The organism is Psychrobacillus mangrovi (assembly GCF_037104765.1).
Taxonomy (GTDB): Bacteria; Bacillota; Bacilli; order Bacillales_A; family Planococcaceae; genus Psychrobacillus; species Psychrobacillus mangrovi.
In genome coordinates this window covers 115,344-230,686 of sequence record NZ_JBAWSY010000005.1, presented here as the reverse complement: position 1 = coordinate 230,686, position 115,343 = coordinate 115,344, and the positions used below count along the sequence as shown (strand labels likewise).

At 36.4% G+C, this 115,343-nt stretch carries 117 protein-coding genes, 3 pseudogenes and 3 riboswitches (2 of these 123 cut by a window edge); of the genes and pseudogenes, 83 read left to right on the top strand and 37 right to left on the bottom strand.

The genetic code is table 11. The annotated features are described in order from the left end of the window. From WAX74_RS09935 to WAX74_RS09925, 3 genes are all read right to left on the bottom strand, one after another. On the bottom strand, positions 1-437 hold the 5' portion of the coding sequence (locus tag WAX74_RS09935; RefSeq protein ID WP_336497503.1) for a lysoplasmalogenase. Its footprint begins 217 nt before the window's first position; 437 of the gene's 654 nt are visible here — the first part of the coding sequence; the start codon lies at positions 435-437; its stop codon lies off the left edge, out of view. A gap of 118 nt (positions 438-555) precedes the next feature. Beyond that, on the bottom strand, positions 556-963 hold the full coding sequence (locus WAX74_RS09930) for an RDD family protein (protein ID WP_336497502.1): 408 nt from the start codon (positions 961-963) through the stop codon (positions 556-558). Between the two features lie 34 nt (positions 964-997). After that, complete coding sequence (locus WAX74_RS09925) at positions 998-2,695, bottom strand: M3 family oligoendopeptidase (RefSeq protein WP_336497501.1); 1,698 nt, start codon at positions 2,693-2,695, stop codon at positions 998-1,000. Positions 2,696-2,857: 162 nt separating this feature from the next. Between WAX74_RS09925 and WAX74_RS09920 the strand changes: the two genes are divergently transcribed. The 13 genes from WAX74_RS09920 (at position 2,858) to WAX74_RS09860 (ending at position 15,784) form a co-directional block, all read left to right on the top strand. Next, positions 2,858-3,613 (top strand): DUF2087 domain-containing protein, encoded by a 756-nt coding sequence (locus tag WAX74_RS09920; protein WP_336497515.1) that lies wholly within the window; start codon positions 2,858-2,860, stop codon positions 3,611-3,613. A gap of 18 nt (positions 3,614-3,631) precedes the next feature. Further along, positions 3,632-3,985, top strand: coding sequence for a GIY-YIG nuclease family protein (locus WAX74_RS09915; RefSeq protein ID WP_336497499.1), 354 nt, complete (start codon positions 3,632-3,634; stop codon positions 3,983-3,985). Positions 3,986-4,563: 578 nt separating this feature from the next. Next, on the top strand, positions 4,564-5,625 hold the full coding sequence (locus WAX74_RS09910) for a phosphotriesterase family protein (protein ID WP_336497498.1): 1,062 nt from the start codon (positions 4,564-4,566) through the stop codon (positions 5,623-5,625). Between the two features lie 83 nt (positions 5,626-5,708). Next, entirely contained in the window at positions 5,709-6,704 is a 996-nt protein-coding gene (locus tag WAX74_RS09905; RefSeq protein ID WP_336497496.1) for a phosphotriesterase family protein, read from the top strand. 100 nt (positions 6,705-6,804) lie between these two features. Next, a complete protein-coding gene (locus WAX74_RS09900; protein WP_336497495.1) occupies positions 6,805-7,968 on the top strand; it encodes a thiolase domain-containing protein in 1,164 nt (387 codons plus the stop codon). Between the two features lie 3 nt (positions 7,969-7,971). Further along, a complete protein-coding gene (locus WAX74_RS09895) occupies positions 7,972-8,385 on the top strand; it encodes a Zn-ribbon domain-containing OB-fold protein (RefSeq protein ID WP_336497494.1) in 414 nt (137 codons plus the stop codon). Between the two features lie 229 nt (positions 8,386-8,614). Next, complete coding sequence (locus WAX74_RS09890; protein WP_336497493.1) at positions 8,615-10,324, top strand: CocE/NonD family hydrolase; 1,710 nt, start codon at positions 8,615-8,617, stop codon at positions 10,322-10,324. Positions 10,325-10,417: 93 nt separating this feature from the next. Next, on the top strand, positions 10,418-11,371 hold the full coding sequence (locus WAX74_RS09885; RefSeq protein ID WP_336497492.1) for an MBL fold metallo-hydrolase: 954 nt from the start codon (positions 10,418-10,420) through the stop codon (positions 11,369-11,371). A gap of 18 nt (positions 11,372-11,389) precedes the next feature. Beyond that, positions 11,390-12,076: a 3-oxoacid CoA-transferase subunit A gene (locus WAX74_RS09880; protein WP_413788947.1), complete on the top strand. Its 687-nt coding sequence runs from the start codon at positions 11,390-11,392 to the stop codon at positions 12,074-12,076. Continuing rightward, on the top strand, positions 12,069-12,755 hold the full coding sequence (locus WAX74_RS09875) for a 3-oxoacid CoA-transferase subunit B (RefSeq protein WP_336497489.1): 687 nt from the start codon (positions 12,069-12,071) through the stop codon (positions 12,753-12,755). The genes WAX74_RS09880 and WAX74_RS09875 overlap by 8 nt, the downstream gene beginning before the upstream one ends. Beyond that, a complete protein-coding gene (locus WAX74_RS09870) occupies positions 12,752-13,507 on the top strand; it encodes a GntR family transcriptional regulator (protein ID WP_336497488.1) in 756 nt (251 codons plus the stop codon). The genes WAX74_RS09875 and WAX74_RS09870 overlap by 4 nt, the downstream gene beginning before the upstream one ends. 70 nt (positions 13,508-13,577) lie before the next feature. Further along, positions 13,578-14,675 carry an FAD-dependent oxidoreductase gene (locus tag WAX74_RS09865; protein ID WP_336497487.1) on the top strand — a complete coding sequence of 366 codons (1,098 nt, stop codon included), beginning with the start codon at positions 13,578-13,580 and terminating at the stop codon, positions 14,673-14,675. Between the two features lie 182 nt (positions 14,676-14,857). Continuing rightward, positions 14,858-15,784, top strand: a complete 927-nt coding sequence (locus WAX74_RS09860; RefSeq protein WP_336497486.1) for an alpha/beta hydrolase — start codon at positions 14,858-14,860, stop codon at positions 15,782-15,784. Positions 15,785-15,907: 123 nt separating this feature from the next. Here WAX74_RS09860 and WAX74_RS09855 read toward each other — a convergent pair. From WAX74_RS09855 to WAX74_RS09825, 7 genes and pseudogenes are all read right to left on the bottom strand, one after another. Next, a pseudogene (locus tag WAX74_RS09855) lies at positions 15,908-17,039 on the bottom strand (NADH-dependent flavin oxidoreductase). A 55-nt stretch (positions 17,040-17,094) separates the two neighbouring features. Then, on the bottom strand, positions 17,095-17,637 hold the full coding sequence (locus tag WAX74_RS09850) for an NADPH-dependent FMN reductase (RefSeq protein WP_336497485.1): 543 nt from the start codon (positions 17,635-17,637) through the stop codon (positions 17,095-17,097). 17 nt (positions 17,638-17,654) lie between these two features. After that, a complete protein-coding gene (locus WAX74_RS09845; RefSeq protein WP_336497484.1) occupies positions 17,655-18,419 on the bottom strand; it encodes an IclR family transcriptional regulator in 765 nt (254 codons plus the stop codon). 248 nt (positions 18,420-18,667) lie between these two features. Then, positions 18,668-19,927 carry an MFS transporter gene (locus WAX74_RS09840; protein ID WP_336497483.1) on the bottom strand — a complete coding sequence of 420 codons (1,260 nt, stop codon included), beginning with the start codon at positions 19,925-19,927 and terminating at the stop codon, positions 18,668-18,670. Between the two features lie 573 nt (positions 19,928-20,500). Then, positions 20,501-21,625: a cupin domain-containing protein gene (locus tag WAX74_RS09835; RefSeq protein WP_336497482.1), complete on the bottom strand. Its 1,125-nt coding sequence runs from the start codon at positions 21,623-21,625 to the stop codon at positions 20,501-20,503. Positions 21,626-21,715: 90 nt separating this feature from the next. Continuing rightward, positions 21,716-22,669 (bottom strand): fumarylacetoacetate hydrolase family protein, encoded by a 954-nt coding sequence (locus WAX74_RS09830; protein ID WP_336497481.1) that lies wholly within the window; start codon positions 22,667-22,669, stop codon positions 21,716-21,718. Between the two features lie 103 nt (positions 22,670-22,772). Beyond that, on the bottom strand, positions 22,773-23,519 hold the full coding sequence (locus WAX74_RS09825; RefSeq protein ID WP_336497480.1) for an IclR family transcriptional regulator: 747 nt from the start codon (positions 23,517-23,519) through the stop codon (positions 22,773-22,775). Between the two features lie 233 nt (positions 23,520-23,752). On the opposite strand from WAX74_RS09825, the gene WAX74_RS09820 reads away from it, so the two are divergent. Then, on the top strand, positions 23,753-24,952 hold the full coding sequence (locus tag WAX74_RS09820) for an FAD-dependent monooxygenase (protein WP_336497479.1): 1,200 nt from the start codon (positions 23,753-23,755) through the stop codon (positions 24,950-24,952). Positions 24,953-25,650: 698 nt separating this feature from the next. Here WAX74_RS09820 and WAX74_RS09815 read toward each other — a convergent pair. Beyond that, positions 25,651-26,412: an IclR family transcriptional regulator gene (locus WAX74_RS09815; protein WP_336497478.1), complete on the bottom strand. Its 762-nt coding sequence runs from the start codon at positions 26,410-26,412 to the stop codon at positions 25,651-25,653. Between the two features lie 82 nt (positions 26,413-26,494). Here WAX74_RS09815 and WAX74_RS09810 point away from each other — a divergent pair, with 82 nt between their 5' ends. From WAX74_RS09810 to WAX74_RS09795, 4 genes are all read left to right on the top strand, one after another. Beyond that, on the top strand, positions 26,495-27,001 hold the full coding sequence (locus WAX74_RS09810) for a DinB family protein (protein ID WP_336497477.1): 507 nt from the start codon (positions 26,495-26,497) through the stop codon (positions 26,999-27,001). A gap of 275 nt (positions 27,002-27,276) precedes the next feature. Then, positions 27,277-27,672, top strand: coding sequence for a PaaI family thioesterase (locus WAX74_RS09805; protein WP_336497476.1), 396 nt, complete (start codon positions 27,277-27,279; stop codon positions 27,670-27,672). A 298-nt stretch (positions 27,673-27,970) separates the two neighbouring features. Beyond that, entirely contained in the window at positions 27,971-28,570 is a 600-nt protein-coding gene (locus WAX74_RS09800) for a TetR/AcrR family transcriptional regulator (RefSeq protein WP_336497475.1), read from the top strand. 1 nt (position 28,571) lies between these two features. Continuing rightward, complete coding sequence (locus WAX74_RS09795) at positions 28,572-29,255, top strand: GDSL-type esterase/lipase family protein (RefSeq protein WP_336497474.1); 684 nt, start codon at positions 28,572-28,574, stop codon at positions 29,253-29,255. 183 nt (positions 29,256-29,438) lie between these two features. On the opposite strand, the gene WAX74_RS09790 is transcribed toward WAX74_RS09795, so the two are convergent. Both WAX74_RS09790 and WAX74_RS09785 read right to left on the bottom strand, forming a co-directional pair. After that, entirely contained in the window at positions 29,439-30,023 is a 585-nt protein-coding gene (locus tag WAX74_RS09790) for a YdcF family protein (RefSeq protein WP_336497473.1), read from the bottom strand. A 19-nt stretch (positions 30,024-30,042) separates the two neighbouring features. Then, on the bottom strand, positions 30,043-30,684 hold the full coding sequence (locus tag WAX74_RS09785; RefSeq protein WP_336497472.1) for a glycerol-3-phosphate acyltransferase: 642 nt from the start codon (positions 30,682-30,684) through the stop codon (positions 30,043-30,045). Positions 30,685-30,822: 138 nt separating this feature from the next. Then, positions 30,823-30,937, top strand: a riboswitch (SAM riboswitch). Positions 30,938-31,103: 166 nt separating this feature from the next. On the opposite strand from WAX74_RS09785, the gene WAX74_RS09780 reads away from it, so the two are divergent. Then, a complete protein-coding gene (locus WAX74_RS09780; RefSeq protein ID WP_336497471.1) occupies positions 31,104-32,396 on the top strand; it encodes an O-acetylhomoserine aminocarboxypropyltransferase/cysteine synthase family protein in 1,293 nt (430 codons plus the stop codon). Positions 32,397-32,527: 131 nt separating this feature from the next. Further along, on the top strand, positions 32,528-33,514 hold the full coding sequence (locus tag WAX74_RS09775; protein ID WP_336497470.1) for a homoserine dehydrogenase: 987 nt from the start codon (positions 32,528-32,530) through the stop codon (positions 33,512-33,514). 273 nt (positions 33,515-33,787) lie between these two features. On the opposite strand, the gene WAX74_RS09770 is transcribed toward WAX74_RS09775, so the two are convergent. Continuing rightward, positions 33,788-34,018: an excisionase family DNA-binding protein gene (locus WAX74_RS09770; protein WP_336497469.1), complete on the bottom strand. Its 231-nt coding sequence runs from the start codon at positions 34,016-34,018 to the stop codon at positions 33,788-33,790. A gap of 101 nt (positions 34,019-34,119) precedes the next feature. Between WAX74_RS09770 and WAX74_RS09765 the strand changes: the two genes are divergently transcribed. From WAX74_RS09765 to WAX74_RS09755, 3 genes are all read left to right on the top strand, one after another. Beyond that, entirely contained in the window at positions 34,120-34,989 is an 870-nt protein-coding gene (locus WAX74_RS09765; protein ID WP_336497468.1) for a DMT family transporter, read from the top strand. Positions 34,990-35,372: 383 nt separating this feature from the next. Then, positions 35,373-36,263: a sulfurtransferase gene (locus WAX74_RS09760; RefSeq protein WP_336497467.1), complete on the top strand. Its 891-nt coding sequence runs from the start codon at positions 35,373-35,375 to the stop codon at positions 36,261-36,263. A 148-nt stretch (positions 36,264-36,411) separates the two neighbouring features. Next, positions 36,412-36,855, top strand: a complete 444-nt coding sequence (locus WAX74_RS09755) for an OsmC family protein (RefSeq protein ID WP_336497466.1) — start codon at positions 36,412-36,414, stop codon at positions 36,853-36,855. A gap of 346 nt (positions 36,856-37,201) precedes the next feature. Here the strand turns inward: WAX74_RS09755 and WAX74_RS09750 are convergent, their stop codons facing one another. Then, complete coding sequence (locus tag WAX74_RS09750; protein ID WP_336497465.1) at positions 37,202-37,858, bottom strand: LytR/AlgR family response regulator transcription factor; 657 nt, start codon at positions 37,856-37,858, stop codon at positions 37,202-37,204. 205 nt (positions 37,859-38,063) lie between these two features. Here WAX74_RS09750 and aceA point away from each other — a divergent pair, with 205 nt between their 5' ends. The 3 genes from aceA to WAX74_RS09735 are packed head-to-tail and all read left to right on the top strand — an operon-like array spanning position 38,064 to position 41,126. Further along, positions 38,064-39,347: an isocitrate lyase gene (gene aceA, locus WAX74_RS09745; RefSeq protein WP_336497464.1), complete on the top strand. Its 1,284-nt coding sequence runs from the start codon at positions 38,064-38,066 to the stop codon at positions 39,345-39,347. Between the two features lie 30 nt (positions 39,348-39,377). Continuing rightward, positions 39,378-40,973 carry a malate synthase A gene (gene aceB, locus WAX74_RS09740; RefSeq protein WP_336497463.1) on the top strand — a complete coding sequence of 532 codons (1,596 nt, stop codon included), beginning with the start codon at positions 39,378-39,380 and terminating at the stop codon, positions 40,971-40,973. A 30-nt stretch (positions 40,974-41,003) separates the two neighbouring features. Then, positions 41,004-41,126 (top strand): YhfH family protein, encoded by a 123-nt coding sequence (locus tag WAX74_RS09735; RefSeq protein WP_336497462.1) that lies wholly within the window; start codon positions 41,004-41,006, stop codon positions 41,124-41,126. A 79-nt stretch (positions 41,127-41,205) separates the two neighbouring features. Here WAX74_RS09735 and WAX74_RS09730 read toward each other — a convergent pair whose 3' ends face one another. Further along, complete coding sequence (locus tag WAX74_RS09730) at positions 41,206-41,895, bottom strand: BsuPI-related putative proteinase inhibitor (RefSeq protein WP_336497461.1); 690 nt, start codon at positions 41,893-41,895, stop codon at positions 41,206-41,208. Between the two features lie 353 nt (positions 41,896-42,248). On the opposite strand from WAX74_RS09730, the gene WAX74_RS09725 reads away from it, so the two are divergent. The 6 genes from WAX74_RS09725 (at position 42,249) to WAX74_RS09700 (ending at position 47,827) form a co-directional block, all read left to right on the top strand. Continuing rightward, positions 42,249-42,614 (top strand): VOC family protein, encoded by a 366-nt coding sequence (locus WAX74_RS09725; protein WP_336497460.1) that lies wholly within the window; start codon positions 42,249-42,251, stop codon positions 42,612-42,614. 365 nt (positions 42,615-42,979) lie between these two features. Continuing rightward, entirely contained in the window at positions 42,980-43,492 is a 513-nt protein-coding gene (locus tag WAX74_RS09720; RefSeq protein ID WP_336497459.1) for a DUF3189 family protein, read from the top strand. A gap of 568 nt (positions 43,493-44,060) precedes the next feature. Then, positions 44,061-44,753, top strand: a complete 693-nt coding sequence (locus WAX74_RS09715) for a response regulator transcription factor (RefSeq protein WP_336497458.1) — start codon at positions 44,061-44,063, stop codon at positions 44,751-44,753. A 141-nt stretch (positions 44,754-44,894) separates the two neighbouring features. Continuing rightward, positions 44,895-47,006 (top strand): sensor histidine kinase, encoded by a 2,112-nt coding sequence (locus tag WAX74_RS09710; RefSeq protein WP_336497457.1) that lies wholly within the window; start codon positions 44,895-44,897, stop codon positions 47,004-47,006. Positions 47,007-47,221: 215 nt separating this feature from the next. Then, positions 47,222-47,365, top strand: a complete 144-nt coding sequence (locus tag WAX74_RS09705) for a hypothetical protein (RefSeq protein ID WP_336497456.1) — start codon at positions 47,222-47,224, stop codon at positions 47,363-47,365. A gap of 318 nt (positions 47,366-47,683) precedes the next feature. Next, the gene (locus WAX74_RS09700) at positions 47,684-47,827 is read left to right on the top strand and encodes a hypothetical protein (protein ID WP_336497455.1); all 144 of its coding nucleotides are present in this window, start codon (positions 47,684-47,686) and stop codon (positions 47,825-47,827) included. Positions 47,828-47,872: 45 nt separating this feature from the next. On the opposite strand, the gene WAX74_RS09695 is transcribed toward WAX74_RS09700, so the two are convergent. Then, the gene (locus WAX74_RS09695) at positions 47,873-48,724 is read right to left on the bottom strand and encodes a nuclease-related domain-containing protein (RefSeq protein ID WP_336497514.1); all 852 of its coding nucleotides are present in this window, start codon (positions 48,722-48,724) and stop codon (positions 47,873-47,875) included. Between the two features lie 289 nt (positions 48,725-49,013). Between WAX74_RS09695 and WAX74_RS09690 the strand changes: the two genes are divergently transcribed. Together WAX74_RS09690 and WAX74_RS09685 are read left to right on the top strand one after the other, a co-directional pair. Beyond that, positions 49,014-49,478 (top strand): DinB family protein, encoded by a 465-nt coding sequence (locus WAX74_RS09690; RefSeq protein ID WP_336497454.1) that lies wholly within the window; start codon positions 49,014-49,016, stop codon positions 49,476-49,478. Positions 49,479-49,481: 3 nt separating this feature from the next. Next, complete coding sequence (locus tag WAX74_RS09685; RefSeq protein WP_336497453.1) at positions 49,482-49,991, top strand: P-loop NTPase family protein; 510 nt, start codon at positions 49,482-49,484, stop codon at positions 49,989-49,991. Positions 49,992-50,040: 49 nt separating this feature from the next. Here WAX74_RS09685 and WAX74_RS09680 read toward each other — a convergent pair whose 3' ends face one another. From WAX74_RS09680 to WAX74_RS09655, 6 genes are all read right to left on the bottom strand, one after another. Further along, positions 50,041-50,307 (bottom strand): hypothetical protein, encoded by a 267-nt coding sequence (locus WAX74_RS09680; protein WP_336497452.1) that lies wholly within the window; start codon positions 50,305-50,307, stop codon positions 50,041-50,043. A 60-nt stretch (positions 50,308-50,367) separates the two neighbouring features. Further along, positions 50,368-51,009, bottom strand: a complete 642-nt coding sequence (locus tag WAX74_RS09675; protein ID WP_336497451.1) for a response regulator transcription factor — start codon at positions 51,007-51,009, stop codon at positions 50,368-50,370. Further along, positions 50,984-52,072, bottom strand: a complete 1,089-nt coding sequence (locus WAX74_RS09670) for a sensor histidine kinase (protein WP_336497450.1) — start codon at positions 52,070-52,072, stop codon at positions 50,984-50,986. Before WAX74_RS09670 ends, WAX74_RS09675 begins: the two co-directional genes overlap by 26 nt. Continuing rightward, the gene (gene liaF, locus WAX74_RS09665; protein ID WP_336497449.1) at positions 52,069-52,770 is read right to left on the bottom strand and encodes a cell wall-active antibiotics response protein LiaF; all 702 of its coding nucleotides are present in this window, start codon (positions 52,768-52,770) and stop codon (positions 52,069-52,071) included. The genes WAX74_RS09670 and liaF overlap by 4 nt, the downstream gene beginning before the upstream one ends. Before the next feature lie 218 nt (positions 52,771-52,988). Further along, positions 52,989-53,627 (bottom strand): PspA/IM30 family protein, encoded by a 639-nt coding sequence (locus WAX74_RS09660; RefSeq protein WP_336497448.1) that lies wholly within the window; start codon positions 53,625-53,627, stop codon positions 52,989-52,991. Between the two features lie 13 nt (positions 53,628-53,640). After that, positions 53,641-53,994: a lmo0954 family membrane protein gene (locus WAX74_RS09655; protein WP_053590958.1), complete on the bottom strand. Its 354-nt coding sequence runs from the start codon at positions 53,992-53,994 to the stop codon at positions 53,641-53,643. Positions 53,995-54,151: 157 nt separating this feature from the next. Between WAX74_RS09655 and WAX74_RS09650 the strand changes: the two genes are divergently transcribed. The 5 genes from WAX74_RS09650 to WAX74_RS09630 all read left to right on the top strand — a co-directional run bounded on the left by WAX74_RS09650 (position 54,152) and on the right by WAX74_RS09630 (position 60,460). Further along, positions 54,152-55,240: a metallophosphoesterase gene (locus WAX74_RS09650; RefSeq protein WP_336497447.1), complete on the top strand. Its 1,089-nt coding sequence runs from the start codon at positions 54,152-54,154 to the stop codon at positions 55,238-55,240. Next, positions 55,240-55,842 (top strand): DedA family protein, encoded by a 603-nt coding sequence (locus WAX74_RS09645; RefSeq protein WP_336497446.1) that lies wholly within the window; start codon positions 55,240-55,242, stop codon positions 55,840-55,842. Before WAX74_RS09650 ends, WAX74_RS09645 begins: the two co-directional genes overlap by 1 nt. A 9-nt stretch (positions 55,843-55,851) precedes the next feature. Next, the gene (locus WAX74_RS09640; RefSeq protein WP_336497445.1) at positions 55,852-56,679 is read left to right on the top strand and encodes an undecaprenyl-diphosphate phosphatase; all 828 of its coding nucleotides are present in this window, start codon (positions 55,852-55,854) and stop codon (positions 56,677-56,679) included. Positions 56,680-56,805: 126 nt separating this feature from the next. Continuing rightward, positions 56,806-56,984: riboswitch (cobalamin riboswitch) on the top strand. Between the two features lie 197 nt (positions 56,985-57,181). Then, a complete protein-coding gene (locus tag WAX74_RS09635) occupies positions 57,182-59,407 on the top strand; it encodes a ribonucleoside-diphosphate reductase subunit alpha (protein WP_336497444.1) in 2,226 nt (741 codons plus the stop codon). A 15-nt stretch (positions 59,408-59,422) separates the two neighbouring features. Then, positions 59,423-60,460, top strand: a complete 1,038-nt coding sequence (locus WAX74_RS09630) for a ribonucleotide-diphosphate reductase subunit beta (RefSeq protein ID WP_336497443.1) — start codon at positions 59,423-59,425, stop codon at positions 60,458-60,460. Positions 60,461-60,620: 160 nt separating this feature from the next. Here WAX74_RS09630 and WAX74_RS09625 read toward each other — a convergent pair whose 3' ends face one another. The 7 genes from WAX74_RS09625 to WAX74_RS09595 all read right to left on the bottom strand — a co-directional run bounded on the left by WAX74_RS09625 (position 60,621) and on the right by WAX74_RS09595 (position 69,575). Then, positions 60,621-60,989 (bottom strand): VOC family protein, encoded by a 369-nt coding sequence (locus tag WAX74_RS09625; protein ID WP_336497442.1) that lies wholly within the window; start codon positions 60,987-60,989, stop codon positions 60,621-60,623. 211 nt (positions 60,990-61,200) lie between these two features. Then, positions 61,201-61,701, bottom strand: a complete 501-nt coding sequence (locus WAX74_RS09620) for a DUF1697 domain-containing protein (protein ID WP_336497441.1) — start codon at positions 61,699-61,701, stop codon at positions 61,201-61,203. Between the two features lie 77 nt (positions 61,702-61,778). After that, on the bottom strand, positions 61,779-62,534 hold the full coding sequence (locus WAX74_RS09615; RefSeq protein ID WP_336497440.1) for an energy-coupling factor transporter transmembrane component T family protein: 756 nt from the start codon (positions 62,532-62,534) through the stop codon (positions 61,779-61,781). Next, positions 62,515-63,891, bottom strand: coding sequence for an ABC transporter ATP-binding protein (locus tag WAX74_RS09610; RefSeq protein ID WP_413788946.1), 1,377 nt, complete (start codon positions 63,889-63,891; stop codon positions 62,515-62,517). The genes WAX74_RS09615 and WAX74_RS09610 overlap by 20 nt, the downstream gene beginning before the upstream one ends. Next, positions 63,878-64,459, bottom strand: a complete 582-nt coding sequence (locus tag WAX74_RS09605; protein ID WP_336497438.1) for an ECF transporter S component — start codon at positions 64,457-64,459, stop codon at positions 63,878-63,880. Before WAX74_RS09605 ends, WAX74_RS09610 begins: the two co-directional genes overlap by 14 nt. Before the next feature lies 1 nt (position 64,460). Then, positions 64,461-65,042, bottom strand: coding sequence for a YkoF family thiamine/hydroxymethylpyrimidine-binding protein (locus WAX74_RS09600; RefSeq protein ID WP_336497437.1), 582 nt, complete (start codon positions 65,040-65,042; stop codon positions 64,461-64,463). 79 nt (positions 65,043-65,121) lie between these two features. Continuing rightward, positions 65,122-65,227: riboswitch (TPP riboswitch) on the bottom strand. A gap of 832 nt (positions 65,228-66,059) precedes the next feature. Further along, positions 66,060-69,575, bottom strand: a complete 3,516-nt coding sequence (locus tag WAX74_RS09595) for an SIR2 family protein (protein WP_336497436.1) — start codon at positions 69,573-69,575, stop codon at positions 66,060-66,062. Positions 69,576-70,005: 430 nt separating this feature from the next. Between WAX74_RS09595 and WAX74_RS09590 the strand changes: the two genes are divergently transcribed. From WAX74_RS09590 to WAX74_RS09540, 11 genes are all read left to right on the top strand, one after another. After that, positions 70,006-70,965, top strand: a complete 960-nt coding sequence (locus WAX74_RS09590) for a 2-hydroxyacid dehydrogenase (RefSeq protein ID WP_413788944.1) — start codon at positions 70,006-70,008, stop codon at positions 70,963-70,965. 114 nt (positions 70,966-71,079) lie between these two features. Continuing rightward, the gene (locus tag WAX74_RS09585) at positions 71,080-71,298 is read left to right on the top strand and encodes a hypothetical protein (RefSeq protein WP_336497435.1); all 219 of its coding nucleotides are present in this window, start codon (positions 71,080-71,082) and stop codon (positions 71,296-71,298) included. A 233-nt stretch (positions 71,299-71,531) separates the two neighbouring features. Then, positions 71,532-72,530 carry an ABC transporter substrate-binding protein gene (locus WAX74_RS09580; RefSeq protein WP_336497434.1) on the top strand — a complete coding sequence of 333 codons (999 nt, stop codon included), beginning with the start codon at positions 71,532-71,534 and terminating at the stop codon, positions 72,528-72,530. Positions 72,531-72,595: 65 nt separating this feature from the next. Beyond that, entirely contained in the window at positions 72,596-73,456 is an 861-nt protein-coding gene (locus WAX74_RS09575; RefSeq protein WP_336497433.1) for an ABC transporter permease, read from the top strand. Continuing rightward, positions 73,453-74,646, top strand: coding sequence for a quaternary amine ABC transporter ATP-binding protein (locus WAX74_RS09570; RefSeq protein ID WP_336497432.1), 1,194 nt, complete (start codon positions 73,453-73,455; stop codon positions 74,644-74,646). The genes WAX74_RS09575 and WAX74_RS09570 overlap by 4 nt, the downstream gene beginning before the upstream one ends. 114 nt (positions 74,647-74,760) lie before the next feature. After that, a complete protein-coding gene (locus WAX74_RS09565) occupies positions 74,761-75,669 on the top strand; it encodes a DUF2971 domain-containing protein (RefSeq protein ID WP_336497431.1) in 909 nt (302 codons plus the stop codon). 206 nt (positions 75,670-75,875) lie between these two features. Beyond that, positions 75,876-77,306 (top strand): putative bifunctional diguanylate cyclase/phosphodiesterase, encoded by a 1,431-nt coding sequence (locus WAX74_RS09560; RefSeq protein WP_336497430.1) that lies wholly within the window; start codon positions 75,876-75,878, stop codon positions 77,304-77,306. Positions 77,307-77,638: 332 nt separating this feature from the next. Further along, positions 77,639-78,130: a pantetheine-phosphate adenylyltransferase gene (gene coaD / locus WAX74_RS09555; protein WP_336497429.1), complete on the top strand. Its 492-nt coding sequence runs from the start codon at positions 77,639-77,641 to the stop codon at positions 78,128-78,130. 208 nt (positions 78,131-78,338) lie between these two features. Further along, a complete protein-coding gene (locus tag WAX74_RS09550) occupies positions 78,339-79,199 on the top strand; it encodes an alpha/beta fold hydrolase (protein WP_336497428.1) in 861 nt (286 codons plus the stop codon). 108 nt (positions 79,200-79,307) lie between these two features. Continuing rightward, a complete protein-coding gene (locus tag WAX74_RS09545) occupies positions 79,308-79,817 on the top strand; it encodes a GNAT family N-acetyltransferase (RefSeq protein ID WP_336497427.1) in 510 nt (169 codons plus the stop codon). A 209-nt stretch (positions 79,818-80,026) separates the two neighbouring features. After that, a complete protein-coding gene (locus WAX74_RS09540) occupies positions 80,027-80,758 on the top strand; it encodes a hypothetical protein (protein ID WP_336497426.1) in 732 nt (243 codons plus the stop codon). Between the two features lie 167 nt (positions 80,759-80,925). On the opposite strand, the gene WAX74_RS09535 is transcribed toward WAX74_RS09540, so the two are convergent. After that, positions 80,926-82,710, bottom strand: coding sequence for an ATP-dependent nuclease (locus tag WAX74_RS09535; RefSeq protein ID WP_336497425.1), 1,785 nt, complete (start codon positions 82,708-82,710; stop codon positions 80,926-80,928). A 250-nt stretch (positions 82,711-82,960) separates the two neighbouring features. Then, positions 82,961-83,314 carry a helix-turn-helix domain-containing protein gene (locus tag WAX74_RS09530; RefSeq protein WP_336497424.1) on the bottom strand — a complete coding sequence of 118 codons (354 nt, stop codon included), beginning with the start codon at positions 83,312-83,314 and terminating at the stop codon, positions 82,961-82,963. 136 nt (positions 83,315-83,450) lie between these two features. On the opposite strand from WAX74_RS09530, the gene WAX74_RS09525 reads away from it, so the two are divergent. The 5 genes from WAX74_RS09525 to WAX74_RS09505 all read left to right on the top strand — a co-directional run bounded on the left by WAX74_RS09525 (position 83,451) and on the right by WAX74_RS09505 (position 87,772). Then, positions 83,451-84,443, top strand: a complete 993-nt coding sequence (locus WAX74_RS09525) for a DGQHR domain-containing protein (RefSeq protein ID WP_336497423.1) — start codon at positions 83,451-83,453, stop codon at positions 84,441-84,443. A gap of 318 nt (positions 84,444-84,761) precedes the next feature. Next, positions 84,762-85,595, top strand: coding sequence for a DUF4037 domain-containing protein (locus tag WAX74_RS09520; RefSeq protein ID WP_336497422.1), 834 nt, complete (start codon positions 84,762-84,764; stop codon positions 85,593-85,595). 208 nt (positions 85,596-85,803) lie between these two features. After that, positions 85,804-86,634 (top strand): DUF2268 domain-containing putative Zn-dependent protease, encoded by an 831-nt coding sequence (locus tag WAX74_RS09515; RefSeq protein WP_336497421.1) that lies wholly within the window; start codon positions 85,804-85,806, stop codon positions 86,632-86,634. Positions 86,635-86,757: 123 nt separating this feature from the next. After that, positions 86,758-87,129, top strand: a complete 372-nt coding sequence (locus WAX74_RS09510; RefSeq protein ID WP_336497420.1) for a hypothetical protein — start codon at positions 86,758-86,760, stop codon at positions 87,127-87,129. Between the two features lie 151 nt (positions 87,130-87,280). Then, the gene (locus tag WAX74_RS09505; protein ID WP_336497419.1) at positions 87,281-87,772 is read left to right on the top strand and encodes an NUDIX domain-containing protein; all 492 of its coding nucleotides are present in this window, start codon (positions 87,281-87,283) and stop codon (positions 87,770-87,772) included. 190 nt (positions 87,773-87,962) lie between these two features. Here the strand turns inward: WAX74_RS09505 and gmtX are convergent, their stop codons facing one another. The 4 genes from gmtX to WAX74_RS09485 all read right to left on the bottom strand — a co-directional run bounded on the left by gmtX (position 87,963) and on the right by WAX74_RS09485 (position 94,983). Continuing rightward, on the bottom strand, positions 87,963-88,616 hold the full coding sequence (gene gmtX, locus WAX74_RS09500; protein WP_336497418.1) for a gamma-mobile-trio protein GmtX: 654 nt from the start codon (positions 88,614-88,616) through the stop codon (positions 87,963-87,965). A gap of 45 nt (positions 88,617-88,661) precedes the next feature. Beyond that, entirely contained in the window at positions 88,662-91,388 is a 2,727-nt protein-coding gene (gmtZ, locus tag WAX74_RS09495) for a gamma-mobile-trio integrase GmtZ (protein WP_336497417.1), read from the bottom strand. After that, on the bottom strand, positions 91,389-92,876 hold the full coding sequence (gmtY, locus tag WAX74_RS09490; RefSeq protein ID WP_336497416.1) for a gamma-mobile-trio recombinase GmtY: 1,488 nt from the start codon (positions 92,874-92,876) through the stop codon (positions 91,389-91,391). Between the two features lie 184 nt (positions 92,877-93,060). Further along, complete coding sequence (locus WAX74_RS09485) at positions 93,061-94,983, bottom strand: FUSC family protein (protein ID WP_336497415.1); 1,923 nt, start codon at positions 94,981-94,983, stop codon at positions 93,061-93,063. A gap of 191 nt (positions 94,984-95,174) precedes the next feature. On the opposite strand from WAX74_RS09485, the gene WAX74_RS09480 reads away from it, so the two are divergent. From WAX74_RS09480 to WAX74_RS09430, 11 genes and pseudogenes are all read left to right on the top strand, one after another. Next, positions 95,175-95,945 carry a sporulation protein gene (locus WAX74_RS09480; protein WP_336497414.1) on the top strand — a complete coding sequence of 257 codons (771 nt, stop codon included), beginning with the start codon at positions 95,175-95,177 and terminating at the stop codon, positions 95,943-95,945. 106 nt (positions 95,946-96,051) lie between these two features. Next, positions 96,052-96,669: a TetR/AcrR family transcriptional regulator gene (locus WAX74_RS09475; protein WP_336497413.1), complete on the top strand. Its 618-nt coding sequence runs from the start codon at positions 96,052-96,054 to the stop codon at positions 96,667-96,669. A gap of 8 nt (positions 96,670-96,677) precedes the next feature. Then, on the top strand, positions 96,678-97,370 hold the full coding sequence (locus tag WAX74_RS09470) for an MBL fold metallo-hydrolase (protein ID WP_336497512.1): 693 nt from the start codon (positions 96,678-96,680) through the stop codon (positions 97,368-97,370). Then, entirely contained in the window at positions 97,367-97,705 is a 339-nt protein-coding gene (locus tag WAX74_RS09465; protein ID WP_336497412.1) for a YrdB family protein, read from the top strand. The genes WAX74_RS09470 and WAX74_RS09465 overlap by 4 nt, the downstream gene beginning before the upstream one ends. Before the next feature lie 2 nt (positions 97,706-97,707). Continuing rightward, positions 97,708-98,274: a metal-dependent hydrolase gene (locus tag WAX74_RS09460; RefSeq protein WP_336497411.1), complete on the top strand. Its 567-nt coding sequence runs from the start codon at positions 97,708-97,710 to the stop codon at positions 98,272-98,274. 206 nt (positions 98,275-98,480) lie between these two features. Next, entirely contained in the window at positions 98,481-99,185 is a 705-nt protein-coding gene (locus tag WAX74_RS09455; protein ID WP_336497410.1) for a GntR family transcriptional regulator, read from the top strand. A gap of 91 nt (positions 99,186-99,276) precedes the next feature. Next, positions 99,277-99,728 (top strand): annotated as a pseudogene (locus tag WAX74_RS09450) (GNAT family N-acetyltransferase). 128 nt (positions 99,729-99,856) lie between these two features. Further along, on the top strand, positions 99,857-100,201 hold the full coding sequence (locus tag WAX74_RS09445; protein WP_336497409.1) for a PadR family transcriptional regulator: 345 nt from the start codon (positions 99,857-99,859) through the stop codon (positions 100,199-100,201). Next, a complete protein-coding gene (locus WAX74_RS09440; RefSeq protein ID WP_336497408.1) occupies positions 100,198-100,536 on the top strand; it encodes a DUF1048 domain-containing protein in 339 nt (112 codons plus the stop codon). Before WAX74_RS09445 ends, WAX74_RS09440 begins: the two co-directional genes overlap by 4 nt. A gap of 342 nt (positions 100,537-100,878) precedes the next feature. Continuing rightward, the gene (locus WAX74_RS09435; RefSeq protein ID WP_336497407.1) at positions 100,879-101,652 is read left to right on the top strand and encodes an ABC transporter ATP-binding protein; all 774 of its coding nucleotides are present in this window, start codon (positions 100,879-100,881) and stop codon (positions 101,650-101,652) included. Further along, complete coding sequence (locus tag WAX74_RS09430) at positions 101,642-102,391, top strand: ABC transporter permease (RefSeq protein WP_336497406.1); 750 nt, start codon at positions 101,642-101,644, stop codon at positions 102,389-102,391. The genes WAX74_RS09435 and WAX74_RS09430 overlap by 11 nt, the downstream gene beginning before the upstream one ends. A 76-nt stretch (positions 102,392-102,467) precedes the next feature. Here the strand turns inward: WAX74_RS09430 and WAX74_RS09425 are convergent. Continuing rightward, positions 102,468-102,614, bottom strand: a pseudogene (locus WAX74_RS09425) (IS1595-like element ISSpps1 family transposase); the annotation flags it as partial. 308 nt (positions 102,615-102,922) lie between these two features. On the opposite strand from WAX74_RS09425, the gene phnG reads away from it, so the two are divergent. The 17 genes from phnG to gvpO all read left to right on the top strand — a co-directional run. Further along, positions 102,923-103,345, top strand: coding sequence for a phosphonate C-P lyase system protein PhnG (phnG, locus tag WAX74_RS09420; RefSeq protein ID WP_336497405.1), 423 nt, complete (start codon positions 102,923-102,925; stop codon positions 103,343-103,345). A 21-nt stretch (positions 103,346-103,366) separates the two neighbouring features. After that, the gene (phnH, locus tag WAX74_RS09415) at positions 103,367-103,963 is read left to right on the top strand and encodes a phosphonate C-P lyase system protein PhnH (RefSeq protein WP_336497404.1); all 597 of its coding nucleotides are present in this window, start codon (positions 103,367-103,369) and stop codon (positions 103,961-103,963) included. After that, positions 103,963-105,078, top strand: coding sequence for a carbon-phosphorus lyase complex subunit PhnI (locus WAX74_RS09410; RefSeq protein ID WP_336497403.1), 1,116 nt, complete (start codon positions 103,963-103,965; stop codon positions 105,076-105,078). Before phnH ends, WAX74_RS09410 begins: the two co-directional genes overlap by 1 nt. After that, entirely contained in the window at positions 105,068-105,934 is an 867-nt protein-coding gene (locus tag WAX74_RS09405) for an alpha-D-ribose 1-methylphosphonate 5-phosphate C-P-lyase PhnJ (protein ID WP_336497402.1), read from the top strand. The genes WAX74_RS09410 and WAX74_RS09405 overlap by 11 nt, the downstream gene beginning before the upstream one ends. Continuing rightward, positions 105,927-106,766: an ATP-binding cassette domain-containing protein gene (locus WAX74_RS09400; RefSeq protein ID WP_336497401.1), complete on the top strand. Its 840-nt coding sequence runs from the start codon at positions 105,927-105,929 to the stop codon at positions 106,764-106,766. The genes WAX74_RS09405 and WAX74_RS09400 overlap by 8 nt, the downstream gene beginning before the upstream one ends. 14 nt (positions 106,767-106,780) lie before the next feature. Continuing rightward, on the top strand, positions 106,781-107,962 hold the full coding sequence (phnM, locus tag WAX74_RS09395; protein WP_336497400.1) for a phosphonate metabolism protein PhnM: 1,182 nt from the start codon (positions 106,781-106,783) through the stop codon (positions 107,960-107,962). 20 nt (positions 107,963-107,982) lie between these two features. Next, complete coding sequence (gene phnL / locus WAX74_RS09390) at positions 107,983-108,705, top strand: phosphonate C-P lyase system protein PhnL (protein ID WP_336497399.1); 723 nt, start codon at positions 107,983-107,985, stop codon at positions 108,703-108,705. Then, the gene (locus WAX74_RS09385) at positions 108,695-109,498 is read left to right on the top strand and encodes a PHP domain-containing protein (RefSeq protein WP_336497398.1); all 804 of its coding nucleotides are present in this window, start codon (positions 108,695-108,697) and stop codon (positions 109,496-109,498) included. Before phnL ends, WAX74_RS09385 begins: the two co-directional genes overlap by 11 nt. Positions 109,499-109,626: 128 nt before the next feature. After that, the gene (locus WAX74_RS09380) at positions 109,627-110,667 is read left to right on the top strand and encodes a PhnD/SsuA/transferrin family substrate-binding protein (RefSeq protein WP_336497397.1); all 1,041 of its coding nucleotides are present in this window, start codon (positions 109,627-109,629) and stop codon (positions 110,665-110,667) included. Between the two features lie 86 nt (positions 110,668-110,753). Further along, complete coding sequence (phnC, locus tag WAX74_RS09375; RefSeq protein ID WP_336497396.1) at positions 110,754-111,533, top strand: phosphonate ABC transporter ATP-binding protein; 780 nt, start codon at positions 110,754-110,756, stop codon at positions 111,531-111,533. Between the two features lie 12 nt (positions 111,534-111,545). Further along, the gene (phnE, locus tag WAX74_RS09370) at positions 111,546-112,334 is read left to right on the top strand and encodes a phosphonate ABC transporter, permease protein PhnE (protein WP_336497395.1); all 789 of its coding nucleotides are present in this window, start codon (positions 111,546-111,548) and stop codon (positions 112,332-112,334) included. Next, positions 112,334-113,188 carry an ABC transporter permease subunit gene (locus tag WAX74_RS09365; protein WP_336497394.1) on the top strand — a complete coding sequence of 285 codons (855 nt, stop codon included), beginning with the start codon at positions 112,334-112,336 and terminating at the stop codon, positions 113,186-113,188. Before phnE ends, WAX74_RS09365 begins: the two co-directional genes overlap by 1 nt. A gap of 434 nt (positions 113,189-113,622) precedes the next feature. Next, entirely contained in the window at positions 113,623-113,877 is a 255-nt protein-coding gene (gene gvpA / locus WAX74_RS09360) for a gas vesicle structural protein GvpA (RefSeq protein WP_336497511.1), read from the top strand. A gap of 17 nt (positions 113,878-113,894) precedes the next feature. Next, on the top strand, positions 113,895-114,371 hold the full coding sequence (locus WAX74_RS09355) for a gas vesicle protein GvpP (RefSeq protein ID WP_336497393.1): 477 nt from the start codon (positions 113,895-113,897) through the stop codon (positions 114,369-114,371). Positions 114,372-114,404: 33 nt separating this feature from the next. Then, on the top strand, positions 114,405-114,854 hold the full coding sequence (gvpQ, locus tag WAX74_RS09350) for a gas vesicle protein GvpQ (RefSeq protein WP_336497392.1): 450 nt from the start codon (positions 114,405-114,407) through the stop codon (positions 114,852-114,854). 27 nt (positions 114,855-114,881) lie between these two features. Continuing rightward, entirely contained in the window at positions 114,882-115,142 is a 261-nt protein-coding gene (gene gvpJ / locus WAX74_RS09345) for a gas vesicle protein GvpJ (RefSeq protein ID WP_336497391.1), read from the top strand. Between the two features lie 64 nt (positions 115,143-115,206). Next, a protein-coding gene (gene gvpO / locus WAX74_RS09340) for a gas vesicle protein GvpO (protein ID WP_336497390.1) crosses the window boundary here: on the top strand, positions 115,207-115,343 show its 5' portion. 130 nt of this gene lie beyond the right edge of the window; 137 of the gene's 267 nt are visible here — the first part of the coding sequence; its start codon is at positions 115,207-115,209; its stop codon lies off the right edge, out of view.

Sequence of the window (115,343 nt, the reverse complement as noted above, 5' to 3'; positions counted from 1 at the left end):
AATAAAATAACAACAATATAAACTACAACAGCAATAGCTAAAATTGATTCTCCTTCTGACCAAAGTGTCCCTGCTATCCATACTACCATTGCAATTCCATAAGCAATTAGAAGAACTGCTACCCACTTTGGAATAGTCGATGATTTAATATGGCGGAATGCAAAAATATACCAAATGTGACCAATCAAAAAAGTAATAAGTCCAGCAATAAACCAATAGATTAAACCGTCCGCCCACATGCAGATGAATAGCCCTATCATGATTAGCAATTTATATCTTTTTGAATCACCAGAAGGTTGAATAAATGCAAAAACTATTATCAACAGCATCGGAATTATTTTAAATACCATTTTAATTCCTATAGGTTCTTCAGGAATAAAGAAAATATACGTAATTCCCATTATTGCTATTAATACTTCTAAAATTTTTCTCCACATAAAAATACATACACCCCTATACTATAGATTCGTTTATTTCAATAAATATCCTGCCCTATTGTACTTGTTAAAAAATATAAAAAGAACAAGCATCTCAGCAGATGCTTGTTCATAAATGTCATTCCTCAGGAGGGTTACTTGTTACATAAGTTCCAGCGATAAAATCATGGATTGCACGCTTATCTTCACGTAAGCCTACCATAAAAGCACTAACAATCAGACCTATTCCTAATGTGACTACATATACGAAACCTGCTACAATAACACGCATAAGCATTGTTCCAAAGCCTAGTTTGGTCCCATCTAATTTGACGATACGAATGCCTAATATTCTTTTGCCTACTGTGTATCCAGTCCACATTACTGGAACAACGAGAGAGTATAAAAGATTTCCTAAGCTAGTGATTGGTGATTCCTGCCAATGCCCGATAAGAAGAAAGCTAATAATAGACAATGGAATACCTATTATTATTGAGTCTAATAAACTTGCTCCTAGTCGTGCCCAAAAACCAACCGGATTCAACATGTTGCAACTCCTTTTTTATTTATTTTCCTATTAACTACAAAGCGGCGTCATCAACACTATCTAAATACTTCTCAATCGTGCCAATAACTGACTCCACGCAACCTTCTTCAAATGGAGAGATTAAATTTGCTTCAGCTACTAATTTAGTGAAAGATTTCGAACCACCTAGCTGGCAAAGGTGTAAATAATCCTTCCAAGCTGCTTCGTGATCTTCTCTTGAACGCTTCCAGAACTGGAACGCACAAATTTGAGCCAATGTGTAGTCAATATAATAAAACGGACTTGCATAAATATGACCTTGGCGTTGCCAGAAAGCCCCCGCTTCCAAGTAAGTATTTCCGTCATAGTCACGGTGAGGTAAATAGATTTCCTCAATCTTTTTCCAAGCGTCTTTACGTTCTTGAGGTGTCATTTCAGGATTTTCATATACGACATGCTGAAATTCGTCAACTGCAACCCCATACGGCAAGAATAGAAGGCCGCCGCTCAAATGTGCAAATTTATATTTTTCTGTTTGCTCTTTAAAGAATAATTCCATCCATGGCCATGTGAAAAATTCCATACTCATCGAGTGGATTTCACAAGACTCAAAAGTAGGCCATACATACTCAGGTATACCAATATTCCGGCTTGTAAACACTTGAAATGCGTGACCAGCCTCATGTGTCAACACATCGATGTCTCCGGAGGTTCCATTAAAGTTTGAGAAAATATAGGGAGATTCATAGTTATCAATAAACGTACAATAGCCTCCAGATTCTTTCCCTTTTTTCGCTACTAAGTCCATTAAATCACGGTCAATCATGAATTGGAAAAACTCTGCTGTCTCAGGAGATAACTCATCGTACATTTTCTTCCCGTTTTCAACAATCCATTCTGGAGAGCCTTGTGGATTTGCATTACCAGATAGGAAATTTAGTGATTCATCGTAATACTTCAGTTTATCAAACCCTATCCGCTTTGCTTGGCGCTCATATAACTTAGTTGCAACCGGTACGATAAAGTCACGAACTTGGTCACGGAATTTTTTCACCATTTCCGCATTATAATCGATACGATTCATACGGATATAACCTAGCTCCACAAAATTTTTATACCCTAGTTTCGTTGCAATTTCATGGCGAACTTTTACAAGCTGATCATAAATGTCATCAAACTTCTCTTCATGTTCTTTGAAGAAGCCAAATCTTGCTTCCGTTGCATTCTTGCGCACTTCTCTGTCGGTTGATTCGCCGTATGGGCCAAGCTGGGCAAGTGTTAGTGTTTCGCCGTTAAATTCAACTTGTGCGGAAGCAACAAGCTTAGAATAGTCAGAAGCCAATTTATTTTCTTTCTGCATAAGTGAAATTACTTCTGCAGAAAATGCTTTAATTTGAAAATCAGCAAGATCAAATAATTGGCTACCCCATTTTTCTTCTAATTCTTTACGGAATGGAGAAGCAACTAGTGCTTTGTAATATTCTGTAATTAATTCTTCTACTTCTGGGCTTTTTTCATCGAAAAAATCACGCTCTTTTTGATAAAACTCATCATTCGTATCAATGGATGCACGAATATAAACTAAATTTGCCTGTGTTGAAAAATCATTACGAAGTGCATTTAGTTCTTCAATTGCAATACTTTGTTCTTCTACGGAAGAAGCCTGTCTAAACTTTGTTAACGCTTCATTAAACTTTGTTTTGTCTTCGTCTAAATTTGGTCGTTTGTACTCATAGTCCTTAAAAGTAACCATTAATATTCTCCTCCTGTACGTTCTTTCGAAAATCGAAAGGTCTCATTCCCATTGTTCATTATTTTCAGATTAATTGCAACATTAATTTTTATTTGAAATTTAATAGACAATATATTAATATGTCTATAATATGATAAATAATTTAAGGAAGTGTTTGTGAAAATGGAAATATCCGATTTATTTTGGGAAGCAAGTCCAGAGCAACTGAAAGCGGGTTATGTTGAAGAGAAAGAAGTATATGTTTGCTTGTTATGTGGTGAAAAAGTAGAAAAGGGAATTATTTACCCGGAAGATACTGTTTTGTATGAAGCAGAACGTTATATGAAAAACCATATTGAAAAGGAACATGGATCTGTTTTTCATTATTTAATTGGATTAAATAAAAAACTTACAGGGTTGACAGACCATCAAAATAGCTTACTTCGACTATTTTACGAGGGTAAAAATGATGCAGAAATACAGGCAGAATTAAGTATTGGTAGTGCTTCTACTATTCGTAACCACCGATTTGTATTGAAAGAAAAAGAACGCCAAGCAAAAATCTTTCTAACGATGATGGAATTGTTAAAGGAAAGGGACGGTCATGCACCATCCTTTTTGCCGCTTCATAAGAATGCAACTATGGTAGACGAAAGATATAACATAACTAAAGAAGAGCAAGAAGAGGTAGAAAAGAAATTTTTCCCTGAAGGTATCAACGGACCTCTAATTAAGTTTCCTAAAAAAGAAAAACAAAAACTGGCAACACTTAGGGTTATCATAAAACGTTTTGACAAAGAACGAGTATATAAAGAAAAAGAAATTAATGAGGTACTAAAAAATGTATATGCTGACTTTGTCACATTAAGACGTTACTTAATTGAATATGGATTTTTAGATAGAAAAGATGACGGCAGCGAGTACTGGGTAAAAAAATAACGGAGAGGATGAGAAAAGTTGGATCGCAAAACAGAATTGAAACAAGCATATAAAGAAGTAAAGATTGAAGGTGGAATCTACGTAATAACGAATAAACAAAATGCTAAAAAATTCGTTGGATCTACAAGAAACTTCAAAACGATAAATGGCACCAAGTTTACTTTAGAAACTGGTACACATACAAATCGAATACTTCAAGAAGAATGGAAACAATTTGGCAATGGTGCGTTTGAATTTGAACAAGTAGAGATACTGAAAATATCTGAGAATCAATATGTAGACGAAAAGAAAGAACTAGAAAAGCTTTTAAACAAATGGATGGACAAATTACAACCATATGGCTTGAAAGGGTATCATACGAAAAAAGAGTGACAAGAAAACCTTCTGTATAAAAGGAGGGAACTGAAAAACTTTTCAATGTATCTCTTAGCGAGTATGTGAACGACATTTCGTTCACATACTCGCTTTTTGTCTGTTTCCCGTTATCTCCTTTCAAGGCGGACGTTTTCCGTCGGCATGGCTTCAGCCGCCTGGAACGAAAATCAACTATTGTATGCTTACATTATGCCTTTCTTCTATCTAAAAAAATCATTTTCCTGTATAAATGGCCGAAATGCAATACCGCTCATTATGGAAAAAAGTAGCCTCTCAATCCCAGTATTTCAAACCTTTTTGATTATCCAGTCATATAACTCAACCAATCTTCCATCTATTCAAAAAAGTCAGAAAAAACGATTGACTTTGGTATAACAATATTATAATATCTCATTAGAAACATAGAGTTTACATCGTTGTGTCTAGTAGGAAAGAAAGCGGTTACAGTGGGGTTCTGTATTTGAGTCGGAAATGCTAATCGAGATTGTGCTATACAACGATTCCCTTGTGTACTTAAACATCGCCTTCAAGAAATTAAAAGGTAAAAACTATTAAAATGATAGGAGTTTTTAACAATGCTAGATAATTTAAAAGAAAAAAATTCAGGCGTTGTTCGTACGGTTTTAGGACCAGTGCCTACTCAAGAACTTGGTGTTGTACTTATTCACGAGACACTTCTTTCTGTAATGCCTGGGGCAGAGTTTGCACCAGAGATTAACATGGATAAGAGTGAAATTTTTGAGATATTAAAACGTCAACTAATGGATTACCGTCGACTTGGAGGGAAAACGATTGTTGATCGCAGTGGTATGTTCCATGGTCGAGATGTTGAACTTTATCGAACGCTTTCAAGAACAACAGGTGTACATATCATTGCGTCAACGGGATTAGGGCCTGAGCCAATGTTAGGTGGGTACTTTATGACACCTCAAAAAAATCCACCTACACCTTGGTCAGCTGAACAATTTTCTGGTCTTTTCACAAAAGAAGTAACGGAAGGGATTGTTATACCACGTGTTGAACGTTCGAGTTCAGCTGGTTTAGTAACATCCATCGCATCTAGAACAGGAATGACACAAGTAGAAACAGGTCTATTTCGCGGTTCTGCACTTACAGCGCTTTTAACAGGAATACCTGTATCAGTACAATACGGTGCAGATGCTGTAAATGATTTAGAGGTTTTATTAAGTGAAGGTATTGCTCCGAATCGTGTCATTATTGGAGGGCTAGATCGCTTAGAGGCAGTAGAAAGTAAAGCATTCTTCGAAATTGCTGAGCGCGGAGCATATGTTGGGATAGACCATGTAGGTTGGTCATCAAATGAAGGTTATGTGAATGATATAGAACGTGCTGAGTTAGTCGCTGAATTATTTGAAGCTGGGCATGGTGAACGAGTATTAATTTCTAGCAATACGGTTGGTGTTGCCAAAGGGCATGAAGCAAAAGAACTTGGTGTGGATCACTTATTGACATCATTCGTACCACAACTCCGTAAAGCAGGATTAACAGAAAAACAAATTCGCGTTTTACTTCAAGAAAACCCACAAAGAGTACTAACATTGGATCCTTCAGCAGAGCTAAAGATCTCAGGTTGGAACTATGAATGGGATAAATTATTTCAACCTGTTACTTATTAAGGGGTACGGATACTAAGTGATTATAAATAATGAAAGCCTGCCGCTGGTAGTGCTACAAAAAAAGTAAGTAAGGAGTGATAAACATGGGAAAAATTAATACTGTATTAGGCCCAATTCCAACAGAAGATTTGGGAATCGTAGCAATGCATGAGCACATTGGATTTGGTCTTCCTGGATGTGACTTAGATACACAATGGTGGAAAAAACCTGAAGAAGCATTTGAGGTTACATTACAAAAGTTACGCCGCTTCCGTGAGCATGGAGGAAAAACATTTGTTGACTGTACAGGGATTGGAAATGGCCGTGATATCGAGTATTTCCAAGTACTTTCACGCAGAACCGGAGTTCACATTGTTGCAGTTACAGGATTTGTAGCAGCTGATTCAGCTCTACCATATTTCCGTAACAAATCAGTCGAGTATCTTACAGGTTTACTTGTTCATGAAATAACAGTAGGTATTGATGGTACAGACGCAAAAGCTGGTGCTATAAAAGTAGGAGTCAGCCGTGGTGGTAAATTAAATGAATTAGATAAACGTATTTATCGTGCAGCTGCACGTGCAGCATTAAAAACAGGTGCTCCAATTATTACACATTTATGCGTAGATGCTGAGACGGCAATTGACATTTTCAATGAAGAGGGCTTACCACTTGATCGTATTCTTTTCGGGCATGCGGATGATGGAGGATATCTAGATGAGACCCGAGATTCTAAAATTGCAGAGCTAGGTGGTTATGTAGGCTTCGACACAATCGGCTATGACAGTGAGGTAGAGAATGCACCATATTGGTCACGACCACGTCAAGACCGTGTTGAACATTTCCTACGCTTCCTTGATAAGGGATATTTAAACCGTGCAGTTGTTTCTGCAGATGCAAACTGCTGTGCGTTAGGATGGCCAGGGTTAAAAGGGCATTCAGTAAACTATCTATTTGAAGAATTTTTTCCAGATCTTCGTAAAGCTGGTGTTGGTGAAGAAGTATTTGAGCAGCTATTAGTTCATACCCCTGCCAAAATTTTAACAATGCAAGAACCTCGTTTAGTTGGAGTTAAAGAAGCGGTAGCATTATCTGAATAAAGTGAAGTAGACTTCTAAATCTAGAAGTCTACAAAATATTTTTTAGATTTGGTGTTGGCTAAGCAGCATTTCAAGAAATATAAAAAGGGGGTTTAGCCAGATGAGTATTAAAGGGATGGCTTATATTGCTGGTGTCTTCGAACACCCAACGCGCAAGGCTGAGAATAAGTCCGTCGCAGCCTTACATGCTGAATGTGCTAAAGGTGCGTTGGAAGACGCAGGGCTCACTTTCGAGGATGTAGATGGCTATTTTTGTGCAGGTGACGCTCCAGGCGGTGCCTTATCTATAGTCGATTACCTTGGACTCAATGTACGCCATGTAGATTCTACAGAAATTGGTGGTTCATCGTACATTGCCCACGTTTCACATGCTGCGCAAGCTATTGCTTCAGGCAAATGTAATGTAGCATTGATTACAATGGCAGGACGTCCACGTTCAGAAGGCAGAAGTGGTGTCAAACAGAAGATTGTTGGTGCAAATGTTCCTGATGCACCCTTTGAACTTCCTTACGGCCCGACTGCAGTGAATGAGTACGCAATGGCTACAATGCGTCATATGCATGAATTTGGTACGACGAGTGAACAGTTAGCATGGGTCAAAGTCGCAGCTTCACATCATGCTCAATATAATCCAAATGCGATGCTACGTGATTTGGTGACAGTCGAAGACGTACTTTCTTCTCCGATGATTGCTGATCCGTTACGCCGATTGGATTGCTGTGTTGTAAGTGACGGTGGTGGTGCATTAGTTGTGGTGAAACCTGAGATTGCTAAAAGCTTAAAACGCCCACTTGTGCGAGTTCTGGGTAGTGGCGAAGCGCCTAAAGGATTATTAGGGGGTAAAGTGGATCTCACGTATACAGGAGCTATTTGGTCAGGACCTAGAGCTTTCGAGGAGGCAGGAATAACTCCTCAAGATATAAAATATGCCTCCATTTATGATAGCTTCACTATTACCGTGTTAATGCAGCTTGAGGATTTAGGTTTTTGTAAGAAGGGCGAAGGTGGTAAGTTTGTCGCTGATGGGAATCTGATTTCAGGCATTGGCAAGATTCCTATCAATACAGACGGTGGCGGTTTAAATAATAATCACCCAGCAAGCCGAGGAGGCATCGTCAAAGTAATCGAGGCTGTTCGACAGCTGCGTGAAGAAGCACAATCCCAAGTTCAGGTGAAAAATTGTAATCTTGCGTTAGCTCACGGTACAGGTGGCGGATTAGCAAGCCGTCATGGTAGTGCAACTCTAATCTTGGAGAGGGTGTAGATCATGGTAACTACGAATCAATCAAGAACGATGGCAATCCCTGAGATTCATCCTGAACATAAAGCCTATTGGGAGGCTGCTGCAGAAGGAGCGCTATTGATTAAGCAGTGTGATTCTTGTGGTGAGTATCATTATTATCCACGCGTGCTATGCCCGAGTTGCATGAGTGAAAAAACAACATGGATTGAAGCTAAGGGTACAGGAAGTATCTATACATATAGTGTTATGCGACGAGGTGAACCATATGTGATCGCGTTCGTTGAGCTTGATGAAGGACCGAAAATGATGACGAATATTGTTGACTGTGACCCCGATACGGTGTACATCAATCAAAGAGTAAAAGTAGTATTCAAGCAAAGTGGTGAACAAGATAATGCAGGACCTTTTGTTCCATGTTTCACACCAATCGAGGAATAATAGGGCGTGTATAGAAGGATTAATCAATTACGCCTTGGCGTAATTGTGTCCAGATTTTGATTCGAGCTTGCTCGATTAACTCCTTTCAAAATCTGTGACATCCGCCGGAGGCTTTATCTTTGTTCAGCGGGTGTTTGGACACCTGCTGAACAGGAACAAAACCGCATTCATCTCGCCACCTATTGAGGTGGGAGTCTCTGCTGAATAAAGATAAAAGGAGCGGATTCAAATGATTATCACTAAAGACGAACGCATTAAAATGAGTGACGGTGTGCGTATCGCTGCAGATATTTACCGTCCTGAAGGCACAGAAAAAGTACCGGCATTACTTGCTCTTAGTCCATACGGTAAAGAATTACAAGCGCAAGCACTAACATTACCTCCACAAGCACGTCCAAGTCATCTTTGGAACGGAGCAATTGAAGCTGGGGATATTCATGAAGTAGTATCGCGAGGTTATGCGCATATTATCGCAGATGTACGTGGTACAGGTGGCTCTGAAGGGCAAATGTGCGGTAACTATAACTCTGGTGGTCATGGCGATGGTAAAGACATTTACGACCTAGTGGAATGGCTAGCAGAGCAAGATTGGTGCGATGGCAACATTGGGATGATTGGTATTTCATACTTTGCGTCTGTTCAAATTTTAGGAGCAGCGGAGCAGCCGCCACACTTAAAGGCGATTTTTGCAAACGGTGGTCATTTCGATCTTTATGAACTTTGTTATCACGGAGGAATTATGTGGTTAATGCCACGTGCTTCCCGTGAAGGACGCGGTGGCGATAGCGGTAACGCATTCAATAACGTAGCAAGTAAGAGCTCAAAAGTATTCACGACAGAAGAGCTTAAACAAAAAACGCAAGAACGTTTAAATGATCCAGATATCGCACACTGGTCAGATTTTGTTCATCTTTTACATTATCAAGATCGTCATGAATTGTGGATGGATTACTTACTAAATCCACTTGATGGCGAGTTCTGGCAAAAAGATTCTGCAATAGAAGTAGCACATAAAGTAACAATCCCAACTTACTTCCAAGCAAAATGGGGACGCGGTTGGAACGTTGAAGGCACAATCGAAGGCTTCCACAAAGTATCAGGTATTAAAAAACTCGATATCCAAGCGCTTCCACCGATGTTAGAGCGCCCATTCCATGAAAACCATGACGAAATGTTTCGTTGGTATGATTACTGGTTAAAAGGTATCGATACAGGCATTATGGATGAACCAGCAGTTCAGTTTTCTGTAGAGGGTTCTTACAAATGGCGTGGAGAGGATCAATGGCCATTGCCATATGAAGAAAAGAAAGAGTTCTACCTACGTCCACGTCACAAAATTAGCGAGAAACCAGAGCCATTAACATCAAAATATGCACATCCAGATGGATTTTACCAAGCTCCATTAACAGTGACAACCAAATCTGAAACAATTAAATGGACTAGTGACAAATTCATAGAGTCTGTAGAAATGACAGGTACAGGGGCATTATATATCCACGCGGAAATCGACACGGATGACACCAACTTCATCGCGAAGCTTTATGACGTAGATCCGAGTGGTAAACGCACTTTAATGACTTCAGGTTATTTAAAAGCATCCCATCGTGAATTAAATGAGGAAAAATCCACTTACGGTGAGCCATGGCATCCACATAATCGAGTGGTACCAGTACTACCTGGTGAAATCATCGAGTATGCAATTCGCTTATATCCATTCTCTTTCTTAATTAAGCCAGGTCATCGTATTGAGCTAGAACTTGCGTGTAACGAACCACTTGATGGAGAAGACGCAAAACTATTACCGCCAGATAGCTACCACTTACCAAGTGGCCGTGCGACAATGCACAAAATCTATCGCGACAAAGATCACCAATCTCGTTTAGTTTTACCAGTCATTCCGAAAGAGTTCAACATTCAGAACAAACGGAGTACAAAATAATCGCGTACTTCAATGGGTAGAATCTTTTAAAATGCCATAGGTCTCCTCGATTAGAGGTATTGTAGTACCAACTTAATTAGAGGAGTGAAGCAAATGGAAAATCCAGTACGTGTTATTCCGATTGAATGTAAATTTGGCCCAGTCTCTGCATTTGCTTATTATGTGGACGCGCAAGAACCGGCAATCATTGATACAGGCGTTAATGTATCTGCTGCGCAAGACATTGAACCAATTCTAGCCGAACACGGAATACGAATTGAGGATATTTGCTGGATTCTATTAACACATGGTCATGTGGATCATCTCGGTGGTGCTTATGCAGTATGGGAAAAGACAGGACGACGCGCAAAAGTGGTAATACCGGAAAAAGAAGCTCGATTATTACGAGATCGTAATGAACAAATTGTTGATTACAAAGCACTACAAGGGAAATACATTACTGATCCAGCAATACAAGAAAAGCATATTGCCATGTTAACATCCGATATCGGTGACAATATAGAACCAGAACTTGAAGTGAAAGATGGCGATCACATCAGCCTTGGTGGTGCCGTATCGTTAACCGTTGTTGAAACACCGGGACACTCAATTGGATCAGTAACATTTGTAATGGATGGTCTGGATTGGGCATTCGCGGCGGATGCGGTACAAATGTATGGTGGGCTAAGTGGCTTACCTACGATTGAAAATCCGAGGCTATACCGTGAAAGTGTACATCGTTTGTTGAAAGATGTTTGTCCAAGTCGATTGTACTTAGGCCATCCATTCCGCAATATCAATGGCGAATTGCAAAGTGCACAAATAACCGGTGAAGAAGTAGCATCTGTTCTGCAAGCAAGCCTTGATATGGATGCGAAGTTGGTTGACATTGTGCAGCGACATCTCTCAGGAGATACACAATCCAACGAAAGCAACAGCTTATATGGGCCGTTTGAATCTATTGCAGCTGAGATTGGCTATACAGGGGATCCAAGGAACTTACCTTGCTCATTTTTTGTCACAATGCACGGTTATCAAGAAGAGCTGAATGGTACACAAAGTAAATGAGAGGAGGAACATCTAATGATCCAGAAAAAATATGAAAATGTAGCACAATCCATTGCTGATATGCAGGACGGAGCAACGCTACTTGTAGGAGGATTTGGGGGAAGTGGACTACCGTTAAATCTCATCGCAGCCCTCACAGAGCTAGGCACGAAGGATCTGACGGTTGTATCAAATAATATAGGTGCTGTTAGTGATGGTGTGGCATCGCTGATTAGCAACAACCAAGTAAAGAAGATTATTTGCTCTTTCCCAGTAGGTCCTCATGCTGACGATTTAGTTGAGCGACTTCAGAAAGGTACGATTGAGTTAGAAATTGTCCCTCAAGGAACATTAGCGGAGCGTATCCGTGCAGGTGGTGCAGGAATTCCAGCATTTTACACGCCAACCGCAGTGCAAACAGAGCTTGGGGAAGGGAAGGAAACACGTAATTTTAATGGCCGTGATTACCTTTTAGAACATGCCATTGTAGGCGATTATGCTTTTGTTAGAGCGCATCGTGCAGATCGTTGGGGAAACCTTGTTTATCGCAAAACACAACGTAACTTTAACCCTGTAATGGCGACAGCGGCAAAAATTACAATTGCTGAGGTTGACGAAATTGTAGAAATTGGGCAAATCGATCCAGAAACGATTGTTACACCGAGCGTCTACGTACATCGATTAGTGCAATTGGAAAGCGAAGGGAAGGTATTGGTAAATGAGTAAAGATCAAGAGCAAATTGGATGGTCAATGCCAGAACTAGCTTCACGAGTAGCTTTAGACTTAGAAGATGGCTGGTTCGTAAATCTTGGTATTGGTTTACCTACACTTGTAGCTGATTACATTCCTGAAGGAAAAGAAATCATTTTACACAGTGAAAATGGACTTCTGGGATTAGGACCAAAACCAGAATCCGGCGAAGAGGATTGGGATCTTGTAAATGCAGGGAAAGAGCCAATTACACTAAGACCGGGTGGCTCATTCTTCTCGCAATCAGAATCCTTTGCTATGATTCGTGGTGGTCACCTTGACGCAGCGATACTTGGCGCATTCCAAGTATCACAATATGGTGACTTAGCAAGTTGGAAGCTTCCAAACGCTACCCTTGGTCGTGTTGGCGGTGCAATGGACCTTACTGCTGGTAGTAAGCGTGTTTTCCTCTTTATGCAACATACAAGTAAGCAAGGACCAAAAATTGTAGAGGAATGCACTTATCCACTAACGACACCTCGTTGTGTAGATCGAATTTATACAAATCTTGCAATTATCGACGTAACAGATGCTGGACTTGTTGTCTTAGAACTTGCTCCTAGTGTTACGTTTGAATACGTACAAGAACATACGGCGGCCACGCTTAAGCTACATGCTAGCTTACAAAAAGAGACGATTGGAGTAAAGCAATGACTAAACATGCACTAAAACTTACGATTGATCGCCAATCAGCGGTGCCTCTTTATAAACAAATTAAGGAAATATTGATTAAAGAGCTACAGGCTGCAGCTGGTGAAACGGGTCGCCCATTCAGCACGGAGCATGAGCTTGTGGAGCGGTTCCATGTTAGTCGGGCACCTGTTCGCCAGGCACTGAAGGAGCTTGCCAATGAGGGGTACGTTTACCGAGAGCGAGCGAAGGGCACCTTTCCTGTCCAGGAAATGCCCGTAAGACCTCCAGGGCTAGAGTTAGGAGGACTAGTTGGTTTTCTTCGCGATCAGGGGATGGATTGCAAGTCGAAAATATTAAGTGTTGATTGGGTATTACCTACAGAGAATCTGTGTGAAATACTTCGTATTGAGCCGAATGACAAAGCTTTGAGAATTTCTCGTTTAATCATGCTTAAAGGGAAACCACTCGTATGGGCGCAGACTTATCTGCTTGTACCAGAGGATTTCCAACCGGGTAAACGAGAGCTTGAAGAAGCAGAGAGTGTCTTTGTGCTTCTTGAGAGAGAACAAGGTATCCTCATTTCTCGAGGAGATCATCAAATTTATGCCTCTGGAGCAAGCCAAATGGTAGCAGAGGTTTTAGATATTAAAGACAGTGAGCCTGTTCTTATAACGGAAACCAAGTTGTACACACGTAATGATCGCCTCATAGGATGGAGAAAGGCTGTCCATATTGCAGATGATTACAAGTTATCTTTTTCAGTGAATCGCTGAGATGGTTCACAATTTGGGGTGTATGAATAAAAAATGTTTGTTAAAAAAACACATTTAGGGGGAAATGTTCATGAAATCAAAAGCTGAATTAAGAATTGCAATTATTGGTGGAGGCATTGGGGGCGCATCAGCTGCAGTAGCATTAAAGGCGAAAGGAATTCGTGCAGATGTGTATGAGCAAGCATCATCTATGAAGGAAGTTGGAGCAGGGATTGGGATTCGGCCGCCAAGCGTGAGATGCTTTAAGGAATGGGGTCTTTACGAAGCGTTGGAAAAAGTAACGACACAAAGTGACCACATGGAAATTATTGCTGGAGATGATCATGTGCTGATAAAAGAAGCATGGCCGGTATTAACCGATGACAAAACAGAAGCTTACGCTCGTTTGGTTCACCGTGCAGATCTATTAGAAACAATTGTGTCGGGTATTCCAGAAGATCAAATTCATTTAAATCATCGCTGCGAGAAAATTACCGACCATGGAGATTATGCAGAAGTCACGTTTGAAAATGGAACAACAATTGAAGCAGATCTTGTCATTGCAGCAGATGGTATTCGTTCAACAGTCCGTAATCAGGTTATAGGGCATGTGGAACCGGTATATTCAGGCTATCTTGCACACCGGGTATTAATTGACTTTGACGATGCACTTGGTTTGGCTTCAAAGGAAAATATTTTACGAATTTATGTAGATGGTGATAACTCTTTTTATTTATTGCCATTAGAGCATCGTAATCAAGTATCCGTAGATATTACAGTACCAGGTGAATTTGCATGGAAACCAGAATTAACAAAAGAAGAGATTTTAGCGAGCATTACAGGTTTCGGTCCAACACTTCAAAAATTAGTAGAGAATATCGCATTTGAAGACATTGTGACTCGTCCATTATGTGATTTAGAACCAATTAATAAATGGAGTACGAAATCAGTAACGTTACTTGGTGATTCAGCTCACGCTATGCTCCACAATCAAGGGCAAGGGGCAAACATGGCCATGCAAGATGCGGAGGTATTAGCAAAAGCAATACTGGAAGCGGATACAATTGCTGAAGCACTACAAAACTATGAAACAAAACGTAAACCAATTACGAAGCTTTATCAAGAATTATCTCGTCTATTCCCATCAGATCAAGCAGAAACTGCATTCCCGGAAAAAGCTCACTTCTAAGTTTGCTAAAAACAAAAGCGCAAGCGCCTATGTTTGACCCCGAGGGGCAACAATCTTCTGCGACGAGCTGTGCGCAGGAGTAAGGCGCTGGAGTCTGGACGGCGAATCACTAGTAGAAAGGTATCCACATGTCATATATTTAATAATTTCTAACGAATAAAAAAATAAGGAGGTTCTACTAGATGCCTATACATCCTGAGATAAAAAAGATATTAGATTTCATTCCTAAATCAGATACAAAACAAAAGGTGATTCCAGAAGAGCATCGAAAAATGTTTGATGCACCTTCTTTACCAGTAGAACAACGTGAACAGGTATATCAAGTGGAAGACAAAAAGATTTCAACGCCTGATGAAGAACTGACCATTCGCATTTATACACCTAAAGAAGCGGATGCTTACCCAGTATTAATGTACTTCCATGGCGGTGCCTTCTTCTCAGGAAACTTAGAAAGTCATGATGATGTAGCACGTTCCCTATGTGCAGCATCCGGCTATAAAGTCATTGCAGTTGATTTTCGCCTTGCTCCTGAACATCCATTTCCTGCTGCTTTAGAAGATAGCTATAATGTCACGAAATGGGTAACAGAGCATAAGGATGAATTAAAATGGGATGGGAAGAACCTCGCTCTTTCAGGCGATAGCTCTGGTGGAAACTTAGTTGCTGCCGTTTCTCTAATGGCCCGCGATAAAAAGGAATTTACAATTACAAAGCAGATTTTATTCTATCCATCTTTAGACCTTGACTTCAGTGAATTCCGTTACCCATCATTAGTGGAAAATGGTACAGGATATTTCGTGGAAAGTGATCAATTAGCTGAACTTAATAGCTTCTATCTATTAGGCGATATTGATACAGATAATCCGCTTGTGTCACCAATTCGAGAAGAAAATTTAGAAAATCTCCCAGAAGCACTTATTATCACAGCTGAATATGACCCATTTAGAGATGAAGGAGAATTATTTGGTGAGAATTTAAAGAAATCTGGTGTACGTGTTGAAACAAAACGATATGAAGGTGTTACGCATGGTTTCTTAGGAAAATGGACACATCTTGATGAATATAAAGACGTTTACAAACTTACTGGTGATTTTTTAAATTATAAGTAAGGAATTTTCAAGTCTTACTAAAATTTGAGATGGAAAGGTTCATAGTATTTTACGGAAGTGGTAAACGTGACATTGTGTTTGATCACTTCCGTTTTATTACTACTTTTCGTAAAACAAATTCATTTACCGTTCTACAGGAAACCAACCTTCGATTTCTAAAATTAATTTCCATAAAGGAGTTGGAATCACAGCCTGGTATTTATCATGCTTTTTTAATTGAAGTGAAATAGTATCCGCTTCGTTTTTTTCTACTTTTTCAACCCAATGCGGATCGACAATTAGTGCTCGTCCAATCGCCACAAAGTCTGTTGCACCTTTTTCTAATACAAGTGCTGCATCATCAGGAGTATGAACACTCCCCACACCAATGAGTGGTACACGTTTATTAATATATTCAGCAATACACTCAGTACGTGATTTTTCACTGACGATCCCTCTACGTGGTTTTGCCCAAGCGTCCGTTGTTGCAATATGAAGATAATCAATATCTGAATCGATTTAATTCGTCGATTAAAGAAAAGGTTTCCTTCATTGTAATACCAGGTGTTTCTGGCTCTTCTGGTGAAAAACGATAGCCAATTAAAAATGGTTTTGTTGCATATTCTTCAATTACCTTTTTTACTTCGGCGATTAGTTTTAAAGAGAATAGTCTAGGATTTTGAAATTCATCTGTTCTATGGTTAGAATGTGGGGAAACAAATTGCTGAATTAAATATCCACTTGCTCCATGTAACTCAACACCATCAAATCCTGCTTCAATAGCCCTGCGTGTTGCTTCCCCAAAATCAGTAATAATTCCATATACTTCTTCCGTCGTTAATGCTCTTGGTGCTTGAGTAATGCTATAAAATCCACGATCTTCAAGAGGGGCAATGGCGCTAGCGCTAACTGTTTCTTCATTTGGAATAAGTCTTGGGACAGATAAACGACCGCCATGATAAAGTTGAACAACACCTTTCGCTCCACCAGAATGAATAGCCTTTGCCAATTGAGCTAACCCTTTAATCGTTCCATCATGATCTATGCCCATTTGACCATCGAATCCTTTTCCACTTTTTGAAACATATACACATGCTGTTATAATTGTGCCAACACCATTTGCACGCTCTCTGTAATAATCAAGTTCTTCTTGTGATACATAGTCGTTCTCATCAGCGGAAAAGGTAGTCATCGGAGCCATCATGAGACGATTTTTCACATGGACACCACTTTTAAATGTATAATCTTGAAATAAATTTTGATAGTCGGCTTTCATTGTAATCTCCTTTTAAAAAAACACCTCTTCAAGTAAGGGAAGAGGTGTGATATTTTTATACGTATTGTTTCATCCATTCTTGGAAGTTTGAAATGACAGAGTCTAAGAAATTAATAGTCGATTCGTCTGTTAAGTTACCTTCTGCGTCAAACTTCTCATGTACTGCACCTACATATACTTCATTCATTGGTAATAATGGTGAGTTTAAGCCGCTCGCAAATAGTATATCTCGTAAATGCATTTGTGCTTTAACTGATCCTAAAATACCCATTGATGAGCCCATAATAATAGATGGTTTACCGTTCATTACTTTTTCTACTCGGCTCAACCAGTCTATCGCATTTCCTAACACACCCGGAATAGTTGAATTGTATTCAGGTGTTACCCAAAGAACTGCATCTGCTGCTTTAACTTTTGCTTTAAAATCAAGAACTTCTTGTGGCGCATCTAGTTCGATATCTTGGTTGTACATAGGTAAGATAGATAAGTCTAAAATTTCTAAATCAAATTGCTCTGCATACCTTTTTTGAACATGTTTTGCTAGTTGTAAATTATATGATTCTTTTCGAATACTTCCTACGATTGCTACTACTTTCATGTGAATACCTCCAAAGATTAATGAATATTGACTAGAGTTTCTATTTCTTTCGTAATGGCCTTGCTTCCTGTATTAAGTTTAGAAACAATCTGTTTTATATTGCTTCGAGAAATTTGTTCAGCAGGTGCTGCAATTGCTAATGCAGCAATCACTTCATTATTACGAAACACGGGTACTGCTATACACCTAGTGCCAATGTTTCGCTCCTCATCATCAAAAGCAAAGCCATCTTGATGTATCGCTTTTAAATGATACCGAAATAGTTGTGAGTCTTGAAACGTATTTTTCGTTGCACGTTCAAGTGACATTTTATCGAGTAAAGACGCTAACGGTTCTTCAGCTAAATTGGCAAGAATAACTTTACCTAAAGCGGAAAGATGTAGTTTTGAACGATTTCCAATTTCTGTGTCTGCTGACTCTCGAAATGGGGCGTGTAAAATTTGTGTCATGACTAAGTCTGTACCGTCTACTTTGCCTATATATGTACTCATCTGTAAATTATTCGCTGCTTGAAAAATGGAACGTAACGAAGTCCAATCCATAGCGGAACGTTTTTCAAAACTTTCACAAAACATTTTGTGGTTAATAAAATACTGAGTATGAATTTTATATATGTAACCCATTTCTTCTAAAGTTGTTAATAAACGAAACGCTGTAGACTTACTTAGGTCATGTTCGTCCATCACTTCTCTTAAAGTAATACCTTGATGATTCTTTACCAATTCTAAAATTCGAAGTCCTTTTTTAAGCGTCGAAACTTCATTCTTAGCTATTTTGCTCACCTCACTCAGTCTTCTGTAAGTATAAATGCTTTATCTTTAAGACTCAAAATAAAGAGACTGAGTTTCATTATTTGAAACTCAGTGCCTTGCTCCCGAAGAAAAGAGAGGCTGGTTGTGACGTTAGTCACGACCAGCCTCTCGAAAAAAATCAATCATTATAGCTATATGAACAATTCAGTCCAAAGCCCTTCGGAAACGATACAAAACAGATTTTGTACTTAGAGGGTGCTTCTGCTTTTATTTATAAATTAAGATTGTACTGAAACACTAGTGTTAACTAATGGTTCCTGCGTTTTATTAACTTTAGATGGTGCCGTTTCTTTAAAGAATAACGTGAACACGAATGCGAGAACACCTGCGGCAGCAGCAACATATAGCGGTGTTTGAATACCATACATGTCTGCTAAAGCACCATTTACCATTGGATTTAAAAATCCACCGATTAACTCGCCAATACCGATTGTTAAACCTATTGCAAGACCTGAGTATTGTAATGGAGCAGACTCCACTGGGATAACTGACATCGACATACCGATAACACCTGAACCAGCTGAACCGATGAATAAAAGAACCATCATTAATGGAATTGAATCAACAAATACTATACTCAGTGGTACGAGAATTAATAACAAACCAGAAAGTGCAGAAGCTGGTTTACGACCAGTACGCTCTGAAAGAGTTGGGATTAAGAAGCCGAAGATTGCATAACCAACCCCGAACGAAGCCATTACTAAACTCATTGTTGTACTAGATAAACCTTTTGCTTGTACTAAATAGGTTGGTGCAAAAATTTGGAAAGCCATTAGTGTCGTCATAACTAAGCTGAAAACAATAATTGATAGCCAAATATTACGGTGTTTAAGAACGTCTTTAACTTTAACTTTTTCAGTCGATTTTGTAGCATGCATAGCATGGTATTTCGTTGGATCTGGATTTTTAACCCCTTTTAAAATCGCAAAGCTTAAAAGAATCCCTGGAATAATCGTTAAATAGAATGCAGTATGCCAGTCAAATTGAGTTGCTAATGCAACGATTAATATAGGTGCTAAAATGCTTCCGAATAATGCGTTACTTGTGTTCATCGTAAAACCTAAGTTAAATCCTTTACGACGCTCCGAAGATTCCATTGCTAAAATCGATTGTGTTTGCGGAATCAGTGGACCTTCTACAATACCCATTAATAGACGTAGTACAAATAACATACCGAATGTTTGTGCTAAACCATGTAATAATGAAACAACAGAGAATGCGAGTACTAAAATTGATAACATTACTTTCTTACTCTTAACTTTATCTGAGATGAATCCTCCCAGTGGACCGGAAACTGACCAAGTTAACGCAAGAGCTGCGCCAAGTAAACCTAATTGCGTATAGTTTAGTCCTAAATCTACAGAAATCATTGGAAATAGGTAGTTGATTGCTAAACGATCAAAAAATACAAACCCTATTACAAAGAAGAAGATTATTGTTAACTTGTTTTCATAATTCCAAAATTTCTTTTTTTCCATTAATAAAAACACCCTTCCTAAAATCACGTATTGTTATAGCAATTAAATAAAACATAAATCACAGTGAAACCGAGTTGAAACAGTTGGAATTCAAGACTTAATGAGGAATTCTAATCATCTATAGAAAAGCTATAAATATTATTTCCACATTAAAAATCCAAGATAAAGGAAATAATCAAAGTCTTAAAATTAAAAACGGAATATTAAGAATATTTATCGCGATTTTATTTCTTTAGCCACAAAGATGTTAATATTTCCAATGGATAAATACGTTTTTTTTCAATTGCTATAGGTATAAATAATATTTTATAAGTGCTACATACTATCACTTACATTAGTCTCCCTTTTCCATCACCTCCTAAAAGTAATAAAACGCTTACAATTTTTCGGCGAACAAACTTCTAAATAACTAAAAACGATTACTCAAAAAATAAAACTTATTGTAATAGATTAGTAGATTTCATCTGCAGAGGAGACGTAAGGAAGTCCTTAAAGAGAAATCAGATATATAAAACTCCCCAGTAAAGGTTAATTTATTGTCTCTCATCTACTGGGGAGTTTCTTTTTCAAGTATTAACGAAACGCTGCTTTAAATTCACTAGCAATCTCTTGGTGACCATTATTAGATTCATATGATTGTTCTTGCTCTAACTCGAAGCGATCCATGATTGGAATGTCGTTAACAGAGAACAGGTATGAGTCTTTTGTTGCTTTATGTTCATACCAAGCCCAGTTTGGCACAACAAAGTAGTCGCCTGCTTTCCAGTCGAAGCGTACTCCGTTAATAACTGTGTAGCCTTCACCTTTATGAGCATGATAAACAGTTGAATGTGTATGACGCAATGCTTTTGTATGCATACCTTCTGGTAAATGCTGCATGCGAGTTCCTAATGTTGGATTCGCAGATTTCCCTGTCGATGGATTAATGTATTCAACAGCAAATCCATGGTGTTGATCTGGTTCAAATGCCATTAAACCTTTAATACCATCTAAAGTGCGATCCCACTTATAGTTTGCTAATGGTGCGACTGTAAATTTATCATCCCCAACTGGACGAACCATACCACCACGATAACGTTGCTCCGTAAAGTTATCTGGTACACCAGGTTGTTGTAGGCCATCTTCGTACGGTTCAAAGAAAGTACCACCGAGTGCATACAAAGTTGGGATATCTAATGCATCCATCCATAACATTGGCTCTGTACCTAAATGTTCATGACCATGCCATAAGTTTTTAGGTGTAATTAAGAAGTCGCCCTCTTCCATGAAAATACGTTCACCTTGTACGATTGTATAAGCACCTGAACCTTCCGAAATGAAGCGCAGTGCTGATTGTGAATGACGGTGAGATGGTGCTTTTTCTCCGGGAAGAAGCATTTGAACGGCTGCATAAATAGTCTGAGATGTTGAAGCCCATCCCCAAGGTTTACGGTATGTTAAGCCAGGATTTTGAAAATAAATTGCGCGACGCTCTCCACCACGTTCAGGTGTGAAAATTTCCGCGGCTTCAGCCATTTTTTTATCAATTAATTCTTTTGACCATAAGTAGGCCTCAGCTTGTGGTTTAGGCGTTTTGTTCATAATTTCAGGAATTGCTTCCCAAAGCGGTCCAAGGTTATATTGAGAAATTTCATTGGTAAAGTCAGTTACGATTTTACTTTTCATAAATTCTGCCACTTCTGGAGATACTCCAGCCATATTTCCTCGACTCCTTCTCAAATAAATTGATTTTAATGTTGACTTTGTTCACCATCATTATTGTTTTTCAAAGAAAAGATTGCCTAGACGTTATGCATTTACTAGTGAGCCTGCTCCAGTAGCCACTTTATTTTCTAAGGCACCAACTTTATCGATTTCAATACGTACAACATCGCCATCTTTTAAGAATGTTGGTGGATCCATTGCAACCCCAACACCCCCAGGTGTACCTGTTAATACAACATCCCCTGGTTCAAGCGTCATCAAATTTGATAGGAATGATACTAATTTCTGAACAGAGAATACTAAATTTGCTGTATTTGTTTTTTGGCGAACTTCACCATTTACAGTTAATACGACGTCTAATCCAGAAGGATCTCTTAATTCATCAGATGTTACTAAAAAAGGACCCATTGGTGCAGAACCATCTACAGTTTTTCCTTGTAGCCATTGTAATGTGCGACGTTGAATATCACGATATGTCACATCATTTGTAATGGTATAACCGGCAACGTAATTTAACGCATCTTCCTCTGCAACATTACGTGCACGTTTTCCGATAACGAATGTGAATTCTGCCTCATAGTCCAATTGCTCTGAAATTGGATGAAATGGGATATCGTCTTCAGGACCTAAAATAGTGTTTGCGAATTTTGCGAAGATAACGGGATGTGTAGGTAATTCACGACCCATTTCTAAAATATGTTCTTTATAATTGTGCCCTACACAAATAATTTTTCCCGGATTTATTACTGGTGCTTCTACTTTTACTTCTTCAAGTGAGTAAATAGCCTTTTGGGCAGATAATGTTGAATTAGCCAAAATGAAGTTTGCGGCTTGTTGTGCTAATTCAATAGACTTTTTACCGCCTTGATATAGCTCATCTGTTGTAGATGGTACATATGCATGTGCAATTTCCTTATAACGATATTCGCCAGCTGCTTGCAGTTGCGTTTCGTAGGCATAATTTAAATCAATCACTTGTTGGTCAACAATTGCACCGGCACGTGTTAATCCATTGAGTGTATAGTTAATTAATTTCATTATAATCCTCCTATTATCAAAATAGAATACAATGTTCTCTATTTATAGAAAAGATAATACATTATCTATATGCATGTCAAGATTTTTCGGATAAATATTTATTTTATTTGAAATAGTTTGATAGTTGTTGCGACAACATTATCATTTTTTGTGCAGTAGGATGATGATAATCATTCGGTATTAGATTTTTAAATCCAACAGCTGTAATTGCCGCTACTAATTCTGATTTGAAATTGAACAAGGGTACACTACAAGAAGAAATATGTTCTATGAGTGGTTCTGTTTTTGCTACAAATAATTGCTCTTTCACCTGTTCGATTTCATGTACAATTGCTTGTTGTGTTTGGTAGGACAATATCTTAAATGATTGTTCTATCCAATTATTTATTTGTATTCCTTCTTTAAATGCATAAAAAATAAAACCTGTAGATGAGACTAACGGCAGTGTCGTACCATTTTGCGCGCCAATATCAATACCGTATGTAACACTCCAAATTTCTTTAATAAGTGGGCCGTCTAGGGAAGGTATAGCAATTAATGCTGTTAAGCCCGTTTCTTCTGTAAAAGCTTTCATATAAGGATCAACAATTTCAATGGAAGTATCTCGTTGTGCGATATTACCAATCTCAATAAGTTTATTGCCTAATTTATATGTATTTGTGACCGGATCTCGGTACAGAAACCCTGACTGGATAAATGTCATTAAATATTTATGGGTATTACTTTTTGTCATATTTGATAGTTGCTGAATTTCTGTGAAGTTCATAGGTCTTCGTTCTTTCGCTATCATTTCCAGTAATCCTAACCCGGTTTGTAACGATTGGATAATTCGCTGTTTTTTTTCTACCATTTAGATGCCTTCTTTCTGTTTAAATACAACTGTGATGTGCACTGTAAAAGCTTTTTTTGTTGTGGTTAAGAGACAAATAATCTATTAAATGATGTTAGTATTCTAGTTTAGAAAAGTTAGAATATTACGTTTTATCATTGACAAATATAACACAATTAAGGTAAGTTTTCATTATAAAGAAACATTGTTCTCTATTTGTGTAATTGCAATTATAGATTAGGAGGTCATTAATTATGACAAAAATCAGTGATGTTATCGTTGTCGGTGGAGGAATTGGGGGTTTAGCCGCGGCACTTTCAATTGTACAGCGAACAGACAAGTCCGTAGCTGTTTTAGAACAAGCTCCTGAGTTTGGTGAAGTTGGTGCGGGGATCCAATTAGGCGCAAATGCACTATTTGTCTTAGATCAACTAGGTGTGAAGGAAGAAATAGCTAAAGTTTCTGTTTTTCCAAAACGTCTAGTATTGAAAGATGTTTATACTGCAAAAGAGTTAGCTGTTTTAGATTTAACGGAAGGCTTCCAAGAACATTTTAAACAACCGTATGTTGTACTGCATCGTTCAGATTTACACAGAGTATTGTTTGAAGCATGTCAAAAACAAGACCGTATCAAATTTATGAACGACCAAATTATTCAAACAGTAGAGCAAGAAGCGGGGCAAGCAACTGTAACAAACCAAAAAGGGGAAACGTTTAGTGCCGAAGCGATCATTGGTGCTGATGGTTTAAAATCGAATATACGTAAATTATTCTCGAATGACGAGCCAATTTGCTCTGAATATGTTGCATACCGTGGAACGATTCCAATTGAAGAAATCACTGCTAAAGGTGATGTAGCAATGGATGATGTGATTATGTGGATTGGCCCAAACCTACATTTAGTACAATATCCTGTACGTCGTGGTGAACTTTATAATCAAGTTGTTGTGTTCAAAACATATGATTACAAGCCAGACGGCGACTGGGGGACACCAGAAGAAATGGTACAACGCTTTGAAGGAGCCCATCCATTGGTAGAGCGTGCGTTAGAGTTTATTTCTACGCAATTCCGTTGGGCAATGTTTGACCGTTTGCCAATTGAAAATTGGACAGAAGGCAATGTTACATTGTTAGGTGATGCGGCACATCCAATGCTTCAATATTTAGCACAAGGTGGAGCACAGGCATTAGAAGATGCCTATGTTTTAGGTGAGGCACTGAGTTCAGAAGCTACTTATAATGAGGCTTTTAACAAATACCAATCTGAAAGACAACCACGAAGTGCAATGGTCCAAACATCTGCACGTAAGTGGGGAGAAATTATTCATGCGGAAGATGAGATCAAGATTTTACTAAGGGATACTATCTTCAGTAAACATAAGGCAACAGACTATGAAGTAGCAGACCATTTATATAACTATTTCAACGTTCGAAAAAACGAGGTAAAAGCTTAATAAAATAAAAAAGAAAGAGAATCTATTCCTCTTTAAGATTGTAGACAAACCAGGTTTTCCGAAGCCTACCGCGGGTGAGTGCCGAGCCACTTGGGCCAACAGGAAGTTGGTCATGAAGGCGTCGAGGCCAAAGAATGGGGTCACGCAATCGTTGCCGCAGGACGTGGCGAACTTAGATCGCCTTCCATTTGACGAGGCGTCCCTAGCCTCCCTTCCTCACCTACGCTGAGGGCACTGAAAAAGTCTATAGAATTTTACTTACTAAATAATGTCGTCCGATAAATAAGAAAATCGTTGAAACGGCTCCCTTTCCGCGGGCGTTGCCTTAGCCTCCTCGCTGCGCTGCGGGGTCTTCGGCTAACGCTATTCCCGCAGGAGTGTCACCTTTTTCAACGATTTTCTATAAATACTAATTGAAAAAATGTAGTGATAAAAACTTACTCTATTAATGGCATAATGATTTTTTAATTGAAAAGCGGATAATAGTTGATTGGAGTGGAAGGCGGCGACTCCAGCCGGAATAGCATGAGCTGAAGACCCTGGACTGAGCGTAGCGAGGGAAGCGGCTGAAGCCATGCCGGCGGAACGCGTCCGCCTGGAACGGTCTTAAGTTAATAGAAGATGATAACAAAAAATCAAAACATTTTAAGAATCTAATTAGCCAACTGGTTTTGGTTTACAGTCTGGAACGAGGTTTTTTATTCCTCTTTCTCCTTATAACCATATATAGCAGACATTTCTTTACTCATTGAAATAATACGTTGAATGATTTCGGAATCGAAGGCACTAGGTACATCTTCAGTAAAACCAACTACAGAAAAAGCACCTACTAGCTCGTGTTTGTAGTTAAGAATCGGAAAGCCGATAGACGATACATGACGTACAAGTGGTTCATAGGCATAAGTAAAGTTTTCTTTCCTTATTTGCTTTAGCTCATGTTGAAATTTAGCTATGTTAAATTGTTCAATTGATTGTTGTTCTTGTTCAATCCAATTTGTTATTTCTAATGAGTTGGCATAGGCTGCAAATATTTTACCCGACGCTGAAGATAATGGTAATTTTGTTCCTACCTGTGCACCAATATTTAACCCGTAATTTGTATTCCATAAATTCGTAATGACAGGTCCATCATTAACCCAAGTTACAAGTAAAGTCGTCATACTTGTGAGTTTACTTATTTCTTTAAAATACGGAGTTAATCTATCTATAAAATCAGCATTTTGCATTGCTGCAGTTCCGTATTCTAAAAATTTATAGCCTAATGAGTAATGACCACGTTTCTGATCACGGTATAATAAGTCCATTTGCGTTAATGTATTTAAGTATTTATATAAATTACTTTTGGAAATACCTGTCGTTTCTTGAATATCTGAAAATCTTAAAGGAATATCACTTTGCGCAACGGTATCGATAATTTGAATTCCCAAAATTAAAGAGCCGATGGTTGTATTGTTAGACATTAAATTAATTCCTTTCTCCGTTTGTATTTATAATGTATCACAAAGAACGGTTTAGAAAACTAAGACTAAGGAGTATTTTACAATGACATTAGAAAATTTGAAAGAAAGTTCTACGAAAGTCAAATCAATCATCCATCAAATGGTTAGTTTAATAGAAACAACTGAAACATCATTATTATATAAGAAGCCTTCTGATGAAGAATGGTCAGTTATGCAAATTGCTTGTCATGTCAACGAAGCAGTAGAATTCTGGGTAGCAGATTTAGAAGCGTTATTAATCGTTCCAGGGGCAAAATGGGGGCGTAATCATGAACATGTTAGACGTTTAGCTGCTGTTGAAGAAAACTATGTTGCTTCTGTTTCGAAAGAACAAGCGATTGATCGTCTCCAATCACTAATTCCTGTTACAGAGCGAGCATTAGGTAAAGTCCAAACGGAAGACCTAGAAAAAACTGCACCGAGCTATAACCCTAATTTTGATGGCAAACCGCTATCTTTCTTAATAGATCATTTAATTATTAAACATATAGATAGTCACTTAGGTCAGATGGAACGTCATTTGGCAAAAATACAATATCAAAAAATTTAATAAGATTAATTTCTTGATTAATTACTATCTTAAAAAATATTAACCAAAGATGAGAAATCAATAGCTAAATGAGATAATACCTTAAGGATGAGATAGCATACGCTAACTCATCTTTTTTAAAACTATTTAAATCTACATGGATTTTTTAAAATGGTATAATTTAAAGTAATTTCTGTCGAATAACAATTTGAATACGTTCACGGAACCGAGCAATTGTAGAAAAAGTGTTTAATCATAACAGCTATCTATTACTTAATGGTGTATAGGGGGTTTATATGGGGAATTTTTCTTCTTTGATTAACGAGTTTGAAGAATCGAATTTTTTTAAGCATATAGGATTTGAATGTAAAAGTGTTGAATATGGTAAAGCAATCATTCAAATAAAAAAAAGGCCAAACATTTCCAATTTGCAAGATATGTTGCATGGGGGAGTGATAATGTCTGGTCTAGATATCGTAATGGGGCTAACATCTAGGTCATTGGGAGTTAAGGCTGCATCGACAATTCAAATGGAAGTTAGGTTTATAAAAAGTGTCTTTGAAGGGACTACTGAAATAATTGGGGACCTTGTATATCGCTCAGACAATACGGCGATTTTAAATGGCAAAGTTATCGATGAAAAAGGTGACTTAATTGCATATAGTACAGCTACATTTAGATTATATAACTAAATCGGAATATATTGTATTTCCTAAAAGATCCTGAACAATTGCATAAAAAATTTTTATAAAGAGAAGAGAGACTAATTCAATATTTTGGGCTCTCTTTTATTATGTGCCATTAAAAAGCTAGGAAAAACACTTAACCATATGTCTAGCTCATCAAGTTGCTTTAATAACAGCAGGGGGAAGATATTTCGCTAACATTGTCAATTTCATTAATTATTATTAAAACGTTTTGAATTTTCAGTTATATAACTTATAATTAAATTAGAACGAGCGTTCAAATGTAAGAAGGAGCTTTAATATATTGAATAAAAGACGTTATGACAGTGATAAAGCAAGACAAACAATAATGGACAAAGCTTTCCTTTTATTTTCTGAAAAGGGGTACATTCAAACATCTGTAGAGGATATTTCAAAAGCTTCTGGTTATAGTAAGGGACATATTTATTATCATTTTGAAAATAAAGAAAAGCTTTTTGTTTTATTAGCACAAAAATCAATGCGTGAATGGCTTGCAAAATGGTTGGAAAAGCAATCGGCTTATACAACTGCTACAGAGAAATGGTATGGAATGGCTATGCATGTTTTATACAATTATCAGACACCACTATTAAAAGCTGGGCAGGAGTTAGCATCTGATCCAAAATCAAATCCTGAATCCGTTAAGAAATTATACGAGCTAGCAGTAATACCAATGGGTTCTTACCATTCAATTTTTCAAGATGGGATTGAAAGAGGAGAATTTCAAGATGGAAATATAGAGGAGTGGACTGCCCTATTAGGAACATGGCTTGGAGGCTTGTGCCAACTTACAAATACCACCCAAGATTTAAGTAAACTAGAGCCACTTTTTAAACAGGCAATTACAATCTTTTTAGCTTCGATTAAAAAAAGGGGGAATTGATATGAAAATCGGGTTCATTGGAGACAGTCTAACAGAAGGTAGACCTGGCATTTCTTTCTTTCAAATATTAAAAGAAAGGTATCCGACTGCCACTTTCGTCAATCTTGGAAAACCAGGGGAAACAGTTAAAAGCTTGCATCTACGGTTAACAAAAACGAAACTAGCCACTGATTATGATTTAGTCTTTCTTTGGATTGGTGTTAACGATGTATATTCTAAACTCTTGAGTGTTCAAGCACAACCAGTGGTAAATGATCATGAGGAGTTTAAAAAGGTATATGAGAAAATTTTAGATATGATAATTTCTTCTTCTAAAAAAGTAATTGCCATATCGCCATCAATAGTTGGAGAAAACCTTCAGAATTCTTCTAATAAAGAAACAAAAGAGTTGGCTGCCATCATTGAATCCATTAGTAAAATGAAAGGGATAGATTATGTTAATCTACAAACAGCTTTTGAGGAGCACTTAGTTAATATGAACAGCTCAGATTACATTAGCACAAATCCTTTGAGAGTCATGCTGGATGTTTTCTTCTATAAGAAACCCTCTAAAATCGACGAGTTATCTAAAAAAAGAGGACTTCATCTAACTTTAGATGGAATCCATTTAAATAGTACTGGTGCAAAAATAGTAGCGGACGTATATGCAACAAGCATAGATCAATTATGTCTCCAGAAAAACTAGCTAAAATTGCATTGAATGGCGTTCATAAAAACAAACCCATTATTTGTCCAATGCCATTGCGCAGAACAATAGACATCTTTTTTACACTGGTTCCTACAACCCACCGTTCACTTATGAAACTAGTTTGTAGGGAAGGTAGAAAAGCACGAATTTCTTAGACAAAATAACTCCGAGTACTCGGAGTTATTTACCGACAATATAAGTCTTTAAAAGTGCGGCACGCTCACGTAAGCGGACTTTCGCTTCCACCACTTCGGGAGTCTTTGCTGCTACCACATCCGTTTCCCAATCTAGTTTTTTAGCAAGTATTTTTGCTCGCTGTAGATGGTAGTCACTCGTAATGATCGTCACAGACTTTACGTTTTCTGGCAATAACTCTTGGGAAAATAATAAATTTTCATAAGTAGATGTCGACTGATCTTCAATGATTAGCCTGTCTTCTGATATTCCATTATCCAAAAGAAAATTTCTCATTACGACCGCTTCCTCAATATCTTCGTCAGGTCCTTGTCCTCCAGAAAGTACAAAGGTAACATGAGGGTATTCATTGGCATACGCAAGTGCAGATTCCAATCTGTACCTTAATGAAAGCGAAGGAACATTCCCTTTTTTTACTTTTGCACCGAGTACAATGGCGTATTCGTTTGAACCATCAGCTTTAGGATTTAAACCGTCTTCCATCCATTTACTAGTAAGCGTCCACAAACCAACCCCACCGGCAAGAACAAACAAAGGGATAAGCACAATCCACCTCATTTTTTTAGTCATTCCAATTCACTCATTTCTTTTATAAAGAAGGTTTTTTTCTTTTTAAAAAAGTAGAAATTCTCATCTCTTCTTTACGAGCTAAACGACGAAAGTTTTCTATATGCAAAATGAGTGCCATTACGAATAAAAAGCTCGCAATTGCAACTGGTATATATCCTTCCGAAAACCATATAGCCTCGCTTAAAAATACAAAATAAAAAACAAAAACACCAATTAATAAGTAGTCCGTTAAAATAGTTGTACCAATTAATAATAAAAGCCCGATCAACCCCACAGGCCAATAAATAGCTAAAAGGATGCCAATAATAGAAGCTGTTCCTTTTCCGCCCTTAAATCCAGTATAAATAGGAAAGTTATGACCTAAAATGACAGCAGCCCCAGCTAAGTAAAGAAGTGCATCCTGTTCTAAACTAGAAAATGAACCATTTTGCTGCATAAAAAGCCTGGTTGCGATAATCACAAATACACCTTTAAAAATATCGATGAAAGCGACAAGTATTCCGTATTTCATTCCAAGCACAACGGCTGCATTAGAAGCACCTGAATTTTTGAGACCTTCTGCTTTAATATTGATTCCGCTAAAAAACTGAGCGACCTTCGAACCATGAATAGAACCAATTAAATAACTTATTATAAAAATAGTAATAATCCATATTCCCATTACAACACCTCCTCAAAATAACCTCCATACATTAAACGTACAAGCCTTAAAGAAGTTTCAGAATTTTTATAAAAATACTTGACTTATAGATTAATAGAGTTTTATACTTTGTAACAAGATGGAATAACTAATCTAATACTCTTATCAAGAGTGGCGGAGGGAATAGGCCCTGCGATGCCCGGCAACCAACAAGTTCTAAACTTGGAAAGGTGCTAAATCCTACAAATTCACGAGCGAATTTGGAAGATAAGAGGAGGAATATGCGAAACCGCACCCCTCTTCTTAAAGAAGAGGGGTTTTTGTTGTTTGTCCGACTAACGATGCGTTTTCTGGCAGACATAGGTGCTTTTGCGTGTCTTTTAATCCTCTCCTGCATCCATATGTGCCCATCTAAAAATATTATTTAGGAGGAATTCAAAATGTCAAATTTCCAACCAGAAACACTTCTTTTACACGGTGGTCAGCAACCAGATCCAGTTACAGGTTCACGAGCAGTGCCAATTCACAAAACAACTTCTTTTGTATTTCGTGATACAAACCATGCCCAAAATTTGTTTGCACTAAAAGAGACGGGCAATATTTATTCACGTATAACTAATCCTACTGTAGATGTTTTTGAACAACGAGTTGCTCTTCTTGAAGGTGGAACTGCTGCTGTTGCACTATCTTCTGGTATGGCGGCAATTGCATTTTCCATTTTGAATATTGCAGGAGCGGGCGATGAAATCATTGCAGCGGAAAACTTATATGGTGGTACTTTTAATTTATTCGCACATACATTGCCTCGTTATGGTATTAGCGTAAAATTTGTAGATTCAACTGATCCAGAAAACTTCCGAGCAGCAGTGACGGACAAAACGAAAGGGTTTTTTGCTGAAATTATTGGGAATCCAAGTTTGAATGTGCTAGATGTAGAGAAAGTTTCAGCGGTTGCAAATGAAGTAGGTGTTCCATTATTAGTGGATAATACATTTGCAAGCCCGTACGGTGCTAATCCAATTAAACACGGTGCCAACATTGTGATCCATTCAGCTACGAAATGGATCGGCGGACATGGAACAACTATCGGAGGAGTAGTTGTAGATGGTGGTAACTTTGATTGGAATTCAGAAAAGTTCCCTGGTTTTACAGAGCCAGATGTTACCTATCATGGCTTACGATATGGAATTGATGTTCCAAACGTAGCGTTTGCAATAAAACTACGTGTTCAATTGCTTCGCGATTTTGGTCCTGCACTAAGCCCAGAAGCAGCATTTTCTTTTTTACAAGGTTTAGAAACACTTCATCTACGAGTGCCGAAGCACAATGAAAATGCACAAAAGATTGCAGAGTACTTATCTAACCATGAAGGAGTGGAATGGGTTAACTATTTAGGTTTAGAAAATCACCCGTCCCATGAAATCGCACATAAATATTTACACAATGGCTTCGGTTCTATCTTAACTTTTGGAGTGAAGGGCGGAAAAGAAGCGGGAAGACATATTATTGATAATATTGAGATTTGGTCCCATGTAGCAAACGTAGGAGATGCAAAATCATTAATTATTCATCCTGCATCTACAACTCATCAACAATTAACACCTGAAGACTTAGTGAAATCGGGTGTTACAGAAGACTTAATCCGCTTGTCTGTTGGTCTAGAGGCAGTAGAGGATTTACAAAATGCACTTGATAAAGTACTTGTAGGAAAAACAAATGTCCTCTCTAGATAGAATTTTGTTGTTAATTGGGCTAAAATAGTCTACAATATGTAAAATAGTCAATCGTAAAAAGTTGCGATAGAGATTTTATTAAAATATGAATGTAGAAGCTCAATTGTGCAGATTCAAGTGGAGGAGAAAGTATGGCGAAAATAAAAGCAGCGATTCTAGGTTTTGGAACAGTTGGCCAAGGAATTTATCACATTGTGAATGAAAAAAGAGAAGATCTTAAAAAGTCTTTAGGATTAGATATTGAAATTAGTGCTATTCTAATTAATAATTTAGCAAAAGAAAGACCTGCAACGCCTGGTGTTCTAGTTACAGATGATTTCGAGGATATTATTAATATTCCTGGACTTCAAGTTGTGTTTGAAGCTATTGTGAACGAAGAACCAGCCTATGGCTATCTATGTAGAGCCATTGATAAGGGATGTCATGTCATTACAGCAAATAAAGTGATGTTCTCTAAATATAGTATTCAGCTACATGAACGTGCAAAGTCACGTGGTGTTTTTATCGGATATGAAGCAACAACAGCAGGCGGGGTTCCGGTTATTAAAACATTGAAAAATTTACTTCAAGTGAATTCAGTGAAAAAAATTCAAGGTATTCTAAATGGAACTTCTAACTATATTTTGACACAAATGCGCTTAAATGAATGTCAGTTTGACGACGCTCTAAAAGAAGCGCAAGCGTTAGGTTATGCAGAAGCCGATCCATACAATGACATTTCTGGCCAAGATGCATTCCGTAAGTTAATGATTCTGAGTGCACTTGCATTTAAAAAACAACCGAATTGGGATGACGTACGTGTAGTTGGTATTGACGAGATTTCATTAGAGGATGTGAAAAAAGCGAAGCAAGAAGGATTTCGTTATCGCCATGTTGCAGAAATAGAGCAAGACGAAAATGGAGAGCTTTTCGCTTCTGTAGGACCACAACTTGTTGGTCCAGATCATCCGTTATATGCTATCGAAGGTGTAAACAACGCAGTTTCCTTAGATACAAACTATATTGGTACGCTTACACTTGTCGGACCTGGAGCAGGTATGTACCCAACTGCAAGTGTCATGGTAGAAGATTATGCAGAAATCATTGGCAAACGTGCAGGGTTCATGATTACAATCTAAAAAGAGAATAAAGGGTTTCTCCTCATTAGATTGAAGACAAAAGGCAGTTGGGAATGTGTTCATTCCAACTGCCTTTAATATTGTTCTTTGCTAAATTATCTCTATCATTTACGAGAGTAGTACTCTATGAGTATTTATATTTACTCTGTAATTTTATTATCATAATGAATTAGGCATTGGACAAGTGACCGTTCCTCCGGGGAAAGCTATAATAAAAAGACTGCAGATAACTCATTTTGTTCGAGTTTTTCTACAGTCTGACTATTTTTTCGATTAATCTTCGTCCTTTACGTCCAAATCATCTGGAATTGGAGTATTGCGCCACTCGTCAATTTGACGTCTTAATTCTTCTAATTGCTGCATATGCGTATCAAATTGAGCGCTATTAATGTAATAATCTTCACCGTCAAAAATAGCACGAATTTTTTTTTCAGCGATATATCGTTTCACTTGTTCAATAGGCATTGATAAATAATTTGCGGTTTCTTCCACTGTCATATACATAGTTAATGCCTCCTATCTTTATTAGTATAAGATACGATTGCCTCTATCTCAATATGTGCTATATTGAAAGTTAATATATAGAAGGAGTTGGGAGTGAAGAAATGTCTGTTTTACCATACATATTTGTACTACTAGGCGCTATATTATGGGGTACGACGGGTACTGCACAAACGTTTTTGCCAGACAATGCACATCCTTTTATTATTAGTGCGGGACGATCTTCTGTAGGTGGTTTTTCTCTATTAATCTTTATGGTTTTATTGAAAAAAATTAAATTTAAAACATGGTCTTGGAAGGAAACGTTCTATGCAGCAATTTGTATCGCACTTTTTCAACTATTATTCTTTTCTTCCGTTAAACTAACAGGTGTAGCGATTGCAAGTGTAGTTGCTATTGGAAGTGCTCCAGTGTTTTCGGGAATTATCGAATGGCTTTTCTTAAAATTACGACCATCACGAATATGGGTAATCTCGACTTTATTTGCAATCGTCGGATGTTTGTTTTTATTTTTAAATAAAGGTGAGATTACTATAAATCCAATTGGTATCATGTATTCTCTTGTAGCGGGTGTGGTCTTTGCTTTGTACACGATTTCTAGTAAGTCATTATTAGAAAAAGAAGAAGCGATACCTGCTGTAGCAATGACATTCTCGGTTAGTGCATTGCTACTCATGCCATTCTTCTTTATTTATGATGTAAGCTGGTTAAAGGATGCAGGAAATATAGGAATTATTTTTTACTTAGGTCTTGCCACTACTAGTATTGCGTACGTCTTATATGCTAGAGGATTAAACAAAATACCTTCATCCTCTGCACTTACGTTGTCTTTAGCAGAACCAACAACAGCTGCTATTTTAGGTGTATTCATAGTTGGAGAGAATCTTAGCATAATGTCTTGGATAGGAATTTTGTTATTGCTTGGTAGTATTGTAGTGTTAACGATTGGAAGCAAATCAAATAAAAAGATATAAAGAGGTTTGCCGAGAATGGCGGATCTCTTTTTCTATTGATCGTGACTTTCTAAAGGAGAAACAGAAACTAAAAAAGTCTAGGGCAATATCCACTAAGAAGGAATCCAGTCGCTATGTATTGGCGGTCAGATGCAACATAACCATGTGAACAGGGCGTCAGCGAGTAAACTCGTTTGGTGCTTTTTCCTTTTATAGAAGCTGCATTTATTTAAGAGAAATTATTACAACCTTTTATACTTTTTAGATATTTAAAATAATCTAACAATTCGGACCTTTATGATGGAAAATACTAAAATAAAGTGGTATTATTACTTTAATTTAAACATAGTAAATAAATAGGAATAATTGATATTAAAATATTATTGTTAAAGGGGAGAAATACTTTGAGTAAGATACCATTAATAGTAACAACAGAATGGCTAGCGGAAAGATTGAATGATCCAAATCTGAGATTACTAGATGCATCAACTTTTTTAAAGCATCCTGAAAAAGACGGCTACTACGATGTTTGGTCTGGAAAAGAAGCGTATGAAAAGGGCCATATTCCTGGAGCTGTTTTTGCAGATTTACATAAAGAGCTTTCCGATCCTGATTCGGAATTTGCCTTTACTCTTCCTTCTCGAGAAAGATTTATAGAAAAGATTAGCAATCTAGGAGTAGGAGAAGGTACACGTGTGGTTGTATATGATCAGGGAGCCATTGTAGGGGCACCTATCATTGCATCTCATTGGGCAACCCGTCTTGCATGGCAATTACGTTACGAAGGGTTTGAGGATGTGGCCGTTCTTGATGGTGGATTCCCGAAATGGTTAGATGAAGGACGTCCTGTTACAACTGAACCAGGTTCTTACCCGCCAGGAAAATTTACTAGTCTCAGAAAACCGGAATTATTTGTAACAAAAGAAGATGTTCTTAGAGCAATTGATGATGAAAATGTGATTATCATTGATAGCTTAACAGAAGAACACTATAACGGAGAGGTCAATACGTACGGAAGACTCGGTCATATACCTGGTAGTGTCAACGTATTTTTTGGTTCACACTCTGATAGCGAAACAAAAGAGCTATATGACGAAGAAAAGTTACGTAATAAATTCGAAAAAGTTGGGGCTCTTGATCCGAATAAAAAAGTCATTACGTATTGCGGAAGTGCAATTGCAGCAACTTGGAATGCATTTGTTTTAAATAAACTTGGACAACATAATGTAGCTGTTTATGATGGGTCTTTAACTGAATGGGCAAAAGATCCATCACTACCATTAGAAACTACGTAAGAATCTGTTAATTATGTCTAATGAAAGATATTTATAACATCCTGCCTCCCTTCCCAAATGGGGAGTGTAGTATGAGAGGAACTTACTAAACACTCTTTAATAAGAAATTTTTTTATATAAATTCCAAAATGAAAAGGAGAAATTATAAATGGCAATTACAACTTATAGTGCGAAAACGGTTTTAAAAGAAAATATGTTAGTAGAAGCGGAAGCTAGAGGTCACAAAGTTATAATAGATGAGCCTAAAAATTTTGGTGGTACAGATCATGGGATGAGTCCAGTAGAGCTTTTACTCTCTGCGTTAGGTGCATGCCAATCTATTGTTGCTAGAACTTATGCTGAAAAATTTGATGTTGATCTTCAAAACTTTTGGGTCGAATTAGAAGGGGATATTGATCTGGATGGGTTCTTTGGAAAATCGGACGTAAGACCAGGTTTTTCCGATATTCGATATACGTTCCATATCGAAACAGATGCTCCCGAAGAGAAAATACAGGCATATAAGGAATTTATTGAAGCCCATTGCCCTGTTGGAGATACCATTGCAAATCAGGTGAATTTATCCTCTACAAAAGTAGTAGTAAATACGTGAAATAGAATGGATAGGAGGGGCATTGCCTTTCAATTTCAAAGAATGGTCTGTCCCTTTTGTAATAGCAATTGTCGCTTCAACATTACTAAGATATAGAATTCGAATTGATTAAAAAATTTATTACTAGAAAAAAGGTGATAAGGGTTTTTCCCTTACCACCTTTTCCTATTTCTTTGACTGGACACTTTCCTTTAAATGGCAGAGCGCAACCAATTGGATGCTGACCGAGACCATTTCACGATGAAGAGAGACCAATTCTCGAATAACCGCAACCAAATATAAACTAACCGCGACCATTTCTCCTTATAAAAGGTTAACTTCTTATTGAAACACTCCTACTATAATCTTAAAATCCCAATACACTTCTAACTTCAGCGTTATAAGACTGACTTACAGGAAGTTCTGTACCATCTTGAAGAAGTACCAATAGATTAGACGAAAAATCTCGTATGATGCGATCGATAAAAGATATGTTAACGATATATGAGCGATGAATCCTTAAAAAGGACTCAGGAAGTCGTTGCTGTAATTCCTTTAATGGAATATTTGTTTTATATGGTTCTTTGTCGGAATAAAACCATGTTTTTTTTTGTAGACTTTCCATGTATGCTATTTTTTCTATTGGTATTGGACGCCATTCTTCTTCAAGTTTGCCTGTCAAAAATCGATAAGGGGGAGCAGGTGGTACAGCTAGCTTAGGGGGAAGTATAACAACCACTACTGCATTTTCTTCATTTATTTTTATCGGATATCCTACCCCATAATAGGAGAGCTGAGAAGGTGTTTCATCTATTAAAGCTTCTGTTCTACAACCACTTTTTAAAACTAAATCTGCAATGCATCCTGGTTGTATCTTTTGTCCTTCTTTAATTCGTAAATCGTATTTCCCTGGCATGTAATAGATGTACTGATCGCCAATTGCTATTGCAATAGAGGCTTCTTTTGGAATCCATTCCTCTAGTAAACTACTATACTGTTTTAAATAATCTTTCGAAATTTCCATTGCATCTCCTCCAAATTCATAATTTTCTGCATTCGTCCTTCTTATTTGTTATTCATCCTAAAAAAATCCTCTCTTATCCTAAAAACGATACAAACAATTCTAATCTGTTATATATTAATGTACAAGAAATATAACTGTTATGATACAGTAAGAAAGTCATATTTTTCAGACAGTTATAATTAAAAAATTGAGGAGTGTGTTAAATATGTCAACGAGACAACAACAGGTGGAAGAATTACGTAAGGATTGGGAGCAAAATGAACGTTGGAAGGGGATTGAACGCCCGTATTCACCAGAAGAGGTAATTAAACTTCGTGGATCTATTCAAATTGAACATACATTAGCTCGTAAAGGTGCAGAACGTTTATGGAACTCACTTCATACAGAAGAGTTTATAAATGCACTTGGAGCTTTAACAGGAAATCAAGCAGTACAACAAGTAAAAGCAGGGCTTCAAGCAATTTATTTGAGTGGTTGGCAAGTAGCAGCAGATGCAAACCTTTCTGGTCAAATGTATCCGGATCAAAGCTTATACCCGGCAAACAGTGTACCTGCTGTAGTAAAACGTATTAACCAAGCTTTCCAACGTGCAGACCAAATTGACCATGCGGAAGGAAGAGAAGATGGTTTTGATTGGTTTGCTCCCATTGTTGCAGATGCTGAAGCGGGATTTGGTGGACCTCTAAACGTGTTTGAATTAATGAAAGGTATGATTGAAGCAGGAGCAGCAGGAGTTCATTTAGAAGATCAACTTGCATCTGAAAAGAAATGTGGACACTTAGGTGGTAAAGTACTTCTTCCAACACAAAATGCTGTTCGTAATCTAATAGCAGCTCGTTTAGCAGCGGATGTTTCAGGTGTACCAACTGTATTAATCGCTCGTACAGATGCTGACGCAGCAGATATGGTAACAAGTGATATCGACTCTCGCGACCATGATTTTATTACAGGCGAAAGAACTCCTGAAGGATTTTATCGTACTAAACCAGGGATTGAGCAAGCTATCGCTCGCGGCTTAGCGTATGCACCTTATGCAGATCTAATCTGGTGTGAAACATCTCACCCTAGCTTAGAGGAAGCAAAACAATTCGCAGATGCTATTCACGCAGAATTCCCTGATAAAATGCTAGCATATAACTGTTCACCATCCTTTAACTGGAAAGCAAACTTAGATGAAGAAACAATCGCAAAATACCAAGTTGAATTAGGAAGAATGGGATATAAGTTCCAATTCGTAACGCTTGCTGGATTCCATGCATTAAACCATAGCATGTTCGAATTGGCGCATGAATATAAAACAAACGGAATGGCTGCATACTCTAAACTTCAACAAGCAGAATTTGCAAATGAAACAAAAGGTTATACTGCTACAAAACATCAACGTGAAGTAGGAACAGGATACTTTGATGATATTTCTCAAGTAATTTCAGGAGGTACTTCTTCTACTACTGCAATGAAAGGTTCTACTGAGGTGGCACAATTTTCTTGAGAAGTAAGTTGATTGGAGGCTGAACGATAGATGGAACAAGCAATTACAAAAAAGATTGAAATCATAGGAAAAGAAGTAGAAGGAATTCAAGAAATCTTAACTCCCGAAGCACTAGACTTTGTAGCTTCTCTTCATCAGTTATTTGATGAAAGAAGAAAAGAATTGCTGGCAGCACGCCAAGTACGTCAAGAAAAGCTAGATAACGGTGGTACATTAGACTTTTTGCCAGAAACAAAAGAAATCCGTGAGGGAGATTGGACAATTGCTCCACTTCCTAAAGACTTACAAGATCGCCGTGTAGAAATTACTGGTCCAGTAAATCGTAAAATGGTTATAAATGCATTAAACTCTGGCGCAAAAGCTTTTATGGCTTGTTTTGAAGATGCCACTTCTCCAACTTGGGAGAATATGATTGAAGGCCAATTAAATATGCGAGATGCAGTGCGAAAAACTATTTCTTTTTCGCAGGATAATGGGAAAGTATATAGCTTGAAAGAGGAAGTGGCAGTACTTCTCGTACGCCCAAGAGGACTGCATCTTATGGAGAAAAACGTACAAATCGATGGGAAACCAATCTCTGGTAGCTTCTTTGATTTTGGACTTTATTTCTTCCACAATGCAAAAGAGCTTATCGCACGTGGAACTGGTCCATATTTCTATATACCAAAGTTGGAAAGCCATCTAGAAGCTAGGCTTTGGAATGACATCTTCGTTTATGCTCAGCAGCAACTAGGTATTCCAACTGGAACAATCAAAGCAACTGTGTTGATTGAAACGATTATGGCAGCATTTGAGATGGATGAAATTTTATATGAGCTACGTGATCATTCGGCAGGTCTAAACTGTGGACGTTGGGATTATATATTCAGTTATATTAAACGACTTCGCAATCAGTCGCATGTGATTTTACCGGACCGTGGTCAAGTAACAATGACATCACCTTTCATGAGAGCGTATACGCAGCTTTGCATTAAAACTTGTCACCGTCGTAATGCTTCAGCGATTGGGGGAATGGCAGCACAAATCCCAATTAAAGGCGATGATGATGCTAACGAAGCGGCTTTTGCAAAAGTAAGGGAAGATAAACGAAGAGAAGCAACGGATGGACATGATGGAACATGGGTAGCGCATCCAGGTTTAGTACCAGTAGCATGGGAACAGTTTGAAGAGCATATGCCAACACCTAACCAAATCCATCGAAAACGGGAAGATGTTCAAGTAACAGCTAAAGATTTACTCGAGGTACCGGAGGGGACAATTACAGAAGAAGGTCTTCGATTAAATTGTAGCGTAGGGGTTCAATATATAGCATCATGGTTGCGAGGGAATGGAGCAGCACCTATCAATAACTTGATGGAAGATGCAGCGACAGCAGAAATTTCTCGGACACAAGTATGGCAATGGATTCGCCATCCAGAAGGAAAACTAGAAGATAATCGTAAAATCAGTATTCCACTTGTAGAACAAGTGCTTACAGAAGAACTTGGGAAACTAAAAGGTACCTTTGGCAATGAAGCATACTTAAAAGGTAGATACACAGAGGCAGCTGAATTATTCCTTTCATTAGTGAATAAAGATGAATTTATCGAATTTCTGACGTTGCCAGGCTACGAGAAAATTAGTTAAAAAAACAGACTATTATAGGAGGTGATCTGCATGAAAATAAAAAATCAAGAAGTAAATACAAAACATTGTCGTGAATGTGGATGTGTTATTCAAGAGCAAGTAGAATCATCCTTATATGAATGTGAACGCTGCATCGGCATGAACGAAGAATAACTTAGACACATAGACAATGGAAACCACTATACAAAAAGCCCTATCCTTATTTTAAAGAGGGATAGGGCTATTCATATTCTCACTTTGTTAGACGAGTAGATTGAATCACCTTTTGTTCATTTTCTACTACATATTCAACGAGTATTTGCGTACTTTCCTCTAATCCTTCAAAGAAAGGAATGGCAACCTCAGATAGTCGCATAACTTCTGTTGCTCCATCAAGATTTTTCACTTCAATAGAATGAAGATCAATTTGTCCGACATAAGTGACTTCTTGTGATTCCACAACCAATTTTCCAGGAGTATGACTAGTTGGATCTCCCGCCCAATCATAATCAGTTTCGACCTTAAGATCTTCTAACCCTTCTGCAGTTGACCAAACGACCAAGTTATAAGAACCGGCTAGTACTCCTAAAAGTTCTTCTTGTAAATTTAATGGTATTGCCCATTTCTCACCAGGCTGAAGTTTTTTCTCTTCTATTTCTTGGATGAACATTTTGTTTGCTGAATATGTGTAAACGACTTCTTTTGCCTCATTTAATAGCTGAAATTCAATTTGCTGTCCACTAGACATAGTTAGGATAGTTTCTTCATTTGTTTGATTTATGATAATAAAGGAAGCGTCCCCCTCGGCCGTTATGTCAAGCCTAGTTGAAAAACTTTCCTCTTCACTTCCAGATTGCTGGTCTACATTACTCGTAGTTCCACAGCTTGCTAATAGGGATATAGCTAGTAGTAATACCCAAGGAATTCGTTTTATTATTTTCATACATTACACCTCCTGTTTAAAGATTAGACCATTTTTTGAAAGGAAAGTTACACCCGGGGACTCTTTTTTATTTTCGTTTAGGAACATCCTAATCATCTAATATGACAAGGCAGGATATTTATGAAAAATATAGAATAATTATTTTAATGTACAAAATAAGTTGGAAGAGGGGATAGGATGGGAGAGAGTAATTGGATTCGTACTAAATAGTCAAAATCCTAAAAAGCAGCTGAATTTTATTCGGAAGTTTTCGGAATTTTACCTTGCCTATTTGGTAGATACTGTCGGTCTGGGTTTTGGTTTAATCCAAAAAAAATAAGCTTTTGAATAAAAGAATGAAGGAGAGATAAGAGATGCCCTCTATATTTAAGAGAATTGATACTGTATTTTTACAAGTAAGTGATTTTGAACAAGCAATCAAATGGTACGGTGATGTGCTAGGGTTTAAGCTTAGATGGAAAGATGATATAGGTGGATATGCTGCTCTAGAGATTGGTGAAACACCTCTTACGTTAGTTCGTACAAACAGAAACGAGAAGCCGGTGAAAAACAACTATATTTCTTTCAACTTTTATACTTCTGACATCGAGCAAGCACATCAATATTTGGTGGAGAACGATGTAAACGTTGAGCCTATAAATGAAGATAAAAACGTTAAATGGTTCAAGTTTCAGGATTTAGAAGGAAATTATTTAGAGGTATGTCATTTTCAAGAATAGTTATTTTCAAACGGGTGCTGAAAAATTGATTTTCGGACCTTTGCAGGTAATGTAAGGACAGCTTTTTGGCGTTTAATGTTAGAATTTCTTTTGGATTAACCCTTTTCTCAATTAAATAGATGTTCACACTCCACAGAATCACCAAGTATCACAAATTGAACGTCAATCGTATACTTCAAAAGACGATATACAACAGAAACTAGATAATTCCTTAGTTGGGGATTGTATTACTCAACCTCAATACGAAGATTTTGTCTTTTCGTAATTGCAAAGAATGATCGCAAAGACATTAAAAGATAATCAAATGAATTGTATTTTGAATAAGCGTGCATAATAGTCATAGATAAAATATAAAGGATGATAGCATGATTTATATATATAATGACTATGGTGGAACGCATACCACAGCTTTGGCGGCAGCTTATCATTTAAAAGAAATTATTCAATCAGAACAACAGTTAACAAAAGAAGAAATATTAAATGTAAAATATTTCAATAAATTAACTAAGAAGGATGCTGGAAGATTCATTTTTCATGGTATTGATGAAAATGGAGACTCAGTGTATACAATTGGTCGTAAATCTTCTAAGCTTGTTGTTCCAGCATTAAAAAATCTTATATTCTTAATTCAAGATAAACATCAAATTAATGAAAAAATAATATTCTCTAATACATCACCGACTGTACCAACAGTGATGTCAATTGGAGGATTTTTTTCCAGAGGACTAAAAATTGATTTTATAGGAGTTCCATTATTAGTTCTAGGCGCCAAACAGTGTTGCGATAATATCTTTCGTTTGGTAGAAAATACGAAACAGTTGGGACATACAAGTGAGGATCAAGTTATTGTTCTAGAAAATATAGCTTTCAAAGACTAATTATTGGATACAGATTAAGAACCTAGTATTGATCTTTTATATTGATTCAATATATATTGAATACCTTTCATATTTTCTTTAAATTAACCGATCAAAAAATTCAACGAATATAATCTTCGGAATTCGATGTGATAAGAGAGAAATCGTAAATTGAATGGTAGTAAATATTAGGAACCTAATGTATAAAAGAATTGATTGTAATATCAAGAGCTTCCAGTGACTAGTAAAGATATGAGGTTAACTAAACAAAATAAGTAGAAAACCACCAACCAATTTGATGGAAGGTGGTTTAATTTTTTTTATTTAAATATAATTTTACCAAATGCATTTGTACCGTATTTTATTATCATGTACCCCAACGTCCCCCGCTCGATTTTACTTTGTACCCCAAATGTACCTCGTTTGTAAATTGAACCTTTCAAAAGCTTATAGTTATAGTAAATCGAACATGTAAATACAGGTTAATAAAATAGATTCTTAAGAATTTCTTCAGATTTATACTGCTGGAATGTTAAGAAATGAAGGTTACAATAAGAAACATAAGAAAGACATGCGAGGAGGCAAGAAGATGACCCAGTTTACTGTTTTAGTAACAGATGATGACCAAGATATTCGAGATGGTATCGAAATTTACCTGAAAAATGAAGGTTATAAAGTATTAAAAGCTGCAGATGGATTAGAAGCTTTGCAATTAATAGAAGAAAATGAAGTTCACGTCATTGTGTTAGATATTATGATGCCTAAATTGGACGGAATTGCAGCGACCTTTAAAATAAGAGAACAAAAAAATATCCCAATCATTATGTTAAGTGCGAAAGCAGAGGACTCCGATAAAATCCACGGTTTATCGGTTGGAGCGGATGATTATGTGACGAAGCCTTTCCATCCTATGGAGCTTGTAGCAAGGGTAAAGTCACAGCTAAGACGCTATACAAAGCTCGGAACCTATCAGGGACAGCAATCAGTAATCGAAATTGACGGGCTTACATTAAATCAGGAAGCAAAGGAACTTAGTGTGGATGGTGAATTTGTAAAGCTTACGCCAATAGAGTTCAAAATAACAGAGTTGCTCATGACGAACTCAGGTCGCGTTTTTTCTATAAATGAAATATATGAACGAGTCTGGAATGAACCTGCTTACAACGCAGAAAATATTGTAGCAGTACATATTCGTAAAATTCGAGAAAAAATAGAAGCAGATCCTAAAAATCCGAGGTATTTGAAGGTGGTGTGGGGCGTTGGCTATAAAATCGACAAGTAAATTGAATTTATTTCTATCCATAGTTGCAATTATATGTGGAGTGCTCTGTTTATCTTATTGTATAACCAATCTTGTTCCTATTTTTGAAATTAAGGAAAGCTTTATAGAAATTATCCAAACGATGAAAGGGGGAGCATCAGAGTGAAACATCCTATAATGAAAAATATAATCATTAGTATTTTGGCAGTTATAACGCTTTTTGGACTTTTTACAGTTATAGATGAGGGACGAAATTATATAGGCAAAAATTATTTTGATAGTGATAGATTTCAAGATGAATTAAGTAGTTTTCAATCCTCTATTGTCCCGTTAGTTTTAGCAGTTCCAGATATAGAGGAAGTAAAGAAAAATATCACAGTAACAAGACAAGACGTGGAAGAATATCGCTATCGATATGGAGGTCTACAAGAACAATTAGACTCTATTAGGTTTCAATACGAAGAAAGAACCGATGATGCATCGATTGAAGAGCGTAATAAAAAAATGGCAGATATTACGAAAAACTTCGAGGATAATGCTTATGTTGAAAAGAAAATCCTTATAGAAAAAGAAGAAAAAATTGAAGAATACTTTCAAACAATTGAAAGAGAAAAAAATAATTTTTTAAATACGAACGATGAATTCATTTATGATTTAAAAAATGTAGTGACAGGTGAACGTTTTACTAATGGAGAGGTAGATTCAAAAAATGCCTTTACAAAAGTGTACTCAAGTAAAAATGGATATTTAAAAGAAAATGTTATATTTGAAAGCGGAGAACTGCCATGGGATGTGACTAACTTAATAGGAAATAAATTTGCTCGATTTGAAGGAACGGTCGCTATTTCGGAAGCAAGTATTTTAAGTGGTAGCAGAGAAGATGAATATAAATATTTTATAACGAATCAACGAATCTTTTATGGAGTACTAGTAGTAGGAGTATTGGCAGCAGTTGCATTTGTATTATTATGGAAAAGAAACAGCAAGAATTTTAGATATGACAAAGCTGAGCAAAAGTATAATAAGTATCCAATTGATGTCAGACTCACACTATTCTTCATAAGTATTTATGTGGCAATTTTGTCTGCGAGAGAAATAATACAGTACGTTTTATATTATAAAGGATACGATCTCATTATTCTTACACCTATTATTGCAATAATTTTTACAGCTTTTACATTGTATCAATGGACATGGCTACGTGCTGGTATTGGTCATGTTGAATGGAAACAAAGTTTAATCTTTAGCTGGGGAAGATCGCTAGAAGGATTTTTCCTAAACCGAACAATTGCGGTTCAAACTCTAATCATGTTAATCGTAATTTTTTTCTGGGGATTCGGGACAATGTTGTTATTTCCAGTGCCAGAGGCTATTATTATCTGGATTCCTGCAACAATATTAATTGGGATACCAGTACTCGTGTTTTTATTATCGAGAATGTCTTATTTAAACCGTGTCATCGTAAAAACAGAGGAAATGGCAAAGGGAGTTCTTCGAGGGGAAATAGAGGTAAAAGGGAAATCTCCAGTTGCGCATCATGCTGCTAATTTAAATGAGCTTCGGAATCGAATAAATTCTTCACATTCCGAACAAGCAAAGAGTGAGCGACTTAAAACAGAGCTAATTACTAATGTAAGTCATGATTTAAGAACTCCATTAACTTCAATTATAACCTATACAGACTTGTTGAAGAATACTAGCATAACGGATGAAGAGCGAGCATCTTATATTGCAATCTTGGATAGAAAATCAATGCGTCTGAAAACATTAATAGAGGATTTGTTCGAAGTATCTAAAATGGCAACAGGCAACATAGAATTAGATAAACGAAAAGTGGATTTAACACAATTGTTGCAGCAAGCAATAGCAGAGCACCAAGAAGAGATTAATAAATCAGAATTAGATTACCGTGTATCAATCGGTACAAAACCAATAATGTCGTATGTAGATGGACAAAAATGGTGGCGAGTACTGGATAATTTAATCATTAATACATTGAAATATGCACTTCCGAATACGAGAGTCTATATCAATTTAGATTTAGTTGATGGAGAAGCAATATTTGTCATCAAAAATATTGCAAAGTATGAATTAGGCAATGATATAAATGAATTGACGGAGAGATTCAAACGAGCAGATACATCACGTCACACAGATGGATCAGGACTTGGGCTAGCAATTGCACAATCTATTGTAGAGCTTCACGATGGCAGCCTACGAATGGAAGTAGATGGTGATTTATTTAAAGTGACCGTAACGATAGCGGCGATTTAAAAGTAATACGAGAAATCCAGATATGGGTTTCTCGTTTTTTGGTTGCGCGGCAATGCTTTAGTTGGAAAGTACATTTTTCCGCGAAGAAATCAGGCGATTTTCGGTAGATTCTCTATGTGCCGTAACATTTTTTGCTAGCCGATATGATTTAGTTGGAATTTAGGATTGTTTAGTTGGAAAAATGGATGCTTTAGTTGGAATCTAAGGGCATTTAGTTGGAAAGTTCATTTTTCCGCGAAGAAATCAGGCGATTTTCGGTAGATTCTCTAGGTCTCGGAGTGTTTTTTGCTAGCTGTACAGATTTAGTTGGAATTTTAGAGTGTTTAGTTGGAAAAATTGATGATTTAGTTGAAATCTAAGGACATTTAGTTGGAAAGTTCATTTTTCCGCGAAGAAACCAGGCGATTTTCGTTAGAGTCTCTATGTCTCGGAGCGTTTTTTGTTAGACGCAATGATTTAGTTGGAATTTAGGAGTGTTTAGTTGGAAAAATAGATGCTTTAGTTGGAATCTTGGGGCATTTAGTTGGAAAGTTCATTTTTCCGCGAAGAAAACATGCGATTTTCGCTAGATTCTCAATGTCGCGGAGTGTTTTTTGTTAGCCGTAATGATTTAGTTGGAATTTTGGAGTGTTTAGTTGGAAAAATGGCTGCTTTAGTTGGAATCTAAGGGCATTTAGTTGGAAAGCTCATTTTTCCGGGAAGAAATCAGGCGATATTCGTTAGATTCTCTATGTCGCGAAGAGTTTTTTGCTAGACGCAATGATTTAGTTGGAATTTTGGAGCTTTTAGTTGGAAAAATGGCTGCTTTAGTTGGAATCTAAGGGCATTTAGTTGGAAAAACAGCTCAACTTGTTAGAAAAGGTACTTTAGCGGCGGATTTCTTCCAAGACATTGTGTTTCTGTAAAACATAATATCTTGATTTATTATCATTAACCGGGTGAAGATTTAGTTTTTTCAAAAGATAGTTGGCTGCGAATTTGTCTTTGAGTTCTAGGAAATAAACACATTCACGGTTGGTAATGGTATGTTTGACAAGGTAAAACCAGTCTTCAATTGCTTGGGTTTGCAATAGAATTTTAGGTGTTTTACATGTTGGACACGTGCTAGTATTAATTATTTTATTAAAGCATTTTGGACAAAATAATCCCGTTTTTATTTGCGAGAGTTCTAGTGGATAAGTTTGAGCTATAGGTTTAGGGGTGAACTCTGTAGTTTTAGAGAGTAAGCTATTTAGAAGTTGATGGAATTTAGTAGTAGAAATGATATCTGAATATTGATTATAATTGTTGATGTATTCAGATATATCGCATCCCATTACAATGGTCGTATCTTTTGGAGGAAGCACAACATGTGTTTTAGAGTAAGCGAGAACAATAAGGCTTTTAATAGGCATATCTATCTTTAAGGATTTTAATAGGGTTTGCAAGTTATTGATGTGTCGTTTTATTTGTTGCTCAGGACATTTAAAAGCGGTAGATTCGTCGTCAAGAACACGAATTAACTGGTCGGGGTTTTTTTGAAACAACAATTTGCCTCGAATATTTTTTATTTCTAAAACGGCAATATATTTTCTTGTAAGGATAAGCGTGTCTATCTGTAGATAATTATGCGGACTAATTGGAATATGGAGATCCTTTAAAATAGCATAATGTTTGGGGAAGTTTACTTGTTTTAAGAAATTGTCAACGTACGACTCTCCAGAATAACCAGCTTCAATTGCTCTGATTTTGTTATCAATTTCAAGGGAAGTAGGGTGGTGTAAAGGGAGGCGCCGAAGTAAGCGTTTGTATATTTCGACTGATTTAGGTAGATTTCGTGGTAGATCTATAGAAAACCCTCCTTAAGTTTAGTGAGTAATGCATTGAAAATACCATTTTTCTAGTAATATAACAAGTAGAAGATAGAATAGTTGGAAAAACTAAAGTGTTTAGTTGGAATAAAAATTCAGTTAGTTGGAAAAATACATGCTTTAGTTGGAAAAACTAAAAAAGGGGTTTAACAGCGGAATGGAAACACTAAACCAATTGAATTTTGCACGAATTTATACATTGGGGAGAATCAAACAGAGTAAAGAGAGTGCATGGGATATAAAACCAAGCGGATTTAACAATACGATTCGATGGAATGTAGGTCATATTTATGTAAACGGGGAAATCCTCACGCAAAAAGCTATCCCATCTTATGAAATCGTACACCCAGAATGGTCACCTCTGTTTGTTCCGGGAACTAGCCCAGATGAATGGGATATCGAGCCTCCGACTATAGAAGAGCTAATAACGGCATTAAAGCTACAATCTGATCGAATAAAGGAAGCAATCGAACCTAATTTACACAATCAATTAGTAGAATCCATGTCTATTGGAAATATGCTCCAAATGGATACGGTGGATGCACTTGTGCAATTTATGGTATGGCATGAAGGAGTGCACGCTGGAATTATACACGCTTTAAATCGCGCAACGACGGAATAATAGATGAAAATATATATCGTAGGATCCGTTGGTAGTGGTAAAACAACTTTAGCTCGAAAGGTTGCTCGAAAGCTTCAAATAGCCCATTTTGAAACGGATAATTTTGTGTGGACACATCAGCCGACCGGTGATATTCGAAATGAACCGGAAGTTCGGGATTATTTGTTGTTAGAGGCGATTAATCGAGACGCTTGGGTAATAGAGGGAGTCCATATCGATTGGACTGATGCAGGGTTAGAGGAATCCGACCAAATCATTTTTTTAGATATTCCTTTTAGGAAAAGAACATGGCGAATTGTACTCCGATTTATCCGACAATTACTAAAAATAGAAAAAGCGAATTACCAACCGACTTTTACTATTTTTCGTCGAATGTTCAAGTGGAATATATACTTTGAAAATGAAATGAAACCAGTTTTTCTTGTGAAATTTAATAAATATGAGAAGAAAGTGCATACGCTACGAACAGATAAAGAAGTAGAAGGCTGGTTGAACCAATTAGAAAGAGGATGATGGGATTAGCATCATCCTCTTTCTATGTAAAAAAGGAAATACCTATTGGTTATCCCTTTTTCTTTAGCATTTCTATTTCGTTCACTAAATAGTTTAACTTACTCTGTATGTCGGAAAGCTGATCCTTTTGTTCTTGGTTAGCTTGTTTTACTAATTTAGCTCCTTGTTCTTCTTTATCTTTAGCTTGAGCCAGTTCTGATAATGCAATACCTTCACTGATAGTTTCTATAAAGTACCCAAAAGTAACAACGACAGAGCCAATGAATGCAATAATATCGCTTGTTGGTATCTCATTATTTGGGTCTTCAGGGAACATGCACACTAACATCCTTTACTCCGTCTTTTCATTTAGTATATGTCAAATAGCAATCATACGTTATTTTTTCGATTGCACGAGTTGATGCTCGAATGCATAAATAACTGCTTGCGTTCGGTCGCTTACTTCTAGCTTAGATAAAATATTGCTCACATGAGTTTTGGCTGTTTTCAATGCAATGAAGAGAGAGTTGGCTATGTCTTGATTTGTTTTGCCTTCTGTCATAAGCAGTAATACTTCGAGCTCTCGATCCGTTAAGTCTTCGTGGAGTGCGTGTTCGGAACCTTGGCGCATGCGTTTCATCATTTTATTTGTAACCTCTGGCTCTAAAACTGCATCACCGTCTAACGTTTTACGAATAGATTCCGCGATATGGGATGCTTTGGAAGTTTTCAGTAAATAGCTGATTGCTCCTGCTTCAAGTGCCGGGTATACTTTATCATCATCGATAAAACTCGTAACAACCATTACTTTTGCTTCCGGCCATTTTCGCACAATTTCCCGAGTTGCTTCGGCACCATTTAGGATAGGCATGACCATATCCATTAATATAATATCTGGTTTATGCAATAGAGCCATTTCAACAGCTTCTTGACCATTTGTTGCTTCCGCTACCACTTCCATATCGGGCTGAGCCTGTAAATATGCAGACACACCGATTCGAACCATTTCATGGTCATCCGCTAACAATATTCGAATCATCTTTAAGCTCCTCTCTCTTCACTATTTCAACGGGCTCAATGCTTTTCTCTATCGGTAGCTTCACTTCCACAATTGTTCCTTGTGAAGGAACGGAAACTACTTTGCACGTAGCACCGATTTCGACTGCTCTTTCTTTGATATTCTCTAAGCCGTACGAGCCTGTTTTAGCATCCACCATCTCAAAGCCAACCCCATTATCCTGCACTCGGAAAATAGCGAGATTATCACGTTCTACGAATAAAATATCGACCTCTGTAGCCTTTGCGTGTCGTAATGTATTGGATAAGGTTTCCTGTGCAATACGGAATAAGTGGTCCTCAGCACCTTTGGGTAATGAAACCTCTTCTAATCGATATCGAATTGTAAAAAATACTTTCTGTTGGAGCTCTAGGAGGAGTTCTTCCATGCCTTGCTTCAGCGTTTTATCATGTAATGCAGCTGGACGAAGATGGAGCAGCAAGGCCCGCATTTCTAATTGGGCTTGTTGAACAATTCTTTCTGTTTGTAGTAAATTTTTAGGAGCTTCTCCGTGCTGCGCCTCCTCTAATTCCACCATCGTTGAAAGAAGCATAGATGCCGCAAATAATTGTTGAGAAACCGAATCATGCAGCTCCCTTGCCAAGCGTTGTCGTTCTTGCACGATTCTTTCCTGAATAAGCTTATCTTGGGCTTCCGCTTTTTCATTTGTAATACGTTTCAACGTTTTTCGCTGGGTCAATATGAGCTGCTCTAATTGATTGGTGGTAACATGTAATCGTTTCGAATATGCATATTTTTTATTTTTTGGTAGGGAATTTTCTGCTTCTAATAACGGTCTCAAACTCGATTCTATTTTCTTTTCCTGATCACGAACTTTTTGAAGTGTGTTCAATGAAAAACTAAAACTCATAAAAGCCAATACAATAATAATCCAGGCACCTAAAGGTAGACCTGCATATGTAGTCTCTAGTAGTGACCACCATGCATTATCATTTGGCCAGCCCCACAGTGCATAAAGTAAAAGAGTTGCAAGTGCTAATAAAATAATAAAGATGGAAAAACCTTGCCCAAGAACTATCTTCATTTGCGGATCACCTCGATATCCCCTATCCATGTCGATACAGTAATAACTAGTTCAGATGCATAGCTAATATCTTCTTGATATCCATCTTTCAATACAACCGACTGATTCCACAACCGTTGAACTCCTCGACCAAATATATTCGCCTCTCCGATAATTGTTGCATAATGGAGTCTTACGGGGATTTCATAAGGAACATAAATTGTAACTTTTCCGAGCGACTGGCGTATGGAAATAAAGGATATACCCTTTGGTAAAACTGTTTGTGTTACATCAATAACGTGCTCTCCGTAAAAGCCCTGAACATGTACGTCTTGCCATTCATATGCATTAAATGGAGTTGTTTGCGAAGAAAATAACTTATTTTGTATCACACTGTTTGGTGTTTCTTTATAAACCGTATCAAATGGCCGAATCACTTGTTGAATCGGTTCATTTTTCCAAAGTTTATACAGTACATACGCCATAATAGCCATGAGTAACAGTCTTAAACTCCACATTGAAAAGACAGCGATTAATATTAAGATAAATCCTGTCCAAAATAAAAAACGAGTGCGTTTGCGTAAGCTAAAATAAATCATCCCGATGCCAAGAAGGACTAATACAATACTGCCGTTACCAAAAATTGTTGCTTCAATGAACATTAGAAAAACGAAGCAAATGAGGATAAAAGCAAGCTTGTTTGTTTGATTTTCTTTCAATTGAGTATTCCTCCTTCTTCGCATAGTGAGATAAGAGGAGAAGATTTCTTCCCCTCTTATATATTAAACAAGATAGCATTACTATTCTACTGAGTAATTGCCAGGCGCCGGCCGCTCGAGGTCAAATGACAATTTCCTCTGATGGCTGAAGAACTGCCTCCTCGGTAATCGTCATTTGCTTTTGCGGCTAAAAAGGCGACTTACGCTTTTCTTATAGTTTACACAATTTCAGTCTTTGGTTGTGCATTTTTTTCTAACATTTCAAGACGTTGTTCCATTGAAGTTATTTCATGTTCTTTTTCTATCTTTTGACCAAGGCGTTCGATGTATTGTTCCATATCTTGGAACGTGCCAAAGTTTTTTTCTTTTTGTTCTGGTTGCAGAATGCGATCCATTTGGTGGTGAGCACGTGTTACGTTTTCTTTGCCCATTAATTGTAATTGACGAACTTTCATATCTTTAATTTTATGTTTCATTTCTTCGTATTTACGTTCTAAACCAAAAAGCTCTTCTGTTGTTTGTTGAATGCTGTTTTGTAAGACGGAAGTTCTTTCACTATAAGCATTTAATTCAGCTTGAGCGAAAGCAGATAAGTCTTCTTCGCCACTTGCTGTAGCAAGTTCTACTTGGTTTTTTCGTTTTTCAACCATTTGCATCGTTTCAGCAAGTTCTTTTTCAAGTTCTTGTTTTAATTTTCCTTGGCGTTCTAACCATTTACCTGTTTGTTCAGTTTGTTTTTCCGCTTCGCGGATATATTGATTGAGCATAGCAATTGGATTTTTTTCTTCTTTTTTATCAAACAACTTGTGCAGGTCAGCCTCTACTGAGTATTTCAATCTTTTTAATAATGATGTCATGTTATTTTCCTCCTTATTTTGAAAGTTCGTTCCATTGTTTTTCGAAATTTACAAATGGGTCATCAGATTTAACAGCTGGTGCTGAAAAGCTAACGGGTTCGTTATTCCATTTTTTAATAACGTACCAAACACCTACGATTGCTAAAATTCCGAAGAAACCAGGTACGTTTGCAACTGCTGAAAGCAACCCGACGATTCCTACACTTGCCCAAAAGATTTTTAAAAACGTAGAATCGCTTTTCAGGTAAAAATGTATCCCTGCGTAGACGATTAAAGCAGAAACTGCTAAACCTAATAAACTCCCTAAGTTTGCAACTGCTACAACCCCTGCGATAATACCAAGTACTAATAAACCAAATTTTTTCATGTGATTGTTCCTCCTCTCGTTTGTATTTATAGCTTATCAATTCCGCTAACTAATCCAAACGGGCTTGAACATGATTTTCATATCGGTCTTGAGACTTAGTAATACTAAGACATAATCTGCTATACTAATGGAAAATACATAAATTGGAGAAATGAATATGAAAAGAATTACTGGTGCTATATTAGCTATTCTCATATATTCTGCAATCGTGTTTTATTTCGGATGGACCGTTGCTAGTTGGTTAGATACTTTCTTTTCTATAAACTACTGGATATTTGGTATTGTCTGGGTACTTGTTGCATTTGGGTTTGTCATTGGTAGACTTAATCATAGTCTGCGGCTGTTTAGCATTGTCGGGTCCTACTGGATGATCATAATGGAGTATGGACTAATTCTTTTTCCGATTGGAACCATTTTAGCTTGGGTATATACAGAGCAGGTACAATTAATTGGTTGGATAATCTTATTATTATTTGTTTTCATTTTTGTATTTGGTACTTTTAATGCGTATACACCAGTTGTTCGCGAGCTATCGATTAAATTACCTAAAAAGGATTCCAAGTTGGACAAGCTTAAGGTAGTAGTTGCTTCTGATTTCCATCTTGGTTTATTATCCAATAAGGCACATTTAAAACGATTTGTGAGAAAAGCAAATGAAATACAGCCAGATTTAATCTTACTAGTTGGTGATTTAGTTGATGACGATCCTATCTGGTTTGTGAAAAAAGGTATGTCTGAAGTAATGAAGCAGCTAACTTCTACGTATGGTGTATATGGGGTACTTGGCAATCATGAGTACTATGGCAAGAAAATTCCACTATTAGTAGAAGAAATGGAAGCCTCTAATGTACAAATGTTATTAGACGAAACTATTTTGTTGGCAGAATCGTTCTATTTAACTGGTAGGGAAGATTTGACGAATAGAGAAAGAAAGCAACTTTCTGAATTACGTCCCGAAAAAGATAATCTTCCTTGGTTTGTTATGGATCATACGCCTTCAAATTTATTAATACCTGAAACGGAAGGGGTAGATTTTCATGTTTCAGGTCATACGCATAGAGGACAAATGTGGCCAAACCATCTAATTACGAGGAAAATATTTGAGTTAGATTATGGGTATAAACAAAAGGGAAAACTGCATGCGATTGTATCTTCCGGTTTCGGATTTTGGGGTCCGCCTATCCGCTTAGGTAGCCAATCGGAATTATGGGCAGTAAACATTAAGCTAGAGGACGTGAACAAATAATGGAAGCATGGATTTCGGACTGGATGAGTCAGTACGGTTATTTTGGTGTATTTTTCTTGATATTAATTGAAAATATCTTCCCGCCAATCCCATCTGAAGTAATCTTAACGCTCGGAGGGTTTATGACGACTACAACAACGATGACGAAAATTGGTATTATTATTGCATCTACTTCAGGGTCCGTTGTTGGAGCAGCAATATTATATTGGATTGGCTCACTTTTAGACGTAGAACGTTTAGAGAAGATTGTACAGAAGTACGGAAAAATCTTAAGGCTGTCTATTAAAGACATTCATAAAGCAGATGCTTGGTTTGATAAATACGGCGTGTGGGCAGTCTTTTTCGGTAGGCTCGTGCCACTAGTAAGAAGTTTAATATCTATTCCAGCAGGGATGTCTAAAATGAAGTTTGGCTTATTCCTCTTGTTTACGACATTAGGAACTTTGATATGGAATACAGTGTTAGTATCAGTGGGTGCAGCAGTCGGCGAAAATTGGAATGAAATCGTAGGGTATATGGATATCTACTCGAACATAGTGTATATTATCTTAGCAATAGTTGGTATCGCATTTCTTGTTTGGTATTTTAAAAAACGTAATTAAGGAGATCTTATGGAATTTCTAGAATTATTAAAAGCAATCATATTAGGTTTCGTTGAGGGTATGACAGAGTTTGCTCCTGTTTCTTCTACAGGACATATGATTATTGTCGATGATATGTGGCTAAAAACAGAAGAGTTTTTAGGTAAGTATTCTGCCAATACATTTAAAATCGTAGTTCAACTTGGTTCCATTTTAGCTGTAGTGGTAGTCATGTGGAAACGGTTATTTAGTTTAGTAGGTCTATATAAAATTGAAAGCGAAAATTCAAGCAAACAGTTTAATTTACTACATGTAATTGTTGGTATAATTCCAGCAGGAGTATTAGGAGTTTTATTAGAAGATTTTATTGATAAAAATTTATTTGGCGTAGAAACAGTTATATACAGTCTAGTTGCTGGTTCTATATTGATGATTATTGCAGATAAATTTGGTCCGCAAAAACCGTCTATCACTAGTTTGGATCAAATTACGTATGCGAAAGCATTTAAAGTGGGATTAGTACAATGTCTGTCTTTATGGCCAGGATTCTCTCGCTCCGGTGCTACTATTTCCGGTGGGGTATTATTTGGGATGAGCCATAAAACAGCGGCAGATTTCACTTTCATCATGGCTGTTCCAATTATGGCAGGAGCAAGTCTAGTTTCTGTGGTAAAAAACTGGGAAGAGATTAATATGGGGGATATGGGCTTTTATGCAGCAGGTTTTATCAGTGCATTTGTATTTGCGCTTATTTCCATCAAATTTTTCTTAAAGCTTATTTCTCGCATCAAGTTAATGCCATTTGCAATTTATCGTTTAGTGCTAGCAGCTATTCTAGCGGTTATAGTATTTATGTAATAAACGGGCAGACATTTTAAATTGTCTGCCTTTTTTTATGGCTTAGGAAAGACACGTACTTTATTCCTATGTACAAGTTTAAACACAATATGATAGGGTATATAAGTGAACAGAACACAACATATAGTATGTGAACGATGATTAGGTACCTTTATGGTTTAAAAGGGAATTCGGTAAAAAGCCGAAGCTGTCCCCGCAACTGTAAGTGTGGACGACTGTTGAATTAGCCACTGCGAGAAATCGTGGGAAGGCCAACAGGAGGGTGAAGCATGAGCCAGTAGACCTGCCTTTTCATTGGTGAAGCAACACTTTCTTCGGGGGTTGAGAGGTGGGAGCGAAGACTCTATCTCAATCATTTTTTAGATGTCTTGTTGTTTCCTACTTTTTTAATGATGAGCGATGACTCAGCCGAAGAGGCTGGGACATCGCTTTTTTGTATTTAGGAAGACTAAAACCATCACTCCTGGAGAACATCCAAAATCAAAACAAGGAGGAATAATTAATGACATCAATTACATTTACGGAAAAACAAGAGGTACTACACCAATTAATAAAAGAGTTTGGAGAAGAGAATATAGCTCCGCTCATCAAATCACATGAAAGATGGATGAAAAAGAATCCAGAGGGTACCACATCTGCTTGGTCCAAGTCGATGTCTTTAGAAGCATTAAGCTTTTTAGATGAACAAGATACGTATTGGACATTTGTGGCAGCGCGCATCCATTTAGCACATGTGTATGAGCATGTAGCGAGTCAAAGAAAAACAACACCTGACAATGTTTACAGTAAGTTTGCAAGTAATGTACAAATCCAAGCTATTAATGGAATTTACGACAAACGTTTGATGGAAGCATATTCCTTAGAGGAGTTACAACAATTAGCAGAAGTCATTGTGCCAGAGCGCGATTTTTTATTTACATATATTGGTGTTAAAACTTTACTTGATCGTTATGTCGCAAAGGACTTTAATAAGTCAATTGTCGAACTTCCACAGGAACGCTGGCTTATTATTGCAATGTCGCTAATGAAAGAGGAAAAAGAAAATCGAATTAGCAAAATAAAAGAAGCGTATTGGGCGATGAGTAATCTCTATATGACCGTTGCAACACCGACACTTTCAAATGCTGGAAAGCCACATGGCCAGTTGTCTAGCTGTTTTATAGATACTGTAGATGATAGTCTTCAAGGAATATACGACAGTAACACGGACGTGGCAACACTTTCAAAATATGGTGGCGGAATTGGAGTATATATGGGGAAAGTGCGTAGTCGAGGTTCTTCCATTAGAGGCTTTGTCGGCGCGTCTAGCGGTGTTCTTCCGTGGATTAAGCAATTAAACAATACTGCCGTAAGTGTGGATCAGCTTGGTCAGCGTCAAGGTGCCATTGCCGTATACCTGGATGTTTGGCATAAAGATATTTTTACATTTTTAGATTTACGCTTGAACAATGGAGATGAGCGTCTTCGTGCACACGATATCTTTACAGGTGTATGCTTACCGGATTTATTTATGGAGAAAGTGGACGCACGAGAAGAGTGGCATTTATTTGATCCACATGAGGTTCGACAATTAAAAGGTTATTCACTAGAGGACTTTTACGATGAGAAACGTGGGAAAGGTTCGTTCCGAGAAAAATACGAGGAATGTGTGAATGATTTCCGACTATCACGTGAAACTGTTCCAGCAATAGACTTGATGAAACGAATTATGCGTTCCCAGCTAGAAACAGGCGTGCCATTTATGTTTTACCGAGACGAGGTAAATCGTAGCAATCCAAACAAGCATGAAGGAATGGTCTATAGCAGTAATCTATGTACAGAAATTTTTCAAAATCAAAGTGCTACCTCTTTTGAATCCATTCAATTAGAAGACGATGTGATTGTGACAAAACGTAAAGCGGGGGACTTTGTAGTATGTAATTTATCTTCTATAAATTTAGGACGAGCGGTTCCAGAAAATGTGCTGGAGCGATTGATAAAAATCCAAGTGCGTATGCTCGATAATGTCATTGATTTAAATATGATCCCTGTACCTCAAGCGCAACGTACAAATGCTCGTTATCGAGGAATAGGCCTTGGCACATTTGGTTGGCATCATTTACTTGCTCTAAATAGTATCAGATGGGAGTCAGATGAAGCGGTAGAATTTGCTGATAAGCTTTATGAAAAGGTTGCTTTCTTAACGATTCAAGCTTCTGCTGAATTGGCGAAAGAGAAAGGGGCTTATCCTTTATTCGAAGGGTCAGACTGGCAAACTGGAGCTTATTTTGAAAAACGTCAATACGAGGGAGAAGAATGGAATGAACTGCGTAAGGAAGTCGCTGAAAATGGAATTCGAAACGGCTATTTAATGGCAGTTGCACCTAACTCATCCACTTCAATTTTAGCTGGAAGCACAGCGAGCATAGATCCTATCTTTCAAAAGTTTTACTCTGAAGAGAAGAAGGATTATAAAATTCCAGTTACTGTACCAGATTTAAATTCGGAGACGACATGGTTTTATAAGTCCGCTTACTTTATTGATCAACATTGGACTTTAAAACAAAACGCTGCTCGTCAGCGCCATATTGACCAAGGTGTTTCATTAAATTTATATGTTCAAAACTCAATTAAAGCAAAAGAATTACTTGATTTACACTTAGATGCGTGGAATAGCGGGCTGAAAACAACTTATTACGTTCGATCAACTTCAGTAGAATTAGTCGATTGTGATTCTTGTTCAAGCTAAGGAGGAAAAGCACATATGCAGTTAGAAAAAAGAAAAATAATGGATAAAGAAGCGCCAAACCGTTCTACCGGTATCGTGAACGGCCAAAACTCTAATGTATTAAACTGGGACGATGTGCGATTTAGTTGGGCATATCCTAAATATAAAAAAATGCTCGGTAACTTTTGGACCCCGTTTGAGATAAATATGAGTAATGATATTAAGCAATTTTCGGGATTAACAGATGAAGAACGAGAAGCATTCCTGAAAATCATTGGTTTACTTGCACTTTTAGACAGCGTTCAGACGGACTTTGCAGGAAAAGTAGCAGACTTTTTGACTGATTCTAGCTTGAACGCATTAATGATTATTCTTGCACAACAGGAAGTGATTCATAATCATTCATATTCCTATGTGCTTTCTAGCTTAGTTTCGCAAGATGAACAAAACCGTGTATTTGATTTCTGGCGCACAGAGCCTGTTTTACAAAAGCGAAATGACTTTGTTTTGAAAGGTTATGAAGAATTTGCGGAGCAACCAGATGTGGATAATTTACTGCGTTCGGTTGTATATGATGTTATTTTAGAAGGGTTATTTTTCTATTCGGGTTTCTCGTTTTTCTATCATCTTGCCAGACATCAAAAGATGGTTGGTACGAGTACAATGATTAACTATATAAATCGGGATGAACAGTTGCATGTTGATTTATTCGTAAAGATTTATAAAGAGTTATTAACAGAGTATCCACAGTTTGATACTCCTGAGCGTGCGAGCGAGGTAGAGGCGATTTTCCGAGAAGCAGCACAACTTGAGGTCGACTGGGCACGTGAGGTAATCGGCGAAAAAATAGACGGCTTGGATATAGAGGACGTGGAAGCCTATATTTATTTTTACGCAAATGTCCGTTGCAACCAGTTAGGCTATGACCGTCCATTCCCAGAATATCGTAAAAACCCATTGAAATGGATTAAAGCTTATGAAGAAGTAGATTTAGGAAAAACAGACTTTTTTGAACAAAAATCTCGCCAATATGTGAAGGTAAATGTGCAGGATAATGGGTTTGATGACTTATGATAATAATGGAAATAAAAGTCTAAGGGAGACGAAAAGAGTTGTCGAAGCAACCAATATAAAAGTAAAAGCAACAAACTCCTCCACGAAAGCTACCAATTCGACTAGAAGAGCAACCAAATAACAAGAAAAGCTCCTTTTGTCATCAAAAGGAGCTTTTGCTTTAAATCCACTCTAAAATTTCAATTCTGTTTCCAAATGGATCGTGTACATAAATTCTATTAGCACCTGGCAGCTCATGGTCCACCAAGAAAGTCACTTCATTTTTTGTTAAATGCTCTTTTAAAGCTTCGAGATTTTCTATTTGAAACGCAGGATGTGCCTTTTTAGCTGGTGCGAATGGTTCCTCAATTCCTATATGAATTTGATAGGTACCAAATTCAAACCAAACACCGCCTTTTTTCTTTAACGCTTCTGGCTTTTCTATTTCTTTGAATCCCAAGACTCCATCAAAAAACTGTCTAGCAATTGGTTCTGAACCTTTTGGAGCTGCTAATTGAACATGATCAATAGATTTAAAAACAAATGACATGAAAAGTCCTCCTTGTTTCGTTCTATTTTCATCATATGCTCAAAAATAGTATTTGAAAATTTTATTGTTATTATTGTTTACTATAAGAAAAACTTATGTCTAAAGTCATGTGGACATAAATTCTTTTATCCGGTCAGAAATTCTTTTATACGGTCATAAAAATTTTTATGCGGACAGAAATTTGTTTATCCGGACACAAGCGTCACGATTCTTACATTTTCAACAAAATTTTATTTACTGTATTTTGATTACGAGCTGTAGAGACCATACCGAGTTTCTTCTCAAAAAAGGTGTTCGTAAATTTCGTTTGATGATAGTTCTTCGACATATTAATGATAATATTTTTTCTTTTCAATACGACAAATTCATCTTCCACTAAGCTGTCGAGTAAAGCTTGCTGTTCATCTGAAATTTCATTAGCTAAAAACATGACATATACCTGATCTTTTAAGAAAACGGGGTGCTGTTGAATCTCTTCTAACTCTGCTTTTGTTCTTAAAACAACAGGAATGTTAAAACCATAAGTAGCAAATAACATTTTTTCAATTTCAAGAATATCATATGTTGTATTATCAAAAATTACATTTCCTGTTTGTATATACGTCCGCACGTTTTCAAAACCCATTTCTTCAAAGAGAGTCTTTAATGACTTCATATCCACTTTATTTTTTGCACCTAAATTAATTCCTCGAAGTAAAGCAACTAATGACATCCTGATCACTCCCATCTTCAATTAAAAAACCCCTACTTTTATCATAACTAAATAAAAGTAGGAGTAAATAAAATTTATTAACCAAGCCAAAATTTGTTCGTGCAGCTTAAAACTAATACCAATAAGAACAAAGCAACAATTATAAAGTCTACTTTCCCAATTGAAATAACTTGAAAATAACTACTTCTGCGCTCACCAGTAAAACCCCTTGCCTCCATTGCAAAAGCCGCCCGCTCCGCTTTCCGAACAGCGCCAGCAAGCATTGGAATTAAAACACTCCTCATGCCAAGCAAACGTTGAATAGCGTTTTTCTCGAGACCTACTCCTCTTAATCGATGGGCTTGCCCAATCTGTACAAATTCATCTTTTAATACAGGCAAAAACTGATAACCTACCATAATGCCATAAGCGATTTTGGGAGAAAGTTTCAATTGTTGCATCAAACTCATCACAAATGTCACAGGATTTGTCGTCAACGCAAACATTAAGGACAAGCTAGAAAAAGCTAATACACGAAAGCTTAACGACATTGCATGATTCAATTGCGCTTCTGTAATATTAACATTCCAAAGTGACCAAATAACTGGTCCGGATTGATCTTCAGAAAAAACAAGCGTAGTCCAGAAATAACCGATTGCTGTTACAAAAAATGGAAGCATAAACAACAACCACTTCTTCCAACTAATTTGGCTAAACAATATTTGTAGCACAAGCACTCCACCCCAAAACACAAGCGGCGTCCAAGGGTCAAAATAGAATGCCATCGTAAACATACATACAGTTATTAATAAAAACTTCACGGAAGGATTCATATTATGCAAAGCTTTTCTCATAATTTAACACTCCTTTCGGAGGTAGCAAATGATGATCTAACAACAAACTTTCATTCTTCCAAACATCATCAGCATCAAATTTCCCAGTCAAACGACCATCGTTCATCAATAAAATTGAATCTGCTAAACAGTAAGCAAATTCCATATCATGTGTAACGATGACAAACGTTGAGCCTGAACGAGCACGTTCGTCAATTAATTGAAATAGCTCAGATAAAGCTATAGCATCCTGTCCAGAAGTAGGTTCATCCATTAAAATAATCTCACGTCCGTCACAAAGCATTGCGGCAATAGCCACTCTACGCTTTTGACCATGGCTGACTGCAAAGGGGTGGGCCTCTGACACTGACTGGAGCTGTAATCGGGAAAGTATTTCTTCTGTATTGTTTCCTCCACCATAAGCAACTTCATCACGTACACTTTTCGTAAGAAATAAAAACTCTGGCGATTGCGGAACATACCCTAAAAAACTAGGTTCCACATTTCCGCTAGAAGGGATTAACTGACACAATGCCTTCAACAAAGTAGACTTACCGCTACCATTTGGTCCTGCTAAAACAGTAACTTCCCCTTGTTTTAATGAAAATGAGGTTTCTTTTAAAAATGGTTTTGCCTTTATTTTATTCGCAACTAGTGAAGCATCTTCTCTTAAACTATTTTTTCTTCTTTCTAATGGGGAACTCGGCTCTCCTTGAATTAATGGAATACTCCTATCAAAAAAATTTTCCCATAAATCCAAACGGTGCTCTATTGCAACTATTGTCATCTGTCTCTTCTGTTGCAACTGATTCAACCATTCAACATATTTTTTCGCAGTGTATGGATCTAAATGCGAGATTGGTTCGTCTAGCAACAAAACCTCTGGCTCCATGATGAGTGCACAAGCAGTTGCAATGCGTTGTTTTTGACCGCCAGAAAGCTTTTGAATAGTTGCATGACGAAATTCGCTCAAGTCTGTTAGAGTCAGAATTTCACTAATTCGTGTTTCCATTTCTTCTCTTGGAACATGCAAATTCTCTAGTGTAAAAGCAAGCTCTTCCTCGACCGTTTGCATACAAAATTGAGCATCAGGATCTTGAAAAACAGTTGCTATTCGGTGATTTATTTCCCCGGGAATATATGAAGTGCTTTCCTTTCCAAATAATTTAACGGAGCCAGTTAAAATTCCATCGCAATTATCCGGGTATAGGCGATTGCCCAAATAAAGTAATGTAGTTTTTCCGCAACCACTTGGTCCTGTAATAACTACACGCTCACCATTTTGAATAGAAAATGAAAGATCTTTCAATATCCATTTGTCCTCATCAGGATAACGAAAACTCACATCTGTAAATTGAATTATGTCATGCACGAACATCACCTTTATTTGTACGAGAAATTGCATATCCCCTAAGTGAACCAGTAGCAAGTAATCCGTCCGACAAAGCTTTACCACCGATACCCGCTATTACGGCTCCACTCAGAATACGTATACCGAACATTAAAGCCACATATCCAGTACTAAATACACTAAATCCTCCTAAAAAGTATCCATAAACAAAACTAAAGACGGAAGATCCTACGCCAGCAAGCATCAACACCCAAAGGTCAAAACGTTTGTAGCGAGTGGCAGCAAATACTGCTTCAGCTCCGAGTCCTTGGATAACCCCTGAAAGTATTAATCGAGGTCCCACAGCATTCCCTAGTAATACTTCAATCGCAGCTGCAATCGTTTCTGAGACGACAGCTGCACCAGGTTTACGAATGATATACATACAAATGATCGACACAATAAACCAAATGCCAAAAATCCATTCATAGGCAATCGGTCCAATAAATCCAGCCCAAATATTACCTATATGAAGAAATAGCAAATAGACAATACCAAACACAACAGCAAATAAAGACATAAGTACAATCTCTTTTAACTTCCAAGACTTCAGCATATTAAAGACCTCCATGCGAAGGGCTATTAATACTCATTGAAACGGTCATGACCAAGTGCTTATATTCTTCTGAGCGAGCATGTGTAAATGTTTCTTCGTAAAATGCAAACACATCATGAATATCCCCGTGAATACCACTTGCATAATGCATAGATTCATTGAATACTCCTCGTTCTTTTGCACGGTCAACTTCTCTATAAATCACATCCATATAATTTGGGTTATTCATCGGATAAAGTGCAAACTGTGAAGATACATATTGCTTTGTATTGTCTTTATTTGCAACTTCATCGCCTTTATCTAAATAGACGTCTCCAGCAGTATCTCCAGGACAACCAGCTGAAAAGGTACCGGATAAAGCAATATGAATACCGGTTTTAGCGGCATGCAGCGTAATTGCCTTTGCCACATTGAATACATGCACCTGTTTCCCTCGAATGACAGTAGACACATCGTCTGTATGCATCCACACATTCGATGTATCAGTTTCCTGAAGCGCACCTTTAATAACTGAAATAAAATCATTAGTCATCGGATGCAAAGAAAAACGAAATCCGACGATAGGGCTTAAACCACATTGCATATAAAAAACCTCCTAAAATTTTTCATAAAAAAAGACCACATCCGTGAAGATGCAGCCACTTATCCAAAATGAAAAAAGTCGGAAAGTCACCGCACTTCCTCACGCAGGTATTATCCTGATCGAGTTTTAAGGGATCGGAGCAAAAGCTCGCATCTCAGCCATAATGGGCACCCCTAGTGCAGAAAACGGTATGTAGTTGTGCAGATTATTGTTCAAAACAATCTGTATTTTTTATGTGCCACCAGTATACCCTATGACACTATCATTGTAAATGTAGTTGCAAAATTTCGTTCTTTAAGAAACTTACATTCGATTTTTCAATGGAGCATAATGAAGAGTTGGAAAGAAAAATTGAAATGTTTGATGATTGAATAAATTTGCTAAAAATCATTACGAATTGGTCTTTTACTCAAAAGGATTAATCGAGGCAGATATTCGAGGAATCTTTAAAGAAGCTTGAATGGAAAGATAAACGAAGGTACGGAGACTGATGAGGGAAATGTCCATGAGTAATTAGCAGCCGAAATTGCATCCTTGGCTACTTTATTTTTGGCAGTTTCTCAAAAAGCTAAGTGCATTAAGGGGGAGAGGGGGCGGGTGTTAAAATAGGAGTAACCATTTAGGATAAAGGGTATTAAGCATGGATCTAGTTGTTATACTGGAGGGGCTATAGAGAAAGTTTTCAACGATATACAATTAGAAGACAGATAACCTGAGTATATGGATGCTTCAAGATATGAAGAATTATTAATGTAGTTACTATGCATACACAACAATTCAATAAATCAGGAATAAGTGATTGAGTAATATTTTTTTTTACAAACTCAATGATTAAAAGGATGAGAAACCGACAATGATAGAAACTTTTCCGGTGGGATTAACGGTCCTTTTATTGTGGGCAGTGTAATTTAGAAAAATAAAAGACTGCTAATTCATAAAGAATAGCAGTCCCTCTTTAGTTTATATTACTAATAAAGTGGTGTAATAAATTTTTTGACTTCTGGGTGTGAGTCTTGTCTAAGTTGATACAAGTTCTTTTATAGTTTTTAGGTTTTTTCTAAAGTAGTCTAAATCTATGTCAATTTTATATTTTTCTTCTGAAAAAGGTTCCAAAACATCACTCAAAAGGCAATCAAACTTGTGGATTAAAAATCTGTACTGGTACTCCCTTGCTAATTCAATTCCTTTTTTAACCCATGAATCATATTCCTTATTATCTTGATTTTTTAAATAGGCAGCATAATAATAGATCGCTTCGACATAATAATATTTGATATGTTCTAAGTTCTCTATTGCAGTTTCATAAAATGTAATTGCCTTTTTGAAATCTTTTTCTAAAAAAGCATACATAAGGTTTTTCAATCCAAATGAATACGGATTTACGACAACAAGGTTCCTAACATCATGCTTATTAATCACACCCATTTTGGCCTTGATATAAGTAAACTGCATAATAGAAAGGTGCTCTTTTTTATAAATTTGATCAATTCGCGTATTTAAGTAATCTAATTCCAAAGTACCTAGATTAAAGAGAACTTCTAATGAAAAGAAAGACTCTTTATTTTTTGTACTATATTCTTCAAACTCGGAAAACAACTTATAGGCACCTATACTAAAGAGTAGATCAGCACTACCAATCCACCAATTTTTATAGGTCTTATTTTTAATAGATTCATTAATAAATTTAAGTTCATTGCCGTATTTATATATACTTGCGGCATTTGAATAAATCTGCGCATTAACAAAATCCTTTGAGTTTAATAATGCAAAAAATCTATCTAGTGGAAGTGATTTTTGCAATTCAATTAAACTCTCTCTAAATTCCCCTTCATAATATCTTAATTTATATATTAGGGTATCTATAAGCATATCAGCTTTGTCAACATCTTGGAAAAAATCTTTTAACCCTCTAATATTTTTTTCATATTTTTTCGCTTGATTAATATCATTTGAATACGTTGCAATATTAGTAATGTATTTCAATAAACTTATTTTATTTGCTACAGACACATGTTCTAAATAATTTAAGCTACTGAAAAGATTTTCCATGTTATAGTCGAAAATCTCTATGAGCTGGCTTTTATTCTCCATTGTTTCCATGGCTTGTAATGAGTAAGCATTGTATTCATATGCTTTGTCATAATATGCTTTTTTTTCATCTACATTTCTATCGTTAAACTTATGTGCTGCAAATCTCCCTACAATAGATTGAAGTTTAATAGTGGCGCTTGAATTTTGTAATAGTGATTTGTTTTCCAAACTTTTTATTTCTTTATCAGTAATTCTATTAATATCTTTTTTATAGTTAACCCCTTTAAACATTTGAACAAAAGTATAAAAATGAATTCCATCAGGGAAAAGGGAAAGTAATTCAAAAACCAATTTCTCCTTGCTGGAAAGTTTACTGTAGGAATAATTTATCGATTGATACAAAGACTTCGATTTTTCAATATTATTATCGACACTTTCTACAAAAATATCATCAAATCCAAGTTTAGTAGTATTAAAGAAATCTTCTTCCAAGTCATCTCTTAATAACTTCATGCTTTTTAATTTTGGTATATTTGACGTAATAATTTTTACGGCTAATGGATTGTTGTTAAGTAAATTTTCTATAATATCATTTCTCAAAATCTTCATTTCAGTAGTATTGATCTCATTTGTATAATATTTTTGGAATAACTCTACACACTCATCTGTTGTTAATGCTCTTAACTCGTATTCCTCCTCAAATTCAAACCCAATCCATTGTCTTGAAGTTGTGGAGATGGTTGCATAATCACATAAAAATGCAACAAGATTCTTTATTTCACTTGTATCATTCAAATATAGAAGAGATTCAAAATTATCTAATATAATCAATTTGTCTAAACCGAAAATATTTTGTTTCATATGTTCCTTTAAATTAATTGTTCTATCCAAGTCAAAGCACTGACTTACTTTATATTCAAAGGTGTTAAAATCAGTTATAAACTCACAATCAATAAAATGAATCCCATCGTTAAAATACCCTCTATCTGCTAATTCGATTGCTGCTTTTTTTATTGTAGTGGTTTTTCCGATTCCACCTGAGGCTTTAATGGTCAACAACTGACCGTTTAGTTCAAGTATCTTTCTTATAATGTTTTCTAAATCACTAGCTCTACCGGTAAAATTTATTAACTTTTTGCGATCAATCTCATTTGGTAAATCTGATCTAGAATTAGTTACCTTGGACCTTCCTTGGGGAATTTTCAATAAGTTAAATTTCTCGTCATTAATCAGTTGAGCTTCTTCGTTTAGATTGGCGATGTCACCTTTTCTAAAGGTTTTAAATATGAAACTATTAAAAGTTTTTTCATCATATTTTTTAAATACAAAAGGTAGGAATAAACCATTAGTATTGAATACCTTATCTTTATCTGAAAATACAAAAAGACCATTAACATTAACACTTAATAGTTCAGACTGTAAATTTTCTAAACTTATCAGTTTGCCAACTAAATTTTCATCCTCAATATAAACTTTATTTTGCACTGAGCTCGAGAATATTAATATAAAATTGTATCCTTCCAACTTATTTAAAGATGAAATTGTTAGATGATAGCAGTCTATTGTTACATTCATATTAGAAAACTGCTTTAGAATTTTATTCAAATCATATCCAAAGTTCTTATTCATTGGTGCAGAAATTAAGATTGCTATTTTCAAATTTTGGATTTCCCCAGTAGCCTCCGAGATAGGAAACTGCTCCTTAATAATATCTGTTTTGTAATTCTGTCCTTTAATCTCAAGAAAACTATCTAATAACTTGTTTAAACTATCATCCCAATTCTCAATACATAATGTATCTATGCCTTCTAATTTAGTAGAATCATCGGTAGTAATCAAAAAATGTTTACCTTTTAATCCGTTATAAATAGTATTTATGTATTGGAATTGAGCATAAACATATGGATCCGAAAGACTAAATCCTAAAAAAACAATTGTATTGTCACCGATAATTTTTCTTAATTCCTCTATGGCATGCATATTAGTAGGGTTATTATAAAGATTTTTGTAATCATCACTAAATAATATACAAGTTTCGGGATTTTCTATGCTGCCATGTAACTTATAGATGTATCGATCTGTATTATTTAATCTAGAGACGTGAAAACCGTTGTCATATGTAATTTTCTTTGCATTTGGAATAGCAGTTTCCAAAGCATTATCATAATTAGTAGTTATTAATTTCGAAGTTATATTACCAATCTTTACATGTCTTTGTAGGGCTTCCTGATTATCTACAATGAATGAAAATTCCTTATCCAAAATCTCATGAATCCTTGGTTTGTGCTTAATTAGCTTATCTAAAATCTCCATCTCGCTAAAATGAGGTGTTCCTACTAGTGGCTTCATCATCTCAAGGTCTGGATAATCAGGAGCTAAGTCATCTATAATTTTTTTAACCAATTGAGTCCAATTCGGAAAGCCAAGTGACCTAGAAAGTCCAGAGCCAATAAAAAATACTAATTTATTTTCTTTGATTGCTTTAACAAGATCAGTATGCATTAAACTCCTCCTTAAAATTTGTTATTATAATTAAATTTTACCATTTCCATTTTATATTTGTTAGAATTATTTAATAATAAGTAATTAATAGACTTATTTTAATCAAACCGTATGTTTACCAGGTTTCTAAAGAGCGATTTTTAACTGGTAAACCTAAAGTATATGTAGATGTAATCCCTTACCGGGCCTCATATGTAAAGACCAGAGAATTACGTGTAAGCGCCTATGAAAATATGTCAAACAGAGAATATTTTGAAGTGAATTAATACATATTAAACTATCGAGATACTAAATTTACTCTAAAATGAACTTTTAGATAGAATAATAATTTCAAATCAGTATATACTATATTAGTAGCAACAAAATGTCGAGATTTGTTCTTTCTTTTAAGTCCATGCTTGAACCATCAGAACAGTTGGAGGTTGCTAATTTGGAAAAAATATTTATAACACGAAAGTTACCAGACGAAGTAGTAAACCCATTAAGAGAAAAATTTGACGTGAAGATGTGGCATAGTGATGAGATTTCAATGACCTATGATGAAATAAAATCACAAGCAAGAGATGCGCATGCACTTTGGACGGTACTTTCTGATAAAGTAGATAGACCATTAATTGAAAGCTTAACAAACCTAAAAGTAATCAGTAATTTAGCGGTAGGATATAATAATATTGATATAGATGCAGCGAAAGAGCACGGAATAATTGTGACTAATACACCAGGAGTGTTAACAGAAACTACAGCAGATCTTGCGTTTTCCTTACTGTTAGCAACTGCCCGACGCGTGACAGAGGCAGAACGTGAGCTTCGAGCAGGTAAGTGGAAATCATGGACACCCATGCAGTTAACTGGGATGGATGTATTTGGCGCAACACTTGGAATCATTGGAATGGGACGCATTGGGGAGGCAGTTGCAAGACGTGCAAAAGGATTTGAAATGAAAGTCCTCTATCACAATCGTTCTCGTAAAATCAATGCGGAAGAAGAATTTGGTTTCACTTATGTAGAGCTCGATGCATTATTAAAAGAATCGGATTTTATCGTGGTGTTGACGCCATTAACTCCTGAAACAAAAGGAATGATTGGTGAACGCGAATTAAATCTTATGAAAAAAACTGCAGCAATTATTAACGTTGCCCGCGGTGGAATTATCGATGAGAAAGCCCTATATAATGCGCTGACATCTAATCGAATTTGGGCAGCTGGCCTTGATGTATTCGAAGTAGAGCCGGTGCCACTAGACCATCCTTTACTAACATTGCCGAATGTAACAGTGTTACCGCATATCGGCAGTGCGAGTATTCGAACAAGAATGGCTATGATGCAAATGAATGCAGATGATATTAAAGCTGTTTTGGAGAATAAAGAGCCAAAGAATAAAGTAATTTAAAAAATACCAGATCAGAGCAATCTAATTTGCTCTTGATCTGGTATTTTGCATTTTGCGTTAGATTCGCTTGTCCTAGAGGCTCTCTTTACTAGTTGAAAAATTTTAGTTGGAATTTTGGAGTGTTTAGTTGGAAAAATGAATGATTTAGTTGGAATTTCAGAGCATTTAGTTGGAAAAACAGCTCATTTAGTTAGAAAAGTTACTTCGATGAAATTAGCTTTAATAAAACGCTCTTTTTTCACTTTTTATCGATTGAATCTAATTACCTATGATAAATGTAAGGAATATCCTAATGAATACCTGTTTTTTAATTCTAATAACCTAAAAATCTAAAACTAAATATTTAGAATAGAGTAATTTTATGGCAATTCATTGCCCCTGTTTATTTGCAATGCCTTTGTAAGTCTAGTAACATAAAAAGTTATAAATTAGGCGTGCCAATTTTTTGAGAATTTTGGTAGTTTAATTATTTAATATATAGATGATTAAAATTCATCTAAATGGGTATTAGAAGGAGGCAAGAATCGTGCGTCTAATTAAAAAATAGAGAAAAGGGGAAATATTATATGAGAAAAATGTTGGTGTTTATTTCGTTGTGCACAATTTTAATTCTTGGTGCATGTAGTAATGAAGCTAGTAGTGATAGTATTGACGTTATTAAATTTGCAGATGCAGGTTGGGATAGTGTCCGCGTCCACAATAGCATTGCACAGTTAATTATTGAAGAAGGTTACGGCTATAAAACCGAGGTTACAAGTGGTACATCTGCAGCTACTATGCAGGCACTTGAACAAGGTGATATAAATGTCAATATGGAAGTGTGGACGGATAATATTAAAGAAATCTATGATAAAGCAATTGATAGTGGAAAAATAAAAAAAGTAGCAACGAATTTTAATGATAATTCACAAGGATTATATGTTCCAACTTACGTAATTGAAGGAGATGCTGAAAGAGGAATCGAACCAGTGGCTCCGGATTTAAAAACTGTTGAAGACTTAGCGAAGTATCCAGAGCTTTTCCAAGATCCTGAAGATAGTAGCAAAGGCCGTATTGTCGGTGCGCCATCTAGTTGGGTTGTAAGTGAACACTTGGAGACGAAACTTGAAACATATGGACTTGACGAGCAATATAACTATTTGGCACCTGGATCTGACTCAGCGATTGTTGCGAGCTTAGCTGGTGCATACAAAAAAGGCGAGCCTTGGGTAGGTTATTATTGGTCACCAACATGGGTTACAGCAAGTTATGATTTAACACTACTTGAAGATAATGCATACGACCAAGCGCTTTGGGAGGAATCGAAAGCAACTGAATTTCCACCAAATGATGTCGTAATCGCTGTTCATAAAGATTTACCTACACAAGCAAAAGATGTAGTAGATTTCTTAAGCAAATATTCCACAAGTAATGAATTAACAGAAGAAGCATTAAAATATATGAATGAAAATGAGACAGAGCCTGAAGAAGCCGCACATTGGTGGATGAAAGAACATGAAGACGTTTGGACTGCTTGGGTGTCCGCAGAAGTTGCAGAAAAAGTGAAAGCAGCTTTAGCAGAATAATTCATGTTGTAAAAAATCTAACGAGTGAGGTGAAAGAGGCTGTCCAATAATACAGTCTCCATAGTATGACTGAATTTCCCGATATACGTATACCTATAGGCGATGGTGTAGAAAAGTTTATCGACTTTTTAGCCGAAAATTTTGAAGCATTTTTCGACTTTATATTTGTTATTTCTTCGTCTCTTATAAAGGGACTTGAAGGAGGACTTCTTGCAATACCATGGTGGGTATTTATCCTAATCGTTTTCTCTTTAGGTTGGTATTTTACCTCTGTGTACGGCGGAATCCTTTTTTCCATTTTTATTTTTCTAATAGGAACTTTTGATTTATGGCCAGAAACAATGACTACGGTTGCTATTGTGTTAATTTCTGTAATACTCTCCCTAGTCATCGGTATACCACTTGGAATAGGAATGGCATTTAGCAAGACAATGTCAACTGTCATGCGTCCCATATTGGATGCGATGCAAACAATGCCAAGTTTTGTCTATTTAATTCCTGTAATTTTCTTCTTTCCATTAGGAAATGTACCTGCAGTAATTGCAACGATTATCTACGCTTTACCCCCTGTTATTCGTTTAACGGAACTAGGACTCAGAAACGTTGACCAAGAAGTGGTAGAATCCGCTCAATCTTTTGGATCTTCACGAATGCAAATGCTCATGAAGGTAGAATTACCACAGGCATTACCAACAATAATGGCTGGTATTAACCAAACGACAATGATGGCTTTAAGTATGGCAGTTGTTGGTTCGATGGTCGGTGCGCAAGGGCTTGGAGAAAGAGTTCTTTATGCTATCAATCGCATTGATATTTCGCTAGGTTTTGAAGCTGGGATCAGTATTGTTTTCTTAGCTATAATTATTGACCGTGTCACAGGTGGAATTGCTAAGCGCCTTCAGAAACATAGGAGGGATGCAGCATGACAGTAAAATTAAAAATTGAGAACATATCAAAAATCTTCGGACCTAGACCTAAAAAGGCAATTCAAATGGTTCAAAACGGCGTCTCTAAAGAAGAGATACTTGCCAAAACAGGCCATACAGTGGGAGTATACAATGCTTCCATGGAAATTATGGAAGGCGAAACCTTTGTAATTATGGGTCTTTCGGGAAGTGGAAAATCAACTTTAATCCGATGTCTAAATCTCTTGAATCGACCAACATCAGGGGCGATATATGTTGATGGAGAAAATGTTGTGGAATACAACAAGAACCAATTAAAATATTATCGTCAGAAAAAAATTGCGATGGTATTTCAGCATTTTGGCTTGTTTAGTCATCGAACTGTGTTGGAAAATATCGAATATGGTCTTGAAGTAAGAGGGATGTCAAAAGCGGAAAGACTTCAAATTGCTCAAAAACATTTAGAAACGGTTGGACTAAAAGGATATGAGAATAAATATCCAGACGAACTATCTGGAGGTATGAGACAACGGGTAGGTATAGCTCGAGCACTCGCAAACGATCCAGACATTCTGCTAATGGATGAGCCTTTCAGTGCACTTGACCCATTAATTCGACGAGAAATGCAGCTCGAGTTACTAGATATTCAAAATAGACTTCAAAAAACGATCATTTTCATCACGCACGATGTAAACGAAGCATTTAAAATTGGTGATCGTGTTGCAGTAATGAAAGATGGAAAAGTAGAACAAATAGGTACTCCAGAAGAAATATTGGACAAGCCTGCTAGCAGTTATATTTCGGAGTTTATTCGAGACATTGACCGCTCGAAAATATTACAGGCCGAGAATATTATGATGAAACCATTTGGACTAGTGTCACTTAAGGATGGCTTACAAGTGGCGGCGAAAGTTATGAAGGAAAATGGTATATCTAGTGCGTTTGTTGCCGATCGAAAACGTCAATTGCAAGGCATTGTCACAATCGATCAAGCAATTGATGGGATTAAACAGAAGAAGACATTGCTAGAAGTAATGTCTAGTGATGTCAAAACGGTACGGCCAGATGAATATGTACAAGATATTATACCACTAGTACTCGAGTCTAAATATCCGCTTGTAGTGACAGATGAGGATATGACGATTAAAGGAATTATTTTACGAGTACACGTATTAGCAAGCTTAATCAGTGATAATGTAGAAGAAGAGTAGAATATAATAAAGGCACAGGAACAGTTTAGTTTGTTTCTGTGTCTTTTTTTAGTAATTTTGGTTGTTTGCCTTTAAAATAAGATTATCCCATTAGACAGGAGCTTAGATAATCATATGAATAAGCTAGGCATTGAAAAAATGGATTTCAAGTCACTTGTCCCTTTTATTAGTAATGAGTTTAAAAGATATTTCTCTAAAAATATTAAGGCGTTATATCATTACACACATCTTGATGGAGCACTTGGAATTATTAGTAAAAAAACCTTTTGGGCATCTCATATTAAGTTTATGAATGATTCAAAAGAATATAGTCATGGATTAGAGGTCTGCGAAAATATTGTAAAAAAACTTATCAATGAACTCCCTATGGACAATCCGAGAAGAAGTTATTTAGAAGAAGTTTTCACCATTTTAGAGGAACAGGATACAGATATTTTCGTCGTTTCTTTTTGTGAGAGTGGGGACTTGCTGAGTCAGTGGAGAGGTTATAGCCGTAGTCAATACGGGATATCTATTGGTTTTGATTACACCTCTTTATTTGATATCTCATTTCAATTAAGTGAACAAAGTTTTTTTCCTCGCAAAGTAATTTACGATCAAAAGGTACAGGAACGCATAATTAGACGTATTATAGATTTAGCTTTAATTAGTGTGGAAATGAGTAGTATGCAACCGGACTATGCACCTAAAGAAGTGGCTCGGACAATTGGTTACTTTTTACCCTTATTTAAGGATTCCACTTTTTCCGAGGAAAAGGAATGGCGTATTATCGTAACTAACTCTAAAAGTATGTCCTATCAGCATCATCTAAACTTCCGTTCGAGAGATAATATTATTTTGCCTTATATAGAAATGAAAATGCACAATAAAGCGAAAGAGAACAATAATAAACTACCTATAAACCAACTAATCATCGGACCATCAGGAACAAATGAATTTACTGCAAGAAGCGTTAAATATTTTTTGAAAAACAGTGGCTATGCTTCCGTTCCAATTAAAGTATCAAAAATTCCATATAGATAACACTTACATTAAAAATGCGATTATAATGATTTAATAAAAAAATATTAATAATATGGTAAAAATAAAGTGCTTTTTTATCAAGGATATTGGAAATTATTTAAGTGGGCTTTCATAAATGATATGAAAGTCCTTTTTATTTTGGATTAATTTACCTTGTTAATATGATATAATTATAGTATATTTCACCTTTAAAGGTAGGGACTAAAGTGCTTTATAATGATAAAATTTCAGATCTATTTTACTTCTATAATCAATATTCAATATTAATTACAATAAATTGGAAAGTGCAAGTTGCAGGTCAAATAATATTAGTGCTCATGGGCTCGATTTTAATATATAGCCTATTAAATATGCGTGTGAAACATCGTGCTAATTATTATGATGCATTAACGAAATTGCCTAATAGACGCTTTTTCGAGAAAAAGATAAAAAAAACAGATGTCCCACAATGTTTAGCTATTTGGCATATGCATAATTTTGAACATGTAAATAGAGAACGGGATTACCAATTTGGTGACAAGGTAATTACCCAATTAACTGCTCTATTAAAGGAATTTGAAACAACTGAGATCAAACTTTATCGACTTGATGGTCATCGCTTTGCATTTCATTCCAATCATTTAGATGGGGTAAACCACTTACATCGAACAATGGAAAAGGTAGCTGAAAATTTACAAAAACCATTTGTAATAGAAGGTTATGAAATGTATCTTCCAGCAGTATGTGCTATTTCTAAAGCATATGACCTTGATGAAACCATTAATATATTTACAAATGCTATTGCTGTCTTAAATTTTCCATCAATTGAGTATAACTATGAAATTATTCATTATGATTCAGCTATACATACCTATGTGTTTGAACTAGAAATTGAGGAAGATGTAATACAGGCGATAAAAAATGAAGAGTTATTTATTGTATACCAGCCAAAGGTTAATGGAATTACCAATGCTGTTGTTGGTGTGGAAACCTTACTTCGTTGGAACCATCCGACACATGGTTTCTTATCTCCAGCGATTTTTATTCCCATTTTAGAAAGAAATAACCGAATTGTTCATGTGACAGATTGGATAATAGAACGAGTTTGTCAGCAAATAGCCGATTGGAAAAGAGATGGAATTACATTTAAGCAAGTAGCAATCAATATTCCTGGGCAATATGTCACTTCCTCACTATTATTGGATGTACTAAAAAGGAATTTACGTAAGTATAAGTTAGAGCCACTTGAACTAGAATTAGAAATCACTGAAACTAGCTTTGTGGAAAATATGGAGAATGCTATAAAAGCAGTAAGCACACTTCGTAAGGAAGGGTTTTCTGTAGCATTAGACGATTTTGGTACCGGTGTATCTTCCTTATCCTATTTAAAAAAAATGCCCATATCCACAATGAAAATTGATAAATCCTTCATAGATGGTATACCAGAATCGAAAAAAGACTCTTCTATAATGAAAGCAATAATCGATTTAGGGCATTCGTTAAATTTAGCGATCGTTTTCGAAGGTGTTGAAACAGAGGAACAAGTAAAATTCTTAACTACTACATGTGAAAAACCGATAATACAAGGCTATTATTTCGCCAGGCCGATGAAAGCGAATGAGCTTGTACAATGGCAAAAAGAATTTTGTTCTTCTTAAAAAAGAGTGTCGGGTTATATCTAATATAGGGTAAATAGTATAATAAAATAAAACCAGACCTTCTATTTAGAGATTTTGAGTTTGATTACGTATAATCAAACTTTATAATCAAACTTTTTATATTTCATTAAGTGTAGCTTTGTAATAAAGATTGATTAAAATCATCTCTCCTCTGTATATTCCTTAGAGGTTAGATGATTTTTTATTGGATATTTATGTTAATGTAATTGTAAGGATTGTGAAGAAATGTACTTAAACTAACGGGGCAGTTTAGTTGAAGAAGTTTGCTAAGATAAAATGGGAAAGTTAAAATGGATAAATGAGGTGATTAAATGAAAGCTATATATCCAGGGAGCTTCGACCCCATTACAAATGGACATATTGATATTATAAAAAGAGCGAGTGATTTTTTTGATGAAATCTTAGTAGCTGTTATGATTAATTCTAAGAAGCAATACTTATTTTCACTTGAAGAACGAAGAAAACTGATTGAAGATTCATTTAAAAACAATAAAAAAGTCAAAATTGATACATTTGAAGGATTACTTGTAGATTATATGAGGGAACACAATTATAGAGCAATTATAAAAGGTTTGAGAACTGTTACTGATTATGGGTATGAAGCCCAGATGGCTTTAATAAATAAAAATCTATATAAAGAGGCTGAAACCTTCTTTATCCATTCGGAAGAAAAATATTCCTTTCTAAGTTCAAGTATAGTAAAGGAAGTCTATCTTAATGGGGGAAAATTATCCAGTTATATTCCTAATCATGTTGAAAACGCACTTTTAGAAAAGATTCAAGTTACGAAAAATAATAGGTAGCGATTTCAATTGGAAGGTCTCTTTTTCTTATTAAAAAATGAGATTGTGAAACATTTCACTTAAACTAACGGGTGCTTTACTTCAATAAGGGGTAAAGCATTTTTCCTAATTGAGCTAACGGGGCAGTTTAGTTGAATAAGAAACAAAGGAATTTCCCCAAATTTATAGAAGTATAGATAAAAAGAAATTGAGTTTTAGGGGGGATTTTATGTGGGAGAAAAAGCTAGTTGATACGGATAGAGGCATATTTGAAATTTTCTCTCAAGGCACAGGTGAACCATTATGTATAACTCATTTATATAGCGAGTTTAACGATTTGGGTTACTACTTTGCAGACACTTTTATAAATCATTTCAAAGTTATATTGATCAATTTAAAAGAGGCAGGAAACTCTTGTAAAGCTGTAACTGAAGAAGAACTAAGTATGAAAGAATCTACAAAAGATTTAGAGGCTATTAGAGAAGCTCTAAATTATGATAAATGGAGTTTTGCGGGTCATTCTACAGGAGGGATGCTGGGTTTAGTTTATGCAACTATGTTTCCCGATTCACTGACAAAATTATTGGTCGGTGGAGCAACTGCAAATAGCAAATATATGGAGCATGAGGGTAGTATGTATAGTCATAAAAGTCCTCTAAACAAAAGGTTATTAGAAATTTTCTCCATACTGAAATCTGCTAATTCTACTTTAGAAGATAGACGGAAAGCTAACAAGGAATGGTCTGATATGTCTTTGCACAATCCTGGAAAACGAGACGAATACTTTAAAAAACCGAGTAGTGGAAAAGTTGTACAAAGAAGATTAGATTATTATTCTTATATGGATTTACCCCACTATGATATTCAACGTGAACTCAAACAAATAACTATCCCTACTTTCGTATACTGTGGAAGATATGATGCCCAGTGTCCTTTGGTTTTTTCTGAAGAAATAAGTAGAGATTTAATAAACTCAAAACTATATGTATTTGAAAAGAGTAATCACATTCCATATTTAGAAGAAAAAGAAGTATTCTCAAATATGGTTTATGATTTTAAAGAACTTACAGATAAAACATTCTCTTATTGAATACGGGTGCTTTAGTAAAAGTAGGGGGTTGTTTCGGCAACTCTTTTTTCTTATTGAATTAAAGCGACAGTTTTGTTTAACAAAGAATTCTATGAGAGGGATAGAAGAATGAATGCTAAAAACAACAACATACACTCCTTAACAATTAGAAGTTTAAGCATTAATGACTATGAAATTGTTTTAAATTGGAGTAAGGACGACATTTTTTGTTCCGCGAATGGATGGGAGAAAAATAGAAGTGAAGAGGAATTATACAGATGGTGGCTAAATTGTATAGATAACAAATCGGAAGATTTTGTTCGAATGGGAATAGAATTAGAAGAAAGGTTAGTTGGGTATGCAGATCTAGCCTGTATTAAAGATAATACAGCTGAATTAGGTATTGCAATTGGCGAAAGTGCATTATGGGGGAAAGGAATTGGTTCAAATTCTATTCTATCTGTGATGGATTACGCGACTAAGAATTTAGGTATAAGAATTTTTAATGCAGAAACACACGAAGAAAATATTCGTTCCCGAAAAATGCTTGAGAAAATAGGATTCATAGAGATAAGTAGGATTGGATATGAAGAATACTTGGGGACTGAAAACCAACTAATACAATATAGGTTTCAGTAGATATATCTTCATTTCTTCTTGAACTAACGGGTGCTTTAGTTAAATATTCGCTTTCCGAAATAATCAATCTTTGTTCAAAATAGGGGTTATGATTTTCTATTAGAATCAGCATTTGTAGCTGTGTTTTAATCAATCTTTATTCCAAACCAACACTTAGTATCCTATTGTCATTAGTTTTACTTTGAATATATTAAAAGGTGGGGAAATAATTGACTATGTATCACTCTTTAAAATATTACTTAAGGATAGGATACCTACCTATTCTCGATAGATATCGATTAAAGGATATTAATTCTGAATATGGTTGTTTTATAGGTTTAGATGTCTGTCTTCCACTTTATCAAGTATTAGAGATGGATGCTCAAAGTTTAGAAGCTACATGGAATGAAGTAAATGATTATGTTGCTAGTGCCTTCCGAATTATTACTAATGAGTATCGTGAAGACCTAGGGATTAATAAAGATGAAAAATTAAGGGATGTTGATAAGGAAATTATTCATGATATTGAATATCAACTAAAAACACCTCCTGCTGCTTGCTATCCTATTTACTTCATTTCAGTTGGTGATGGTAAAGATGAAAAACTTGTGTATGTTGGAAAAACTTCCTCAAGAACACACCGCTTCTCGGGTGGTCATAGTGCAGCACTGAAACTTCATGCACCTGAATACGAGGGGCTATCCAAACATATATATTTTGGAACGGTTGTCTTCTTAGACCACGAAAAAAACTATATGCCTTTAGAATTTATACAACCATTTGAAGATGCTAATAGTCTTTTAAATACATTAGAAGCTGGTCTAATTTATAATTTAAAGCCTGAATTAAATACAACCTATTTAAATACAAATTATGCTCGCTTTGATATGTTTGTAAATATTGAAAACCACTCAAGTAGACCAAGTCTACTAAGGGATAAACAAGTCTCTATTCAAATCTAATTGACTATTTTACTGGTGTTTCGGGTAGAAATAAGATTTTTTTATAAATTAATGACATTTTAAAAAAGGACCGCTAATGTAGAGGTCCTTTTCGTTCCTCATACACCTATTAATTATATTATTTGCTTTTATAGACAGGTATAATACCACAAATTATAATAACGACTTTAAAATCTAGTTTGATTAACTGTAATAATATAATTTTCATCGGGTTCTGGAGTCCATTCTTCTTTAGCCTCATTTAATACATCCCAATTATAATAACCAAGGAGAACTTCATTATCATGGTTAAGTTCATTTTCCAATGGAATATTATACGCAAACCTTACTATATCTAATAATCTAATAGGTAAACTTTTTATATCTATTCCCAGTAAATACTCATATGCAGCAAAAGACTTTGAGCTTCCTTTCTCATAATCCTCTGGCATTTCAGCTTCAAAAGTATATTGAAAAACAGCTTTTTTATTATGCCGATGTTTACATAATCTTTCTATTTTATGATTTAAAGTTAAAACACTTTTTAGAGAAGTTACAGTTCTTTTTTCATTTTTTTTGTTAAGCTCTGTAAGATCATAATCGTGAATACAGGTGTACTTAACGCCAAAGTTATTAAGAACATTTAATACAACATACATTGTACCTTTTCCTGCACAATTTACTACGGATGTTCTTTGATAAATATCACTTTCTAATTCTTCATTTTCAATTAGTTTTTCCCCAATTAATTTTAATGCTATTACTTCTGTATCTCCTTCAACTAGTATCACATTTTCTGCAAAAAATATCTCATTAACATATGGATTAAATTTTAGTAATGCTTGAAATTTATCTTTTTCTTGTTTTGGTAATCCAAAAATATCTGAATCAACTTGATGTGCGATGACATTTTTCTCAGCATCTAATGAGAACTTAGCCAAGGTTCTATTTGAACGAGACAAATCGATAAAATTAGGCGAATGGGAAGTGCCTAATACCTGAAAAAATCCTTCATCAGCCAAACTATAAAGTGTATCCTTAAAAACCCTTGCTAGATGAGGGTGTAAGTAAAGTTCCGGTTCTTCTATAGCTATTATTAAAGGTCTTCCCACTCCTTTTTCTTCCGTTTGATATTTTTTGTTGTACATTTTAAACCCTTTGAGTATAGATAGAATGAAAGTACGTTGTACTCCATTCCCTTGATGATCTAGCAATGTTTCCAATCCATTAAAATCAAAATTTGGCTTTAAAGAAGTACCAACAATTTCATCTAATGGATTTATATCGACATTAAATCTTATTTTAGTTTCTGTTACCTCTTTTAAGAATCCCTGAACTTCATTTTCGAAATACTTAATTTGTTCATTATCGTGTGCATTGATTTTTTCTTGTAAGAGTAATGTTTTGGCCTGAGCTTCCTTATATTCATCTAAATTTTTTATAACATCCTTATAAAGGGTAGATAAAGTTTTCATATATTGTGATGAATCCTTTATATCGTCACTTGCATTTTTCACAGCAGGAATATAAATAATCTCGGGAAACACATTGATAAAATGCGAATTATTTTTCCCTCCTCCCATTTTCCCTTCCCAATTAGTACCTTCCATATCATGCTCTTCATCACCACTAGTTTTTGATACTCTCTCAACATCACTATCGTATTTGTAAACAGATCTTACAATAAATTTACCAGAGGGTTCATGTATAGATTTTTTAAGTCCATGCATTTCTATTTCCTCCTGTGTTAAATTATCAAATGTAGCGTGGAAACTAATCGGTTCAGCTGTATTATGTCTGTGAAAAAGATCTTTTTTGAGTTTTTTGTCGCTTGAAGAGAATTGAACCAACGCTTGAAGAACAGTGCTTTTGCTACAGTTATTTGGACCGATTATTAATGAGATATTTTCAATGTTTAAACTTAGTTCCTTAATACCTTTATAATTCCTTATGGTAAACTTTGTTAATTTCAATTGTTATTCCCCCTAATTTTTGTTTAGTATAATTAGCAGTATCTATTAATATTTCAAAATTTTAATGTGCTACTTGAACAAGATTCGACATGGTTTGATTTTTACCTTTATTTATAGTTAATTTTACAAATAAGAAAGATTGCTAAAATGAAAAGATACACAAAAAAAGATACCTAACAAAAATAGGTATCTTTCAATATATATCATTATGTATAAATTTAGTTTCACAATTCATGTATTCTATACCACATCAATGTTTAGTACTAAATGTATCGAAGATTTCTTTCGCTAAATTATAGATTAATTTAGTTTCTTTTAAATCTTTGTCAGCCAATAAATTGCTTATTAAATCAAGGATTTCTTTTTTCTCGAAATATTCATCGGGAGAAATCTCATTAAAACTAAATATCGTTTTTACATCCACTTCTAGACCACTTATTATCTTATCTAAGGTTTCTAATGTTATATTTCTTTCCCCTCTTTCAACCCCTGCTAAAAATGAAGTTTGAAGGCCTGATTTCTCAGATAATTCCTCTTGTGTCAACTTCTTCTTTTTTCTAATTTCGCGAATATTCATGCCCACTAATTTTACCATGTTCCCCATATTCCTCACCTCTTTTTAAGATTAGGTGAGCCAATAAGCACTAAACAGATACACATGATATAATTTCCATTGTTTTTTGCACTTATAAGTACTATTATTTAAAAATGTTAATTGATATCATGAGGAGTGAAACAACATGAGTAACCATTTATCATCAAAAATAGTAATAGAAAATGTTATACAATTTAAAATGAGAGGAAGAGTAGCTTATCAGGGGTTTGTTTCCTCACAAGTTGCTATCAATTTCTCTTTCTCAAAACCATACAATGATCCATCAGGCAAGGGATATCAAAGACCTATAAACAAACGGCGTAGTATAGATTTTGCAAAATATTTATCGCAGGGTGAAGATGCGTTATATACACCAATCTTGTTAAATGCAACTGGAAACTGGGTTTTTCATGCGTATAGTAAAGAACGTCCTTTATTTGGGAGATTAATTGCTAGTAGTAAAGCCTCTTTGATGGATGGCCAACATCGATTATCAGGAATTAAGGAGTATGTGAAAACTACAGATGCAACATTAAACGTTCCTTTTCTAGCATTTCATTATTTGGAAGAGGATGAAGAAATTAAACTTTTTAATGTAATAAATACAAAAGCTAAGGGCATTGGAACATCCTTAAGTAAATACTTAAATCGAGATAATGATGATATCAGTTGGGTAGCTACAAACTTAATACTTCGTCCAGAGAGTCCTTTTTTTAGTAAGGGGACACTTATTGGTAAAAGAACAAAGGACAAACATATTACTCTGCAAAATCTTTATAATTTAGTAACCCTACTAATTAAAAAGTCAAAACTTGAAAATTTAACTAAAGATAAAATTTTGAGTATTACCTTGTTTTATTTTAATAAAATTAAGGAACTATTTCCTGAACAATGGGAGGATTTCAAGACATATAGATTGACACATATCGTGTCGTTAAATGCCTTAGCTATTGCAGGAAATGAAATTTTAAATAGAAACTTTTTGAGTAAAAGTCAACAAATAAACTCAACTAGGATATTACCCTTACTAGAGAATTTGAGACAAATTGATTGGTCGACTAACGGGGACTTAAAATACTTGAAAGGAGTAAGTGGTTCAAAACTTCTAGCGCAGGATATATTAAATTGTTTAAATTAAGTACTATCGAACGAATTTTTTAAATGAAAATACTGACAAAGTTTTGCCTTTTAATTAAGATTGATAATCTATAACAAAGTTCGATAAAATTTAAACAATTGTTGATTAAAATCATCTCCCGACTAGAGATTTCTTAGTTGAGAGATGATTTTTTATTGGCTACTTATGATAATATTGCTTTAAAGATTGTGAAGAAATGTACTTAAACTAACGGGGCAGGTTAGTTGAACAAGGGATTATTAATTTTCTTTGTAAAAGGAGAAAAAAATCTTAATATTGAACTTAAATTATACAAGACTAAAAAATAGGAGAGATATTGTGAATTTAAAGTTTTTAGCGTCAAGTATTTCTAAAGTTTATATCCAGAATCCAAAGGTTGATGCGGTGTTACTTGGAGGTTCTGTTTCTCGTAACTGGAATGACGAGTATTCTGATATAGAATTATTTGTATTTTGGAAAGAAGGTCCAACGGAAGAGGATAGGAAAGCCTCCATTAACTCAGTTAATGGAAGGATTATTGATTTTCATCCTTATGAGGAAGAGGAATGGTCAGAAACATATGTGACTAACGGTGTTAAATTAGAAATTAGCAACTTTTTGAATTCAACGATTCAAAAAATAATTAATGATGTAATTGTAGAGTTTGATACAGATTTAGATAAACAATGCCTTGTAGCAACAGTTTATGATGGTATTCCACTTTACGGAGAAGAAATATTAAGTAAACTTAAGAAAAAAGTTGAGGTTTATCCAAAAGAACTAAGTGTAGGAATGATAAGGGATAACATCTATCTTGGTAACCGATGGAATAACAGAGAGGCTTTACTTAAACGTGAAGATTGGTTGATGCTTTATAAGGTAATGGTATCTGTACAAACAAATCTGATGGGAATACTCTTTGGATTAAATCGATTATATGTACATCATCCAGCTTTTAAATGGCAAAAACATTCTTTAGAAACAATGAATATTGTACCAAGAAACACATTTAATCGCTTCACCTCTATTTTGTTAAACCATCCCAAAGAAAGTGTAAGAGAATTAGAGGAAATTATACAAGAGGTTTTTGAACTAATAAGAACAGAGTACCCATCAATAGATTTGTCTGAGGTTATTGATAAATCACTTTTTTTAAGACCAAAAAATAACTGAATTTAATCGAAATGATTATGTTCAACAAACGAGTACTTTATTTAGATAAGACTATCATTTAGATGGTCTTTTTTTTAACCAAAACATAAAGTAGAACGTAGAATTCCATTGTGAAATGTTACACTTAAACTAACGCGGCAGGTTAGTTGAATAAGAAAAAGTATATTTACAAAGAAAATTTTAGAAATAATAATTGGGGTGACATTTATTGGATAAAGTTGAATTGCTTAACCTAGTACCGAAATTCTTAGCTTTTTACCAAATGGCTAACAAGCCAGATATAGATAAAGAAAAAAGATGGACACTATGGGAAAAACATTATAACTTCGCTGCAATTCCTCCGGGTGAAGAAGGGAAGACAATGGCGAGAAATTTGTTAGACGGAGCATGGAACACTTACAGTGAACATTTAATTATGTTGGAAAATTGGGAACCAAACCTGGAAAAAGTTAAAGATTACTTAACAAAAGTAAAAAAACTGCTAGGATATGACAAACCAATAAATTTAGTAGTTGTTTATTTCGTTGGTGGATTTGAAAATAACCCTTTTGTTGCTCCTTATGACGAAAATCGTTTAGCACTATGTCTTCCTATTGAAAATGGATATTCTGATATATTACTATCACATGAATTGACACATATTGTACATTCACATACCGCTAACTTAACTGCTGATTGGGAAAGAACAATTGGCTCAACTATACTACAAGAGGGGTTAGCGACACAGGTAAGTAAATTTTTAGTGCCAGGGGAACCAACTGAGCTTTATATCGAGCATACAAAGGGATGGCTTGAATCATGCTATGAAAATAAAGCAGATATCATTACGGGGATACTTCCATACCTAGAAGATTCTTCTTCTGAAGTAGTAACAATGTTTACGTTTGGGAACGGAACGACAAATAGGGAAAGAGAGGCTTACTATGTAGGCTGGGAAATCGTGCAATACCTCTTAGGAGAGGGAGTAACATTTAAGGAAATGGCAAGTATACAAGAAAAAGATATACCCAATTATTTACGTGAAGTCTATTATTATTAAGCTAACGAGTGCTTTACTTCCAGAAGGAGTAAAGCCTTTTTTCTTATTGAACTAACGCCGCAGGTTAGTTGAAGAAGAAAAATGTTAAAATGTAAATTAAAGAGATGTTATAAGGTGGTCTTTATGATTAAAAATATTGGTTTAATTACAGATGAATTGAAGAATTTTTCATTTGCAGATTTAAAGTGTATTTCAAATTTCAATTTGAGCTTTCAAAAGGTATCGAATGTCCATAGTTCTTTACTTGATGTTGATTTTATTATCGAAGGAAATGGTACTGGTTATCTTGTTCAATTTCGCTTCTACAATCCACAGAGTATCAGCTTTGAAAGTGATGGGTTATTTCATGAAATCTCTCTAAATATTAAGGACATTGCAGAAAGAGGTTGGGAGAAAATTAAATATGAAGTGGAAGACTATGAAGAAAATACACTTCACTTTTTTTGTTCCGAAATCGAAATACTTTCTATATCAGAGACTAATTATTTAATTTAGCCATCTTAAACTAACGCCGCAGTTTAGTTTAAGAAGGTGAAGTACACTCTTTTGTTGAATATGAAGAGTATTGATTAAGAAGATTTACCTTTTCAATAGAATAATGGGAACGGAATATGGACGGAGAGTGATTTAAATGGGAATCAGTAACTTGGCACAAAAAGCTATCGTTAAAGTATTTAAAATGGGAATAAGAAATTCAGCTAAGGCAGTGATAGTTAAAGATGGAAAAGTATTGGCCGTAAAAATACATGAAAATGGTGGGACTTATTATATTCTACCTGGTGGTGGTCAAAAACATGGTGAAAATCTTCACCAAGCTTTAGAAAGAGAGTGCAAAGAAGAGTTAGGTGCGGAAGTTGAAATTGGAGAGTTGATATTTGTACGAGAATACATTGGAAAAAACCATGAGTTAGCTGCCTATCATTCTCATGCACATCAAACTGAGTTTATGTTTTTGTGTAATGTTAATCAAGATACATTTATTAATGGGGAAAGTCCAGACAAGGGTCAAATAGGTACAGAATGGTTACCAATTAACGATTTGTTAGAGTATAAGTTATTTCCTCAATCATTAAGAACTCATTTAATTTCTTATTTTGACAGTGGAAAAGCTAAAACTTATGTAGGTGATATTAATTAATTTCTAATACTTCCTTATTCAACTAACGGGTGCTTTAGTTAAATATTCGATATCCGAAATGTTTAATCATTATTACAAAAAGCCCAATACAGAAATAAAAAATAGCCCCTATTTTGATCGATAATTGTTCAAAATAGGGGCTATGATTTTCTATACAAATCAGCATCTATATCTGTGTTTTAATCAATCTTTATTCCAAGTTAACATTAAGAATTTTTTGTATGGAAGTTACATACCCTGCCTTATATATCTGATTGCCGTTTTCTTTTACTCTGCCATAATTATCGGTAGTCCATCCCTGATGGTTCATAAATTCGTTTGATATGGCATTTCTCAGTGCATCTATTTCGGTATCTGTCAGATTATAAGAAGGCTCGACTATAACGACATCCTTATTTTTGTTTATATCGTTTATAGGACGTATATCAATCGTAAAGGTTGTTTGTTCCTTAAGCAGAGAGTTTTCTCTTTTGAGCTTTTTATTCTCTGCCATAAGCATACCAACCAATGCCTTTGTTGTTGGTTCGGAGATACTTGCTAAGATATCATCGTTTACGGTTGTTCTCTTTTCTTTTTTAGGCTTTTTAGTGGTAGTTTTATAGTATTCAGCCCACTGGCTTATCAAAACTCTGTAATCCTCGGCATTTTTGTTTCTAAGTGCCTGTTCACTTGGACCGCCATCATCTGCTATCATTCTGGCTATAGTGCCAATGGAAAAATCTTTTATGTCAGACTCGGCCTGTTTTTTACAGGCGTTATTTATGAGCTCTAATGTTTTCTTTTTCCTTGTAGAAGCGTTCTCGTAAAACTTTGAGAACAGTTCTTCTGGATGCATTTCCATCATATATCCTCCAATACATTAATTATGCTTGATCAATAGTAGGACTATCTATATTGGTAATAAATTACTGTTAAAAGTCACAGATTTAAGTTCATCAACAAACTCAATCTCAAACCCGATTTCTTCAAGTTTCTTCCGCCCGATTGCATAAGGAATAGCATCTTTTAAACTACCTGCACGATTAATCAAAAGCCTCATGAATTGATTTCCTGCAATGAGCTGTTCTTCTTCTGTTAATGAGAACATAACGGGCATTTTATTGTTATTTTTAAATGTTAAATCTATGATTTGAGACCTTTGAAGAACTGCCTTGCTTGCATCTGTTTCAGGAAACAGTTCCGCCCCATTACAGATGATTTGAAGCTGTTCAAGTTCATGTTCAATATTATTAATAGAAATTCCAACATCCGATATAGAACCTACGGTAACAAGCTGAAATCCATCATCAGAAGATGTTTCTTTGATTAACTTCATGCTCTTATCAATAAGACGAAGAGTGGCATTATAATCGTTTGCTAGCTTATCATTCTTCTGTATCTCCTGTGCATATAATTGCTCATATTTAAGCAATTCATGATGTTTTGTAAATATGGTTCCATTAAGTTCACATTCATATTTTTCATTTTCTAAAAGTTCTATATCATGCTGATATTTAATCACTCGTTTTCCTGTTTCGCCCATATTGTAGCCTATGGTATTAAAATGATGCACTAAGCCCGGAAGAAAAGCAGGACTAGTTACGAACCATCTACATCTGACACAGTTCTGCTCTGGAAAACCCGGAACAACACCATAAGTGATTTTATCCGTATCATCATTAACATATGTGCCACCTGAATCGCATCCAAAACAGCCTGTAGGACAAATTCCTTTATCACTTATAATAATACTTGCACCTGATTTTTGAGCGTTGATTACTGCCTGATAAGCTATTGGGTCATTGGCAGCTACACTTGTTTCTAACTGATCATACTTTGCATCTCTAATAAATCTATCAAAAGCTTCTTTATCATTTTCAAGAATGCTCTTTTCAGCCTGATTCATTGTATCTGTAACATATGAAATACCTGCTTTTGTATAATAAAGAGTCATAATGAGTCTTGCGTGACCTGCGATAGCCTTTGAAAGAATAGGCATTGGAACTCCACCTTCAAGAGCATAGGCAGTTATAAGTGATACTCTGAGTGAATGAAGGGGATAATAAGTCGTCGTTTGATTACTGTCTGGACGCACAAATTTTAATGTTCTTTCTTCTTCGGATAATGTATTTTCTTTAAGCTGAATCTCAAGCTGTTTAAGTGTCTTATACCAAAAAGTATCCATTCCTCTTACTCCTATTGGCAAGTGTTCCTGTCCTATTGAAGTAGGATTTCTGAAAAGAAATGTGATTTCCCCCATTTGTTTTAAAATCCTCACATCTTTTATATGTCCTAAGTGGTTACTTTTCAGTTCTGTCCATTTTGCAGGTTGAGAAATAGGATTGTACTTCATCTGCCAATCCCTAAGTTTTACAAGCCAGTATTGTGCTTCTTCGTACTGCCAAGGAATGTCATAACCTTTATCGGATTCCTCTTTGTTGATGTCTGCTGTTTTATTCGTGTTGATAAAAAAACCTGTCATTTCAAGCTGCGTTGTTTTGTCTTTGAATTTACGAATAACTCCTCTTTCAAAAGGATTTCTTTCTGTACCCTGACTTAAATGTGAATCATTCTTAATCCATTCTCCAGCCACATTTCGCAAAGACTGCACATACTTATAAGTATCCATTTCTCCACTGTCAAGCATACGGACCTGATAAGTCCTCAAAGGAAGAAGGAGCTTTGTCAAAAGCAACACAGTAGTCCCCGGAAACCACATCTCATATACTTCTTCAGAAAGTCCTTTTCTTCTCTGTTCATACTTGGAAGTTTTTCTGAATCTGTAAACACAGTCTGTGTCATTTTTATCAATAACAGACTTATCAACAATGAACCAATCACCACCTCCACCTGCTCTACTTACATCGCCTGAACTTTGTGCAAATTTCAAGTCTTTAAAGCAGGTTGCATTTGGAGGGCAGAGTATATTACGAAGGTCTTTAATGTATCTATAAGGCAGGACATTCTTATCTGATTCATTACGTTGCGATGATTTTACAGAGTCTGGTAAGTATTTTGTTAGAGGATTTTCAAATTCTGTTGGAGTAAGCTTGTTTCCTAAATCATCTTCAACCGAAAACTTCTCCTCAATAATCCAGTCAATAAATTCAACAATCTTTTTTGCTTCAGCTAAAGCATGGGATTGTGAGTCTCTTTCTGCATAAATAATCTCGTAAAAATCTGGTATGTCATATTCTATTGAAATGAACTCCTGCACAGACCTAGTGATGTTATAGGGAATTACATATTTCTTAAAGAAGTTTGATAGAGATACAAGTGCTTGTTCTTTGTTTCTTACAATCATTTTTATCCATTCAGTGGAAAATTCATTCCATTGCTGTAAATCTGAATCATATTCTAAAAGCCATTCGAGGTTTTCACTCCTAGACGTTCCATGAAGCCTTAACTCAAGTTCTCTTTTCCTTGCTTTTTCCTTTAACTGTTTAAGCCTCAGATTTTCTTTTGGCGATAATGCATGATCACCAAAAGCTTCGTTTTTAATAAAATCTCGGAGCCATTTCATAACAGTATTATTTTTAACACCATATTCTCGCTGAATATCCATTGATGTTTTGCCGTTGCAAAGTTCTTCAATCATTTTATACTTAAAAAAATTATCATAACTTTTTCTTCCCATTTATTTTCTCCTATATCTGTATCTGTTCAGCTGTTTAGTTTCTTCATTCATCCATGCATCAATCTCAGCCTGCATTGGAAGTTCACAACCATTATCCAAAGATGCAGTGGCATTATTTAGTGAAGCTGTAACATCTGCAACTGTTGGCTCTGTGTATACTTTCTGAGACTCTATAGATTTGTGGTGCATGGCAATTTGTTTGATGCGGTCAGGTATATTGGCATTTTTAAGTCTTTGACCATATGCGTGTCTATGTCCGTGTGGAGTAGTGCCATCTTTCTTTCCGACTATCAAACCAATCTTTTCAACCGCTTTTTCGTGAGACTCCCTCTGAGTCCTAAGTGGCATCATTTCTCCTAGTGTTTTAGGCGAATGTGAGACAAAGGCAAATGGGTGAGTATCCTTAATGCCATCTCTTAACCTTTTCGCCATATACATTTTCCATACATACATAAAGATGTATCCCCACTCCTTTGACAACCAGTAAACATGCATGTATTTATCTTCATCGTTATCAAGTCTTGGCTCTTTCCACCCTGCAAATCGTTTGTCCTGTGCGGAATACATATTGCGTGGAAGCAAACCATATTTTAATAGCAGATAGCTTTCTCTGTCTGTTATATATTTACCAGTAGTAGGGTTCTTGAAATCCTGCGGGGCTTTTCCTTCACTTGGATGATAGATTCGTACCACAGCAAGATTTGGATCTTCATGGTCAGGGAAGACGTCCTGTACCCATAAATGAAATACTTCACTATGCCTAAGTCCACCGCCATGCATCAGTATAGTAATGGCAATATCACGCCAGTTATAACGGTCAACAAGGTCTAATTCATAGTTCTTTCTTGTATTCTTAAACCCTTCCCATAGGAGATCATGTATTTTATTTTCGGGGAAGGCTTTTGTATCTCCTTTTGATGAGTATGGTTTTCTTCTTCTAACAGCATTGCGAGCTAATTTTGCAGTTTCAGAGATTTCATGAACATCATTTAAATGCCCTAGAAATGAGTTCTGACTTTTGTTTATCTGTGCCATCCAGTTAAGTCGTTCTTCATATCTTGTGGCTTTTCTCCAAGGGTTTAATTGAACAGCTCCATATTCTTCATATAACCAATCTGATAACCCATTTAAAGCAGATAAAAGCATATTCGCTGTTTCAACTCTTTTAGGTAACCAATAAAGTCCCGAAGGGTCTATACCTTCTTCATTTATTGTTCCTGAATAAACAGACTCCGTAAATGTATCAAAGAATTCTTTTGGAGAAGAATAATATTTCTGATTAGCTTCCATATAATCAAGCAATAGTCCAACAGCTTGTACTAACTTCTTATGCCAAGTTCTGCTTTTACTACGATTCCTTATTTGATATCTGTGTAATTGTTCAAAAAGCATTGTCTCTCTATTATACTCAACTAGAAGAGTAGGAAAGTCTATGCTCCTGCCTGTATTATCCCTATATGTTTTTGAAGATACCTGAACATATCTCATATATATCCTCCTATACTTATAGTTTGATTATAATATTACATATAATACCATGGATATTTACATATAACTACAATAAAAAAGGTACTACATCATTAAAATGTAATACCTTTTTAATAGTTTGATTATAAATATTTCACCCTAGATAATATTAAACCTGACACTCCTTTTATTATTTTTGCCTTTTTTAATGAACCTTCCCTCCACTTGCATAAAGTGTATCCTGCAAGTGTTTCACTTCCGTTTTTATTTTATTAAATCCTTCTATTTCAGGAACTTGTCTTTTAGAAAACTCTATTTCCTGTTCTGCTGCTTTAGCCAGTGTTTCAAACACGAGCAGTATTTGAGAAAGATCACTATCGGATAATATCGGACGATCCTTGAATTTGGTAGAAGAATCTAATAAATAACCAAGCTGTCCAACTGAAAGAATTACCGGGAAATATAAATCCAATCGTTCCTTATCTCTAGGGATTTCTCCTAATGCGGTATTGTACATAATTTTTAAATTAGTGAGATTTGTCTGCATTTTACTGCGTTCTCTGGAATGTTCAGGTTCAACAAGGGAAGATCCCTTCGAAAATAGTGTCAGTAAAAGCTGTTGTTGACTTCGAATGGTTTTAGCTATTGTATGCGGAAGAATACTAGCAGCACTTTTACGATTTATAATAAGCGTGCCAATCAAGCCAATTGCACAACCGATTAGTACATCGATGACACGAGCAGATGCAAAATAAGAAATATCATGTATTTTTGTTGTGCTTTCTGCAAGCAATAATGCATTCGGTGTAATAAATAATGCAGCGATCCCATAATTTAATACAATTGCAAGCTCTGTCAAAAAAGTAAGCAGAAATATAGCAATGGCAATAACATAGCCATCTGGTTGAAAATAAAGGATAGCAGTGGCGGTTAGAATCCCGATAATTGTACCAAGTGTTCGCTGAATGGCACGGTGAAATGTCGCCATAATGGTTGCACCTGATAAAACTGCAGCACATGATAAAGTTACCCAATATGATCGATTAAAATCAAAGGAAATAGCTATAAGCGCTGCGATCAATAGCACAAATCCATAACGCAATGCATATAAAAACACGACAGAGTTTTTATCAAAAGCACCACCAAGTATTACACGAAGGGACGGCTTCGAAATACTCACCCTGCGAGTGTTGCTTGATATAGGCTCATTGATGATAGTAACTGCTTCATTCACCATTTCATGTAAAGGATGAGCAGATATTTTAAGATAAGGTATCTCTTTCGGAATTTTATAGTCGATAGAATTTGCGATAGATTGAATCGTATTTCCAATTTCCTTTGGAAGCATTTTTTCTAGCTTGTCTCCGTTTTCTAGAATATATAAAAAGATGTTATTTGCTTGCTCTTTCAATAAAACAAGTTGTTTAAATGTCTCCGATACTCTCCACGGAATATAACCAGATAGAAGCATTTCTTCTGCCGAATTCAACGAAGCTCCAATCTTTTCTTTGGAGTCATCAAAATGCTCCGTTCCAAAAGAATTGATAAAAGTAGCTAGATCGGAATACACTTTCTTTACTGCAATTTTTTCAGGCCCATGCGGATTTTGAATCCAGCCCATCATTCCAATGATCCAAGAAAAAGCACCACCTATAAAAACTAGCCCAGCACGTAGTGGGGCAAGAGACGTATCTATAGGCATTCCTGTCCCCATCAAAAATGTCAATACGAAGAAGATTGCAGCAGGACCTGTAATTCGGAGAGCGCCAAATAGAAAAGTAACAATAGCACCAATAATAGCTACAACAAATGCAGACACATAGGGATAAGGAGCAAACATAGTACCGAGACCCATTGCAATAGATAGTCCCACTAATGCAAAGAATAACTTTTTAGCACGAAAGGCATAAGGTATGTTGAAGACATACAAATAGGTCAAACCACCGAGGCCTGCAATAAGTCCATATTCAAGATTACCGAATAGATATCCAATTAATACAGGCAAACCTGCACAAACACCGGCACTAAAAGCTTTGGTCCAAGGAAGAGGGTTATTATTCACGGCGAAAGCTTGTTTGATGGTTAATAACAGCGTAGAGAAGAGTGTTTCAGAAGTTTTATTTCTCAAGTAGATTCCTTCTTTTTATATTTAATATTCTAATTATATCGCTGAAAATCAAGAATAACAAAAAGTAAGCATGTTATCTTTAATTCCAAAATGAATATTAATTTTATCCTTCTATGAAAAAAACTATTTGAAACTTTTTATTTAATTCGATCGTATTGTTAGCTAACAAAATACCAAGGGGGATCTCTTTAATGTCATTTTTTAATAAAGTCCTTGCAAGTGTAGGAATTGGTGGAGCAAAAGTAGATACGAAACTTGAAAAGTCAGAGTATGTTGCTGGTGAAACAATGAGAGGTGTAGTTGAAATTTATGGAGGGAATATAGAACAACAAATAGACTCCATTTATTTGACTGTGTATACGATTTATATTCGAGAATCGGATGATAGAAAATACACAGATGTTGCTTCGGTGATCAACTATAAAGTAAACGAGCCTTTAACCATTGGAGCAAATGAAACGAAAGTAGTTCCATTTTCATTTGTGCTGCCAGTGGATACACCAATTACTATAGGAAACACAAGAGTATGGGTTGGCACAGGACTAGATATTAAAAATGGAGCAGATCCAAAAGACAAAGATTTCATTGGAGTAAGACCAACAAGCCTTGCTGCACAGATTTTAAACGAAACAGAACGACTTGGATTTACATTAAGAAAAGCGGAATGTGAGCAAGCATCCAGAAGATATCACAATAAGTTTCCGTTTGTTCAGGAATTTGAATTCGTACCTATTAGCGGCGTGTATAGAGGAAGACTAGATGAATTAGAAATCTTGTTCCTTTCACAAACGGAACAATCTGCAGATATTCTTATTCAAGTAGATCGTAAAGCAAGAGGGTTTGGAGGATTTCTATCAGAAGCATTAGAAATGGATGAAAGTCACATTAAGCTTACAATCACTACAAGAGATCTACCGAATCTACAGGAAAAATTAAAACAAGTAATTACTCAATACGCTTGAAATATAAAACCCTAGAGATAAATTTGGTTTCTAGGGTATATTTGACAGTCATACTAACCAGTGGTTATAATGTAACCAATGGTTAGTGATGGGAGGGTGTGAATAAATGAAAAGCAAACATGAGCAGCGTTCAGAAGATACAAAACAAGAGATTTTAAAATCTGCAGGGCAATTATTCGCTGAAAAGGGATATGATGCCGTAACGATAAGAGAAATAGCGAAGAATGCAGGTTGTTCACATACGACGATTTATCTTTATTTTAAAGATAAGGAAACATTGCTTCACCAACTTTCTATGCCATCTTTACAAGAATTACAAAAAAAATTCGACCAAATTTCGAAAATAAATTCATTATCTTCAGAAGAAAAATTAAAAGAAATTAGTCGTGAGTATATTAAATTTTGCCTACAAAATCGAAGTATGTATGATATTTTTTTCAATGCTAAATCTTCTAGGGTAGATGAAGAACCTGAATTAGAGATCAATAAACTTCGAATAGAAATTTTTGAAATAATGAAAGAGCTCATTCAGAAAAGTCTTTCTCTACCGAACAATGATCAACTACTAGCCTTTGCTCGTATTTATTATTACAGCTTGAACGGCATTTTGAGTACGTACTCATATCAACATGAATCGCTTGGAGTGTTAATCGAAAGACTTAAACCGACGTTTGACCTTGCAGTAGATATTCTTATTTTAGGTTTTAAAGAAAAATTAAAGTAAGGAGAATGATGATGAAAGCAAAAAAGATTTCGGATCATATTTGGAGTTTAAAAACATGGATGATTATTCCGATTCACGTATGGGTTGTTGTGGATGAGGACGGGGTTACATTAGTGGACGCTGGGATGCCAATGATGGCAAAAGGAATTATGAAATTTATTAAACAATTAAATGCTGGTACTTTGCAGAGAATTCTATTAACACATGGACATTCGGACCATGTTGGAGCGGTGAAGGAGATTTTAAAAAGTAACGAAGTGCCAGTGTACGCCCATCAAATAGAAATTCCTTATATGGAAGGGGAAATTGTATATCCAAAAAGAAAAAAACTAGAGTTGAACTTACCGAAAAAATTAACTCAGCCACTCTTAGAAGATAAGACTGGCAACATGCAATCGATTGGTGGACTTACACCTATTTTCACTCCTGGACATTCTCCAGGTCACGTCGCTTATTACCACGAAAAGGATGGAATATTGTTAGGAGGGGATCTTTTCACTTCAAAGAAGGGAAAGCTTCGTTCTCCAATGCCAATGTTTACGGCAGATATGGCTCTAGCGGTAAAAAGCGCGTCTGTCTTAAGTGAGTTAAAACCAAAATTGCTAGAAGTGTGCCATGGCAATGCAGTGATACGTCCGGCCGATCAGTTAGAGGACTATGTTCGCAGTATGGAGATAAAGCTAGGTGGAAGATTATCATGATAATCGCTCAATATACTGTGTATGGTTTATTTTTTCTAATGGAATTATGTGCGCTAGCCGCATTTTCGTATTGGGGTTTTCATCTGAACAAGGGCTGGTTTTTAAAATTATTATTTGGAATTGGTACCCCTCTTCTTGTTGCTATTTTCTGGGGGGCATTCATTGCCCCTAAAGCCAATTTTCCTGTAATTATTCCAGTGCGAATTATTTTACAGCTAATTATATTTGCTTTAGCAACTGCCTCCCTATATTTCTCTGGAAACAGTAAGCTTGCGGTTATATATGGAGTAGTAGTAGTGATAGGTATGATTTTGATGTATACAGGAGGTTGTTAGCTATGTTTGCAGGACATTTCGGAATATCCGCTGCAGTGAAAAGTAAAACCCCTGAAACGCCACTATGGTCGCTAATCGTCAGCACACAATTGCTTGATATTGTGTTTATTCCATTTAATTTGGTAGGTTTAGAGAACATAGAATCCATTGGAAAAGGTGGATATGGCAATGCTATGATCTATGCATTCTACACGCACTCTTTAGTAGGCTCAATTATCCTATCCGTTTTAGCAGCATTGCTAGCTAAAAGATTTTGGGGTAGGAAATCTGGGATTATCACAGGACTCGTCGTATTTAGCCACTGGATTCTTGATTTTATAGTTCACCGCCCTGATATGCCATTTCTACCAGGTAATATTGGTAATCTTCCTCTCTTAGGATTAGGTCTATGGGAAATGGTTCCCGGAAGTATTCTGCTCGAGGCATTATTACTTGCAGTCGGTTGTTTCTTTTACTTTAGCTATGCCCTGCAAAAAGAAGGATCTGCACACAAGGGAAAAGGGATTATGGCAGGTTGCGCGATGACGGCATTTCTTTTACTTTCATTTTATTTTGGGGTCTACCTATAATTATATAAATTTTTTATGGAATTTGTTTCTTATTCCGAGTTAGTACAACAAATGTCGAAGGTGTATATAAAACTATATAAGCTATTTAATAAGACCAGAACGGATTTTAGTTCTTGGTTTTTTTTCTGTTTAGCAATTTCCAATTGATATAGTACAATTAATAAAAACAGAAAAATTCATAGGAGATGATTCATATATCAACAGATATGGAAACTCAAATTATTGATGATATTATGTATCGGATTGTTTCAAGGTCAATGGAACATGGGGAAAAGCTCCCTTCAGAAAATGAACTTGCAACGAAGTATAAAGTACCAAGAATGACGGTAAGAAATGCATTGACGAAGTTAGAAGAACGAGGTTACATATATTCCAAGCAAGGAAAAGGAAGATATTTAAAAGAAGAAGCCATGCAAATTCAATTGCATCTTACAGGAAAAACTAGTTTTACAGATAAGATGAAGCAGGCAGGTTATGAATTAAAGACTGAAAACTTTGTTTGCGAAAAGATTGATTATAATGAGCAAATTTATAAGATCTTGAATTTAAACAAAGAAGAAAGTGTCTTTAAGGTGGCAAGAATCCGCTATATCAATGAAGAGCCGATTGCTATTCATTCTTCCTTTGTAAGTGAAACAATGTTTCCGAGGATTGCGGAAGATGGGCCTAATATCGAGTCGATGTTTGCCTATTATAGAAACCTAGGTTATAAGGAATTTACAAGTAAAAAAAGCTTGTTGAGTATTACATTTCCTACTTCTAATGAACAAAAGTTACTGTCATGCAAAAGCATGGTGCCACTTATTGTTGTGGAGAGTGATTGTATTGACGTTGCCTCCAATAAAGTATTAGAACACACAAAAATACTTTATCGAAGCGACAAGTTTAAATATGACATCACGATGGAATGAAAAGGTGAGTACAGAATGGTACTTACCTTTTTGTGTTTGGCTATGTTAAAGGAAAAGGTTGAGTTATCTTAAAATAATTATTATTGGAACTATGCTATCAAAGATGGATTATAAGCATCAGAATTCACCCAAAAATATGAATACCTATTTGGAAAGGGTATATAACCTAAAACAATTAGAAAAAGAATTATTCATTTTTTTCTCAATTCTTTTTTGTTTATTTTAGTAATGAAGTAGCTGGATACTTAAAGGTCAATACCAATGATGCTCAGTCTGAAAAAACGGGTGATGAATCACTTGAGATCTAGAGGATTTATATAAAGAAAAAATTTCAAAAAAATGGCCATGGTAAATATCTGCTGAATAAAGCTATGGAAATTACGATGGAAAGTAATAAAAAGAAAGTCTGGTTAGGCGTATCGGATAAAATGAAAATGCTATTAATTTTTATAAGAAAATGGGGTTGTTCAGACTGGAGCCCACTCTTTTTATATGGGTGATGAAGAACAAATAGACATTATAATGACCAAAACAATTATATAAAGTATTATTGACAAAGGTACTACTTCGTAATACTATATACTAGTAGTAAGTAACGCTGATTATCTGTAACACTAAATACCTGTTTTACAGAGTAATAAAAAAATATAAGTAATATACGGAGGTAAACATTGGAAAATATTACAGAAATGCTGAAAGGGGTGCTTGAAGGTTGTGTGCTTGAAATCATCAGCCGTGGCGAAACTTACGGCTATGAAATCACACAACAGTTGCGAGAACTTGGCTTCACTGATGTAGTTGAAGGCACAGTTTATACGATTACCATGCGGCTTGAGAAAAACAATCTGGTAGACACCGAAAAAAAGCCATCCACTATGGGACCGCCAAGAAAATTTTACACACTCAACTCAGCAGGTCAAGAACAACTCGAGATTTTTTGGAACAAATGGGAATTCGTCTCAAGCAAAATTAACGATCTCAAAACAAAAATAAAATCAAAAGGAGAAGTAATATGAGTATTTTTGAAAAAATTATCGGAAGTCTGGATGACAAGCGGGAATGGAAGGCGATGGAGGCGCGTGCGAAGACACTTCCAAGTGAGTACAGCAACGCTTACAAAGCTATCCAAAAATATATGTGGACCACTGGTGGTCCCTCCGATTGGAAGGACATCAGCCGTATCTTTGGCGGAATTCTCGACCTCTTCGAGGAAGGTGCAGCGGAAGGCAAGAAAGTTACTGACCTTATGGGCGAGGACGTGTCTGCTTTCTGCGACGACTTGGTGAAGGATGAGCAAACTTGGAAGGACAAATATCGCAAGAAGTTGAACGATACGATTGGTCGTGGCTAACAGTGAATTCCAAGTGGAGTTGCGCCTAGCATCGACACTAACCACGCAAACCTTCACTGGGGACGACTTGGCTTCCTTTCCGCCGAACTAGTGGCTACCGTTATAACCTATGTCTACAATTATCGTGAAGATTTGAATCAGGGTATCATGATGCGATTGGGAATAAAGTAAATTCAATAGATAATTCATACTGAATAGCTGGTTACAAATGTAATGTGTCACCTTAACTATTCAGTTATTTTTTTAACTTGGTAGTAAGTAATACAGAATATCAGTCAGACAGAGTAGTGTAGTATAGCCAATCTAGCGCCTTGATGCGCTTTTTATAAGGAGGAGAAAAGTATGAGTAATGCAGCGATTTCTGTAAAAGGGTTAAAAAAATCCTTTAAAGATAAGGAAGTCTTAAAGGGGGTGGATTTTGAGGTGAGGCGAGGTGAAATCTTTGCACTGCTGGGTTCAAATGGAGCAGGCAAGACGACGACGGTTAACATCCTCTCGACGCTTATGAAGCATGATGGCGGCGAAGTCGGTATTTCCGGCTATGACGTCCAGCGTCAACCGGATCATGTTCGCCAGAGCATCAGCCTTACAGGACAGTTCGCGGCTTTAGATGGCATGCTCACCGGTCGGGAAAACCTGATGATGATTGCCAAATTGCGAGGAGTTTCCAATCCCGCTCGAGTCGTCGACAATCTGCTTGCAAGATTCAGTCTGACCGATGCTGCCAACAGCCGGGCAGATAAGTATTCCGGCGGGATGAAGCGTCGGCTTGACATCGCCATGTGCCTGATCGGGACACCAACGGTCATTTTTCTCGATGAACCGACGATAGGGCTTGACCCTGAAGCCCGGATTGAGGTCTGGGATACCGTCAAGGAGCTTGCCGGCGGAGGTACGACCATATTGCTGACGACACAGTACCTAGAGGAAGCCGAAAAACTGGCGGACCGAATTGCCATCCTACATGACGGAAAAATCATCACGACCGGTACCCTTGCTGAGCTCAAGGAGATGTTCCCGCCAGTGAAAGTGGAATACATCGAGAAGCAGCCGATTTTGGAGGAAATTTTCCTCGCGATCATCGGCAAAAAAGGAGGAAATATAAATGAAAAATAAAACAGGGGTATTACTAGGGCGTTTAATGCGCAATATCATGCGTAGCCCGGATACGATTATCACGGTGGCGATTACACCGATTATGATGATGCTTCTGTTTGTCTATGTATTTGGCGGAGCTATACAGACAGGCACGGACAACTACGTAAATTATTTATTGCCGGGAATCTTGCTGATCACTATCGCATCCGGTGTCGCTTATACTTCCTTGCGGTTATTTAATGATGTAAAGAGTGGGCTGATGGCGCGTTTCATTACCATGCCCATCAAGCGCTCGTCGATATTGTGGGCTCACGTGTTGACCTCGCTTGTTTCCAATGCGCTTACTGTTGTGGTGGTTATCGTCGTTGCACTATTGATGGGCTTCCGTTCTAGTGCTGATATCCTGGATTGGCTCGCGGTAGCTTGGATACTCGTTCTGTTTACGCTCGCGCTGACATGGCTTGCGGTTATTCCCGGATTGAGAGCGGGGTCTATGGAAGGGGCGACAGCCTACTCGTACCCGCTGATTTTCCTACCGTTTATCAGTTCTGCATTTGTCCCCACTGAAACCATGCCTAAAATTGTTCGTGTTTTCGCTGAGAACCAGCCCGTGACTTCAATCGTAAATGCTATTCGTGCCCTCTTGTATGAAGGGTCTGTTGGCAACGGTATCTGGGTCGCTCTTTCCTGGTGCGTTGGAATTATGGTCATAGCTTACTTCATCGCCTGTAAAGAATTTAAACGGCAGTTAGGGTAAGTACACCATTGGAGGTACATTTTCCTAGCTCATCTTTATGTGATTTTTTTCCTATGAAATAACATAGTTATGGCACTTAGAATGGGAAGTTTCTTAGTCTTAACTTATCTGAGGTTTCCCAGATTCCGAGAACACTCGCCAAGATAAGCTCTTTCTCGTACAAATCGATTTTCCAATTGTCGAGGAATTGAGTCCACACTAAATAAAGTTTTAAATAATTCGTATAATAATTTAGATAAATAATCCTAAACGAGACCAAATCTCTGACGAAAGCAACCAAATACAGCTTAAAAGCAACTAAATCCAAAGTAATAGCAACCAATACTCAGATTTAATAAATTTCTACCCGGACAGGTCTAGCACCTGTCCTTTTTATATCTAGAATTCAGCTTCTTCCCCCCTAGAGGAAACATAGAAATTTCCGCTTTTCCCAACCAATTGTTAAGGACATTTACAAAAGCTTTACGGAGCCTTAAAACACAAGCACTTGGCGACAAGTTAAGATGAAGTTGCAAAGGAGGATTCATCCCTATGAAAAGAAGAAGAAGAACCGAGATTCTCATCGAAGGTGATGCCCAGTTGGCGCAAAAGTTTGCAGAATCCATTATGGACATATATGAATGCCGAGAGATTCTGTCACCTCAATATGGGTTGACTATGATCAAAATGCGAGAAACGGCTAAAAACTCCCTATTTTATATAGGAGAAGTCCTTATAACAGAAGCAAAAGTGGAGATTAATAAACGCATCGGTATCGGAATTGTTGTAGGTATGAAAGACGAACTTGCACGACATTTAGCGATTATCGATGCAGCATATAAAGCACAGTTACCAGAAACGATAGCGTGGGAAACAGTACTTATAGAAGCAGAAAAACAAATTAATATAGAACGTGCAAAAAGGCAAGCTGAACTATTCGAGACGAAAGTTAGCTTTGAGACGATGGAAATTTAATATAACCAATAGGAGGATAATATGGCAATTGATCAAGTACATGATTTGCAACAAGTTTACAAAAAAATATTGCACAGTATGTCGAGACCAGGCACCATTTCGTCACTTTCTGAAATCGCAGAACGAGTGGATTATAATCTCCCTTGTTACAATGCAACTATTTTAAGTGCCATGACATTTTTAGATGCAGAGTCTACTTTTCATATCCTTTCCGAAGAGCAAAAAGATTTAACCGAAAAAATTTCAGAATATACATCCTCACGATACGCACCTATTAACGAAGCGGACTTTGTCATTGTGCTACGCGAAGATACAGATACAGCAATCCAAAGAGCAATGCAACAATGTAAGAATGGCACACTTATTGATCCACAGTTGTCTTCCACATGGATTATTGAAAGTACTCCACTTTCCGACAAAGGGCCATGGGTGTTAGCAGGTCCAGGGATTGAACATACGTCCCAAGTGCAAACACGATTTGATCAATCTTTGTGGCAGGCTAGAAATGAAAAAACGAAGGAATATCCGCTGGGAATAGATTTGATTTTCACAGATGAATATGCACAAGTAGTCTGCATTCCTAGAACAACTACAATTAGTAACATGGAGGTGAGCTAATGGGTTACGTTCCAGTAAAGGGAGGCACACAGGCGATTGAGGCATCTATTGACCGATTGAAATATGAAAGGTTAAAAGGCCAAGAAATTATAGAAATTAACACGATCATGTCAACGATGCGTGGAATGGTTGATCAGGTAATGTCAGAAAGCAGTTTGTATTCACCATACTTAGCTGCATTAGCGATAAAGCAGGCGGAGGGAAGTATGGAAGAAGCGGTTTTTCTCATGCGTGCTCACCGATCCACTTTACCACGTCCTTATTATAGTCAAACTGTTGAACCAGAAACGATGCTTGTTGAGCGCCGAATTTCGGCAAGTTTTAAAGATATCCCAGGTGGACAATTATTAGGGGCAACTTATGACTACACACATCGTTTGCTCGATTTAAATTTATTAGAAGAAAGCCAGGAAGAAAACTTGCAGTGGCTACAACATTATCACGATCAATTAAAACAAATAGAAGCCTTCGATGAAGTAAAGTATTTTCCTAAAGTAGTGGATTACTTACGTGAAGAAGGACTTTTTGAAACACATGAGGCAGATAATACCCCTCCTATTGATATTACAAAGCAAAGTTTACAATTTCCAACTTCGCGCAGTGAAAGGCTCCAAGTTCTCACACGTGGACAAACGGGTGCGGTCACATCTCTTGGATATGCTTCATTGCGAGGATATGGGCAGGTACATCCGACGGTCGGGGAAGTACGTGTAGGATCACTTCCTATTTATGTGCAGCATCCAAACGAAATGGAACACAGTGCTGAAGATGAGTTTTATATCGGAGAAATTAGAGTAACCGAAGTGGAGTCATTCGTGCCAACAAATGTGAAAAATGAGAACAACGAATATGAACTAGAGTTAGAGATTGGCTATGGCATTTGCTATGGGCAAAACGAAACAAAAGCCATCGCTATGAGCATTTTAGATCAGTGTTTGGAGCATCCCGAATCTAATTTTCCGTCACATGATGAAGAATTTGTGTTATTGCATATAGATTCTGTCGAGTCTACAGGATTTATTTCTCACTTGAAGTTACCTCATTATGTTACGTTCCAATCTAAATTGGATAGTATTCGCCAAGTGAAGAAAGGGGTGCAGAAGGTTGAAAGCTAACACACATTTTGCATTTTTCGATGAAGGATCTAAGAAGGAAATTCGTCGTGCAATTATGAAGGCAGTAGCAATTCCAGGGTATCAAGTGCCTTTTGCTTCGAGAGAAATGCCAATCGCTCGTGGTTGGGGAACAGGTGGATTGCAAATCACCCTATCGATCATTGGTCAATCTGATGTGCTGAAGGTAATTGATCAAGGTGCAGACGAATCTGTAAATGCTGTCAGTATAAAAAAACTTGTTCATGAAACGACTGGCGTTGATATTACAGAGAGAACTACAGAAGCATCTCTCATTCAATCAAGACATCGCATACCAGAGGTTCCTTTAACAAAAGATCAAATTCTCGTCTTACAAGTACCTATGCCTGAACCACTTCGAGCGGTGGAGGCAAAAGAATATAGAACAAAAAGAATGCATGCTGAAGACGATTATAGTGGTGCATGGCTAATGTTATTCGAACAAATCATGAAATACGGAAAAACGGCTACTGCAGCAGACCATCCAGTTTACGTAAATGGTCGATATGTAATGGCACCAAGTCCTATTCCTAGATTTGATAACCCAAAAATGCATCATTCAGAAGCGCTAATCCTGCTTGGGGCAGGACGGGAAAAGAAAATTTATGCTGTTCCCCCTTATACCAATGTGAAGTCTCTTGCTTTTGAGGATTATCCATTTACAGTCGAATCGTTTGAAGGTCAGCAATGTCACTTATGTGGTTCAGCAGGTATCTTTTTGGATGAATTGATAGATCAACAAACTGGGAAAACCGTATATCAATGTAACGATACAAGCTACTGCATGGACCAGTTGAATCAGAAGGAGAAAGCTGAGGTGCAAACAAGCTATGCATGAGGAACCGATATTAGAGGTTAGAAATTTACGAAAGCAATTTGGAACAGGGTGTTACAAGTGTAGAGAACTTGGAACTAGAGAGCTAGAGAAAAATTTCTGTAAACATTGTGGGACAGTGTATGCTTGCCAAGATATTTCATTTGATTTATTTCCAGGAGAAATATTAGGGATTGTCGGCGAAAGTGGAAGTGGTAAATCAACGATGATGCAATGCTTATACTTTGATGCAGATGTCACTTCAGGAGAAGCGTATATTAATAATTCTATATTAGCTAGGCAAAACGTTTTTGAACTATCCTCCCAACAAAAACGTTCAATCCGAAATCATGTATATGGCATGGTATACCAAAACCCAGTTCATGGCTTAAAAATGAACTTTTCTTCTGTCGGTAATATCGCAGAGAAATTAATAGCAGCAGGCAATCGCAACGTAGCAGTTATGGAATCAACGAGTAAAAAGCTGTTGGAAAGCGTGCATATACCTTTGCATCGAATGAAAGAAGAACCACGAAACTTTTCAGGTGGGATGCAACAAAGAGTTCAAATAGCAAAGGCATTGTCCAACAACCCACCTATTCTTTTTTTAGATGAAGTCACTACTGGATTAGATTTATCCGTACAGGCAAATGTACTGGATTTAATCAAGAAAATACAAAGAGATTTGGGAATTAGCATGATTGTCGTATCGCATGATCTAGCCGTTATACGGATGCTAGCAGACCGCACTATTGTTCTGTTAAATGGAAAAATTATTGAACAAGGCTTGACCGATCAAGTACTTGAAGACCCACAACATGAGTACACGCAGCAATTAGTTTACTCATTATTATAAGAGGAGCGGTGACTTTGTACATTATTCATAATGGGAAAATCATTACAGAAGAAGCAATAATCGATGGATATGCGGTTGTCGTGCAGGGAGAAGTCATTCAAGCGATTATCCCTCAAGAATCGGTGGTAAATTATTCAGATGCACAGCTAATCGATGCAAGAGGAGGATACATATCCCCTGGATTTATTGATATTCATTCCGATTATATTGAAACAATAGCATCGCCAAGACCTACTAGTATGATGGATTTTAATATTAGTTTAAGAGAAGCAGAGAAAATATTGATTAGTCATGGAATTACAACGATGTTTCATTCACTTTCCTTTTACCGTGAAGACGTTTTTACCCATAAACCAATGCGCAATCCGAAAAATATTCAACGTATGGTCGATGCAATTGACGCTACACATAACGAGCTACATTTAATCCGTCACCGGTTACATGCTCGTTTTGAAATAGACAATGTCGATGAGATTGATAGCCTTGTTCAAAATATCGAAAATGGCAAGGTGCATTTGTTGTCATTTATGGATCACACACCAGGACAAGGACAATACCGCAATCTAGAAGTGTATCGTGAAACGTTAAAAGGATACCGCAATATTTCCGATGACGATGTAAATGTATTAATTGCGGAAAGACAAAGTACTGAGTTTTTAACAATTGAGAAAATAAAAGAAGTGGTGGAACTCGCTATATCAAGAGGGATTGCTGTCGCTTCGCATGACGACGACGAAATTCAAAAGCTTGAGCTAGTAAAATCTTTTGGAACAACAATCAGTGAATTTCCTATAACGCTTGAAGTGGCAAAAAAAGCAAAGGAAATGGGTTTACATACAATCGCAGGGGCACCCAATGTACTGTTAGGGGGTTCGCACTCCGGAAATCTTTCGGCAGCAGAAGCTATTGCGAATGAATGTGTAGATATTCTATGCAGTGATTACTATCCAGCTGCACTACTCCATGCCATCTTTGACTTGCATGAAAAGCATGGCAATGATTTACACAAGATGTTTATGATGGTCTCGTTAAATCCTGCTAAGGCGGTAAAAATGGATGATGAAATAGGATCGATTAAGGTTGGAAAGAAAGCAGACATTCTAGTGATTGAAAGAATGGAAGACGGGTATCCGATGCTGACTACAACAATGGTAAACGGAGCTTTGATAACAACAACGCATTACCGGATCAAATAATCAAACGAGGAGGTAGTGAGATGAAGATGTTAGATGTCAAAGAGTTTGGTAAACGATTCACCATTCATCACTTGGGCAAAACGATTCCAGCAATTGAGCACATTAATTTCTCATTGGATGCAGGAGAATTCATTGGCATTATAGGGAAAAGTGGTAGTGGTAAATCGACGATATTAAAGAGTATTTACCGCTCTTATTTACCTGATTCCGGCAATATTTTTTATAACTCCGAGCGCTTTGGACTAGTTGATTTAGCTAATATATCAGAAAGAGAAATGTTGTATTTACGCAAATATGAGATTGGCTATGTGTCACAATTTTTAAATGTCATGCCGAGAACGACTTGTCGCCAGCTTGTTATTAATGCATTGCTTGAAATGGGTGAAACAGAAGAAATTGCACTTGTAGAGGCAGAAAAAGCATTAACACATTTTGAAATGGATCCAAAATTATGGGATAGCTACCCCAATACATTTTCCGGTGGAGAAAAATTGAGATTAAACATAGCGATGGCAACCGTGAAAAACCCACGATTGTTATTACTAGACGAGCCAACTGCAAGCCTAGACCAACAATCAAAAGTAAAGGTTCGCGAAATGATTGAGAAATTAAAAAACCGAGGAACTACTTTAGTTGGAATCTTTCATGATATTGAATTTATGGAAGGACTTTGTGACAAGGTTTACGATATGCAAACACGAGAAATGACGGTTGTGAAAGAGACAGTGGGCAATGAAAGCTGATTTACATGTTCACAGTAGATACTCAGACGGATCAGAGTATGCAGAAACTGTAATGAAGCAGGCAAGTCTACGTGCTGTTACACATCTTAGTTTTGTTGATCATGATACCGTCAAAGGTCTTCCGGAAGTACTGGAGCTAGGAAAAAAATACGGAGTAATAGTTATACCTGGTATTGAAATCTCAGCATTCGACTATAAAAGAAATCGTAAAGTCCATGTGCTTGGATATAACTATCATCCTAGTGCAACGCATATTCAAACTATTTGTGACCCATTGTTAAAAAGACGTCAGGAACATTCTCTTTGGCAAATAGAACAAATAAAATCAGTGGGCTTTGAGCTGGATGTTGAGGCGATTAAGCGTTCTGCTGAGCCATCCGAGACAATTTACAAACAACATATTATGAGCAATCTAACAGATGCAGCCTATATATCTCCAGAGTATAAGCAACTATATAAAAGCCTCTTTAAAAGTACTGGTGTTGCCTCTGGTGATATCGAATATATCGATGTATTTGATGCTGTGCAGGCAATTGTAGCAGATGGAGGAATAGCAGTAGTGGCGCACCCTGGGCAGTTGGACTCCTATGATTTGATTCCAGAGCTTGTGGAAGTTGGCTTAGGTGGAATTGAACGAAACCATCTAGATCACACAGTGGAAGATCATCTAAAGGTAGAAGCTTTGGCTGAAAAATATAGTTTGATAATGACAGGCGGTTCAGACTTTCACGGCTCTTACGGAGCAACAGTTGAAATTGGAGAGATTATCAGCCCTTATTTTGAGAAGTTGTAAAGAAGGTTAATAGTTGTTGAAGATACTGTAAATTTACACAATTGGTAAAAAATTTATGTTTCAATAGAAACGTACGACTTGATTAATACATCGAATGCCATTTTATTTAGCGAAAAGGAGAATTATTGATGAAGAAAAATTGGTTTATCATCAGTCTGTTATTAGTAGTTGCTCTATTCTTATCAGCTTGCTCAGAAGGAACTGCTGGCGCGGAGGATGCAAAGGTGGATGACGTTATAAAGATCGCTTGGTACCCAAATGAATCTGGTACAGATATGAAATCTTCACGTGATGAAATTGGTCGAGTAATCGAAGAAGCTACTGGTAAAACAGTAGAACACCAATTAACTACTGACTATGCAATCGCTATTGAAACATTAATAAATAATAATGCAGATCTTGCTTTCATGGGAGCGCAAGGTTATATCGAAGCTAAAAATGGAAACGATGCTATTCAACCACTAGTTGTACCAACTGGTAAATCTGGGACTTTAGACGATGCATTGTATCACAGCTGGTTAGCTGTAAATGTTGATGACCAAGATAAATTCAAAGTTGACGGTGAATTTTCATTAGATACATTAGAACAAAAAAGTATGTCATTTGTTTCAAATAGTTCAACATCAGGATTCGTGGTTCCATCTTCATCTATTATTGCTCACTATGCAGAAAAATCAGGATTTGAAGATTTAGTTCCAGAAGATTTAATGGAAGGCGGACCTCTATTTTCTCAAGTATTGTTTGGTAACTCTCACCAAGGTTCAGCTGTAAATCTATTAAGTGGCAATTCAGAAGTTGCAGCATTCTGTGATACTTGCGTTGGGAATTATGTGGATGTAGCCGAAGGTGAACCAAATGAAGTAGGTTCGGTTTATAAAGTAAAAGAAGACGCTGCAGAGCCTTTTAACACAGTGCCTGGAAAAGAATTTACTTTGATGTCAGTTACTCCAGTATTAAACGCACCATTTGCAGCGAACTTAGAAGCTCTTGGACAAGAGGATTACGACAAATTGAAAGAATTATTCACTTCAGATGAAATTGCAAATAATGAAAAAATCTTTGTTCCAAAAGATTCAGGTGAACCAGGATTATTCTTCAAAACAGAAAATGAGAGATTTGCAGATGTGGAAGATGAATGGTTCAATCCGATTCGCGAACTTTCAAAATAACATTGTGAATGAAATTAAAATAAGAGTATGCATACAAAGTCGTGCATGCTCTTATTATTTAAATAACCTAAAGAGGAGTCATATAAATGCCCTTACTTAAAGTCGATAAATTAGGAAAATCATATAACACTGAAACGAAAGTTTTAAAGGATGTTAGTTTTGAAGTAGGTTCAGGAGAGTTTGTTTCCGTTATCGGTCCATCAGGAGCAGGGAAATCTACGTTACTACGTTGCATTAATCGTATGGTAGAAATCGACGAAGGTAATGTCATTTTTGATGGTCAAGACGTAGGAAGTTTAAACAAAAAAGAATTGCGTAAGATGCGAACGAACATAGGTATGATCTTTCAACATTATAATTTAGTACCTCGTTTATCTGTTATTGAGAACGTTTTACACGGGAGACTCGGATACAAAACGACGTTTCAAGGTGTATTTGGAAAGTTTTCAGAAGCAGAGAAAGAGCATGCTTTTTTTCTCCTAGAAAAGTTGGGGATAGCTGAACACGCCTATAAACGATGTGATCAATTAAGTGGCGGTCAGCAACAACGAGTAGGAATCGCACGCTCACTAATTCAAGAACCGAAGATTGTTCTATGTGATGAACCAATCGCTTCGCTCGATCCAAACGCTTCTAAAGTAATCATGGATTATCTAAAATCAATTACGATGGAGCTTAATATTACATGCATCGTAAATTTACACCAGGTGCAAGTTGCACGTGATTACTCAGATCGAATCATTGGTTTAAGTAAAGGTAGCATCGTATTTGATGGACCTAGTTATAGACTTACAACGGACAGTACCGACTTAATATATGGAACAACCACAACAACTGTAGAGAAAAGACAGTTAGTTACTGTGTAAGGGGAAATCAAAGTGAATGAAAAAGTAATAAGAAACCAGAGAAAATGGCAGACGATAATTTTTGTAGCTTTGATATTCGTCCTGACGTACCTATCAGCTGACATAACAAACTTTAACATCATTCATGGAATAGCAACCTTACCGGATGCTGTTACTTGGATCTTCGCCAATTTGTTTGTCACTCAAGAAACGCTTGAAAGACTACCAAAGATTTTAGAAAAATTAGTGGAGACAATCCTAATGTCTATTGCTGCTACAACTACAGCGACAGTAATTTCATTCTTTTTAGGATTAATGGGGTCTAAAACAACTGGAACAAGCTCAGTACTTGGTGCATTCGCTCGATTCGTAGCATCTGTTTCTCGAAATATACCTGTTGTAGCGTGGGCTTTAATCTTATTACTTTCCTTTGGACAAAATTCCGTGACAGGGTACTTAGCGCTTTTCGTGGGATCAGTTGGATTTTTAACAAGAGCATTTATAGAATCCATTGATGAAGCAAGTCATAGTGCAGTAGAAGCTTTAAAGGCAACCGGTGCTACATACTTTCAAATCATTTATAAAGCAGTTATCCCTCAGTGTTTGCCCCAAATGATCAGTTGGATTTTATTTATGATCGAGACGAACATCCGAAATGCCACACTTGTTGGTATTTTAACGGGTACAGGTATTGGATATACGTTCGACCTCTATTATAAAACCCTTAACTATAATGCCGTTGCACTAGTTACTCTTAGCATCGTCTTATCCGTTATTGCAATTGAGTTAATTTCAAATCATATACGGAAGGTGATTCTATAATGGAAGTAATAACAACCACAACATTTATTAAAAGAAAAGCAGATGGCAAAATTTCGATTAAGTCTGGTAACAAAGTAGAGCGAGTAATGAAATGGACCATCATTATTCTTACTGCTCTAACAATTCTAGCGTTTATGTTTTTTAACTATGCAGGCTTAGACTTAACGAAAGCCATTCCAGAAACATTGTATAACCTTAAAGCGATGTTTTTAGAACCTGCTTTAACTCATTTCACCTGGGGAGAAGCTATTTACCAAGTAGGTATCACGCTTGGATTGGCATTCCTCTCAACCATTTTAGGAGCGGTTATTGCATTCTTTTTAGCATTGATGGCAGCAACCAATCTATCCAGTAAATGGCTATCTAATACCATTCGAGTGATGGTAGCGATAATACGTGCAGTACCAACTGTATTATGGGTATTGATCTTTGCTATTGCTGCGGGATTAGGTAGTGAGGCAGCTATTCTTGGAATGCTGTTTCACTCAGTTGCTTATTTAGTAAAAGCTTTCTCAGAGGCTTTTGAAGAAGTAGATAAAGGAATATTGGAAGCACTAACTGCAACAGGTGCTGACTGGTGGCATATTGTTACTCACGCAGTTTTACCTTCAACGTTGACTTATTTGATGTCCTGGACATTTTTACGTTTTGAAATCAACTTTTCGGTAGCGGTAGCGATGGGAGCTGCAGCTGGTGCAGGTGGTATTGGTTTTGAACTCTTCATGGCATCTGGATTCTACTTTGATATGCGTGAAGTTGGCATGATTACCTATATGATTCTTGTATTGGCGATTATTTTAGAGCTAACTTCAACTAAATTAAAAAGTCGATATTTCCCTGCCAGATCTAAATAATCTAAACCCCAGAACATAAGTGTTCTGGGGTTTCTTAATTACTAACAGAATTTATCCGCCGATTCCACCGCTAGCCCTAGGTTATTCATTACACAAATAAAGCATTATTCCAATCAGCTTCATACTTCTTTTGATATTTTGTATCGTCTTCTTTTTCAAGTAAATCCAAAGTCACTTGTTTATTTCTTAATCTTTTAGTGAGTTTTTATATACAAAAATGAGAAAACATGGATATCCATGTTTTCTCATTTTTGTTTTAACCCTGTCCTCATCACCTTTAAATATTTCATAGGACAGGAATTGTGCTAATTGGGTTTATTGGTTACATTTCCCTCGTTTATTTGGGTTTAGCGCAGGTATACATATAGCATAGCCGGTTACAGAATTTAAAATGCAACTCCAGCCAAGTGAAAAAATGGAGAGGAGGGAGCGATTTGACTGTTCAAAAAAGTACAGATAGCTCAAGTCTAGCTGAGGTGATTGACAGAATACTAGACAAGGGAATTGTGATTGATGCCTTTGTAAGGGTCTCTCTAGTTGGAATTGAAATTCTTACAGTGGAAGCCCGGGTGGTAATCGCCAGTGTGGATACATGGCTTCGATATGCGGAGGCTGTTGGTCTATTGCGAGATGAAGTCCAAGATCATGGCCTAATCAGAAGAAATCAAAATGAGCAATTCAGTTATTAAGAAAGGATGGACAGAAAATGAATAACCAAAAATCCAATGAAAATCATGAAGCGGTGGAACAAGAAGAACAAAAGCAAACAGAAAATAATCAGCCAGCACAAGAGAAGAAGAAAAGCCGCAATTATTCTATGAACTTTGCCCTGATCGGCGGTGTGGTTGGAGCAGGGATCGGTTTGCTTGCCAATCCGGATACGAGCAAGAAGACCATGAAAAAATTAGGTGAATCTGAATTAATGAAAGTGGCAAGCGAGGAATTCAGAAAAACGGCCCAGGGGCTTCTGGCTGGGCAAGCGCAAAACAGCATCAAGCATCTTGCTTCAGGATACATGAGCAAAATCGAACAAGGGCTTCTGTCTCCGAAGAAGAGTGATGACGGTGTTCCAAACACGGAAAACCAGCAAAGCTATAACGAAATAAAAGAAGAGAACAAACAGTTAAACGAGCGCCTCGAAAAAATTGAAAGCATGCTGAATAATCTCGTGGCGGCCAAGTAAATGCCAAGTCTTTAACCCAAAGGGGGTTAGTGTATGGACAAGCAACTGACAAAAACAGCAGGGAAAGTCGCCAAGACGGTGATTGAACACACACCAGAACCGATTAAAGACAAAGTAAAAGAAGTTGTAGCCGACAAAGCCAAGGAGAAAATTGTCGAGCATGTCCAGGACAAGGGACATCAATTAACTGAAAACCTGGAGAACGCCAAGGAAAAGTTCGCCGATAAAGTTGAAGGCAATGCAGAGGAAGCGAAAGAAAAAACCCAGGATTTACTGCTTTCTGCCCGGGATAAGCTTGGGAAAGTGGTCGAGGCCGGGGAAGAACTTCAGAAGAAAGTCTCCTCGGGAAATAAAAGTGATGATAAACGAAAAGTGAAGGGTGTCTCAGACATTAAAGGAATCGGCTCGATCAAGACGTCCAAGGACATTAAGGGAGCCACCAAGATCAAAACTATGAAGGACATCCGGACCATTGGTTCTTAAAAGGAATAACGAAAGGAGAATGCAATAATGGCACTTCAAAAAAGTACAGACAGTTCAAGTTTAGCGGAGGTAATTGACAGAATTCTGGACAAAGGGATTGTAATTGATGCATTTGTCAGAGTATCAGTAGTCGGGATTGAAATTTTGACAGTTGAAGCAAGAGTAGTCATTGCCAGTGTGGATACATGGCTACGATATGCAGAGGCGGTCGGATTGCTACGAGACGGTATTGAAGAAGATGGTCTTGCCCTCCAGTCGAATGAAGGTAATGCGCGATTTAGTATCTAGAAATCAGTTGGTGTCACTAGGGTTAAGTTAACCCTAGTGTTCCAGATTTTAACAGGAGGCTGCTATGGAAATCAAACAGATTATCGGAAATGTGACAGAATTTTTCAATGAATTCGTAGCCCCGGTCCATAAAATTACTTCCATAGAAGCAAGTGATGATAATGGTTGGAAGTTGACGGTGGAAGTCATTGAGGAAAAGGA

Bases quoted from the DNA above. Each gene is read 5' to 3' on its own strand.
- WAX74_RS09930 (WP_336497502.1), bottom strand. From the start codon at position 963: ATGTTGAATCCGGTTGGTTTTTGGGCACGACTAGGAGCAAGTTTATTA.
- WAX74_RS09925 (WP_336497501.1), bottom strand. From the start codon at position 2,695: ATGGTTACTTTTAAGGACTATGAGTACAAACGACCAAATTTAGACGAA.
- WAX74_RS09920 (WP_336497515.1), top strand. From the start codon at position 2,858: ATGGAAATATCCGATTTATTTTGGGAAGCAAGTCCAGAGCAACTGAAA.
- WAX74_RS09910 (WP_336497498.1), top strand. From the start codon at position 4,564: ATGCTAGATAATTTAAAAGAAAAAAATTCAGGCGTTGTTCGTACGGTT.
- WAX74_RS09905 (WP_336497496.1), top strand. From the start codon at position 5,709: ATGGGAAAAATTAATACTGTATTAGGCCCAATTCCAACAGAAGATTTG.
- WAX74_RS09900 (WP_336497495.1), top strand. From the start codon at position 6,805: ATGAGTATTAAAGGGATGGCTTATATTGCTGGTGTCTTCGAACACCCA.
- WAX74_RS09895 (WP_336497494.1), top strand. From the start codon at position 7,972: ATGGTAACTACGAATCAATCAAGAACGATGGCAATCCCTGAGATTCAT.
- WAX74_RS09890 (WP_336497493.1), top strand. From the start codon at position 8,615: ATGATTATCACTAAAGACGAACGCATTAAAATGAGTGACGGTGTGCGT.
- WAX74_RS09885 (WP_336497492.1), top strand. From the start codon at position 10,418: ATGGAAAATCCAGTACGTGTTATTCCGATTGAATGTAAATTTGGCCCA.
- WAX74_RS09875 (WP_336497489.1), top strand. From the start codon at position 12,069: ATGAGTAAAGATCAAGAGCAAATTGGATGGTCAATGCCAGAACTAGCT.
- WAX74_RS09870 (WP_336497488.1), top strand. From the start codon at position 12,752: ATGACTAAACATGCACTAAAACTTACGATTGATCGCCAATCAGCGGTG.
- WAX74_RS09865 (WP_336497487.1), top strand. From the start codon at position 13,578: ATGAAATCAAAAGCTGAATTAAGAATTGCAATTATTGGTGGAGGCATT.
- WAX74_RS09860 (WP_336497486.1), top strand. From the start codon at position 14,858: ATGCCTATACATCCTGAGATAAAAAAGATATTAGATTTCATTCCTAAA.
- WAX74_RS09850 (WP_336497485.1), bottom strand. From the start codon at position 17,637: ATGAAAGTAGTAGCAATCGTAGGAAGTATTCGAAAAGAATCATATAAT.
- WAX74_RS09840 (WP_336497483.1), bottom strand. From the start codon at position 19,927: ATGGAAAAAAAGAAATTTTGGAATTATGAAAACAAGTTAACAATAATC.
- WAX74_RS09835 (WP_336497482.1), bottom strand. From the start codon at position 21,625: ATGGCTGGAGTATCTCCAGAAGTGGCAGAATTTATGAAAAGTAAAATC.
- WAX74_RS09830 (WP_336497481.1), bottom strand. From the start codon at position 22,669: ATGAAATTAATTAACTATACACTCAATGGATTAACACGTGCCGGTGCA.
- WAX74_RS09825 (WP_336497480.1), bottom strand. From the start codon at position 23,519: ATGGTAGAAAAAAAACAGCGAATTATCCAATCGTTACAAACCGGGTTA.
- WAX74_RS09820 (WP_336497479.1), top strand. From the start codon at position 23,753: ATGACAAAAATCAGTGATGTTATCGTTGTCGGTGGAGGAATTGGGGGT.
- WAX74_RS09815 (WP_336497478.1), bottom strand. From the start codon at position 26,412: ATGTCTAACAATACAACCATCGGCTCTTTAATTTTGGGAATTCAAATT.
- WAX74_RS09810 (WP_336497477.1), top strand. From the start codon at position 26,495: ATGACATTAGAAAATTTGAAAGAAAGTTCTACGAAAGTCAAATCAATC.
- WAX74_RS09805 (WP_336497476.1), top strand. From the start codon at position 27,277: ATGGGGAATTTTTCTTCTTTGATTAACGAGTTTGAAGAATCGAATTTT.
- WAX74_RS09795 (WP_336497474.1), top strand. From the start codon at position 28,572: ATGAAAATCGGGTTCATTGGAGACAGTCTAACAGAAGGTAGACCTGGC.
- WAX74_RS09790 (WP_336497473.1), bottom strand. From the start codon at position 30,023: ATGACTAAAAAAATGAGGTGGATTGTGCTTATCCCTTTGTTTGTTCTT.
- WAX74_RS09785 (WP_336497472.1), bottom strand. From the start codon at position 30,684: ATGGGAATATGGATTATTACTATTTTTATAATAAGTTATTTAATTGGT.
- WAX74_RS09780 (WP_336497471.1), top strand. From the start codon at position 31,104: ATGTCAAATTTCCAACCAGAAACACTTCTTTTACACGGTGGTCAGCAA.
- WAX74_RS09775 (WP_336497470.1), top strand. From the start codon at position 32,528: ATGGCGAAAATAAAAGCAGCGATTCTAGGTTTTGGAACAGTTGGCCAA.
- WAX74_RS09770 (WP_336497469.1), bottom strand. From the start codon at position 34,018: ATGTATATGACAGTGGAAGAAACCGCAAATTATTTATCAATGCCTATT.
- WAX74_RS09765 (WP_336497468.1), top strand. From the start codon at position 34,120: ATGTCTGTTTTACCATACATATTTGTACTACTAGGCGCTATATTATGG.
- WAX74_RS09755 (WP_336497466.1), top strand. From the start codon at position 36,412: ATGGCAATTACAACTTATAGTGCGAAAACGGTTTTAAAAGAAAATATG.
- WAX74_RS09750 (WP_336497465.1), bottom strand. From the start codon at position 37,858: ATGGAAATTTCGAAAGATTATTTAAAACAGTATAGTAGTTTACTAGAG.
- aceA (WP_336497464.1), top strand. From the start codon at position 38,064: ATGTCAACGAGACAACAACAGGTGGAAGAATTACGTAAGGATTGGGAG.
- aceB (WP_336497463.1), top strand. From the start codon at position 39,378: ATGGAACAAGCAATTACAAAAAAGATTGAAATCATAGGAAAAGAAGTA.
- WAX74_RS09735 (WP_336497462.1), top strand. From the start codon at position 41,004: ATGAAAATAAAAAATCAAGAAGTAAATACAAAACATTGTCGTGAATGT.
- WAX74_RS09730 (WP_336497461.1), bottom strand. From the start codon at position 41,895: ATGAAAATAATAAAACGAATTCCTTGGGTATTACTACTAGCTATATCC.
- WAX74_RS09725 (WP_336497460.1), top strand. From the start codon at position 42,249: ATGCCCTCTATATTTAAGAGAATTGATACTGTATTTTTACAAGTAAGT.
- WAX74_RS09720 (WP_336497459.1), top strand. From the start codon at position 42,980: ATGATTTATATATATAATGACTATGGTGGAACGCATACCACAGCTTTG.
- WAX74_RS09715 (WP_336497458.1), top strand. From the start codon at position 44,061: ATGACCCAGTTTACTGTTTTAGTAACAGATGATGACCAAGATATTCGA.
- WAX74_RS09690 (WP_336497454.1), top strand. From the start codon at position 49,014: ATGGAAACACTAAACCAATTGAATTTTGCACGAATTTATACATTGGGG.
- WAX74_RS09685 (WP_336497453.1), top strand. From the start codon at position 49,482: ATGAAAATATATATCGTAGGATCCGTTGGTAGTGGTAAAACAACTTTA.
- WAX74_RS09680 (WP_336497452.1), bottom strand. From the start codon at position 50,307: ATGTTCCCTGAAGACCCAAATAATGAGATACCAACAAGCGATATTATT.
- WAX74_RS09675 (WP_336497451.1), bottom strand. From the start codon at position 51,009: ATGATTCGAATATTGTTAGCGGATGACCATGAAATGGTTCGAATCGGT.
- WAX74_RS09670 (WP_336497450.1), bottom strand. From the start codon at position 52,072: ATGAAGATAGTTCTTGGGCAAGGTTTTTCCATCTTTATTATTTTATTA.
- WAX74_RS09660 (WP_336497448.1), bottom strand. From the start codon at position 53,627: ATGACATCATTATTAAAAAGATTGAAATACTCAGTAGAGGCTGACCTG.
- WAX74_RS09655 (WP_053590958.1), bottom strand. From the start codon at position 53,994: ATGAAAAAATTTGGTTTATTAGTACTTGGTATTATCGCAGGGGTTGTA.
- WAX74_RS09650 (WP_336497447.1), top strand. From the start codon at position 54,152: ATGAAAAGAATTACTGGTGCTATATTAGCTATTCTCATATATTCTGCA.
- WAX74_RS09645 (WP_336497446.1), top strand. From the start codon at position 55,240: ATGGAAGCATGGATTTCGGACTGGATGAGTCAGTACGGTTATTTTGGT.
- WAX74_RS09640 (WP_336497445.1), top strand. From the start codon at position 55,852: ATGGAATTTCTAGAATTATTAAAAGCAATCATATTAGGTTTCGTTGAG.
- WAX74_RS09635 (WP_336497444.1), top strand. From the start codon at position 57,182: ATGACATCAATTACATTTACGGAAAAACAAGAGGTACTACACCAATTA.
- WAX74_RS09630 (WP_336497443.1), top strand. From the start codon at position 59,423: ATGCAGTTAGAAAAAAGAAAAATAATGGATAAAGAAGCGCCAAACCGT.
- WAX74_RS09625 (WP_336497442.1), bottom strand. From the start codon at position 60,989: ATGTCATTTGTTTTTAAATCTATTGATCATGTTCAATTAGCAGCTCCA.
- WAX74_RS09620 (WP_336497441.1), bottom strand. From the start codon at position 61,701: ATGTCATTAGTTGCTTTACTTCGAGGAATTAATTTAGGTGCAAAAAAT.
- WAX74_RS09615 (WP_336497440.1), bottom strand. From the start codon at position 62,534: ATGAGAAAAGCTTTGCATAATATGAATCCTTCCGTGAAGTTTTTATTA.
- WAX74_RS09610 (WP_413788946.1), bottom strand. From the start codon at position 63,891: ATGTTCGTGCATGACATAATTCAATTTACAGATGTGAGTTTTCGTTAT.
- WAX74_RS09605 (WP_336497438.1), bottom strand. From the start codon at position 64,459: ATGCTGAAGTCTTGGAAGTTAAAAGAGATTGTACTTATGTCTTTATTT.
- WAX74_RS09600 (WP_336497437.1), bottom strand. From the start codon at position 65,042: ATGCAATGTGGTTTAAGCCCTATCGTCGGATTTCGTTTTTCTTTGCAT.
- WAX74_RS09595 (WP_336497436.1), bottom strand. From the start codon at position 69,575: ATGCATACTGATCTTGTTAAAGCAATCAAAGAAAATAAATTAGTATTT.
- WAX74_RS09580 (WP_336497434.1), top strand. From the start codon at position 71,532: ATGAGAAAAATGTTGGTGTTTATTTCGTTGTGCACAATTTTAATTCTT.
- WAX74_RS09575 (WP_336497433.1), top strand. From the start codon at position 72,596: ATGACTGAATTTCCCGATATACGTATACCTATAGGCGATGGTGTAGAA.
- WAX74_RS09570 (WP_336497432.1), top strand. From the start codon at position 73,453: ATGACAGTAAAATTAAAAATTGAGAACATATCAAAAATCTTCGGACCT.
- WAX74_RS09565 (WP_336497431.1), top strand. From the start codon at position 74,761: ATGAATAAGCTAGGCATTGAAAAAATGGATTTCAAGTCACTTGTCCCT.
- coaD (WP_336497429.1), top strand. From the start codon at position 77,639: ATGAAAGCTATATATCCAGGGAGCTTCGACCCCATTACAAATGGACAT.
- WAX74_RS09550 (WP_336497428.1), top strand. From the start codon at position 78,339: ATGTGGGAGAAAAAGCTAGTTGATACGGATAGAGGCATATTTGAAATT.
- WAX74_RS09545 (WP_336497427.1), top strand. From the start codon at position 79,308: ATGAATGCTAAAAACAACAACATACACTCCTTAACAATTAGAAGTTTA.
- WAX74_RS09530 (WP_336497424.1), bottom strand. From the start codon at position 83,314: ATGGGGAACATGGTAAAATTAGTGGGCATGAATATTCGCGAAATTAGA.
- WAX74_RS09525 (WP_336497423.1), top strand. From the start codon at position 83,451: ATGAGTAACCATTTATCATCAAAAATAGTAATAGAAAATGTTATACAA.
- WAX74_RS09510 (WP_336497420.1), top strand. From the start codon at position 86,758: ATGATTAAAAATATTGGTTTAATTACAGATGAATTGAAGAATTTTTCA.
- gmtX (WP_336497418.1), bottom strand. From the start codon at position 88,616: ATGATGGAAATGCATCCAGAAGAACTGTTCTCAAAGTTTTACGAGAAC.
- gmtZ (WP_336497417.1), bottom strand. From the start codon at position 91,388: ATGGGAAGAAAAAGTTATGATAATTTTTTTAAGTATAAAATGATTGAA.
- gmtY (WP_336497416.1), bottom strand. From the start codon at position 92,876: ATGAGATATGTTCAGGTATCTTCAAAAACATATAGGGATAATACAGGC.
- WAX74_RS09480 (WP_336497414.1), top strand. From the start codon at position 95,175: ATGTCATTTTTTAATAAAGTCCTTGCAAGTGTAGGAATTGGTGGAGCA.
- WAX74_RS09475 (WP_336497413.1), top strand. From the start codon at position 96,052: ATGAAAAGCAAACATGAGCAGCGTTCAGAAGATACAAAACAAGAGATT.
- WAX74_RS09470 (WP_336497512.1), top strand. From the start codon at position 96,678: ATGATGAAAGCAAAAAAGATTTCGGATCATATTTGGAGTTTAAAAACA.
- WAX74_RS09465 (WP_336497412.1), top strand. From the start codon at position 97,367: ATGATAATCGCTCAATATACTGTGTATGGTTTATTTTTTCTAATGGAA.
- WAX74_RS09460 (WP_336497411.1), top strand. From the start codon at position 97,708: ATGTTTGCAGGACATTTCGGAATATCCGCTGCAGTGAAAAGTAAAACC.
- WAX74_RS09455 (WP_336497410.1), top strand. From the start codon at position 98,481: ATGGAAACTCAAATTATTGATGATATTATGTATCGGATTGTTTCAAGG.
- WAX74_RS09440 (WP_336497408.1), top strand. From the start codon at position 100,198: ATGAGTATTTTTGAAAAAATTATCGGAAGTCTGGATGACAAGCGGGAA.
- WAX74_RS09435 (WP_336497407.1), top strand. From the start codon at position 100,879: ATGAGTAATGCAGCGATTTCTGTAAAAGGGTTAAAAAAATCCTTTAAA.
- WAX74_RS09430 (WP_336497406.1), top strand. From the start codon at position 101,642: ATGAAAAATAAAACAGGGGTATTACTAGGGCGTTTAATGCGCAATATC.
- phnG (WP_336497405.1), top strand. From the start codon at position 102,923: ATGAAAAGAAGAAGAAGAACCGAGATTCTCATCGAAGGTGATGCCCAG.
- phnH (WP_336497404.1), top strand. From the start codon at position 103,367: ATGGCAATTGATCAAGTACATGATTTGCAACAAGTTTACAAAAAAATA.
- WAX74_RS09410 (WP_336497403.1), top strand. From the start codon at position 103,963: ATGGGTTACGTTCCAGTAAAGGGAGGCACACAGGCGATTGAGGCATCT.
- WAX74_RS09400 (WP_336497401.1), top strand. From the start codon at position 105,927: ATGCATGAGGAACCGATATTAGAGGTTAGAAATTTACGAAAGCAATTT.
- phnL (WP_336497399.1), top strand. From the start codon at position 107,983: ATGAAGATGTTAGATGTCAAAGAGTTTGGTAAACGATTCACCATTCAT.
- WAX74_RS09385 (WP_336497398.1), top strand. From the start codon at position 108,695: ATGAAAGCTGATTTACATGTTCACAGTAGATACTCAGACGGATCAGAG.
- WAX74_RS09380 (WP_336497397.1), top strand. From the start codon at position 109,627: ATGAAGAAAAATTGGTTTATCATCAGTCTGTTATTAGTAGTTGCTCTA.
- phnC (WP_336497396.1), top strand. From the start codon at position 110,754: ATGCCCTTACTTAAAGTCGATAAATTAGGAAAATCATATAACACTGAA.
- WAX74_RS09365 (WP_336497394.1), top strand. From the start codon at position 112,334: ATGGAAGTAATAACAACCACAACATTTATTAAAAGAAAAGCAGATGGC.
- WAX74_RS09355 (WP_336497393.1), top strand. From the start codon at position 113,895: ATGAATAACCAAAAATCCAATGAAAATCATGAAGCGGTGGAACAAGAA.
- gvpQ (WP_336497392.1), top strand. From the start codon at position 114,405: ATGGACAAGCAACTGACAAAAACAGCAGGGAAAGTCGCCAAGACGGTG.
- gvpJ (WP_336497391.1), top strand. From the start codon at position 114,882: ATGGCACTTCAAAAAAGTACAGACAGTTCAAGTTTAGCGGAGGTAATT.